The 112,691-nt window shown below is 60.6% G+C and carries 109 protein-coding genes, 1 tRNA gene and 1 other RNA gene (2 of these 111 cut by a window edge); 64 read left to right on the top strand and 47 right to left on the bottom strand.

Annotated elements, in window-relative coordinates:
* The 6 genes from rsmD to AKL25_RS04615 form a co-directional block, all read left to right on the top strand.
* Window positions 1-262, top strand: the end of a protein-coding gene (gene rsmD / locus AKL25_RS04590) for a 16S rRNA (guanine(966)-N(2))-methyltransferase RsmD (protein WP_050476449.1). It extends 377 nt beyond the left edge of the window; the window shows 262 of its 639 coding nt (coding positions 378-639); its start codon lies beyond the left edge, outside the window; the stop codon is at window positions 260-262.
* A 50-nt stretch (window positions 263-312) separates the two neighbouring features.
* On the top strand, window positions 313-801 hold the full coding sequence (gene coaD / locus AKL25_RS04595; RefSeq protein WP_029363547.1) for a pantetheine-phosphate adenylyltransferase: 489 nt from the start codon (window positions 313-315) through the stop codon (window positions 799-801).
* Window positions 802-879: 78 nt separating this feature from the next.
* Window positions 880-1,137 (top strand): YfhL family 4Fe-4S dicluster ferredoxin, encoded by a 258-nt coding sequence (locus AKL25_RS04600; protein ID WP_050476450.1) that lies wholly within the window; start codon window positions 880-882, stop codon window positions 1,135-1,137.
* A 172-nt stretch (window positions 1,138-1,309) separates the two neighbouring features.
* The gene (locus AKL25_RS04605; RefSeq protein WP_050476451.1) at window positions 1,310-1,915 is read left to right on the top strand and encodes a cysteine dioxygenase family protein; all 606 of its coding nucleotides are present in this window, start codon (window positions 1,310-1,312) and stop codon (window positions 1,913-1,915) included.
* Between the two features lie 5 nt (window positions 1,916-1,920).
* On the top strand, window positions 1,921-3,507 hold the full coding sequence (locus tag AKL25_RS04610; protein WP_157050483.1) for a rhodanese-related sulfurtransferase: 1,587 nt from the start codon (window positions 1,921-1,923) through the stop codon (window positions 3,505-3,507).
* Window positions 3,508-3,584: 77 nt separating this feature from the next.
* Window positions 3,585-4,481 carry a DMT family transporter gene (locus tag AKL25_RS04615; protein ID WP_050476453.1) on the top strand — a complete coding sequence of 299 codons (897 nt, stop codon included), beginning with the start codon at window positions 3,585-3,587 and terminating at the stop codon, window positions 4,479-4,481.
* Between the two features lie 7 nt (window positions 4,482-4,488).
* Here the strand turns inward: AKL25_RS04615 and AKL25_RS04620 are convergent, their stop codons facing one another.
* Window positions 4,489-5,595 (bottom strand): GGDEF domain-containing protein, encoded by a 1,107-nt coding sequence (locus AKL25_RS04620; protein ID WP_050476454.1) that lies wholly within the window; start codon window positions 5,593-5,595, stop codon window positions 4,489-4,491.
* A 117-nt stretch (window positions 5,596-5,712) separates the two neighbouring features.
* Window positions 5,713-6,627 (bottom strand): class I SAM-dependent methyltransferase, encoded by a 915-nt coding sequence (locus AKL25_RS04625; protein WP_050476455.1) that lies wholly within the window; start codon window positions 6,625-6,627, stop codon window positions 5,713-5,715.
* A 324-nt stretch (window positions 6,628-6,951) separates the two neighbouring features.
* Between AKL25_RS04625 and AKL25_RS04635 the strand changes: the two genes are divergently transcribed.
* On the top strand, window positions 6,952-8,199 hold the full coding sequence (locus tag AKL25_RS04635; protein ID WP_050476631.1) for a multidrug effflux MFS transporter: 1,248 nt from the start codon (window positions 6,952-6,954) through the stop codon (window positions 8,197-8,199).
* Between the two features lie 84 nt (window positions 8,200-8,283).
* Here AKL25_RS04635 and ychF read toward each other — a convergent pair whose 3' ends face one another.
* A complete protein-coding gene (gene ychF / locus AKL25_RS04640; RefSeq protein ID WP_050476457.1) occupies window positions 8,284-9,375 on the bottom strand; it encodes a redox-regulated ATPase YchF in 1,092 nt (363 codons plus the stop codon).
* Window positions 9,376-9,687: 312 nt separating this feature from the next.
* Here ychF and AKL25_RS04645 point away from each other — a divergent pair, with 312 nt between their 5' ends.
* The 24 genes from AKL25_RS04645 (at window position 9,688) to tatC (ending at window position 27,078) form a co-directional block, all read left to right on the top strand.
* Window positions 9,688-10,491, top strand: coding sequence for an ABC transporter ATP-binding protein (locus AKL25_RS04645; RefSeq protein WP_050476632.1), 804 nt, complete (start codon window positions 9,688-9,690; stop codon window positions 10,489-10,491).
* Window positions 10,488-11,267 carry a lipid asymmetry maintenance ABC transporter permease subunit MlaE gene (mlaE, locus tag AKL25_RS04650; RefSeq protein ID WP_050476458.1) on the top strand — a complete coding sequence of 260 codons (780 nt, stop codon included), beginning with the start codon at window positions 10,488-10,490 and terminating at the stop codon, window positions 11,265-11,267. Before AKL25_RS04645 ends, mlaE begins: the two co-directional genes overlap by 4 nt.
* Before the next feature lie 107 nt (window positions 11,268-11,374).
* A complete protein-coding gene (gene mlaD, locus AKL25_RS04655) occupies window positions 11,375-11,851 on the top strand; it encodes an outer membrane lipid asymmetry maintenance protein MlaD (RefSeq protein WP_050476459.1) in 477 nt (158 codons plus the stop codon).
* Window positions 11,848-12,561, top strand: coding sequence for an MlaA family lipoprotein (locus tag AKL25_RS04660; RefSeq protein ID WP_050476460.1), 714 nt, complete (start codon window positions 11,848-11,850; stop codon window positions 12,559-12,561). The genes mlaD and AKL25_RS04660 overlap by 4 nt, the downstream gene beginning before the upstream one ends.
* A 194-nt stretch (window positions 12,562-12,755) precedes the next feature.
* Window positions 12,756-13,391 (top strand): MlaC/ttg2D family ABC transporter substrate-binding protein, encoded by a 636-nt coding sequence (locus AKL25_RS04665; protein ID WP_050476461.1) that lies wholly within the window; start codon window positions 12,756-12,758, stop codon window positions 13,389-13,391.
* Between the two features lie 36 nt (window positions 13,392-13,427).
* Window positions 13,428-13,712, top strand: coding sequence for an STAS domain-containing protein (locus AKL25_RS04670; protein WP_050476462.1), 285 nt, complete (start codon window positions 13,428-13,430; stop codon window positions 13,710-13,712).
* A gap of 197 nt (window positions 13,713-13,909) precedes the next feature.
* Window positions 13,910-14,821 (top strand): ABC transporter ATP-binding protein, encoded by a 912-nt coding sequence (locus AKL25_RS04675; RefSeq protein ID WP_050476463.1) that lies wholly within the window; start codon window positions 13,910-13,912, stop codon window positions 14,819-14,821.
* Window positions 14,818-15,582 (top strand): ABC transporter permease, encoded by a 765-nt coding sequence (locus AKL25_RS04680; protein ID WP_050476464.1) that lies wholly within the window; start codon window positions 14,818-14,820, stop codon window positions 15,580-15,582. The genes AKL25_RS04675 and AKL25_RS04680 overlap by 4 nt, the downstream gene beginning before the upstream one ends.
* A 45-nt stretch (window positions 15,583-15,627) precedes the next feature.
* Window positions 15,628-15,864 (top strand): BolA family protein, encoded by a 237-nt coding sequence (locus tag AKL25_RS04685; RefSeq protein ID WP_050476633.1) that lies wholly within the window; start codon window positions 15,628-15,630, stop codon window positions 15,862-15,864.
* A gap of 14 nt (window positions 15,865-15,878) precedes the next feature.
* Window positions 15,879-17,129, top strand: a complete 1,251-nt coding sequence (murA, locus tag AKL25_RS04690) for a UDP-N-acetylglucosamine 1-carboxyvinyltransferase (protein ID WP_050476465.1) — start codon at window positions 15,879-15,881, stop codon at window positions 17,127-17,129.
* Between the two features lie 26 nt (window positions 17,130-17,155).
* Entirely contained in the window at window positions 17,156-17,809 is a 654-nt protein-coding gene (gene hisG, locus AKL25_RS04695) for an ATP phosphoribosyltransferase (protein ID WP_050476466.1), read from the top strand.
* Between the two features lie 35 nt (window positions 17,810-17,844).
* Window positions 17,845-19,158, top strand: coding sequence for a histidinol dehydrogenase (gene hisD / locus AKL25_RS04700; RefSeq protein WP_050476467.1), 1,314 nt, complete (start codon window positions 17,845-17,847; stop codon window positions 19,156-19,158).
* 28 nt (window positions 19,159-19,186) lie between these two features.
* Window positions 19,187-19,978 (top strand): DNA-methyltransferase, encoded by a 792-nt coding sequence (locus AKL25_RS04705; RefSeq protein ID WP_050476468.1) that lies wholly within the window; start codon window positions 19,187-19,189, stop codon window positions 19,976-19,978.
* Complete coding sequence (gene hisC, locus AKL25_RS04710) at window positions 19,959-21,062, top strand: histidinol-phosphate transaminase (RefSeq protein WP_050476469.1); 1,104 nt, start codon at window positions 19,959-19,961, stop codon at window positions 21,060-21,062. Before AKL25_RS04705 ends, hisC begins: the two co-directional genes overlap by 20 nt.
* A gap of 19 nt (window positions 21,063-21,081) precedes the next feature.
* On the top strand, window positions 21,082-21,678 hold the full coding sequence (hisB, locus tag AKL25_RS04715) for an imidazoleglycerol-phosphate dehydratase HisB (protein WP_050476470.1): 597 nt from the start codon (window positions 21,082-21,084) through the stop codon (window positions 21,676-21,678).
* A gap of 75 nt (window positions 21,679-21,753) precedes the next feature.
* On the top strand, window positions 21,754-22,392 hold the full coding sequence (gene hisH / locus AKL25_RS04720) for an imidazole glycerol phosphate synthase subunit HisH (RefSeq protein WP_083444575.1): 639 nt from the start codon (window positions 21,754-21,756) through the stop codon (window positions 22,390-22,392).
* Between the two features lie 83 nt (window positions 22,393-22,475).
* On the top strand, window positions 22,476-23,282 hold the full coding sequence (gene hisA, locus AKL25_RS04725; protein ID WP_050476472.1) for a 1-(5-phosphoribosyl)-5-[(5-phosphoribosylamino)methylideneamino]imidazole-4-carboxamide isomerase: 807 nt from the start codon (window positions 22,476-22,478) through the stop codon (window positions 23,280-23,282).
* Entirely contained in the window at window positions 23,279-24,043 is a 765-nt protein-coding gene (gene hisF, locus AKL25_RS04730) for an imidazole glycerol phosphate synthase subunit HisF (protein WP_050476473.1), read from the top strand. Before hisA ends, hisF begins: the two co-directional genes overlap by 4 nt.
* A complete protein-coding gene (gene hisI / locus AKL25_RS04735; protein ID WP_050476474.1) occupies window positions 24,040-24,507 on the top strand; it encodes a phosphoribosyl-AMP cyclohydrolase in 468 nt (155 codons plus the stop codon). Before hisF ends, hisI begins: the two co-directional genes overlap by 4 nt.
* Window positions 24,504-24,848 carry a phosphoribosyl-ATP diphosphatase gene (locus AKL25_RS04740; RefSeq protein ID WP_050476475.1) on the top strand — a complete coding sequence of 115 codons (345 nt, stop codon included), beginning with the start codon at window positions 24,504-24,506 and terminating at the stop codon, window positions 24,846-24,848. The genes hisI and AKL25_RS04740 overlap by 4 nt, the downstream gene beginning before the upstream one ends.
* Window positions 24,849-24,929: 81 nt before the next feature.
* Window positions 24,930-25,313, top strand: coding sequence for a histidine triad nucleotide-binding protein (locus AKL25_RS04745; protein WP_050476476.1), 384 nt, complete (start codon window positions 24,930-24,932; stop codon window positions 25,311-25,313).
* Between the two features lie 91 nt (window positions 25,314-25,404).
* Window positions 25,405-25,617, top strand: a complete 213-nt coding sequence (gene tatA / locus AKL25_RS04750; protein WP_007879646.1) for a Sec-independent protein translocase subunit TatA — start codon at window positions 25,405-25,407, stop codon at window positions 25,615-25,617.
* A gap of 144 nt (window positions 25,618-25,761) precedes the next feature.
* The gene (tatB, locus tag AKL25_RS04755) at window positions 25,762-26,262 is read left to right on the top strand and encodes a Sec-independent protein translocase protein TatB (RefSeq protein ID WP_050476477.1); all 501 of its coding nucleotides are present in this window, start codon (window positions 25,762-25,764) and stop codon (window positions 26,260-26,262) included.
* A 42-nt stretch (window positions 26,263-26,304) separates the two neighbouring features.
* Complete coding sequence (gene tatC / locus AKL25_RS04760; RefSeq protein ID WP_050476478.1) at window positions 26,305-27,078, top strand: twin-arginine translocase subunit TatC; 774 nt, start codon at window positions 26,305-26,307, stop codon at window positions 27,076-27,078.
* A gap of 82 nt (window positions 27,079-27,160) precedes the next feature.
* On the opposite strand, the gene AKL25_RS04765 is transcribed toward tatC, so the two are convergent.
* Both AKL25_RS04765 and AKL25_RS04770 read right to left on the bottom strand, forming a co-directional pair.
* Window positions 27,161-27,847, bottom strand: a complete 687-nt coding sequence (locus tag AKL25_RS04765; protein ID WP_050476479.1) for a DUF2461 domain-containing protein — start codon at window positions 27,845-27,847, stop codon at window positions 27,161-27,163.
* A 39-nt stretch (window positions 27,848-27,886) separates the two neighbouring features.
* On the bottom strand, window positions 27,887-29,056 hold the full coding sequence (locus AKL25_RS04770; protein WP_050476480.1) for a Do family serine endopeptidase: 1,170 nt from the start codon (window positions 29,054-29,056) through the stop codon (window positions 27,887-27,889).
* 25 nt (window positions 29,057-29,081) lie between these two features.
* Between AKL25_RS04770 and AKL25_RS04775 the strand changes: the two genes are divergently transcribed.
* Window positions 29,082-29,852 (top strand): Nif3-like dinuclear metal center hexameric protein, encoded by a 771-nt coding sequence (locus AKL25_RS04775; RefSeq protein ID WP_050476481.1) that lies wholly within the window; start codon window positions 29,082-29,084, stop codon window positions 29,850-29,852.
* Between the two features lie 84 nt (window positions 29,853-29,936).
* Here AKL25_RS04775 and mscL read toward each other — a convergent pair whose 3' ends face one another.
* A complete protein-coding gene (mscL, locus tag AKL25_RS04780; protein WP_050476482.1) occupies window positions 29,937-30,368 on the bottom strand; it encodes a large conductance mechanosensitive channel protein MscL in 432 nt (143 codons plus the stop codon).
* Between the two features lie 254 nt (window positions 30,369-30,622).
* On the opposite strand from mscL, the gene petA reads away from it, so the two are divergent.
* From petA to AKL25_RS04810, 6 genes are all read left to right on the top strand, one after another.
* Window positions 30,623-31,231: a ubiquinol-cytochrome c reductase iron-sulfur subunit gene (gene petA, locus AKL25_RS04785; protein ID WP_050476483.1), complete on the top strand. Its 609-nt coding sequence runs from the start codon at window positions 30,623-30,625 to the stop codon at window positions 31,229-31,231.
* A 2-nt stretch (window positions 31,232-31,233) separates the two neighbouring features.
* Window positions 31,234-32,682, top strand: a complete 1,449-nt coding sequence (locus AKL25_RS04790; RefSeq protein WP_050476484.1) for a cytochrome b — start codon at window positions 31,234-31,236, stop codon at window positions 32,680-32,682.
* A gap of 19 nt (window positions 32,683-32,701) precedes the next feature.
* Window positions 32,702-33,466 (top strand): cytochrome c1, encoded by a 765-nt coding sequence (locus tag AKL25_RS04795; RefSeq protein ID WP_050476485.1) that lies wholly within the window; start codon window positions 32,702-32,704, stop codon window positions 33,464-33,466.
* Between the two features lie 143 nt (window positions 33,467-33,609).
* A complete protein-coding gene (locus AKL25_RS04800; protein WP_007879667.1) occupies window positions 33,610-34,221 on the top strand; it encodes a glutathione S-transferase N-terminal domain-containing protein in 612 nt (203 codons plus the stop codon).
* Window positions 34,222-34,362: 141 nt separating this feature from the next.
* Window positions 34,363-34,851, top strand: a complete 489-nt coding sequence (locus AKL25_RS04805) for a ClpXP protease specificity-enhancing factor (RefSeq protein ID WP_050476486.1) — start codon at window positions 34,363-34,365, stop codon at window positions 34,849-34,851.
* Window positions 34,852-34,874: 23 nt separating this feature from the next.
* Window positions 34,875-34,950 (top strand) — tRNA-Thr (locus AKL25_RS04810).
* Between the two features lie 218 nt (window positions 34,951-35,168).
* Here the strand turns inward: AKL25_RS04810 and AKL25_RS04815 are convergent.
* The 3 genes from AKL25_RS04815 to AKL25_RS04825 all read right to left on the bottom strand — a co-directional run bounded on the left by AKL25_RS04815 (window position 35,169) and on the right by AKL25_RS04825 (window position 37,295).
* On the bottom strand, window positions 35,169-35,633 hold the full coding sequence (locus AKL25_RS04815; protein WP_050476487.1) for a DUF2846 domain-containing protein: 465 nt from the start codon (window positions 35,631-35,633) through the stop codon (window positions 35,169-35,171).
* Between the two features lie 240 nt (window positions 35,634-35,873).
* Window positions 35,874-36,116, bottom strand: coding sequence for a hypothetical protein (locus AKL25_RS04820; RefSeq protein ID WP_050476488.1), 243 nt, complete (start codon window positions 36,114-36,116; stop codon window positions 35,874-35,876).
* 162 nt (window positions 36,117-36,278) lie between these two features.
* Complete coding sequence (locus AKL25_RS04825; RefSeq protein WP_050476489.1) at window positions 36,279-37,295, bottom strand: 1-aminocyclopropane-1-carboxylate deaminase; 1,017 nt, start codon at window positions 37,293-37,295, stop codon at window positions 36,279-36,281.
* 235 nt (window positions 37,296-37,530) lie between these two features.
* Here AKL25_RS04825 and AKL25_RS04830 point away from each other — a divergent pair, with 235 nt between their 5' ends.
* Window positions 37,531-38,040 carry an Lrp/AsnC family transcriptional regulator gene (locus AKL25_RS04830; protein WP_050476490.1) on the top strand — a complete coding sequence of 170 codons (510 nt, stop codon included), beginning with the start codon at window positions 37,531-37,533 and terminating at the stop codon, window positions 38,038-38,040.
* Between the two features lie 18 nt (window positions 38,041-38,058).
* Here the strand turns inward: AKL25_RS04830 and AKL25_RS04835 are convergent, their stop codons facing one another.
* Entirely contained in the window at window positions 38,059-38,970 is a 912-nt protein-coding gene (locus AKL25_RS04835) for a LysR family transcriptional regulator (RefSeq protein ID WP_050476634.1), read from the bottom strand.
* A gap of 191 nt (window positions 38,971-39,161) precedes the next feature.
* Here AKL25_RS04835 and AKL25_RS04840 point away from each other — a divergent pair, with 191 nt between their 5' ends.
* The 7 genes from AKL25_RS04840 (at window position 39,162) to AKL25_RS04870 (ending at window position 47,336) form a co-directional block, all read left to right on the top strand.
* Window positions 39,162-40,724: an ABC transporter substrate-binding protein gene (locus AKL25_RS04840; RefSeq protein WP_050476491.1), complete on the top strand. Its 1,563-nt coding sequence runs from the start codon at window positions 39,162-39,164 to the stop codon at window positions 40,722-40,724.
* Between the two features lie 130 nt (window positions 40,725-40,854).
* Window positions 40,855-41,772 carry an ABC transporter permease gene (locus AKL25_RS04845; protein ID WP_050476492.1) on the top strand — a complete coding sequence of 306 codons (918 nt, stop codon included), beginning with the start codon at window positions 40,855-40,857 and terminating at the stop codon, window positions 41,770-41,772.
* Window positions 41,773-41,781: 9 nt separating this feature from the next.
* On the top strand, window positions 41,782-42,720 hold the full coding sequence (locus tag AKL25_RS04850) for an ABC transporter permease (RefSeq protein ID WP_050476493.1): 939 nt from the start codon (window positions 41,782-41,784) through the stop codon (window positions 42,718-42,720).
* Window positions 42,721-42,732: 12 nt separating this feature from the next.
* Window positions 42,733-43,743: an ABC transporter ATP-binding protein gene (locus AKL25_RS04855; RefSeq protein ID WP_050476635.1), complete on the top strand. Its 1,011-nt coding sequence runs from the start codon at window positions 42,733-42,735 to the stop codon at window positions 43,741-43,743.
* Window positions 43,740-44,600: an ATP-binding cassette domain-containing protein gene (locus tag AKL25_RS04860; protein ID WP_050476494.1), complete on the top strand. Its 861-nt coding sequence runs from the start codon at window positions 43,740-43,742 to the stop codon at window positions 44,598-44,600. The genes AKL25_RS04855 and AKL25_RS04860 overlap by 4 nt, the downstream gene beginning before the upstream one ends.
* 113 nt (window positions 44,601-44,713) lie before the next feature.
* A complete protein-coding gene (locus tag AKL25_RS04865; protein ID WP_050476495.1) occupies window positions 44,714-46,135 on the top strand; it encodes a M20 family metallopeptidase in 1,422 nt (473 codons plus the stop codon).
* A 22-nt stretch (window positions 46,136-46,157) separates the two neighbouring features.
* Window positions 46,158-47,336 (top strand): M20 aminoacylase family protein, encoded by a 1,179-nt coding sequence (locus AKL25_RS04870; RefSeq protein ID WP_050476496.1) that lies wholly within the window; start codon window positions 46,158-46,160, stop codon window positions 47,334-47,336.
* Window positions 47,337-47,409: 73 nt separating this feature from the next.
* Here AKL25_RS04870 and AKL25_RS04875 read toward each other — a convergent pair whose 3' ends face one another.
* From AKL25_RS04875 to AKL25_RS04885, 3 genes are read right to left on the bottom strand one after another with little or no spacing between them, the layout of a single operon-like run.
* Complete coding sequence (locus tag AKL25_RS04875; RefSeq protein WP_050476497.1) at window positions 47,410-48,867, bottom strand: efflux transporter outer membrane subunit; 1,458 nt, start codon at window positions 48,865-48,867, stop codon at window positions 47,410-47,412.
* On the bottom strand, window positions 48,867-52,019 hold the full coding sequence (locus tag AKL25_RS04880; RefSeq protein ID WP_050476498.1) for an efflux RND transporter permease subunit: 3,153 nt from the start codon (window positions 52,017-52,019) through the stop codon (window positions 48,867-48,869). Before AKL25_RS04880 ends, AKL25_RS04875 begins: the two co-directional genes overlap by 1 nt.
* Window positions 52,016-53,212 (bottom strand): efflux RND transporter periplasmic adaptor subunit, encoded by a 1,197-nt coding sequence (locus AKL25_RS04885; protein ID WP_240475639.1) that lies wholly within the window; start codon window positions 53,210-53,212, stop codon window positions 52,016-52,018. The genes AKL25_RS04880 and AKL25_RS04885 overlap by 4 nt, the downstream gene beginning before the upstream one ends.
* A gap of 213 nt (window positions 53,213-53,425) precedes the next feature.
* Between AKL25_RS04885 and AKL25_RS04890 the strand changes: the two genes are divergently transcribed.
* Entirely contained in the window at window positions 53,426-54,187 is a 762-nt protein-coding gene (locus tag AKL25_RS04890; RefSeq protein ID WP_240475640.1) for a TetR/AcrR family transcriptional regulator, read from the top strand.
* 78 nt (window positions 54,188-54,265) lie between these two features.
* On the opposite strand, the gene AKL25_RS04895 is transcribed toward AKL25_RS04890, so the two are convergent.
* The 10 genes from AKL25_RS04895 to AKL25_RS04940 form a co-directional block, all read right to left on the bottom strand.
* Entirely contained in the window at window positions 54,266-54,637 is a 372-nt protein-coding gene (locus tag AKL25_RS04895) for a c-type cytochrome (protein WP_050476500.1), read from the bottom strand.
* 36 nt (window positions 54,638-54,673) lie between these two features.
* Entirely contained in the window at window positions 54,674-56,434 is a 1,761-nt protein-coding gene (locus AKL25_RS04900; RefSeq protein ID WP_050476501.1) for a GMC family oxidoreductase, read from the bottom strand.
* A 9-nt stretch (window positions 56,435-56,443) separates the two neighbouring features.
* Window positions 56,444-57,154 (bottom strand): gluconate 2-dehydrogenase subunit 3 family protein, encoded by a 711-nt coding sequence (locus tag AKL25_RS04905; RefSeq protein ID WP_240475641.1) that lies wholly within the window; start codon window positions 57,152-57,154, stop codon window positions 56,444-56,446.
* 292 nt (window positions 57,155-57,446) lie between these two features.
* A complete protein-coding gene (locus AKL25_RS04910; RefSeq protein WP_050476503.1) occupies window positions 57,447-59,174 on the bottom strand; it encodes a methyl-accepting chemotaxis protein in 1,728 nt (575 codons plus the stop codon).
* A gap of 574 nt (window positions 59,175-59,748) precedes the next feature.
* Window positions 59,749-60,885 (bottom strand): C45 family autoproteolytic acyltransferase/hydrolase, encoded by a 1,137-nt coding sequence (locus AKL25_RS04915; protein WP_050476504.1) that lies wholly within the window; start codon window positions 60,883-60,885, stop codon window positions 59,749-59,751.
* A gap of 139 nt (window positions 60,886-61,024) precedes the next feature.
* On the bottom strand, window positions 61,025-62,614 hold the full coding sequence (locus tag AKL25_RS04920) for an ABC transporter substrate-binding protein (protein ID WP_157050485.1): 1,590 nt from the start codon (window positions 62,612-62,614) through the stop codon (window positions 61,025-61,027).
* A 55-nt stretch (window positions 62,615-62,669) separates the two neighbouring features.
* Entirely contained in the window at window positions 62,670-64,367 is a 1,698-nt protein-coding gene (locus AKL25_RS04925; RefSeq protein WP_050476505.1) for an ABC transporter ATP-binding protein, read from the bottom strand.
* Window positions 64,364-65,185 carry an ABC transporter permease gene (locus tag AKL25_RS04930; protein WP_050476506.1) on the bottom strand — a complete coding sequence of 274 codons (822 nt, stop codon included), beginning with the start codon at window positions 65,183-65,185 and terminating at the stop codon, window positions 64,364-64,366. The genes AKL25_RS04925 and AKL25_RS04930 overlap by 4 nt, the downstream gene beginning before the upstream one ends.
* The gene (locus AKL25_RS04935; RefSeq protein ID WP_050476507.1) at window positions 65,182-66,126 is read right to left on the bottom strand and encodes an ABC transporter permease; all 945 of its coding nucleotides are present in this window, start codon (window positions 66,124-66,126) and stop codon (window positions 65,182-65,184) included. The genes AKL25_RS04930 and AKL25_RS04935 overlap by 4 nt, the downstream gene beginning before the upstream one ends.
* Window positions 66,127-66,164: 38 nt before the next feature.
* Complete coding sequence (locus AKL25_RS04940) at window positions 66,165-67,034, bottom strand: alpha/beta hydrolase family protein (protein ID WP_050476508.1); 870 nt, start codon at window positions 67,032-67,034, stop codon at window positions 66,165-66,167.
* Between the two features lie 294 nt (window positions 67,035-67,328).
* Between AKL25_RS04940 and AKL25_RS04945 the strand changes: the two genes are divergently transcribed.
* Window positions 67,329-68,246, top strand: a complete 918-nt coding sequence (locus tag AKL25_RS04945; protein ID WP_050476509.1) for a LysR family transcriptional regulator — start codon at window positions 67,329-67,331, stop codon at window positions 68,244-68,246.
* A 19-nt stretch (window positions 68,247-68,265) separates the two neighbouring features.
* Here the strand turns inward: AKL25_RS04945 and AKL25_RS04950 are convergent, their stop codons facing one another.
* Genes AKL25_RS04950 through AKL25_RS24100 form a run of 3 tightly spaced genes read right to left on the bottom strand, consistent with a single transcriptional unit; the run spans window position 68,266 to window position 70,805 of the window.
* On the bottom strand, window positions 68,266-68,676 hold the full coding sequence (locus tag AKL25_RS04950) for a GNAT family N-acetyltransferase (protein WP_050476510.1): 411 nt from the start codon (window positions 68,674-68,676) through the stop codon (window positions 68,266-68,268).
* Between the two features lie 36 nt (window positions 68,677-68,712).
* Window positions 68,713-70,278, bottom strand: a complete 1,566-nt coding sequence (locus AKL25_RS04955; RefSeq protein ID WP_050476511.1) for a sensor domain-containing diguanylate cyclase — start codon at window positions 70,276-70,278, stop codon at window positions 68,713-68,715.
* Window positions 70,254-70,805 carry a hypothetical protein gene (locus AKL25_RS24100; RefSeq protein ID WP_157050487.1) on the bottom strand — a complete coding sequence of 184 codons (552 nt, stop codon included), beginning with the start codon at window positions 70,803-70,805 and terminating at the stop codon, window positions 70,254-70,256. The genes AKL25_RS04955 and AKL25_RS24100 overlap by 25 nt, the downstream gene beginning before the upstream one ends.
* Before the next feature lie 293 nt (window positions 70,806-71,098).
* Here AKL25_RS24100 and AKL25_RS04960 point away from each other — a divergent pair, with 293 nt between their 5' ends.
* Window positions 71,099-72,799, top strand: a complete 1,701-nt coding sequence (locus tag AKL25_RS04960; RefSeq protein ID WP_050476512.1) for a methyl-accepting chemotaxis protein — start codon at window positions 71,099-71,101, stop codon at window positions 72,797-72,799.
* 180 nt (window positions 72,800-72,979) lie between these two features.
* On the opposite strand, the gene AKL25_RS04965 is transcribed toward AKL25_RS04960, so the two are convergent.
* Window positions 72,980-73,456 (bottom strand): Lrp/AsnC family transcriptional regulator, encoded by a 477-nt coding sequence (locus AKL25_RS04965; protein WP_050476513.1) that lies wholly within the window; start codon window positions 73,454-73,456, stop codon window positions 72,980-72,982.
* A gap of 138 nt (window positions 73,457-73,594) precedes the next feature.
* Between AKL25_RS04965 and mdeB the strand changes: the two genes are divergently transcribed.
* Complete coding sequence (gene mdeB, locus AKL25_RS04970) at window positions 73,595-76,279, top strand: alpha-ketoglutarate dehydrogenase (protein WP_050476514.1); 2,685 nt, start codon at window positions 73,595-73,597, stop codon at window positions 76,277-76,279.
* Between the two features lie 113 nt (window positions 76,280-76,392).
* On the opposite strand, the gene AKL25_RS04975 is transcribed toward mdeB, so the two are convergent.
* Together AKL25_RS04975 and AKL25_RS24105 are read right to left on the bottom strand one after the other, a co-directional pair.
* A complete protein-coding gene (locus tag AKL25_RS04975; protein WP_050476515.1) occupies window positions 76,393-77,373 on the bottom strand; it encodes a hypothetical protein in 981 nt (326 codons plus the stop codon).
* A 268-nt stretch (window positions 77,374-77,641) separates the two neighbouring features.
* Window positions 77,642-77,908, bottom strand: a complete 267-nt coding sequence (locus tag AKL25_RS24105) for a hypothetical protein (protein ID WP_157050489.1) — start codon at window positions 77,906-77,908, stop codon at window positions 77,642-77,644.
* A gap of 68 nt (window positions 77,909-77,976) precedes the next feature.
* On the opposite strand from AKL25_RS24105, the gene AKL25_RS04980 reads away from it, so the two are divergent.
* Window positions 77,977-78,735: an SDR family oxidoreductase gene (locus AKL25_RS04980; RefSeq protein WP_050476516.1), complete on the top strand. Its 759-nt coding sequence runs from the start codon at window positions 77,977-77,979 to the stop codon at window positions 78,733-78,735.
* Window positions 78,736-78,815: 80 nt separating this feature from the next.
* Here the strand turns inward: AKL25_RS04980 and AKL25_RS04985 are convergent, their stop codons facing one another.
* From AKL25_RS04985 to hpf, 3 genes are all read right to left on the bottom strand, one after another.
* Window positions 78,816-79,340: a UbiX family flavin prenyltransferase gene (locus AKL25_RS04985; RefSeq protein ID WP_276203000.1), complete on the bottom strand. Its 525-nt coding sequence runs from the start codon at window positions 79,338-79,340 to the stop codon at window positions 78,816-78,818.
* 90 nt (window positions 79,341-79,430) lie between these two features.
* Window positions 79,431-79,742 carry a Grx4 family monothiol glutaredoxin gene (grxD, locus tag AKL25_RS04990; RefSeq protein WP_050476518.1) on the bottom strand — a complete coding sequence of 104 codons (312 nt, stop codon included), beginning with the start codon at window positions 79,740-79,742 and terminating at the stop codon, window positions 79,431-79,433.
* Between the two features lie 287 nt (window positions 79,743-80,029).
* Window positions 80,030-80,383, bottom strand: a complete 354-nt coding sequence (hpf, locus tag AKL25_RS04995) for a ribosome hibernation-promoting factor, HPF/YfiA family (protein ID WP_050476519.1) — start codon at window positions 80,381-80,383, stop codon at window positions 80,030-80,032.
* Window positions 80,384-80,481: 98 nt separating this feature from the next.
* On the opposite strand from hpf, the gene AKL25_RS23675 reads away from it, so the two are divergent.
* Window positions 80,482-80,555, top strand: a non-coding RNA gene (locus tag AKL25_RS23675) — sX9 sRNA.
* Window positions 80,556-80,628: 73 nt separating this feature from the next.
* On the opposite strand, the gene AKL25_RS05000 is transcribed toward AKL25_RS23675, so the two are convergent.
* Genes AKL25_RS05000 through AKL25_RS05025 form a run of 6 tightly spaced genes read right to left on the bottom strand, consistent with a single transcriptional unit; the run spans window position 80,629 to window position 85,657 of the window.
* Window positions 80,629-82,110, bottom strand: coding sequence for an RNA polymerase factor sigma-54 (locus tag AKL25_RS05000; RefSeq protein ID WP_050476520.1), 1,482 nt, complete (start codon window positions 82,108-82,110; stop codon window positions 80,629-80,631).
* Between the two features lie 17 nt (window positions 82,111-82,127).
* Window positions 82,128-82,871 (bottom strand): LPS export ABC transporter ATP-binding protein, encoded by a 744-nt coding sequence (gene lptB, locus AKL25_RS05005; RefSeq protein WP_050476521.1) that lies wholly within the window; start codon window positions 82,869-82,871, stop codon window positions 82,128-82,130.
* Between the two features lies 1 nt (window position 82,872).
* Window positions 82,873-83,430 carry a lipopolysaccharide transport periplasmic protein LptA gene (gene lptA, locus AKL25_RS05010; RefSeq protein WP_050476522.1) on the bottom strand — a complete coding sequence of 186 codons (558 nt, stop codon included), beginning with the start codon at window positions 83,428-83,430 and terminating at the stop codon, window positions 82,873-82,875.
* Window positions 83,431-83,478: 48 nt separating this feature from the next.
* Complete coding sequence (gene lptC / locus AKL25_RS05015) at window positions 83,479-84,081, bottom strand: LPS export ABC transporter periplasmic protein LptC (protein WP_050476523.1); 603 nt, start codon at window positions 84,079-84,081, stop codon at window positions 83,479-83,481.
* On the bottom strand, window positions 84,078-84,629 hold the full coding sequence (locus AKL25_RS05020) for a KdsC family phosphatase (protein ID WP_050476524.1): 552 nt from the start codon (window positions 84,627-84,629) through the stop codon (window positions 84,078-84,080). Before AKL25_RS05020 ends, lptC begins: the two co-directional genes overlap by 4 nt.
* Window positions 84,629-85,657 (bottom strand): KpsF/GutQ family sugar-phosphate isomerase, encoded by a 1,029-nt coding sequence (locus AKL25_RS05025; RefSeq protein WP_050476525.1) that lies wholly within the window; start codon window positions 85,655-85,657, stop codon window positions 84,629-84,631. Before AKL25_RS05025 ends, AKL25_RS05020 begins: the two co-directional genes overlap by 1 nt.
* Window positions 85,658-85,909: 252 nt before the next feature.
* Here AKL25_RS05025 and AKL25_RS05030 point away from each other — a divergent pair, with 252 nt between their 5' ends.
* The 3 genes from AKL25_RS05030 to AKL25_RS05040 all read left to right on the top strand — a co-directional run bounded on the left by AKL25_RS05030 (window position 85,910) and on the right by AKL25_RS05040 (window position 90,675).
* Window positions 85,910-87,898, top strand: coding sequence for a monovalent cation:proton antiporter family protein (locus tag AKL25_RS05030; protein ID WP_050476526.1), 1,989 nt, complete (start codon window positions 85,910-85,912; stop codon window positions 87,896-87,898).
* 13 nt (window positions 87,899-87,911) lie between these two features.
* Complete coding sequence (locus tag AKL25_RS05035) at window positions 87,912-88,832, top strand: AEC family transporter (RefSeq protein ID WP_050476527.1); 921 nt, start codon at window positions 87,912-87,914, stop codon at window positions 88,830-88,832.
* 106 nt (window positions 88,833-88,938) lie between these two features.
* Window positions 88,939-90,675, top strand: coding sequence for a methyl-accepting chemotaxis protein (locus AKL25_RS05040; protein WP_050476528.1), 1,737 nt, complete (start codon window positions 88,939-88,941; stop codon window positions 90,673-90,675).
* A gap of 125 nt (window positions 90,676-90,800) precedes the next feature.
* Here AKL25_RS05040 and AKL25_RS05045 read toward each other — a convergent pair whose 3' ends face one another.
* The 3 genes from AKL25_RS05045 to AKL25_RS05055 form a co-directional block, all read right to left on the bottom strand.
* Entirely contained in the window at window positions 90,801-91,565 is a 765-nt protein-coding gene (locus AKL25_RS05045) for a phytanoyl-CoA dioxygenase family protein (RefSeq protein WP_050476529.1), read from the bottom strand.
* Window positions 91,566-91,593: 28 nt separating this feature from the next.
* Window positions 91,594-94,449 carry an excinuclease ABC subunit UvrA gene (gene uvrA / locus AKL25_RS05050; RefSeq protein WP_050476531.1) on the bottom strand — a complete coding sequence of 952 codons (2,856 nt, stop codon included), beginning with the start codon at window positions 94,447-94,449 and terminating at the stop codon, window positions 91,594-91,596.
* A gap of 136 nt (window positions 94,450-94,585) precedes the next feature.
* Window positions 94,586-96,331, bottom strand: coding sequence for an ArnT family glycosyltransferase (locus AKL25_RS05055; protein ID WP_050476532.1), 1,746 nt, complete (start codon window positions 96,329-96,331; stop codon window positions 94,586-94,588).
* Between the two features lie 484 nt (window positions 96,332-96,815).
* On the opposite strand from AKL25_RS05055, the gene AKL25_RS05060 reads away from it, so the two are divergent.
* The gene (locus tag AKL25_RS05060; RefSeq protein ID WP_240475642.1) at window positions 96,816-98,051 is read left to right on the top strand and encodes an MFS transporter; all 1,236 of its coding nucleotides are present in this window, start codon (window positions 96,816-96,818) and stop codon (window positions 98,049-98,051) included.
* 29 nt (window positions 98,052-98,080) lie between these two features.
* Window positions 98,081-98,587 (top strand): single-stranded DNA-binding protein, encoded by a 507-nt coding sequence (gene ssb, locus AKL25_RS05065; RefSeq protein WP_050476533.1) that lies wholly within the window; start codon window positions 98,081-98,083, stop codon window positions 98,585-98,587.
* 107 nt (window positions 98,588-98,694) lie between these two features.
* On the opposite strand, the gene AKL25_RS05070 is transcribed toward ssb, so the two are convergent.
* The 6 genes from AKL25_RS05070 to AKL25_RS05095 form a co-directional block, all read right to left on the bottom strand.
* Window positions 98,695-98,922 carry a hypothetical protein gene (locus tag AKL25_RS05070; protein WP_050476534.1) on the bottom strand — a complete coding sequence of 76 codons (228 nt, stop codon included), beginning with the start codon at window positions 98,920-98,922 and terminating at the stop codon, window positions 98,695-98,697.
* A gap of 46 nt (window positions 98,923-98,968) precedes the next feature.
* Complete coding sequence (locus tag AKL25_RS05075) at window positions 98,969-100,402, bottom strand: efflux transporter outer membrane subunit (protein WP_050476536.1); 1,434 nt, start codon at window positions 100,400-100,402, stop codon at window positions 98,969-98,971.
* A gap of 10 nt (window positions 100,403-100,412) precedes the next feature.
* On the bottom strand, window positions 100,413-103,523 hold the full coding sequence (locus AKL25_RS05080; RefSeq protein WP_050476537.1) for an efflux RND transporter permease subunit: 3,111 nt from the start codon (window positions 103,521-103,523) through the stop codon (window positions 100,413-100,415).
* On the bottom strand, window positions 103,520-104,659 hold the full coding sequence (locus AKL25_RS05085; protein WP_083444578.1) for an efflux RND transporter periplasmic adaptor subunit: 1,140 nt from the start codon (window positions 104,657-104,659) through the stop codon (window positions 103,520-103,522). Before AKL25_RS05085 ends, AKL25_RS05080 begins: the two co-directional genes overlap by 4 nt.
* 109 nt (window positions 104,660-104,768) lie before the next feature.
* Window positions 104,769-105,191: a MarR family winged helix-turn-helix transcriptional regulator gene (locus AKL25_RS05090; RefSeq protein ID WP_050476538.1), complete on the bottom strand. Its 423-nt coding sequence runs from the start codon at window positions 105,189-105,191 to the stop codon at window positions 104,769-104,771.
* A gap of 231 nt (window positions 105,192-105,422) precedes the next feature.
* Window positions 105,423-106,037 (bottom strand): TetR/AcrR family transcriptional regulator, encoded by a 615-nt coding sequence (locus AKL25_RS05095; RefSeq protein ID WP_050476539.1) that lies wholly within the window; start codon window positions 106,035-106,037, stop codon window positions 105,423-105,425.
* A gap of 125 nt (window positions 106,038-106,162) precedes the next feature.
* Between AKL25_RS05095 and AKL25_RS05100 the strand changes: the two genes are divergently transcribed.
* The 7 genes from AKL25_RS05100 to AKL25_RS05130 all read left to right on the top strand — a co-directional run.
* Window positions 106,163-107,449 carry an NAD(P)/FAD-dependent oxidoreductase gene (locus AKL25_RS05100; protein WP_050476540.1) on the top strand — a complete coding sequence of 429 codons (1,287 nt, stop codon included), beginning with the start codon at window positions 106,163-106,165 and terminating at the stop codon, window positions 107,447-107,449.
* Entirely contained in the window at window positions 107,446-108,246 is an 801-nt protein-coding gene (locus AKL25_RS05105; protein WP_205627209.1) for a DUF1365 domain-containing protein, read from the top strand. Before AKL25_RS05100 ends, AKL25_RS05105 begins: the two co-directional genes overlap by 4 nt.
* 11 nt (window positions 108,247-108,257) lie before the next feature.
* On the top strand, window positions 108,258-109,484 hold the full coding sequence (locus AKL25_RS05110) for an SAM-dependent methyltransferase (protein ID WP_050476640.1): 1,227 nt from the start codon (window positions 108,258-108,260) through the stop codon (window positions 109,482-109,484).
* A gap of 18 nt (window positions 109,485-109,502) precedes the next feature.
* The gene (locus AKL25_RS05115; RefSeq protein WP_050476541.1) at window positions 109,503-110,042 is read left to right on the top strand and encodes a chalcone isomerase family protein; all 540 of its coding nucleotides are present in this window, start codon (window positions 109,503-109,505) and stop codon (window positions 110,040-110,042) included.
* Window positions 110,039-111,361 (top strand): MFS transporter, encoded by a 1,323-nt coding sequence (locus AKL25_RS05120; RefSeq protein ID WP_050476542.1) that lies wholly within the window; start codon window positions 110,039-110,041, stop codon window positions 111,359-111,361. The genes AKL25_RS05115 and AKL25_RS05120 overlap by 4 nt, the downstream gene beginning before the upstream one ends.
* The gene (locus AKL25_RS05125) at window positions 111,358-111,894 is read left to right on the top strand and encodes a DUF3833 domain-containing protein (RefSeq protein ID WP_050476543.1); all 537 of its coding nucleotides are present in this window, start codon (window positions 111,358-111,360) and stop codon (window positions 111,892-111,894) included. The genes AKL25_RS05120 and AKL25_RS05125 overlap by 4 nt, the downstream gene beginning before the upstream one ends.
* Before the next feature lie 94 nt (window positions 111,895-111,988).
* Window positions 111,989-112,691 carry the 5' portion of an SDR family NAD(P)-dependent oxidoreductase gene (locus tag AKL25_RS05130; protein WP_083444580.1) on the top strand. Its footprint extends 68 nt past the window's final position, so only the first 703 of its 771 coding nucleotides appear in the window; its start codon is at window positions 111,989-111,991; the stop codon falls past the right edge of the window.

Consider the following 112,691-nt stretch of genomic DNA (forward strand, 5'->3'; position numbering starts at 1 on the left):
GCAGGGACTGAGCACGCGCACCACGCCGGCCAACGGATTTAAGCTCATCTTTGCCGATCCGCCGTATCATCAAAACTGGTTGGCGAAAATCATGCCGATATGCGAGCAGCTGCTGGCGAGCGAGGGGCTGATGTATGTCGAATCGGAACATTCCCTGGAGGGCGACGAGCTTCCGGACTGGATGGCGGGCTGGGAAGTTGTTCGTGCCGATAAGGCAGGCGTGGTGTTTTATCACTTATTGCAGCGCAAAAATATCGGCTAATTCAGGCATAATGCGCGTTCTGATTGCTTAGCTGGTGAGGAGAGACCCTGATGGTAACAGCAGTTTATCCGGGAACATTCGATCCGTTGACGCGTGGCCATGAAGATCTGGTAAGACGCGCATCGGGATTGTTTGATAAATTGGTCGTAGGCGTAGCGGACAGCAAAAACAAGAAGCCGTTTTTCTCCCTTGAGGAGCGCCTCTCGATAGCAAATGAAATATTGGGACATTACCCAAATGTCCAGGTGGAAAGTTTTTCCGGCCTGCTCAAGGATTTCGTGCGGCAAAACAATGCCCGCGTCATCGTGCGCGGCCTGCGCGCGGTATCGGACTTCGAATACGAATTCCAGATGGCCGGCATGAATCGCTATCTGCTGCCCGACGTGGAAACCTTGTTTCTGACGCCGTCGGACCAATATCAATTCATATCGGGCACGATCGTGCGCGAAATCGCCTTGCTGGGCGGCGACGTGTCGAAGTTTGTATTTCCCTCGGTCGAAAAATGGCTGAAGGAAAAGATGGCGAAGATGGATTTGTGATGTGCAGTTGCCTTGCCCGACCGCACGAAAATGCGCGGCAGGCGAGGCAGCTTGTATGAGAAGAAAGCGGAGTAATTTATGGCACTGATGATCACCGATGATTGCATTAACTGCGACGTCTGCGAGCCTGAGTGCCCGAACGAAGCGATCTACATGGGGCCGCAGATCTATGAAATCGACCCCGGCAAATGCACCGAATGCGTCGGCCATTTCGACGAGCCGCAATGCCAGCAGGTCTGCCCGGTCGCCTGCATCCCCTTCGATCCCGCCTGGCGCGAATCCAAGGAACAACTGATGGTCAAGTACGAAACGCTGCAGGCTGCGGCCAAGGCCTGAGCGCTTTCTGTGCGGTCATCGTTCCGTATCCCGGCCGCATCCCCGCGGCGTCATAAGAAAATCCTGCTTGCTTATAGATAGTCCGTATTTCTGCTGCGCCGTCCCGGCGCGGTATCATCGTCGTTCGTCTTTTCTTTAGCCATTTTCTTTGCGCCTCATCGGGAAAACAGCCATGTCCAATCATCAGCGCTTGCGCCAGTTCATCACCTCGTTTGCAGCCTTGCTCGATCGCGAGTCCGGGGAAGCCGGCATCATCCGCGCGGGTTCGGCGCTCCTGCGCGAACTGGTCGCAGTCGATGACTGGCTGCCGGAAGCCTATGCGCAGCCCGATCCCGAACGCTATCGCCAGTATTTGCTGCACGTCGACTCGGCGCAGCGATTTTCCGTGGTGAGTTTTGTCTGGGGACCGGGACAGCAAACGCCGGTGCACGACCATACGGTGTGGGGCCTGATCGGCATGTTGCGCGGCTCGGAATATTCGCAATCCTATCGTCATCAGGAAGGCGCACTCCTGCCTCACGGAGAACCGATACAATTGACGCCCGGCATGGTCGAAGCGGTGTCGCCGCATGTGGACGGCCTCGACGACATCCATCGCGTGCGCAACGCCTACGACGACAAGGTGTCGATCAGCATCCACGTGTACGGCGCGAATATCGGTGCAGTGCATCGCTCGGTGTATCAGCCGGACGGCACGCGCAAGGCATTCATTTCGGGCTATTCGAACACCACCTTGCCTAATATTTGGGATCTGTCCCTGGAGACGAAAACAAGATGAACCGCATGAGCATTCCTACGCGCAGTTTTCAGCAAGTCCGCGAAGATCTCCTGGCGCGCCGCGAGATCGCGCTGCTCGACGTGCGCGAAGAAGCGCCGCACGCCGAAGCGCATCCGCTGTTCGCCGCCAATTTGCCGTTCTCGCATCTGGAGCTGTTGGCGTATGCGCGCATTCCGCGCCGCGACACCGCCATCGTCGTGCTCGACGACGGCGAAGGGCTGGCGCAACAATCCGCCGCCCGTTTCATCGCGCTCGGCTACAGCAACGTCAGCATCCTGGAGGGCGGCGTCAGCGGCTGGAAGGCTGCCGGCGGCGAGCTGTTCCAGGACGTCAACGTGCCCAGCAAATCCTTCGGCGAACTGGTGGAAAGCAAGCGCCACACGCCATCCTTGTCGGCAAAAGAAGTCAAGGCTTTGCTCGATGCCAAAGAAGATGTGGTGGTGCTGGATGCGCGCCGCTTCGACGAATACCAGAACATGAACATCCCGACTTCGGTCAGCGTGCCGGGCGCCGAACTGGTGCTGCGCGTACGCGAACTGGCGCCGGATCCGAACACGCGCGTCATCGTCAATTGCGCCGGCCGCACGCGCAGCATCATCGGCACGCAATCGCTGGTCAACGCCGGCATTCCGAACCAGGTGCATGCACTGCGCAACGGCACCATCGGCTGGACGCTGGCGGGGCAACAGCTGGAGCATGGCAACAGCCGTCAGTTCCCGACCGCCGTCGCCGCAGCGACGCGCGCACAGGCCGCTGCCGATGCGCGTGCGGTGGCCGATCGCGCCGGCGTCAAGCGACTCGATCAGGCGGGTTTGCAGGCCTTCCGTGCGGATGCCGCGCGCACGACCTATCAGTTCGACGTACGCACGCCGCAGGAATATGAAGCCGGCCACTTGCCGGGCTTCCTCAGCGCGCCCGGCGGGCAGCTGGTGCAGGAAACCGAATCCAACGCCACCGTGCGCGGCGCGCGCATCGTACTGGCCGACGACGACGGCGTGCGCGCCAACATGACGGCGTCATGGCTGGCGCAGATGGCGTGGGAAGTGTATGTGCTCGACGGCGTGACGGCGTCGCAGTTTTCAGAACAAGGTCCGGCCGGACGTGAGTTGCCGCCGGCGCCGCCGTCGGAAAAAATCTCGCCGCAGACTCTGGCGACCTGGCTGGAGCGCAAGGACGGCACCGTCGTGGTCGACTTCGCCACCAGCGCCAACTACGTCAAGCAACATATTCCCGGTGCCTGGTTCGCGCTGCGTTCGCAATTGCCGCAGGCGCTGGCCAACTTGCCGCCGGCGGAGCGCTATGTCGTCACCTGCGGCAGCAGCCTGCTGGCCGCGTATGTGATCGGCGATGTGGCGGCGCTGACCGACAAGCCGGTGTTCTTGTTGGACGGCGGCGACAACGGCTGGAAGGCGGCCGGCTTGCCGGTCGAGAGCGGCGACACCGCGCTGGCCTCGCCGCGCATCGACCGCTATCGCCGTCCTTACGAAGGCACCGACAATCCGGCCTCGGCCATGCAGGCTTATCTCGATTGGGAATTCGGCCTGGTCGAGCAGCTCGGCCGCGACGGCACTCATGGGTTCTACGTCATATAGGGTATTGCCGAACGACAAATCGAAAAAGACGCGACCCGATTACAATGACGGTCGCGTTTTCTTTTCTACAGGATTGCATGCTACATCTCTCGCCGCGGGCCGTCGGTGCTTTGCTCGTCAACACGACTATCTGGGGCTTGTCCTGGATCGCCTTCAAATCCCTGCAACAGCAGGGCATCCATCCGATCTGGTCGACCGCGATCATTTTTTCGTTCTGCACGATCTGGCTGTTGCTGCTCAAACGCAAATCCATCGGGGAACTGCGCAAGCATCCCGAGCTGCTGTACGTCGCAGTAGCTTCCGGCGTCAACAATATCGCGTTCAACGGCGCCGTGGCCTTTGGCGATGTGGTGCGGGTGGTGCTGCTGTTTTATCTGATGCCGATCTGGGCGGTGATTCTGGCGCGTCTGGTGCTGCACGAGCCGATCACCCGGCCGGCCGTGTTGCGGATTGCACTCGGGCTGCTCGGCGCGCTGATCGTGTTGTATCAGCCGTCCATCGGCGTGCCCCTGCCGCATGACCTGGCCGACTGGGTGGCCTTGCTCGGCGGTTTGAGTTTTGCCTTCAGCAATGTGATGCTGCGCCGTTTGCACGGCGTGGCCGATGGCGCACGTTCGATTGCGATGCTGGGCGGCGGCGCAGTGCTGTCGCTGGTGCTGGGCGCTGCGCTCGCGGTGAGCGGCGTGATTGCCTGGCCTGCTTCCATCGGCGCACCGTCGATGCCGACGCTGGCCTTGTGGTCGGTGCTGTTCATGATTTCCAACCTGTGCCTGCAATACGGCGTGGCGCGCCTGCCGGTCAATATCACGGCGGTGGTGATGCTCGTGGAAATCATTGTCGCGGCTGCGTCGGCGTGGTGGATGGGGGCGGCGGAATTACGCGTGCAGGATTTCATCGGCGGCGCCTTGATCATCGCCACGCCCTGGCTGATTCGCGACAAACGGACCAACCCGGCGCTGCCGTCAGGACATTGATACGTCTTTAGTCCGCCAGCACGACGCGGTTGCGGCCGCTTTCCTTGGCGCGGTAGAGCGCTTCGTCGGCGCGCGCGACCAGCTTCTGGCGCGCCACGTCGGCCGGGATGCTGCGGTCCGGCGGCGTTTGCGCGGCAGCGCCGATGGAGACGGTGATCTGCAGCGCATTGTCGGCATCGGCGCCGGCGATCAGGATCGCCTGCTGGGCTACGCTGGCGCGGATGCGCTCGGCGATGCGGGCGGCATCCTGCACCGTCGCCTGCGTCAGCAGCACGATGAATTCTTCGCCGCCGTAGCGTCCGAGCGAGTCGCTCAGGCGCAATTCTTTTTTGATCCGTGTGGCCACTTCACGCAACACGTCGTCGCCGCTTTGATGGCCGAATTTGTCGTTGACGCGCTTGAAGTGGTCGATGTCGATGAACAGGCAGGACAGGGCGGAGCGCTCGCGCTGGGCGCGCCCGATTTCTTCCTGCATGCGCTGTTCGATGTAGCGGCGGTTGTTGACGCCGGTGAGCGGGTCGGTCAGGCCGATGTGTTTCAGGCGCTCGTTGTTGATGACGTTTTCCAGGCAGATGGCGACCACCGAGGCCAGGCGTTCGATGAAATCGGTCGCCAGGTTGCCGGTAAAACGTCCTTCATGTGCGCTGCCCAGCGCCAGGCAACCGATCAGTTTCTGGTGGCGCATGAGCGGCAACACCGCAACGCTGGCCGGCTGGTAGCTGGGAAATAATGGCTTATGCAGCGCCGGCTGGTAAGGACCCAGCGTCGGCTTGTGCTGGTCCGGCGACAGCGGCGTGCTGCCTTCGACGTGGAACAGCAGATTGGGATATTCATCCAGGCCGATTTGCAGGTCCTGCAGGATGCGGCGGATGTCGAAATCGTGGTCGATCAGGGTGAGGGTGACGATTTCCAGATTGAAGGTGTTCGGCATCAGCAGGGACACCGTTTCAATCAGGTCGCGGAATTCGCCGGAGCCGATCAGGCGCAGGTCGAAAGCCTGATGGCGTTGCATGATCTGCTGGTTGATGCGCGCTTGTTCCAGAAGATCCTGCATCTCAGCATGCAACTGCTGATTCTCTTCGATCAGTGCTTGAGTGTCGACAGCGCTTTTCATCTTTGATCCGGTCTTGCAGCCGCTCTTTTTTCCCTAACATGGTGCATGCCGCCCCACGTTCCCTGTTGCCCGCTGCGCCGTATTGCGTCGGCGTCATGAGGGCGCACAAGCTTACCATTACCGCGCTGCGGATGGCGATAGGCCGGTAAAAAATCGTTCGCCCATTTCTTCCAGTCCCAGCGATTGCAAGACTTCCTGCAGGCGTTCGGTCGGACGTTTGCGCGGCAGGTCCTTGTAGCGGGCGATGATCAGTTCGTTCTTCATCGAGTGCTCCCAGCCGACCAGTTCGGTGACACTGACCTGATAGCCGTGCGCCTCCAGTTGCAAACAACGCAACACGTTGGTGACCTGGCTGCCGAATTCGCGTGTGTGCAGCGGATGGCGCCACAGTTCGGTCAGCGATGTGCGGCCCAGCGACTGGCCCTTGTTGCGGTTGAGCACCGAGGCGACCTCGGCCTGGCAGCAAGGCACCAGCACCATGAATTGCGCGCGCTTTTTCAGGGCGAAGTGGATGGCGTCGTCGGTGGCGGTGTCGCAGGCGTGCAATGCCGTGACCACGTCGATCTGTTCCGGCAGGGCGGTGGATTCGATGGAGTCGGCCACCGACAGGTTGAGGAAAGACATGCCGGGGAAGCCGAGCCGTTTTGCCAGGTCGGCCGACTTCTGCACCAGTTCTTCGCGGGTTTCGATGCCGTAGATACGCGACGCGCCTTCCAGCGATTTGAAGAACAGATCGTAGAGGATAAAGCCGAGATACGACTTGCCGGCGCCATGATCGACCACGCTGACATCGGGATGCTGCGTACGGATTTCCTGCAGCAGCGGTTCGATGAACTGGTACAGGTGATAGACCTGCTTGAGCTTGCGGCGGCTGTCCTGGTTCAGCTTGCCGTCGCGCGTCAGGATGTGCAATTCCTTGAGCAGCTCGATCGACTGGCCGGGACGGATTTCCGGCGCGAGTTCGGTGGGCTGGGCGTCGCCCTTGGCCTTGGTTTTTTGCTGACCTGCCGGTCGTGCGTCTGGCTTGCTCATGTCGTTGCTGCTTGCGTGGTCGGCATGCTGGTATTGCCGCGCCCGTGGACGGTTTGCGTCCGGCGGCGGCGTTGCAGGCCGGGGATGAATGGAGAGCGCGATTTTACCAGCAGTTCGCGCGATGCAAGGCGGCAGCGGAAAGGGCGGTTGGCGCAGACCGTTATCTTGTGTCCCTGCAGCAATACACGGATCGGGGGATAATTGCGCATCCGTCTGAAAAATGTCTTGGCTCTCCTTCGGCCATAGCCAGGTATTACCTCGTCCGGGGCGCACCGCAAATTCGCTGCGCCTCGGATTGTTTTGTGCGCCATCCTGAAAGCGATCATGTCTTTGAATCAACCCGCCGCATCTGCCGCCGCACCCGTCACTGGTACTGCCTTGCAGCAGCAAGCGGCCAGCCACAGTTGGCAGATACTGGCCTTCCTGAGTGCGCTGATGGCCTTCGCCTCGATTTCCACCGACCTGTACCTGCCCGCGCTGCCGGCGATGGAGCTTGCCTTGCATGCCGATGCCGGCAAGCTGGAATGGACGCTGTCCGGCTATCTGGTCGGCTTCAGCCTCGGGCAACTGGTGTGGGGCCCGGTCAGCGATCGCTACGGCCGGCGGCTGCCGGTGGCGTTGGGGCTGGTGCTGTTCATCATCGGCTCGGCCGGTTGCGCGATGTCGACCAGCGCCGGCATGATCATCGGCTGGCGCGCGGTGCAGGCGGTCGGCGCCTGCGCCAGCGTGGTGCTGGCGCGCGCCATGGTGCGGGATCTGTACTCCGGCCACCGCGCAGCGCAGATGATGTCGACGCTGATGACGGTAACCGCGATTGCGCCGCTGGTGGGGCCGAGCCTGGGCGGACAAATTCTGCAATGGTCGTCCTGGAGCGCCATTTTCTGGACGCTGGCCGGCGTCGGCGCCGTCACCCTGGCGGGCCTGTCCATGCTGCCGGAGACTTTGCCTGCAGCGCGCCGGGTGCAGGAGCCGCTGCGTCGCGCGATCATGCGCTACGGCGAATTTCTGCGTCATCGCCGCGTGCTCGGCTATGCCGGCGCAGGAGGTTTTTTCTACGGCGGCATCTACGCCTACCTGGCCGGCACGCCGTTCGCGTACATCACCTACCACCACGTGTCGCCGCAGTTTTACGGCGTGCTGTTCGGCGGCGGCATCATCGGCATCATGGCGACCAACCTGCTGAACTCGCGGCTGGTGCATCGTATCGGCGGCGACCGCCTGCTGCGCGGCGGCACTGCGGTGACAGCGCTGTCGGGGCTGTGGCTGGCGCTGGATGCGGCTACCGGATGGGGCGGCCTGGCGGGATTGGTGGCGCCGTTGTTTTTGTTTGTTGGCGTGACCGGCTTCATTGTTGCTAATTCCATCGCCGGCGCGCTGGCCTGCTTTCCTGAGCGCGCGGGAGCGGTGTCGGCGCTGGTCGGCGCGATTCAGTACGGCACCGGTATTCTGGGCTCGGCGCTGGTCGGCGCGTTTGCCAACGGCACGCCGGCGCCGATGGGCTGGGTGATTGCGGCGATGGGCGTCGGCAGTTATTTGTGCGCGCGCTTCCTGGTGCCGCATACGCCGGACTGATCCTGCCCGTGAAATGAAAAGAGCCGCATGATTTCTCATGCGGCTCTTTTTTTACCCGTCCGGGCTTAATCAGACGTTCACGACTTAAACGTTGAACAGGAAGTTCATCACGTCGCCGTCCTTGACGATGTATTCCTTGCCTTCGGCGCGCATCTTGCCTGCTTCCTTGGCGCCTGCTTCGCCCTTGAAGGCGATGTAGTCTTCGTAAGCGATGGTCTGTGCGCGGATGAAGCCGCGTTCGAAGTCGGTGTGAATCACGCCGGCGGCTTGCGGGCCGGTGGCGCCGACCGGCACTGTCCAGGCGCGGACTTCCTTGACGCCTGCGGTGAAGTAGGTCTGCAGGCCGAGCAGCTTGAAGCCGGCGCGGATCAGACGATCCAGGCCCGGCTCTTCCATGCCCATGTCGGCCAGGAATTCGGTCTTGTCGGCGTCGTCGAGGTCGGCGATTTCAGATTCGATGGCGGCGCAGATGGCGACGATCGGTGCGCCCTGTTCTGCCGCGTACTTGGTCAGCAGGTCCAGCAGCGGGTTGTCGGTGAAGCCGGTGTCGGAGACGTTGGCGACATACATGGCCGGCTTGGCCGTGATCAGGCACAGCGGCTTGATCAGCGCCATCTCTTCAGCGTCCAGACCCAGCGCGCGCACCGGCTTGGCATCGTCCAGCGCCGGCATGATGCGTTCCAGCAGGGCGACCAGCTTGGCGGCGTCCTTATCGCCCGAGCGGGCTTTTTTCTGTTCGCGGTGGATGGCTTTTTCAACGGTGCCCATGTCGGCCAGCGCCAGTTCGGTCTGGATCACGGCGATGTCGTCCAGCGGGCTGACTTTGCCGGAGACGTGAATCACGTTCGGATCTTCAAAGCAGCGCACCACGTTGACGATGGCGTCGGTTTCGCGGATGTGCGACAGGAACTGGTTGCCCAGGCCTTCACCCTTGGACGCGCCGGCGACCAGGCCGGCGATGTCGACGAACTCGACTGTTGCCGAAAGGATACGTTCCGGTTTGACGATGTCTGCCAGCGCCTGCAAGCGCGGATCGGGCACTTCGACCATGCCGACGTTCGGTTCGATGGTGCAGAACGGATAGTTTTCGGCGGGGATGCCCGCTTTGGTCAGGGCATTGAAGAGGGTCGATTTACCGACGTTGGGCAGGCCCACGATGCCGCATTTGAGGCTCATGACAAAATTCTTTCTTAATCAAAAGCGGTATTGTAGCAAGTCGGGCCGCCTAACTATAGCTTTAGGAGCGGTTTGGGCGCGGACAGGCGAAGGGGTTTGCAAGACAAGGGCGATTGTCGGGAAATTCGCCAAAAACACGGCAAGAATGCCGCAACGCACCAGGATTGGTGCGTTGAAGTGTTTCCAATTTGTTTCTGTGTGTTAAAAGGCCGGTCCGGCGTTGGTTTGTATTTACACTCGCTATGGCCTGATCAAAAGCAATTGTTCTTTTTGCTCTACAATGTCGCCTTTGGAGAATTCTTGGTATCCGTCTTGCCTAACATCGTAGAAATCCGCGACTTACACTTTGGTTATGGGGACCGTCCGATCCTGTCGGGCCTCCGCATGGACTTCCCGCGTGGAAAAGTGATCGCCGTCATGGGCGGTTCCGGTTCCGGTAAAACCACGATCCTGCGTCTGATCGGCGGCCAGCTGCGTCCGCAATCGGGCAGCCTGACCGTGGACGGCCAAAATGTACCGGACCTGAATACGTCGGGGCTTTATCTGCTGCGCCGCAAGATGGGCATGCTGTTCCAGAACGGCGCCTTGTTTACCGACATGACGGTGTTCGACAACGTCGCTTTCCCGCTGCACGAACATACCGATCTCCCGGAAGAACTGATCCGCGACCTGGTGCTGCTCAAACTCAATGCGGTTGGTCTGCGCAATGCCGCCCGCCTGAAGCCGGCCGAGATTTCCGGCGGCATGGCGCGCCGTGTGGCGCTGGCGCGCGCGATCGCGCTGGACCCGGCGCTGATCATGTACGACGAGCCGTTCGCCGGGCTCGATCCGATTTCCATGGGCGTGACCGCCAACCTGATCCGCAAGCTCAACGATGCGCTTGGCTCGACCTCGATCCTGGTGTCGCATGACGTCAATGAGTCGTTCGGGATCGCCGATTACGTCTACTTCCTGTCGGAAGGCAAGATCGTCGCGCAAGGCACGCCCGACGAGATGCGCGCTTCGCAGGATCCTTACGTCAAACAATTCGTGCACGCCGAGGCCGATGGCCCGGTACCGTTCCACTATCCGGGCCGCTCGCTGGCAGAGGACGTCGGCCTGGGAGGGCAGCAATGATTCTCGATTTCTTCGCTGCGCTCGGCCGCACGCTGCGGGAGTTCGTGCTGGGACTCGGCTTTGCCGCGCGCATGTTCTGGACCGTGGTGCGTTCGTCCGGCGGCCTGTGGCGCCGTCCGCGCCTGATCACGGATCAGATCCACTTCATCGGCAACTATTCGCTGGTGATCATCGCCGTGTCGGGCTTGTTCGTCGGTTTCGTGCTGGGTTTGCAGGGGTATTACACGCTAAACAAATACGGCTCCGAACAGGCGCTGGGCTTGCTGGTGGCCTTGTCGCTGACGCGCGAGCTCGGTCCGGTGGTGACGGCGCTGCTGTTCGCCGGTCGCGCCGGCACCTCGCTGACGGCGGAAATCGGCCTGATGAAGGCCGGCGAGCAACTCTCCGCGATGGAAATGATGGCGGTCGATCCTTTGCAGCGCGTGATTGCGCCGCGTTTCTGGGCGGGTGTTGTTGCCATGCCCGTGCTGGCGGCAATTTTTAGTGCTGTCGGGGTGATCGGTGGTTATATTGTGGGTGTGCTCATGATCGGCGTCGACGAAGGCGCGTTCTGGTCGCAGATGCAGGGCGGCGTGGACGTCTGGAACGACATCGCCAACGGCGTGCTCAAGAGCGTGGTTTTCGGTATTGCGGTAACCTTTGTTGCGCTCTATCAAGGATATGAAGCCAAGCCGACGCCAGAAGGCGTTGCGCGGGCCACGACGCGCACCGTGGTGATTGCTTCGCTGATGGTGCTGGGACTGGACTTCTTGCTGACGGCGCTGATGTTCAGCTAAGCAAGGCAGTCGACGAGCAAGAACAAGAGAGAGGGAAAGCCTGCAACGGGTTCGGTGTCATGAACTTCGCAGCGCAGGCTTCTGATTGATTTTTAGGATGGCTAGGTATGCAACGTAAAACATTGGACGTGTGGGTAGGTTTGTTTGTCTTGCTGGGGGCAGCGGCTTTGATTTTCCTGGCGCTGAAGGCCGGCAACATGAGCTCGTTCTCGTTCAGCCAGAAGACTTACGCCATCACGACCAAATTCGACAACATCGGCGGCCTGAAGGCGCGCGCAGCGGTCAAGAGCGCCGGCGTGGTGGTGGGCCGCGTCGATTCGATCAAGTTCGACGACAAGACATTTCAGGCAGTGGTGACGCTCAACATGGATGAGCGCTACCAGTTCCCAAAGGATAGTTCCGCCAAGATCCTGACTTCAGGCCTGCTTGGCGAGCAATACATCGGTATCGAGCCGGGGGGTGATGTAAAAAATCTGGCGGCAGGCGACACGATCAAGCTGACGCAGTCGGCGATCGTGCTGGAGAACCTGATCAGCCAGTTCTTATATAGCAAGGCAGCAGAGGGAAAGGATAATTCAAAATGAAAACCGCAGCTCGCATCAGTACGCTGGCCATGGTCGCCGCGCTCAGTGGTTGCGCAACGTCTAACAACCCGAACGACCCGCTGGAAGGTTTCAACCGCGCGATGTTCAGTTTCAACGATACCGTTGACAAGGTGGCCTTGAAGCCGGCCGCGCAGGCTTATCAATTTGTTCTGCCTGAGTTCGTGCAGACCGGTATCGGCAACTTCTTCGGCAATATCGGCGACCTGTGGTCGGCCGTGAACCAGATCATGCAGGGCCGCGTTGAAACCGGTGTGACCAGCTTCATGCGCGTCGCCGTCAACACGACTTTCGGTCTGGGCGGTGTGCTCGACGTCAGTACCGAAGCGCGCCTGACCAAGCAAAAGTCCGATTTCGGCCAGACGCTGGGCAAGTGGGGCGTAGGCTCCGGTCCTTATGTCGTGCTGCCGTTGCTGGGCCCGTCGACGATTCGCGATACGGCGGCGTTGCCGGCCGATTTCTACGGCGACCTGTGGAGCTACAAGAAGCCGGTGCGCTGGCGTAACGTCGGTTCCGTGGTGCGCGTGATCGACAAGCGCGCACAGCTGCTGGATGCGTCCAACCTGCTGGAAGATGCCGCTCTGGATAAGTACGACTTCGTGCGCGACACTTACCTGCAAAGCCGCCAGTCGCAGATCGACGGCAACAAGGACGAAGGCAAGACAAGCAAGGAAGAAGTCATCAAGCCGTAACAGCAGGACATCAGCAGTACTGCTGGCTTAACCCGGGCGCTGCAAATGCGCCCGGCGTCACTTGAAAAACCGGACAATGGCACCAGCTTATATCTCCGGTATCCGTTTGGAACCGGCAACGCTTTGCCGGCTTCAATTGTGGCAACGTGGTCGCCGTGGTTGGCGCAACCAGTTAATGAATGGATCTACAGACTATGAACATGCTCTCTAAATTATTGGCAATCGCCGTGTCGGTTTCGGCCCTGACATTCGCTTCCGCCGCCTCCGCGCAAGAAGCGCCGGACGCCCTGGTCAAGCGCATCAGCGAAGAAGTGCTGAACACCGCCAAGACCGACAAGGATATCCAGGCCGGCAATATCAGCCGCATCGTTGCGCTGGTTGAAGAAAAAATCCTGCCCTACGTCGACTCCGAGCGCATGACCGCGCTGGCAGCCGGCCGCTACTGGCGCCAGGCGACACCGGAGCAGCAAAAGCAACTGGTTACCGAATTCCGCAGCCTGCTGATCTACACCTATTCAGGCGCGCTGTCGCAAGTGCGTGACCAGAAGATCGAATACAAGCCATTGCGCGCCGACCCGGCCGACACTGAAGTCGAAGTCCGCTCGCAAGTGATCCAGTCGCGCGGCGAACCGATCCAGCTGAGCTATCGCCTGGAAAAGCTGGCGACCGGCTGGAAGATGTATGACGTCAACGTCATGGGCGCATGGCTGGTGGAAGCCTACAAGGGCACGTTCCAAAGCGAAATCACCAAGGGCGGCATCGACGGCCTGATCAAGAGCCTGTCGGACAAGAACAAGCAGCTGGCTGCGCGTTCCTCCGCCAAGAAGTAATCGTCCCACTACGGTAAATCCACAGGAATCCTTGCCATGTTCAAACCAGGCGTCACACTGACCGTCGACAACGCCACCGCCACGCTGGCGGCAGGCTTGCAAGCAATTGCAGGCGGCCAGTCGGCTATCGACCTGAGCGGCGTGGCGACGGTGGATTCGTCCGCCGTGGCGACCTTGTTGGCCTGGCAACGTGCGGCAAAACAAAAAGGCCTGGCTTTGCAGTTCGGCGTCCTGCCGGCCAATCTGCAAAGCCTGGTCGACCTGTACGGCGCCGCCTCCCTGCTGGGCGCGCCGACCTCGGCTTCCGACCGACATCACTGATCTCCTTCCCGTTGTCATCGGGCCATCAGGCCGGTAGTAAGCGTTCCCCTTCAGCATTCCTCTTTGCTTTGCCGTTCCGGCTGCAAGATCGGAAATCCCCTATAATCCAACGTTTCGCCGCACCGGGTATTGCCTTGATGCAAAAGGCTTGCGGCATGTTTTGTTTTCTCACCGTGTCCTAAAAGCGCACCAAAAAAATGGCTGCTCTCCAGATTAACAATGTCGAAAAACGCTACCAGTCGCTGCAAGCGCTGGGCGGCGTTTCGCTCTCTATCGAAGAGGGCGAGTTTTTCGGCCTGCTCGGTCCCAACGGGGCCGGCAAAACCACGCTGATTTCCATCGTGGCAGGTTTGAATCGCGCCGATTCCGGCTCGGTCACCATCCACGGGCACGACGTCGTCAGCGATTACCGCGCTGCGCGCACCAAGCTCGGCGTGGTGCCGCAGGAACTGGTGTTCGATCCGTTCTTCACCGTGCGCGAGACCCTGCGCATGCAGTCCGGCTATTTCGGCCTGAAGAATAACGACAAGTGGATCGACGAGGTGATGGATAACCTCGACCTGACCAACAAGGCCGACACCAATATGCGCGCCTTGTCCGGCGGCATGAAGCGCCGCGTGCTGGTGGCCCAGGCGCTGGTGCACAAGCCGCCCGTGATCGTGCTCGACGAGCCGACCGCCGGCGTCGACGTGGAACTGCGCCAGACCCTGTGGAAGTTCATCGGCCGCCTCAATCGCGAAGGCCACACCATCGTCCTGACCACGCACTACCTGGAAGAAGCGCAGGCGCTGTGCAACCGCATCGCCATGCTGAAACTGGGCAAGGTCGTGGCGCTGGATTCGACCGATGCGCTCATCAAGCGCATTTCCGGTTCGCAACTGGTGCTGCGCCTGAAGTCGGGCGGTTTGCCCGATAGTTTGCGTCCGCTGGTGACGCATCCCGAGGAATTGTTGTCGGGCGTGAAATACACCCTGCGCGTGAACGACTACAACGACGTCGAGCCGATCCTGTCGGCGCTGCGTCAGGGCGGCGCCGTCATCGACGACATGCAGCTGCAACAGGCCGATCTGGAAGACGTCTTCATCCAGATCATGGAAGGTGCCAAATGACCGGTTTTCAAACCTTGTTCTACAAAGAAGTGTTGCGTTTCTGGAAAGTCGCAACCCAGACCGTGACTGCGCCGATCATGACGGCCATGCTGTATCTGCTGATCTTCGGCCATGTGCTGCAAGACCACGTGCAGGTCTATCCCGGCGTGCAATATACCGGCTTCCTGGTGCCCGGCCTGGTGATGATGAGCGTGTTGCAGAACGCCTTCGCCAACAGCTCGTCGTCGCTGATCCAGTCCAAGATCACCGGCAACCTGGTGTTCGTGCTGCTGACCCCGCTGTCGCATTGGGAAATGTTCGGCGGCTATGTGCTGGCGGCGGTCGTGCGGGGCCTGATCGTCGGCGCCGGCGTGTTCGTGGTGACGGCCTGGTTCGGTCACCTGAGCTTCGTCGCGCCATGGTGGATCGTGATCTTTGCGTTGCTGGGTGCAGCCATTCTCGGCACCATGGGTCTGGTGGCCGGCATCTGGGCCGAGAAGTTCGACCAGCTGGCGGCGTTCCAGAATTTCCTGATCGTGCCGCTGACCTTCCTGGCCGGCGTGTTCTATTCGATCCATTCGCTGCCGCCGTTCTGGCAAACGGTCTCGCATTTCAACCCGTTTTTTTATATGATCGATGGTTTCCGCTACGGCTTCTTCGGACAGTCGGATATCAATCCCCTTGTCAGCTTCTCCATCGTCGCCGTCTTCTTTATCGTGCTGGCGACGCTGGCGGTACGCATGTTGAAGAGCGGCTACAAATTGCGCACCGGCGCACACTGACGGCCAAGGCCGTTGCATATTGATTACCTAGTGAAGAGCCGCACCATGCTACCCACACCTGAACTCGTTAAAAACTACATCGCCGCCGGCCTCGCCTGCTCGCACCTCGAAGTCGAAGGCGACGGCCAGCACTTTACCGCCGTGATCGTGTCCGATGCTTTTACCGGCAAACGCCTGATCCAGCGTCATCAATTGGTATACGCCGCGCTCGGCGACCGCATGCGCGAGGAAATTCACGCTCTGTCGATGAAGACCCTCACTCCCGAAGAATTTCAGAAATAAGGCCTAGCTTTTTCATGGACAAGCTTTTAATCCGCGGCGGTAACCGCCTCTCCGGCGATGTCGTCATTTCCGGCGCCAAGAACGCCGCGCTGCCTATCCTGTGCGCCGGCCTGCTGACCGCCGATACGCTGGAACTGTCGAACGTCCCGAACCTGCAGGACGTGACCACGATCCTCAAGCTGATGCGCCAGATGGGTTTGCGCGCCGAGCAGAACGATCACAGCGTCACCCTCAACGGCGGCGACATCACCAAACTGGAAGCGCCGTACGAACTGGTCAAGACCATGCGCGCCTCGATTCTGGTGCTGGGTCCTTTGCTGTCGCGTTTCGGCGAAGCCAAGGTCTCGCTGCCGGGCGGTTGCGCCATCGGCTCGCGTCCGGTCGACCAGCACATCAAGGGCCTGCAAGCCATGGGCGCCGAGATCACCATCGACGCCGGCTACATCTACGCCAAGGCCAAACGCCTCAAGGGTACGCGCATTGTCACCGACATGATCACCGTCACCGGCACCGAAAACCTGCTGATGGCGGCGGTGCTGGCCGACGGCGAAACCGTGCTGGAAAACGCCGCGCGCGAACCTGAAGTCAGCGACCTCGCGCACCTGCTGGTGGCCATGGGCGCCAGGATCGAAGGCATCGGCAGCGACCGCCTGGTGATCCAGGGCGTCGACAAGCTGCACGGCGCATCGCACACCGTCATCGCCGACCGTATCGAGACCGGTACTTTCCTGTGCGCAGTGGCGGCAGTCGGCGGCGACGTCACCCTCAAGAACACCCGCAGCAGCCTGCTCGACGCGGCGCTGGACAAGCTGCGCGAAGCCGGCGCCATCCTGACTTCCGGCGACGACTGGATTCGCGTGCAGATGGCGCGCCGCCCGAAGGCAGTCAGCTTCCGCACCACCGAATATCCCGGCTTCCCGACCGACATGCAGGCGCAATTCATGGCGCTGAACTGTATCGCCGAAGGCACCAGCCACGTGACCGAAACGATTTTCGAAAACCGCTTCATGCACGTGCAGGAACTGAACCGCCTGGGCGCGGCCATCGACATCGAAGGCAACACCGCGATCGTCAAGGGCGTCGAGAAATTCGTCGGCGCGCCGGTGATGGCGACCGACTTGCGCGCCTCGGCATCGCTGGTGATTGCCGGCCTGGCGGCGCAAGGCGAGACCCTGATCGAGCGCATCTATCACCTCGACCGTGGCTACGATCGCATGGAAAACAAGTTGTCGTCGATCGGTGCCCAGATCGAACGCGTTAAATAATCAGCAGTACACATCGGCAGTAAAACATGACTCAGCAACTCACCCTCGCACTGTCCAAAGGACGCATCTTCGAAGAAACGCTGCCGCTGCTCAAAGCCGCCGGCATCGAAGTCACCGAAGATCCCGAGACCTCGCGCAAACTGATCCTGCCGACCAACGATCCGGCAGTGCGCGTGATCATCGTGCGCGCCTCGGACGTGCCGACCTACGTGCAATACGGCGCGGCCGATTTCGGCGTGGCCGGCAAGGACGTGTTGCTGGAGCATGGCGGCGAAGGGCTGTACCAGCCGATCGACCTGAACATCGCCAAGTGCCGCCTGTCGGTCGCGGTGCAGGACGGTTTCGATTACGCCAGCGCGGTGCGCCAGGGCGCGCGCCTGCGTGTGGTCACCAAATACGTCAAGACCGCGCGCGAGCATTTCGCTTCCAAGGGCGTGCACGTCGACCTGATCAAGCTGTACGGCTCGATGGAACTGGGCCCGCTGGTCGGCCTGTCCGACGCCATCGTCGACCTGGTCAGCACCGGCGGCACCTTGCGCGCCAACAAGCTGGTCGAAGTCGAACACATCATGGAAATTTCTTCACGCCTGGTCGTGAACCAGGCCGCGCTGAAACTCAAGCGCGAACGTCTGCAACCGATTCTGGAAGCATTCGAAAAAGCCTCGCAGGCAAACGCATAAATCAGCATCCGCATTGACCGCAGCAAAGGCACATCATGGGAATAGCCATCCGAAAACTCGATTCTACCGAAGCCGGCTTCCAGCAAAAGCTGTCTGCCGTGCTGGCCTTTGAAGCCAGCGAAGATGAAGCCATCGATCGCGCCGCTGCGGGCATCCTGGCCGACGTCAAGGCGCGCGGCGATGCTGCGGTGCTGGAATACACCAACCGTTTCGATCGCCTCACCGCCACCGGCGTTGCGGCATTGGAAATCGGCCAGAATGAATTGCAGCAAGCGCTGGCAGGTCTGCCTGCTGCGCGTCGCGATGCCTTGCAAACGGCCGCCGACCGCGTGCGCGCGTATCACGAGCGCCAGAAGAAGGAATGCGGCTCCGACGGGTTTCTCTATACCGAAGCCGACGGCACCGTGCTGGGACAAAAAGTCACGCCGCTCGATCGCGTCGGTATCTATGTACCGGGCGGCAAGGCCGCCTATCCGTCGTCGGTGCTGATGAACGCGATCCCGGCCAAGGTTGCCGGCGTGCAGGAAGTCATCATGGTGGTGCCGACGCCGGACGGCGTGAAGAATGAACTGGTGCTGGCCGCCGCAGCGATTGCCGGCGTCGACCGTGTGTTCACCATCGGCGGCGCACAAGCCGTCGGCGCACTGGCGTACGGCACCGACACCATTCCGCCGGTCGACAAGATCGTCGGTCCCGGCAACGCCTACGTCGCTGCCGCCAAGCGCCGCGTGTTCGGCACGGTCGGCATCGACATGATCGCCGGTCCTTCGGAGATCCTCGTGATCTGCGACGGCAGCACCGATCCCGACTGGATCGCCATGGATTTGTTTTCGCAAGCCGAGCACGACGAGCTGGCGCAATCCATTTTGCTGTGCCCGGACGCCGATTACATCGCGCAAGTGGAAGCCAGCATCAACAAGCAACTCGACGCCATGCCGCGCAAGGACGTGATCCGCACCTCGCTGACCGATCGCGGCGCGCTGATCAAAGTGCGCGACATGGACGAAGCCTGCGAGATCGCCAACATGATCGCCGCCGAGCATCTGGAAATTTCTGCTGAAGAGCCGCAGCAATGGGCCGACAAGATCCGTCACGCCGGCGCCATGTTCCTCGGCCGTTTTTCGTCGGAATCGCTGGGTGATTACTGCGCCGGTCCGAATCACGTGTTGCCGACTTCGCGTACGGCGCGCTTCTCGTCGCCGCTGGGGGTCTACGATTTCCAGAAGCGTTCCAGCATCATCCAGGTCAGCGAAGCCGGCGCCCAGACGCTGGGCAAGGTGGCAGCCGAGCTGGCCTACGGCGAAGGCTTGCAGGCGCACGCGCGTTCTGCGGAGTACCGACTCAAATGACCACGCGCCGCGTAGAGCCAGGCCTGCGATGAGCTGGCTCGACCGCGTTTTTTGCGAAGATGCGCTGGATGGTCTGGCGCGCATTCCCGATGGCCAGATCGACCTGCTGATCGCAGATCCTCCATACGGCCTCGGCAAGGACTACGGCAACGACTCCGACAAGCTCGACACCGAGGCTTACCTGGCGTGGACCGAGCAGTGGATCACCGCCGCCATTCCCAAGCTCAAGACTAACGGCAGCCTCTACATCTTTCTGACCTGGCGTTACTCGCCGGAAATTTTCGTCATGCTCAAGCGCCGCATGACCATGCTCAACGAAATCATCTGGGACCGTCGCGTGCCGTCGATGGGCGGCAGCACCCGCAAGTATTCGTCGGTGCACGACACCATCGGTTTCTTTGCGCGTGCCAAAGATTACTACTTCGACCTCGACGCCATCCGCATTCCTTACGATGCCGAGACCAAGAAGGCGCGTTCGCGCTCGATCTTCGTCGGCGCCAAGTGGCTGGAAATGGGCTATAACCCGAAAGACGTCTGGAGCGTGTCGCGCCTGCACCGCGAGCACAAGGAGCGCGCCGACCATCCGACGCAAAAGCCGCTGGAAATCGTCGAGCGCATGATCAAGGCGTCCTGCCCGCCGGGCGGCGTGGTGCTCGATCCCTTCATGGGCAGCGGCACGACGGCGGTGGCGGCAAGGCGCTGCGGCCGGCAGTTTGTCGGCTTTGAACTGAACCCTGCCTATTGCGCACTGATTGAGCAGCGCGTGGCCGACCTGGATTCCACATCAACACAGACCTCCAATGAGCAAGTCACTGGTTGAACGCATCATCCGCGCCGATGTGCGCGCGCTGTCGGCTTATCCGGTGCCGGACGCCGCCGGCTTCGTCAAGCTCGACGCCATGGAAAACCCCTACACGCTGCCGCAGGCTTTGCGCGCGGAGCTGGGGCAGCGCCTGGCCGAAGCCGCACTCAATCGCTATCCGGTGCCGTCCTACACGCAACTGAAGGCCAAGCTGTGCCGCCACATGGGCGTGCCGGCAGGTTTCGACGTGCTGCTGGGCAATGGTTCGGACGAGTTGATTTCCATCGTCTCGGTGGCCTGCGCCCAAGCAGGCGCCAAGGTGCTGGCGCCGGAGCCCGGTTTCGTGATGTATGGCGTATCGGCCAGGTTTGCCGGTCTCGACTATATCGGCGTGCCGCTCAAGGCGGATTTCACGCTCGACCTCGACGCCATGCTGGCGGCGATTGCCCTGCATCAGCCGGCGATCACCTATCTCGCCTATCCGAACAATCCGACCGGCACGCTGTACGACGCCGGCGATATGGAAGCGATCCTGCGTGCCGTCGGCGACAGCGGCATCGTGGTGGTGGACGAGGCCTACCAGCCGTTCGCGCAAGAGAGCTTCATGCCGCGCTTGCCGGAATTCAACAATCTGGTGGTCATGCGCACCGTGTCCAAGCTCGGGCTGGCCGGCATCCGTCTCGGCTACATGGCCGCGAGCGCTGCGTTGTTGCAGGAATTCGACAAGGTGCGTCCTCCTTACAATATCAATGTGCTGACCCAGACGGCGGCGGAGTTCGTGCTCGACCATACTGCCGAGCTGGACCGGCAGGCGGCGGCGCTGCGCAGTGCGCGCAGCGATCTGGCGGCGGCGATTTCCGCCGTCGGCGCTATTGAAGTTTTTCCTTCCGCAGCCAATTTCTTACTGATTCGGCTGGCAAATGCGGATAAAGTGTTTGCAGGACTGCTGCAACGTAAGGTATTAGTCAAAAATGCCGGTAAAATGCATCCATTGCTGCAAAATTGCCTGAGAGTCAACGTCAGCACACCCGAAGAGAATGCCTCGTTCCTGGACGCCCTGAAAGCAACGCTTGAAGAGCTCAGCCCGGAATCACTTTTGTAATGTCTGTTTTACCCTGATCATGTCAACTCCACGAACTGCAGAAGTCGTCCGCAACACCAACGAGACGCAAATTCGCGTCGCGATCAACCTGGATGGCACCGGCCAGCAAAAGCTGGACACCGGCGTGCCTTTTCTCGATCACATGCTGGACCAGATCGCGCGCCATGGTTTGATCGACCTCGACATCCAGGCCAAGGGCGACCTGCACATCGATGCGCATCACACCGTGGAAGACGTCGGCATCACGCTGGGCCAGGCTTTCGCCAAGGCCATCGGCGACAAGAAGGGCATCCGCCGTTACGGTCACGCCTATGTGCCGCTCGACGAAGCGCTGTCGCGCGTGGTTATCGATTTTTCCGGCCGTCCGGGCCTGGAGTACCACATCCCGTTTACGCGCTCGATGATCGGCGGCTTCGACGTCGATCTGACCAGCGAATTCTTCCATGGCTTTGTCAATCATGCGCAGGTCACGCTGCATGTCGACAACCTGCGCGGCATCAATGCGCACCATCAATGCGAAACCGTATTCAAGGCTTTCGGCCGTGCATTGCGCATGGCCATCGAGCTTGACTCGCGCGCGGCAGGAACGATTCCTTCCACCAAAGGCAGTCTGTAATGTGAGCTGGCCGGCAGAGCTGCTGCGTCAGCTGCTTTTGCCGTCCGCACTTTCTGTGCTTTTGCATTTTTTACTATGAATAAAATTGTTGTAGTGGATTACGGGATGGGCAACCTGCGCTCGGTCGCGCAAGCCCTGCGTCACGTCGCGCCTGAAGCCGACGTGCGTATTTCCGGCGAAGTCGCCGATATCCAGTCGGCCGACCGTGTCGTGCTGCCGGGCCAGGGCGCGATGCCGGACTGCATGCGCTGCCTGCGCGAGTCTGGTTTGCAGGAAGCCGTGATCGCCGCTTCGCGCAGCAAACCCTTGTTTGGCGTCTGCGTCGGCGAACAAATGTTGTTCGACTGGAGCGAGGAAGGCGATACGCCGGGACTCGGCCTGTTGCCGGGCAAGGTGGTGCGCTTCCAGCTCGACGGTCAGATACAGGACGACGGCTCGCGTTTCAAGGTGCCGCAGATGGGCTGGAATCGCGTCCACCAGAAGGTCGCGCATCCGCTCTGGGACGGCATTGACGAGCAGGCCTACTTCTATTTTGTGCACAGCTATTACGCGCAGCCGGGGCAGTCGGCTCACACCGTGGGCGAGACCGTCTACGGCGAACCGTTCGCCTGCGCGGTCGCGCGCGATAATATTTTTGCAACGCAATTCCATCCGGAAAAAAGTGCCTCTGCGGGTTTGCAGCTGTACCGGAATTTCGTACACTGGAAACCTTGATTTTTGCTTAATTTTTGTCCAACCGGCAAGTTGCGCAGCAATGCTGACTTGTTCTCTTTTTACCTAACGTTATTACCGTAGCCATGCTGCTGATACCTGCCATCGACCTGAAAGACGGTCATTGCGTTCGCCTGAAGCAAGGCGATATGGACCAAGCCACCGTATTCTCCCAAGACCCCGCCGAAATGGCGCGGCACTGGCTCGCGCAAGGCGCCCGTCGTCTGCATCTGGTTGACCTGAACGGCGCCTTCGCCGGCAAGCCGAAGAACGAATCCGCCGTCAAAGCCATCCTCAAGGCCGTGCGCGATTTCGCCGTCGAAAACGACGTCGACGAAATCCCCGTGCAGCTCGGCGGCGGCATCCGCGATCTCGACACCATCGAACGCTATCTCGACGACGGCCTGTCCTACATCATCATCGGCACTGCTGCGGTGAAGAATCCAGGCTTCCTGCACGATGCCTGCAGCGCGTTCCCGGGCCAGATCATCGTCGGCCTCGACGCCAAGGACGGCAAAGTCGCCACCGACGGCTGGAGCAAGCTGTCCGGCCACGAAGTGGTGGACCTCGCGCTCAAGTTCGAAGGCTACGGCTGCGAAGCCATCGTCTACACCGACATCGGCCGCGACGGCATGATGGGCGGCGTCAACATCGAAGCGACCGTGCGCCTGGCGCAGGCCGTGTCGATTCCTATCATCGCCTCCGGCGGCGTGCACAGCATCAAGGACGTTGAAGCTCTGTGCGGCGTGCAGGACGAAGGCATCGAAGCCGTCATCTGCGGCCGTTCGATTTATGAAGGCACGCTGGACCTGAGCTCGGCGCAGGATCGCGCCGACGAGCTGACGGAAGAAGCATCACCGGCGTCCGAAGGGTCCGACAGCGAACAATCATGACACTCGCAAAACGCATCATTCCCTGTCTCGACGTGACAGCCGGACGGGTTGTCAAAGGCGTCAACTTCCTCGAGCTGCGCGACGCCGGCGATCCGGTTGAAATCGCGCGCCGCTATGACGAGCAGGGCGCGGATGAAATCACCTTCCTCGACATCACCGCCTCGTCGGACGGCCGCGGCCTGATCCTCGACATCATCGAAGCGGTGGCCTCGCAGGTCTTCATTCCGCTGACGGTCGGCGGCGGCGTGCGCGCGGTCGACGACGTGCGCCGCCTGCTCAATGCCGGCGCCGACAAGGTCGGCATCAACACCTCGGCCGTGACCAATCCGCAACTGGTGGAAGACGCCGCGAGCAAATACGGTTCGCAATGCATCGTCGTGGCCATCGACGCCAAGCGTACCGGCGAAGGCAAGTGGGAAGTGTTCACCCACGGCGGCCGCAACGCTACCGGGCTGGATGCGGTGGAGTGGGCGCGCAAGATGGCGCAACTGGGCGCGGGCGAAATCCTGCTGACCAGCATGGACCGCGACGGTACGCGCAGCGGCTTCGACCTGGCGCTCACGCGCGCGGTGTCCGAAGCGGTGGCGATTCCGGTGATTGCCTCCGGCGGCGTTGGCGGCTTGCAGGATCTGGCCGACGGCATCAAGCAGGGCAAGGCGGATGCCGTGCTGGCGGCGAGCATCTTCCATTACGGCCAACATACCGTACAGGAAGCCAAACATTTTATGGCCGATCAAAATATTCCTATGAGGCTGGCATGAGCATCAGTGCAAAATGGCTGAACAAGGTGAAGTGGGACGAAGTCGGGCTGGTGCCGGTGATTGCTCAGGAAGTCGGCTCCAACGACGTGCTGATGTTTGCCTGGATGAATCGCGAAGCGCTGGCCAAGACTGTGCAATCCGGCGAAGCCGTTTACTGGAGCCGCTCGCGCAAGAAGCTGTGGCACAAGGGCGAAGAATCCGGCCATTTCCAGAAGGTCCATGAAATCCGCCTCGACTGCGACGAAGACGTGGTCTTGCTCAAGGTCGAGCAGGTTGCCGGCATTGCCTGCCACACCGGCCGCCATTCCTGCTTCTTCCAGAAGTTCGAAGGCAACGCCGAGACCGGCGAATGGCAGACTGTCGAGCCGGTCCTGAAGGACGACGAAGCCGCGGCGCCGGAAAAAGAAAAGCCGAAGCGTACGCGCAAAGCCACTCCCAAAGCCACACCCAAGGTCGAGTCATGAGTGAAACACTGCGCCGTCTGGCCGAAGTCATTGAGTCGCGCAAGCTGGCCAACGGCGGCAATCCTGAAAAGTCCTATGTCGCCAAGCTGTTCTCCAAGGGCGACGACGCCATCCTGAAAAAGATCGGCGAAGAAGCGGCGGAAACCATCATGGCCGCCAAGGATGCGCGTGTGAGCGGCGATGCTTCCAAGGTGCTCTACGAATGCGCCGACTTGTGGTTCCATTCCATGGTCATGCTGGCGCAATTCGATCTCAAGCCGCAGGATGTGCTGAACGAACTGGCGCGCCGCGAGGGCTTGTCGGGCCTGGAAGAGAAAGCCGCCCGTCCGGCCGACGCCTGAGCAGAACACCACCATCAAACAACCATAGCCAGGACAAGCGGCGCAGACGCCCGCTTATCGAGACACCGAGGAGGAGCAGCTTTGGATAACTGTATTTTCTGCAAGATCGCCGCCAGGCAGATTCCGTCGAAGATGATTTATGAAGACGACGACGTCATCGCTTTCCACGACATCAACCCGGCCGCACCGGTGCACTTCCTGATCATTCCCAAAGAACACGTCGCCACGCTGGCCGATTGTGCCGGGAAGCACGCCGCGCTATTGGGTAAAATGGCCTTGCTTGCACCAAAACTGGCGCAGGAACAGGGATGCGGTTACCAGCTTGATGCGAGCGGCAACAAGAGCGGCGGTTTCAAGACGCTTTTCAATACAGGCCCGGACGGTGGCCAAGAGGTGTACCATCTGCATATGCATGTGATCGGCGGCGCGCATCCGTGGCGCGCCAAGTCCGTGCTGCAGGGATAAGCCGGTAACCTGTCGTCGGCATGCTTGGCAAGAATATTGCAACAAAGATTTATTTGAATACAGGACACGCGTGTCCGCTTAGGAGAGAAAAATGGGTTCGTTCAGTATCTGGCATTGGTTGATCGTTCTGGTGATTGTGATGGTGGTGTTCGGCACCAAGAAACTGGGCAACATGGGTTCCGACCTCGGCAAGGCCGTCAAGGGTTTCAAGGATGGCGTCAAGGGCGAGGAAGAGAAGCCTGTCGCCAAGGACCAGACCACCATCGACGTGCAAGCCAAAGACAAAGAAAAATCCGGCAGCTAAGCATGCCGTCGACGCCCGCGTCGCCTTTCCAGGCGCGCGGGCTATCGTTGTTCCTGATGCCCCGGCGTTGCACTTGTTTTGTAGCGCTTTCGTTTCCAGGTCCGTGGCACTCACTTTCGCTTCTTTCAGCTACCACCCTCCGCAATGATTGATATCGGTCTTTCCAAGCTGGCTTTAATCGGCGTCGTCGCGCTGGTCGTGATCGGCCCTGAGCGTCTGCCCAAGGTCGCGCGTATGGCCGGCTCGCTGTTCGGCCGCGCGCAGCGTTACATCAACGAGGTCAAGACCGAGGTCAGCCGCGAAATCGAGCTGGAAGAGTTGCGCAAGATGCAAAAGGATGTCGAAGAAGCCGCAAGCGACGTCCACAGCAGCATTTCCAAGAGCGTCGCCGATGCCGAGAATTCCATCAACGACGCCTGGAACGACAGCAACTCGGGCAGCAGCACCAGTTGGAGCAGCACGCCGAGTCCGGAAGCGCTGACCATCAAGGCCAAGAACTTCCGCAAGAAAAAGCTGGCGCGCACCTCGGCCGTGCCGTCGTGGTACAAGAATCAGAGCGGCCGCCGCACCCGCGTCATTTCCGCAGCAGCGCGCGTGGCCAAATATCGTCCGATCGGCGCCGGCAAATCCGCCGGTTTCTTCTAATCCCGATGGACTTGTTTTCCATCCCACTCCTGCAGTAATTCCATGGCCGAAGAACAGAAAACGTCAGGTAGCGAAGATACCTTCATCTCGCATCTGATCGAATTGCGCAGCCGCGTGGTCAAGTCCTCGGCTGCGGTGCTCATCATCTTCCTGTGCATGATGCCGTGGGCCGCGCATATCTTCGATTTGCTCGCTGCACCGATGATCCACGCGCTGCCGGCCGGCAGCAAGATGATCGCGACCGGCGTGATCACGCCGTTCCTGATTCCGGTCAAGGTGACCATGCTGATGGCCTTCATCATCGCCTTGCCGTGGGTGCTGTACCAGATGTGGGCATTCGTCGCACCAGGTCTGTACACGCACGAGAAGCGCCTGGTGGCGCCGCTGGTGATTTCGTCGTCGATACTGTTCATCACCGGCGTGGCGTTCTGCTACTTCTTCGTGTTCGGCGTGGTGTTCCCGTTTATCAACAACTTCGCGCCGAAGTCGGTGTCGGTGGCGCCTGATATCGACAGCTACGTCGACTTTGTGCTGACCATGTTCCTGGCGTTCGGCATTACCTTCGAAGTGCCGATCATCGTGATCGTGCTGGTGCGCATGGGGCTGGTGCCGTTGGCCAAGCTCAAGCAGATCCGTCCTTACGTCGTGGTCGGCGCCTTCGTGGTCGCGGCGGTGGTGACGCCGCCGGACATCATGAGCCAGCTGATGCTGGCCGTGCCACTGTGCCTGCTGTATGAAGTCGGCCTGCTGGTGGCGCCGATTTTCGAGAAGGCGACACGGGCGCCGGAAGAGCGCGAAGACGCCGTAGGCGGCTGATCCGGGCTGCTATTCAAATAAAAAGGCCACTGCATGCAGCGGCCTTTTTTGTTGGTGCGGTGACACAGAAGTGAAGCGGAGGTTATTCAGCCACGATCAGCGGAATCTGGCGCAGCCAGTGCACCAACGGATAAGCATCCTTGAAGCCCGCCAGCACTTCCTTGCCGAGATCGGCCGGAATCTTCTTCTTGATGCTGCTTTCCTTCCAGACGATGAAGTTCTTCAGCTTGACGTATTCGATGTGCGGGCTGTCGGCGTCGAAACCCTTGGGCGGACGCGTCAGTTTGCCTTCTTCCTGCAAGCCGCCGTAACCGTCCTTGATCGACTTGGTCTTGATCACCTTGCTGAAACCGGCGGCATCAGAGATCACCGTCTGGCGGATGGCGCGCAAGCGATCCGAGGGCGGCATGTATTCGCCTCCGGCGATCAGCAGCTGGCCGTCGGCATCGATATGGAAGTAATAAGCAGGGCCGCCGCCCGAGCTTGGCTTCTTCAGGCCGCTGGCAGTCAGCGACGCCGAGAAATGCGTCTTGTAGGGGCTCTTGTCGTGCGAGAAGCGCATGTCGCGGTTGATGCGGAACAGCGCCTTCTTCGGATTGCAGCTGGCGATGATGGGATCGAACTTGCTGATATCGGCGATCAGTTGAGTCACCAATTCCAGGAACTCCGCGCGCAGGATGTCGTAGCGCGGCTTGTTCATGACAAACCAGGCGCGGTTGTTGTTCTCCGACAGTTCGGCGAGATATTGAGTCAGATCACGGATGTGCATACGCTTGCTTTCTTGTTCCTGTTCGTTATGTCGGCTGGTTTATTCGCGCTCTTCGCGCTTCGGCGGCGGACGTTTGCCGACGACGATTTCCAGCGTGGTTTCCTGCGCTTTGCGCAGCACGGTCATCTTGGCTTTGGCTCCCGGCGTCAGCTGCGCGATCAGGTTCAGCATCTCGGTGGTGTCGCTGACCGGTTTGCCTTCCACGCTGATGAGGATGTCGCCCGGTTTCATGCCGGCCTTGTCGGCGGGGCCGTTCTTGAGCACGCCGGCGATGATGGCGCCGGTCTTCTTGGTCAGGCCGAAGCTTTCCGCCAGCTCAGGCGTGATGTCTTGCGGCTCGACGCCGATCCAGCCGCGTACCACCTGACCATGGCCGATGATGGCTTCCATGACGGTTTTGGCGGTCGAGACGGGGATGGCGAAGCCGATGCCGAGGTTGCCGCCGGTGCGCGAATAGATCGCGGTGTTGATGCCCAGCAGATTGCCGTTGGTGTCGACCAGCGCGCCGCCGGAGTTGCCCGGGTTGATCGCTGCATCGGTCTGGATGAAGTTCTCGAAGGTGTTGATGCCGAGGTGATTGCGGCCCAGCGCCGAGATGATGCCCATGGTGACGGTCTGGCCCACGCCGAACGGATTGCCGATGGCCAGCACGATGTCGCCGACGGTGGCTTGCTCGACATGCGCCAGCGTGATGGCAGGCAGGTTCGGCAGGTCGATCTTGATCACGGCGAGGTCGGTTTCCGGATCGGTGCCGACCACCTTGGCGGAGGCCTTGCGGCCGTCGGCCAGCGCGACTTCGATTTCGTCGGCGGCTTCGACCACGTGATTGTTGGTCAGGATGTAGCCTTGCGGACTGACGATGACGCCGGAGCCGAGGCTGGATTGCTTGTCGTCTTGCTGATCCTCGAACTGGTCGCCGAAGAATTTCTTGAAGAACGGATCATCCATGAACGGATTTTTTTGCGGCCGCGCCTCGGTCGTGGTGAAGATGTTCACCACCGACGGCATCGCCTGGCGCGCGGCATCGCGATACGAATTGGGCGTCGGCGCACCGGGGGCGGCTTCCTGCATCTGGACCGAGGAAGCGGCGGGGCGGACGCGGGAACTCAGGGTTCCGCTGGCCCAATCCGGCTTCAAGGTAGCTACAATGAACCAAACCGCCAAACCGACAGTTACGGTTTGCGCAAACAACAGCCAAAAACGTCGCATATTGAAATAAAAATGAGGATGAAAGATGACCCTGCGCACAGCAAATAGGGATGAACTTGCCAAATACTTAGCGCAAACGCTGAATATCGCACAATACCGCGATTATTGCCCAAATGGGCTACAGGTGGAAGGGCGCGCCGAGATCGGCCTGGTCGTCAGCGGCGTGACGGCGAGCCAGGCGCTGATCGAAGCGGCGATAGACTTGAAGGCGGACGCCATCCTGGTCCATCACGGCTATTTCTGGCGCGGCGAGGATGCACGCGTGGTCGGCACCCGGCAAAAGCGGCTCAAGGCGCTGCTGACGCATGACATCAATCTGTTCGCTTATCACTTGCCGCTTGATGGGCATCCCGAGCTTGGCAACAATGCGCAACTGGCGCGGCAACTGAGCCTGGTCGGCGAGGAGCGCTTCTGCGACGACAAGCTGGGCTGGCTGGGCAGCGTGCAGGCCGACGCCAACGTCGCCACTGTGGGCGATCTGGCGCGCCTGATCGAGCGCCGCCTGGGGCGCACGCCTTTGCTGATCGGCGACGCGGACCAGCCCATCGGCAAGGTCGGCTGGTGCACCGGCGGCGCGCAAGGCTTTCTCGGCGACGCGATTGCGGCCGGCGCATCGGTCTACGTCAGCGGCGAGATCTCGGAGCAGACCGTGCATCTGGCGCGTGAAACCGGCGTGGCCTATATCGCCGCCGGACACCATGCGACGGAGCGCTATGGTGTGCAGGCGCTGGGTGCGCATATCGCAGACCAGTTCGGCATTCGCCATCAGTTTGTCGATATCGACAATCCGGCTTGATGTCGTCAATGCTGTCGTCCATTCGCTAGGTAAGCGCAGAAATAAAAAAGCCCGCATCGAGCGGGCTTTTTGTCTGCGACATGCTTATTTCTTGAGCGAATCGCGAATTTCACGCAGCAGCACGATATCTTCCGACGGTGCGGCGGGAGCAGCAGGCGCGTCTTCTTTCTGATGCGTGGCCAGGTCGCGCGCCTTGTTGATCATGCGCACCATCTGGAAGATGATGAAAGCCAGGATCAGGAAGTTGATCAGAATGGTCAGGAAATTGCCGTAGGCAAACACGGCGCCGGCTTTTTTCGCCTCGATCAGCGTCAATTGCGCGCCCTGGCCGTTGAGCGGCAGGTAATAGTTGGCGAAATCCAGCCCGCCAAAGATCTTTCCGACCACCGGCATGATGATATCCTGCACCAGCGATTCGACGATTTTGCCAAAGGCGCCGCCGATAATCACACCGACGGCGAGGTCGACAACGTTGCCCTTGAGCGCGAAAGTACGAAATTCTTGCATCATGCCCATCTTTTTCTCCTATAAATTGTTGCAAAACGACGCAGTCGGTTATATCGTGCTTCGATTAAAAAGTAAATTGCTGGCAATTCATTGCACAATACAAAAAACTGAGACATCCATGGAAGTACTTGAATTATTAAAAAAGTTCCATTAATCGCATTTCACGAATTGTTATTCGCTTTAAAAGGCACTTCGGGTTAGTTATAATCTAAGGTTGCTGGAAGTTCCGTTGAGTTTTCGTATTTTCACTAATTGGGGTTGGTATGAGTAACGAAAAACAGGTCGACTCCAGTCGGCGGGGTTTGCTCGTCGCGACTTGCGCGGCGGGTGGCGTGGCAGGACTGGCTACAGCAGGAGCATTTGTTTCAACTTTTCAACCATCGGAACGCGCCAAGGCAGCAGGCGCACCGGTCGAAGTGGATATCTCCACTCTGGCGCCGGGCGAGATGAAGACCGTGGAATGGCGCGGCAAGCCGGTATGGATCCTCAAGCGCACCCCGGAAATGGTGGATTCGCTGAAAAAGGTCGATGCACAGGTCGCCGATCCGCAATCCAAACGCACTGAATTTTCCACCACCCCCGAATACGCACTGAACGAATGGCGTTCGATCAAGAAGGACGTCCTGGTCGTCGTGGGCATCTGCCCGCACCTGGGATGCTCGCCGAGCTCCAAGTTCCAGACCGGCGCGCAGCCGTCGCTGCCGGACGACTGGCAGGGCGGTTTCCTCTGCCCGTGCCACGGTTCGACGTTCGACCTGGCGGGCCGGGTCTACAAAAACAAACCGTCCCCAGACAACCTCCAGGTTCCACGGTACATGTTTGAAGGTGACACGAAACTGGTCATCGGCAAAGATGAGAAAGGCGAGGCGTAATCATGGCTGCATTCCAAGAAAAACAATTGCCCAAAGACGCACCGGTAGCCGCAAAAGCATTGAACTGGGTTGACGCCCGTTTCCCTCTGACTTCCACTTGGAAAGCCCATCTTTCCGAGTACTACGCTCCCAAGAATTTCAACTTCTGGTACGCCTTCGGTTCGCTGGCGCTGCTGGTGCTGGTCATTCAGATCGTGACCGGGATTTTCCTGGTGATGCACTACAAGCCGGACGCCAACCTGGCGTTCGCTTCGGTCGAATACATCATGCGCGACGTCCCCTGGGGCTGGCTGGTGCGTTACATGCACTCCACCGGCGCGTCGGCGTTCTTCATCGTGGTCTACCTGCACATGGTGCGCGGCCTGCTGTACGGCTCGTATCGCAAGCCGCGCGAGCTGGTCTGGCTGTTCGGCGTCGCCATCTTCCTGTGCCTGATGGGCGAGGCCTTCATGGGCTACCTGCTGCCATGGGGCCAGATGTCGTATTGGGGCGCACAGGTGATCGTCAACCTGTTCGGCGCGATTCCTTTCATCGGTCCTGACCTGTCGCTGTGGATTCGCGGCGACTACGTGGTCTCCGACGCCACGCTGAACCGCTTCTTCTCGTTCCACGTGATCGCGATTCCATTGGTGCTGATCGGCCTGGTGGTGGCGCACATCATCGCGCTGCACGAAGTCGGCTCCAACAATCCCGACGGCGTCGAGATCAAGGAAAAGCTCGATGAAAAAGGCGTACCGCTGGACGGCGTGCCGTTCCATCCTTACTACTCCGTGCATGACGTGATGGCGGTGGCCGTATTCCTGATCGTATTCACCGCCGTCGTGTTCTTCGCGCCGGAAATGGGTGGCTACTTCCTCGAGTACAACAACTTCATCCCGGCCGATTCGCTCAAGACGCCGCCGCACATCGCCCCGGTCTGGTACTTCACGCCGTTCTACTCGATCCTGCGTGCCACGACCTCGGACTTCATGGTCTACCTGATGGCCGGCATCGCTGCCTACGTGGCGCTGCTGCTGGTGAAATCCAACCGCAACGCGATCTTCAAGATCGCCGCGATTGTCATCGGCGTAGCCATCATTGTCGGCATGGCGGTCTTCGACGCCAAATTCTTCGGCGTGGTGCTGATGGGCGTATCGGTCATGATCCTCGGCGGCCTGCCTTGGCTGGACCATTCGAAGGTGAAGTCGATCCGCTATCGCCCGAGCTGGCACAAGTACATCTACATCGCCTTCGCCATTGCCTTCCTGGTGCTGGGCTACCTCGGCGTCAAGCCGCCGGGCGTGTGGGGCGCGTTGCGTGCGGGCGACCACGTCATCCTGAGCGACATTGCCCAGACCGTAAGTCAAGTATGTACGTTCATTTACTTCGGTTTCTTCTTGCTGATGCCATGGTGGAGTGCTGCAGGACAGTTCAAGCAAGTTCCTGACCGCGTTACTTATCATCCGCACTAAGCCAGCCCAGAGGATAAAAATGACATTGCTGAAAAGACTGATCTCGACTCTCGTGCTGTTGCCTGCGCTGGCTTACGCCAACGAAGGCGGATATCCGCTGGATACGGCGCCGGACCGCACTACCGATGTGTCGGCCCTGCAAAATGGCGCCAAGCTGTTCGTCAACTATTGTTTGAATTGCCACTCGGCATCATCCATGCGTTACAACCGCCTGCGCGACATCGGTTTGTCGGAAGATCAAATCAAAAACAACCTGCTGTTCACCGGCGAAAAAGTCGGCGATCTGATGAAAAACACCATGCTGCCGCAAGATGCCAAGGCATGGTTCGGTGCGGTTCCGCCGGATTTGTCCGTGATCGCCCGCGCCAAAGCGTCTGAAGCCGGCAGCGGCCCGGACTGGATCTACACCTATCTGCGTACTTACTACAAGGACGACAGCCGTCCGACCGGCTGGAATAACATGGTTTTCCCTAACGTCGGCATGCCGCACGTGTTGTGGGAATTGCAAGGAATTCGCGCGCCAAAGTATGCTGAAGAGAAAGATTCGCACGAAGAAGGCAAGACCATTCACAAATTTGTGGGTTTTGAACAGTTGAAACCGGGCAAGATGACTGCTGTGGAATACGACAATGCGGTCGCTGATTTGGTCGGATACTTGCAATGGATGGGTGAACCCGCGCAAAATACGCGTAAGCGCCTCGGCGTCTGGGTTTTACTGTTCCTGGGTTGCTTCCTTGTGTTGGCATGGCGTCTGAACGCCTCCTTCTGGAAAGAAGTAAAGTAGAACCTGTTCAAAGTCTTTCGCAGCAAGGCTTGCGGCAGGTTCTGGCAGTGAAGTAAGTTTATTGTGTCCGCGCAGTCTGCGGACGTACGTATCGGGGTGAGACGTACAGCGTCTCGCCCCTTTGTTTCTAAGGCACTACAAAAATGATGGTTCTCTACTCGGGCACAACCTGCCCATTCTCGCAACGTTGCCGCCTCGTTCTGTTCGAAAAGGGCATGGACTTTGAAATCCGCGACGTTGACCTGTTCAACAAGCCAGAAGATATTTCGGTCATGAATCCCTACGGTCAGGTGCCTATCCTGGTCGAACGCGATCTGGTTCTGTACGAATCCAACATCATCAACGAATACATCGACGAACGCTTCCCGCATCCGCAACTGATGCCGGCAGATCCGCTGATGCGCGCGCGTGCACGCCTCATGCTGTTCAATTTCGAAAAGGAATTGTTCATCCACGTGCACACCCTGGAAAACGAAAAGACCAAGGCAGCAGAAAAAGCCCACGAAAAGGCCCGCGCAGAAATTCGCGATCGCCTGACCACGCTGGCGCCGCTGTTCCTGAAGAACAAGTACATGCTCGGCGACGAGTTCTCCATGCTCGACGTCGCGCTGGCGCCGTTGCTCTGGCGTCTCGACCACTACGGCATCGAACTGTCGAAGACGGCAGCGCCGCTGATGAAATACGCTGAGCGTATTTTCTCGCGTCCTGCCTACATCGAAGCACTGACACCTTCCGAAAAGGTCATGCGTCGTTAAGCTTCGCGCTGCATTTTGTATTATCCTGTCTCGCCGGTTGATCCATTTCAATAGGACAATCGGCGAACGCATTTATGATTGCAGCTTTCAGGATTGCCGCTTTATTGCGCAGCAGTCTGTTTTTCCGGATCGGTTTTTGTCATGCCAGAAGTATCTACCAAACCTTATCTCCTGCGCGCCATCTACGAATGGTGCACAGACAACGGCTATACGCCGCACATCGCGGTGGTGGTGGATGCGCGGACACGCGTGCCCATGCAGTTCGTCAAGAACGGCGAGATCGTCCTCAACATCAGCTTCGAAGCCACCAGCGGCCTCAAGATGGACAACGACGTCATCGGCTTCAGCGCGCGCTTCGGCGGCGTCTCGCGCGACATCTCGGTCCCGGTCGAAAACGTCATCGCCATTTACGCCCGTGAGAACGGACAAGGCATGGCCTTCGAAGCGCCGGCCGTGCTCGCCGTCGGCGAACACGTCGACGATGAACCGCAAGCAGCACCGACGCAGACTTTGGGCCTTGCGTCCGTTCCCGCATCGGAAAAGGTCGAGTCCAGCAGTGAAGAAAACCACGATAATGAGCCGGAACCACCAAAAAAAGGTGGAAGGCCTGTACTAACCAGAATTAAATAGGCTATAATCTCGTTCTCAGTTTTGCTGGCTTAGCTCATCTGGTAGAGCACCTGACTTGTAATCAGGGGGTGGCGGGTTCAAGTCCTGCAGCCAGCACCAGGTTTCAAAGAAAAAGGCTCACCGTTCGGTGGGCCTTTTTCTTTTGCTCTGCGGTTTCCGCTGCCCTTGGATTCGGGATGCGATATCTTCATCCAAAGGCACAAACTTCTGGGCTATCAGCAAATAAAAAAGCCGGCGAGAGCCGGCTTTTTGTTGGTTTGTCGCTACCGCATGGATACCTCGCTGCGCGTGCGCATAGCGCGCAACCCTTGCCGCGCTTACTTGCCCTCGGACTTGACCGCTCTGCCGGTATAACTGAGCTTGCGCAGTTCCGGCTCGGCCATGGACTCGTCCATCAGGATGAACGACACGCTCCCGGGCATGATGCCCATCAGGGCGATGTTTACTTCGGTCCGGATATATTTCACTTCGCCGGAGAACAGGCTGAAGTCCAGCGCCGTTGCGACTGAGGTGGATGCTTTGGCCTGGTAGGCGCCGGCCGGGCGGTCGACGAAGAAGAAGCCGCGTGCCCGCGACCGGCCTACGACCTGGTTGTTGAGCTGGATTTCCGGCTGGACGGGCGAGCCGAAGAAGGCCGAGGAGCGCAGGAAATAAATACGGCCATAACCAGGCTTGAGAGCCGGCATGGCGACCTCTATGTCGTTACCTGTCGGACCGGAGGCGCAACCGGCCAGGACTGCAGCCAGCATCCCAAGGGCCAGCAACAGGCGAATCGTTTTCATCACGGTTTTCTTTCTTGTCGTCGCTTGATTGAATTGGCGGAGAGGCATGCGCCAGACATTGAACGCGCGTGGAGATCCCCCTCGCACGCATTTCAGTAGCCGGTCCTGGCCATGCCTCTTCCACATCCGTCCGTTCCCGGCCCCCAATTTCGGCCCCGCAAACGGACAACATGTAAATATTAGCAAACAAAGCTGACGGACAGTGGAAAGAGCGGTGAATCGTGCCCTGAGAGATACGTCCTATATCGAGGCCAGAGAAATCAGCGCTTGTTGTCTGGCGCTGTCGACGTCCCAGGCCGGAATCCATAACCTGGCGTAGGCCTCGGCATCAGGCCCGCATGGCGCGTCGTCACGCCGGGCATTCACAACGTCTGCCATGGCGGCGGCTACCTGTTGTGCAACGCGCGGTCCCAGCAAGGGATCCCGGAGCAGCGTCTCAAGCTGCTGCAGCAAGGCGATGGCCGGACTGACTGGCGAATTCATGGCAGGTCTCCCAGGCACGCGAGTGCGGATATACCAGGCTTGAACGGACAAGGTCCATCGGGAAGGTTCCCGATGGACGACAGGTACTGCGCATTCACTGCAAACGGTCTACGCGCTGCACATGACGGCGGTGACGGCAGTGAAGGCGCGAGGGCGCGAAGATCAGCCGTTGCGGAAGATGAAGCTGTAGGCATTGAGCGCAGGCGCGCCGCCCAGATGCGCGTACAGCACCTTGGAGCCTTCCGGAAATTCGCCGAGACGCACCTTCTCGATCATGCCGTGCATCGACTTGCCCTCGTACACCGGATCGGTCAGGATGCCTTCGGTGCGCGCACAAAGGCGAATCGCCTCCAGCGTGCCTTCGTTCGGCAAACCGTATTCCGGGCCGCCGAAGCGCGTGTCGAGCACCACGTCTTTTTCGGTGATGTCGTAATTCAGCTCCACCAGGCCGGCGGTATTCTTGGCGATGCGCAGGATCTGGTCGAAGGTCTGTTGCGGTTTGGCGGACGCATCGATGCCGATCACGCGGTCGGCGCGGCCGTCGGCGGCGAAGCCCACCACCATGCCTGCCTGCGTGCTGCCGGTCACGGCGCAGGTGACGATGTAATCGAACTTGAAGCCGAGTTCCGCTTCCTGCTGGCGCACTTCTTCGGCAAAGGCGACGAAGCCCAGCCCGCCCTTCGGATGTTCCGAGCAGCCGGCCGGAATCGGATACGGTTTGCCGCCGCTCCGGCGCACGCTCTCCATCGCTTCTTCCCAACTCTTGCGAATCCCGATGTCGAAGCCGGCTGCATCCAGGCGCACGTCGGCGCCCATGATGCGCGACATTTCGATATTGCCGACGCGGTCGTACACGGCGTCGGAATAGTTCACCCAGTTCTCCTGCACCAGCACGCACTTCAGGCCGAGATGCGCTGCCACCGCCGCCACTTGGCGCGTCTGGTTCGACTGGATGCCGCCGATCGACACCAGCGTGTCGTAGCCGCCTTCCAGCGCTTCGGGGATCAGATACTCCAGCTTGCGCGTCTTGTTGCCGCCGAAGGCCAGGCCGCTGTTGCAGTCTTCGCGCTTCATGTAGAGATCGACCTTGCCGCCGAGATGCGCGCTCAGGCGCTTGAGCGGTTGAATCGGCGTCGGGCCGAAGGTCAGCGGATAGCGGGGGAATTTTTTCAGATTCATGCGGGATGCTCCTGGAGTGTGAAGGGATATCCACGCATCGGCACTGGCGAACAGGGACGGCATGGACTGCTCCTCCGATATCGGTGTGATGTGCGATGACGTGTTGTGTAGCGATGTGCGCTGGATTTCATTGTAGGAATGAATGCACGCATCAGGGTTGCGAACTTGCGCTACTATTTGATGAGTAATACTTCAATAATCAATTTATGTTTATTTTTATTTTGAAAAATAAAATATGAAAGCAACAAAATTGCGTAGCAAGAGCGCCGAAACAGCATCCTTCAACGACACCCTCGATCGCACCGACCGTGCCATCCTCAAACTGCTGCAGCGCGACGCTTCGATTTCCAACGTGGCGCTGGCGGCCAAGGTCAATCTCAGCGCGCCGGCCTGCCTGCGCCGGGTGGAGCGTCTCAAGGAGATGGGATTGATCAAGGGCATCGTGGCGCTGCTCAATCCGCGTGCGCTGGATGCCGGCACGCTGGTGATGATCGGCGTGGTGCTGGATCGCTCCACGCCGGAGTCGTTCACCGCCTTTGAGAAAGCGGTGCAGAAAGTGTCAGGCTGTCTGGAATGCCACGTCGTCACCGGCGAGTTCGACTACTTCATGCTGGTGCGCACCAAGGACAACGACAGCTTCAACCGCCTGCATGCCGAGCAGCTGCTGTATCTGCCCGGCGTGCGCCAGGTGCGCACCTTTATGGTGATCAAGGAAGTGCTGTCGACCACGCAGCTGCATCTCTGATGTTCATCTGTAGCGTGCTCAGATGTCCTTGTTCAGCTCGCCCAGCAGATAGTCGAGGAAAATTTCCACGATGCGTGGCAAGGTGCGGCCGGACAGCGTCTGCACCTCAACGTAGCGTCCGTCGAGCGCGCGGTCGCGAATCGGCACCATCGTGAACTCGCCCTTGGCGATGCGGTAGCGCACCGTCACCTCGCCGGTGATCGACAAGGCGTCGCCCTCCAGCAGATAGTTATGCAGCGTCTGGATGTAATTGCTGGTGAGGACAGGCTCGAACACCAGTTGCTGGCGGCTGCACGCCAGGTCGAACAATTGCCGCAGCGTCGTATCGGGATCGGGCAACGCCAGCGGGTAAGGGCGCAGCTGCGACAGCGTCACGCTCTTGAACTTGCTCAGCGGATGGCCGTTGCGCATCAGCAGCAGTACCGGCGCCGGTTGCTGGTGCACGATCTTGATGTCCGGCTCGGGCAGGCGGTTGAAAGTCACGCCGATGTCGGCATTGCCGTCGCGCACCTGGCGCGAGACCATGGTCGGCGGCCCCACATACACCTGAAACTGGATCGCCGGATACTTTTGCTGGAAGCTGCGGATCAGCCGCGGCATGAAGTCGATCCCGAATCCCTCCGACGCCGCTACCCGGATGCGCCCGCTGCGCAAGCCCTTCAGCGCCAGCAGGTCGGCCACCACGCGATCCGCTTCCAGCGTCACCTTCTGCGCATGCGCGGCCAGCATTTCTCCGCCCGCGCTCAGCACCATGCCGCGCGGCCGGCGCTCGAACAGGACGGTGTCGAGCAATTCCTCCAGGCTGCTGATCTGGCGGCTGATCGCCGAGCTGGCGACATTCAGGCGCTGCGACGCTTCCGCGATCGAGCCGCAACGCACCACTTCGAGGAAATAGCGCAGCGCAGTGTCTTGCAGGTATTGAGATTTCATGTCGGCCTTTGCAAACGCGATGCGGATGTCATCGCCACCTTTCACAAGTAAGCAAAAAGCCTGCCTTCTCATTTCGGCAACGCAGGCTTAGGAATTCTCTAATTGTTGCAGCGCCTCATTCAACCTAGTATCCAATTCATGTCGATTGCATGCCGTTGTTTTTTCAAACAATTCTGAATGGAAGGTCGGGAATGAACGCGAAAAAGAATGTGGTCAAGGGATCCGGAACTGCGTGGGTACGTCATACATTGCTGCTGGCGGGGGCTGCAGCGACGTTGTCGATGTCCGCATCGGCGCTGGCCGGCAAGGCCAACGACACGCTGGTCTACGCCTCCGACAGCGAGGTCGAAAACATCAGCCAGTATCACAACAACCTGCGCGAAGGCGTCATCCTGGCCCACCTGATCTGGGACACATTGATCTACCGCGACCCCAAGACCGGCGACTACAAGCCGCAGCTGGCGACCGCCTGGAAGTGGGAATCGCCGACCGCGCTGGTGGTGGATCTGCGCCAGGGCGTGCAATTCCAGAACGGCGACAAGTTCAGCGCCGACGACGTTGTGTTCACCTTCAACTACGCCGTCTCCAATGAATCCAAAGCCGTCACGCGCCAGAACACCGACTGGATCAAGGACGTCGAAAAGCTCGGCGACTACAAGGTGCGCATCAATCTGAAACGTCCTTTCCCGGCGGCGCTGGAATATCTCGCCGGCCCGTTGCCGATTTATCCCGGCGTCTATTTCAAGAAGCTCGGCCTGGAAGGATTCAGCAAGGCGCCGATCGGCACCGGCCCCTACAAAGCCACCAGCGTGACGCCGGGGCAGGGCGTGATGCTGGTCAAGAATCCGAACTACTTCAAGGAAAGCCCGCAAGGCCAGCCCAAGATCGGCAACATCAAGTTCGTCGTGATTCCCGATCCCGAGACGCGTTCGGCACAACTGATGACCGGCGCCGTCGACTGGATCTGGCGCGTGCCGGCTGACCAGGCAGAGTCGCTCAAGACCACGCCCAAGATCACCGTGCAAAGCGGCGAAACCATGCGCGTCGGTTTCCTCACCATCGACGCCACCGGCACCTCGGCGCCGAACTCGCCGTTCAAGGATCTGCGCGTGCGCCAGGCGGTCAACTACGCGATCAACCGCAAGGGCATCGCCGACAATCTGGTGCGCGGCGGCAGCCAGCCGGTCTACACCGCCTGCTTCCGCACCCAGTTCGGCTGCGACGCCAAGGCCGTCATCAACTACGACTACAACCCCGCCAAGGCCAAGGAGTTGCTGGCCGCAGCAGGTTATCCGAACGGCTTCGACACCGAGATCTACGCTTACCGCGAGCGCGAATTTGCCGAAGCCATCATCGGCGACTTGCACAAGGTCGGCATCCGTGCGCGTCTGCACTACATGAAGTTCGCCGCCTTGCTGACGGAATACCGCAGCGGCAAGACGCCGTTGACCTTCCAGACCTGGGCCTCGTTCTCGATCAACGACGCATCGGCGTTCACCGGCGTCTACTTCAAGGGCAGCGCGGACGACATCACCAAGGATCCGCAACTGCGCCAATGGCTGGAAACCGCCGACAACTCGGTCGACCCGGCCGTACGCAAGACCAACTACTCGAAGTCGCTGGAATCGATTTCCAAACAGGCTTTCATGGCGCCGATGTTCTCTTACTCGACCTTCTACGCCTACAACTCGCAGCTGAAGTTCCAGGGATATCCAGACGAACTGCCGCGTTTCTATGAAGCGAGCTGGAAGTAATTGAGAGGCAAGCATTAACGTTGAAATGCGCGGCGGAGATCGCTGCAACAAATCTCCGTCGCGCCAGATACCCGGTTCTTGTGCAGCACCGTATCCAAGCCTTAGCCAACTGTGATGAAGGACAGTCGCCATGCTGATCTATATTTTGCGTCGTTTCGGTATCGCCCTGTGCGTTGCCGTGACGGTGTCCATCGTCAGTTTTTCGTTGCTGCACATGTCGGGCGACCTGGCCACGGCGATCGCCGGACCTGAAGCCAGCGCCACGCAGGTGGAAGCCATCCGCGTGCAGTTCGGTCTCGACCGGCCGATGATGTCGCAGTACTTCGACTGGCTCGGCAACGCCGTGCATCTGGACTTCGGCAAGTCCTTCTACTTCCAGGGACCGGTCATGGAGATGGTGGCCGAGCGCCTGCCGATCACCATGAAGCTGGGCGGCATCGCCTTGCTGCTGGCAGTCTCGGTCGCCATTCCGCTGGGCGTATTGGCGGCGATCTACCGCGACACCTGGCTGGACCGCGTCGCACTGCTCATCGCGGTGGTGGGACAGGCCATGCCCAGCTTCTGGTTCGGCCTCAGCCTCATCCTGATTTTCTCCGTGACCTTGCACTGGCTGCCGGTCGCCGGTAACGAAGGCTGGGAGAATTTCGTCCTGCCAGCGATTGCCCTCGGTTATTACGCCATGCCCGCGATGATGCGCCTGACACGCGCCGGCATGCTCGAAGTACTTGGCTCCGATTACATCCGCACGGCGCGCGCCAAGGGCCTCAGCAAAGGCAAGGTCATCTTCAAGCATGCGCTGCGCAATGCGGTGATTCCGGTCGTCGCGCTCGCTGCGGTCGAACTGGGCTTCATGCTCGGCGGCTCGGTGGTGATCGAATCGGTGTATTCCATGCAAGGCCTCGGCCAGCTCGCCTGGGACGCCATCTCGCGCAACGACTACCCGGTGGTGCAAGCGGTGGTGCTGATCATCGCCATGTTTTATATCGGCCTGACTTTCCTGGCCGACGTCATCAACGCGCTGCTCGATCCGCGCATCCGCACCCGCTGAGGAATAGCCATGACGACGATTTCAACTTCTTCCATGCCGACCAGTCCAGCAAACCAAGCAGGCGGCTTTCTGCAAACCGCGCTCAAGCCGGTGCCGCTGTGGCGGCGCAAGCTCAACCGTATGCTCGGCCATCGCGGCCTGGTGCTGGGTGCAGCCATCCTGGCGGTCATCGTGCTGGCGGCATTGTTCGCACCCTTGCTGGCGCCGCACGATCCGTTTGAGCAGAACGTTTCGCAACGTCTGATCCCGCCGATCTGGAACGCGCTCGGCAGCTGGGACCACGTACTCGGCACCGACAAGCTCGGCCGCGATTACCTGAGCCGCCTGATCTACGGCGCGCGCGTCTCGCTCATCATCGGCTGCGCCGCGGCGCTGATCTCCGGCGTGATCGGCACCACGCTGGGCGTGCTGGCCGGTTACTTCGGCGGCCGCGTCGACGCCCTGATCAGCTACATCATCACTACGCGGCTGTCGATGCCGGTGGTGCTGGTTGCGCTGGCGATGGCCTCGCTGGTCGGCGGTTCGCTGAAGGTCGTGATCATCCTTCTCGGCCTGCTGCTGTGGGACCGCTTCGCCGTGGTCACGCGTTCGGCCACGCAGCAGCTGCGCGACGCCGAATTCATCGCCGCCGCCAAAGCCATCGGCGCATCGACGCCCTACATTCTGGTGCGCGAGATTCTGCCCAACATCATGAGCGCGCTGATCGTCGTCATCACGCTGGAAATGGCGCATGCGATCTTGCTGGAAGCAACGCTGTCCTTCCTCGGACTCGGCGTGCAGCCGCCGACGCCGTCGTGGGGATTGATGGTCTCCGAAGGCAAGTCCTACATGTTCTTCAAGCCCTGGGTCATCGTCATTCCAGGTGTGGCGCTGGCGGTCCTGGTGCTGGCGATCAATCTGGTCGGCGACGGGCTGCGCGACGTCAATGCGCCCGACGGCCGCAACTAAAAGGGGACGATGATGAGCGTCTTACTCGATGTAAAAAATCTGCGCGTCGATCTGCCGACCGAAAACGGCATGCTGCACGCCGTGCGCGGCATCGACTTCCAGGTCAAACGCGGCGAGATGCTGTGTCTGGTCGGCGAATCCGGTTGCGGCAAGTCGATGACTTCGCTGGCGCTGATGGGACTGCTGCCGCGCAAGGCCATCTGCACCGCCGATCGCATGGCATTCGACGGCGTCGAGTTGCTCGGCCTGCCGGACAAGAAACTGAATCAACTGCGCGGCCAGCGCATGTCGATGATTTTTCAGGAGCCGATGACCTCGCTCAATCCGGCCTACACGCTGGGCAACCAGCTGTGCGAAGCCATGCTGGAAAAGCCCGGCGTCACCCGCGCCGAAGCCCGCGAGCGCGCCATCTATCTCTTGCATCGCACCGGCATCAGCAATGCCGAAGACCGTCTGCGCCAGTATCCGCACCAGCTTTCCGGCGGCTTGCGCCAGCGCGTGATGATCGCCATGGCGCTGATGTGCGGTCCCGACCTGATCATCGCGGACGAGCCGACGACCGCCCTGGACGTCACCATACAGGCGCAAATCCTGCGCATGATCCGCGAGCTGCAGCGTGAGTTCGGCACTGCGGTGGTCTTCATCACCCACGATCTGGGCGTGGTGTCGCGCATCGCCGATCGCGTCGCCGTGATGTATGCCGGGCAGGTGGTGGAAACCACCGACGTCGCGCAACTGTTCGCCTCTCCTCAACATCCCTATACGAGTGGCCTGCTCAACTGCATTCCCGTGCGCGGCAAGACGCTGCCGGGCAGCAAGCTGCAAGCCATTCCCGGCGTGGTGCCGAGCCTGGTCGGCAACGTCAGCGGCTGCGTGTTCCGTAATCGTTGTTCATTGGCGGATGTCACCTGCGAGCAGGATCCGCCTATGGTCAACACCTCCGCCGGCGACAGGATTCACTATGCCCGCTGCCACAAGGTGACGGCGGCAGATGCGGCACAACTGAGCGAGGTGGCGGCATGAATATGACAGACTTGGTGCAAGCCGAAACATCGATCAGCACTACTGCCGACATCGCACTGGAACTATGCGCACTGAGCAAGGTGTATGCGCTCAAGCGCGGCATGTTCAAGGCGCCCGGCGAGATCAAGGCGGTCAATGATGTCTCCTTGCGTCTGTATCGCGGCGAGACGCTGGGCCTGGTCGGCGAGTCCGGCTGCGGCAAGAGCACACTGGCCAAGATGCTGCTGGGTTTGCTGGAGCCGACTGCCGGCAACGTCCTGATCAACGGCCAGGAAGTCGACCCGACGCTGCGCAAGGATAACGCGCGCCACATCCAGCCGATTTTTCAGGATCCGTATTCTTCGCTCAACCCGCGCAAGACCGTTGCTGAAATCGTCGGCCTGCCGCTCAGGCTGCATCGCATCGGCACTTCCGCCGAGCAGCAGAAATCGGTGCGCAAGATCCTCGATCTGGTCGGCATGCCGGAGCGCACCTATGCCCAGTATCCGAACCAGCTGTCCGGCGGCCAGCGCCAGCGCGTGGCGATTGCGCGCGCGCTGATCCTGCAGCCCGATATCCTGATCTGCGACGAGCCGACCTCGGCGCTGGATGTTTCGGTGCAGGCGCAAATCCTGAATCTGCTGCTGGATCTCAAAGCCGAATTCGGTCTCACCTATCTCTTCATCAGCCACGACCTCGGCGTGGTCGAACATCTGGTCGATCGCGTCGCCGTCATGCACAAGGGCAGCATCGTCGAGCTGGAAGCGCGCGAAAAGATTTTCTCCGATGCGCAGCATCCCTACACGCGCATGCTGCTGGCGTCGGCGCTGACGCCCGAGCCGGGGCTGGGTATTCCGGAGCTGGCCGTGAGCGGATAGCACGGACCGGCTGCGCCGCATCCATCGCAAGCAAGAAAAACATGTCGACGCGACAGCTGCTGTCGCGTCGATTTCAAGAATGATCGATTGACTATAAACCGAGGAGAAGCAACATGAGCAGAGCACAAGCCATCGCGCAGGTCAGCGCCTATTTCGACGACGGCCGTTTCATGACGGCCCTGCAGAAACGCGTCGCCATCCGCACCGAGAGCCAGGAAGCCGCCAGCCGGCCGATTCTGTACGACTACCTGCTGCAGGAGATTCAGCCCGAGCTGCAAGGCCTCGGCTTCACCTGCGAAGTGATCGACAATCCGCTGCCGGGCGGCACGCCCTTCCTGCTGGCCGAGCGTCTGGAAGCCGATGCCGCCTTTACCCTGCTGACCTACGGCCACGGCGACGTCGTGCGCGGTTACGACAAGCAATGGCGCGAAGGCTTGAAGCCGTGGGAAATCGTGGTCGAAGGCGACCGCTGGTACGGCCGCGGCATCGCCGACAATAAGGCGCAGCACACCATCAACTTTGCCGCGCTGACCGAAGTGCTCAAGCTGCGCGGCGGCAAGCTCGGATACAACGTCAAGGTCATCCTGGAAATGGGCGAAGAAGCCGGTTCGCCGGGACTCAAGGAAATCGCAGAGAAGTATGCAGAGAAACTGAAGTCCGATCTCTTCATCGCCTCCGACGGCCCGCGCGTCAACGCGCCGACGCCGACCATGTTTCTCGGCTCGCGCGGCGGCTGCAATTTCGACCTGCGCGTCAACTCGCGCGACGGCGGCCATCACTCCGGCAACTGGGGCGGCCTGCTGCGCAATCCCGGCGTGCGCCTGGCCAATGCCATCGCGTGCCTGGTCGACGGCAAGGGCCGCATCCGCGTGCCCAGCCTGTTGCCGGACGCCTTGCCGCAGAGCGTGCGCAATGCCTTGCGCGATGTGGAAGTCGGCGGCGGTCCCAACGATCCGGAAGTCGACGCCGATTGGGGCGAGCCTGGCCTGACGCCGGCCGAGCGCGTGTTCGGCTGGAACACGCTGGAAGTGCTGGCCTTCAAGACCGGCAATCCGGAAGCGCCGGTCAATGCGATTCCCGGCCACGCGTCGGCGCATTGCCAGATCCGTTTCGTGGTCGGCAGCGACGACAAGAATTTCATCGCCAACATGCGCGCGCATCTCGACGCGCACGGCTACACCGACGTCGACGTCACGCTGTCCGGCATCCAGTTCACCGCCACGCGCCTGAATCCCGATGACGAATGGGTGCGCTGGGGTCTGGCCTCGATGCAGCAAACCAGCGGCAAGCAGCCGACGCTGTTGCCCAATCTGGGCGGCTCGCTGCCCAACGATGTGTTCTCCGATGTGCTCGGCCTGCCCACGCTGTGGGTGCCGCACTCATATCCGGCCTGCTCGCAGCATGCGCCCAACGAGCATATACTTGCCAGCGTATCGCGCGAGTCGTTGCAAGTCATGGCCGGCCTGTTCTGGGATTTGTCGGAGCAAGGCGAGCAAGTGCTGGCGCGCAGGACGGACAACAAAGTAGCAGCCTGAAAACGATTTCCGGAGTCAATACATGAGCACAGAGTTTTGCCAGATCGCCGATCTGGACGACGTCAAGGATGAACTGGTCGGCATCCGCCGCCACATCCACCAGCATCCCGAATTGTCGTATGAAGAAGTCGACACCGCCGCGCTGGTGGCGGCGCGCCTAGAAGGCTGGGGCTATACCGTCACGCGCAACATCGGCGGCAACGGCCTGGTCGCCACCTTGCGCGCCGGCAGCAGCACGCGCAGCATCGGCGTGCGCGCCGACATGGATGCGCTGCCGATCAACGAGATGACCGGCCTGTCTTACGCCAGCGAACGTCAGGGCAAGATGCACGCTTGCGGCCACGACGGCCACACCGCGATGCTGCTTGGCGCTGCACTACAGCTGTCGCGCACGCGTCGTTTCAACGGCATCGTCAACCTGATCTTTCAACCGGCGGAAGAGGCAGGCTTCAACAGCGGCGCCGAACAGATGATCAAGGACGGTTTGTTCGAGCGCTTTCCCTGCGACGCGATCTTCGGCATGCACAATCATCCGGGCGTGGAAACCGGCATCTTCATGTTCCGCGTCGGCCCGTTCATGGCGGCCTGCGACACGGTCAAGATCAAGATCCTCGGCAAGGGCAGCCACGCCGCGCGTCCGCATCAGTCCATCGATCCGTTGGTCACCGCCAGTAGCCTGGTGATGGCCTTGCAGACCGTGGTGTCGCGCAATATCGATCCGATGGAAGCTGCGGTGGTGACGGTCGGTTCGCTGCACGCCGGCCATGCGGCCAACGTGATTCCGGAACACGCAACGATGGAGCTGAGCGTGCGCTCCTTCAAGCAAGAGGTGCGCGAGTTGCTGGAACAACGCATCCGCGCGCTGGTGCAGTCGCATGTCGAAGGTTACGGCGCCAGGGCGGAAGTCGAGTACATCCGCGGCTATCCGGTGCTGGTCAATTCGGAAGCGGAAACCGAGTTCGCAAAACAGATCGCGGTGGAGCTGGTGGGTGAGGACAAGATCATTCCATCGTTCGCGCCGATTGCCGGCAGTGAAGATTTCGCCTACTTTCTGCAGCAGCGCCCGGGTTGCTTCCTGCGTGTCGGCAACGGCGCAGGCAAGCCGATGCTGCACAATTCACTCTACGACTTCAACGACGACAATGTGACGGTAGGCGCTGCTTACTGGACGCGTCTGGTGGAACGCTTCCTGCAAGCGTAATCTGCAGTTCAGATGGCGTCAGGGCCGGTCTGTCATTGACCGGCCCTGATCGCAACGTCACTCCTTCACTCTGTCACTCGCTCTTCTTCTCTTCCTTCTGCGGAATCCCCATCGCCTGGAACAGCGTCGCCGTATCCGCCAGTCGCGTGGCGACGGCGCGAATCTCCGTCAGCTTCGCATTGTGGAACTGCTTCTCGCCGGTCCGCGTCGCGCTGGGTGCAATCGCACCGAGCGCTGCACGCCGTTCGGCATCGCGCCAGGATTGCTCGCTCTGGCGACGCGCATTGCTTGCCGCCGCCAGGGTATCGGCATCGTGGGTCAACGCGCTCAGGCTGTCGGCAACGTTCTGGAAGGCATTGAGCACGGTCTGGCGATAGTTATCCTGCGATGCCAGATACTCATCCTGCGCAGCACGGCGACGGGCTTGCAACGCCCCGCCATGGAACAAAGGCTGCGTCAGCGAGGCGCCGATGCCCCACACGGCGCCGGCGCCACTTGTCGCTTTGGGCCAGGTAAAGCCGGCGCGGCCGAAGGAGCCGGTGATCGACAGGCTGGGGAACATCTCCGCAGTCGCCAGGGCTTCCTGCGCAGCGGCAACTTTCAGCGCCGCATCGGCCGCGAGAATGTCGGGGCGCTGTTTCAGCAAGTCAGACGGCACCGCCACCGGCACGCGCTCCGGCAGCGTCAATGCAGCCAGTTCCAGATCGGGCGGGGCGGCGTCGGGCGTGCGGCCCATCAGGACCGCCAGCGCGTGGCGTGCAGCCTGCCATTGCGTACGCAATCCCGGCAGACCGGCGCGCAGGGAGTCGGCATTCGCTTGTGCATTCTGCACATCGCTGCGCGAGGCGGAACCGAGTTCAGCGCGGCGTTGCATTTCTGCTGTATCCGCATCAGCCAGTTGCACCAGCCGTTCCGTCGCTTCCACCTGCGCGCGCAATGCCGCGCCGTTGACTGCCGCGATCACCACGTTGGCGGCCAGTGCACGGCGTGCCGCATCGAGCTGATAGGACTGCGCATCGACCTGCGCCGCCAGCGCCGAGTTGGCGTAGCGTTCTACGCCGAACAAGTCGAAGGTATAGCTGACATTGAGCTCGCCGGCGAAGACGTTGTACAGATTGGTCGGCGCGCCGATGTTCGGCAGGCCGAGCGCGCGCTGGCGATTCGATTGCAGCGTCGCATCGACCGTCGGGAACAGCGACTCGTTGATCTGCGCGCGCAGTTGCTCTTTGGCGGCGGTCAGGCTGTGCGAGGCTTGCGACAGCGAATAATTCTTCGCCAGCGCTTCTTCCACCCAGGCCGACAACTGCGGCGAACGATAGGCCTCCCACCAGGTTGGCACCGGGCGTTCGCCCAGCACGAATTTTTGAGAAGCATCGGCCGGGCCGGTCTCGCCGGGAGTGGCTTCGACGCCGTAATGTGCCGGCTGCGGCATGTCGGGTGCGATGCCCTTTGGTCCGAGCGCGCAACCGGATAAAGTCAGTGCGATCAGATAGAGCGCATAGCGCGGAGGATGGAAGTCAGCGGCGCGCATTAGCGGCTCCCTTCGGATGCAGTGTCGGAATCGGCATAGGCGGTCTCGCCCGGCTTGACCTTGTAGCACAAGGCATACAGCGCCGGCAGATAGAACAAGGTCAGTACGGTGGCGACCGTGATGCCGCCCATCAGTGCAGTCGCCATCGGGCCGAAGAAGTTGCTGCGCAACAGCGGGATCAGCGCCAGCACGGCGGCGGCGGCGGTCAGCGTGATCGGGCGGAAGCGTCGCACGGTGGCGCCGACGATGGCGTCGAAACGCTTGCGGCCGGCGCTGATGTCCTGCTCGATCTGATCGACCAGAATCACCGAGTTGCGCATGATGATGCCGAGCATGGCGATCGTGCCCAGCATCGCCACGAAGCCGAACGGCTGGTGGAACAGCAGCAGTGCGCCGACCACGCCGATCATGCCCAGCGGCGCCGTCATCACCACCATCATGGTGCGACCGAAGCTTTGCAGCTGCACCATCAGCAGCACCAGCACGGCGATTACCATCAGCGGCATTTGCGCCGAGATCGAAGCCTGCGCCTTGGCGTTTTCTTCCACCGGTCCGCCGACGGCGATGCGATAGCCGACCGGCAGTTCCTTGCGCAATTCAGCCAGTTTCTGGTCCAGCGCATTGCTCACGTCGATGCCTTGCACGCCGGCGCGCACGTCGGCCAGCACCGTGATGGTGGGCTGACGATCGCGTTCCCAGATGATGCCGTATTCCAGTTCGTTGCGGATGTGGCCCAGTGTGCTCAGCGGCACCGAACCGGACGCGGTCGGTATCGCCAGCGAGGTCAGGCGCGACGGATCGACACGTTCGCTGCGCGGTGCGCGCAGGTCGACGCTGATGAGTTTGTCACGTTCGCGGTACTGGGTGACGGTGTAGCCCGACAGGTTCATCGCCAGGAAGCTGGACACCTGCTGCGTGGTCAGGCCCATTTCGGCGACGCGCTTTTGATCGAGTTCGAAGGTGACCGAGCGCTGCGCCGGTTCATCCCAGTCGAACTGGACGTTGGTGGCGCGCGGCTCCTTGCGGATTTCGGCGGCGACCTTTTCAGCGATGGCGCGGACTTCGGGGATCTTCTCGCCGCTGACGCGGAACTGCACCGGGAAGCCGACCGGCGGGCCGTTTTCCAGACGTGTCAGACGCGTGCGCAGGCCGCTGAATTGCTCGCGCAGCGGTTGCTCAAGCGCCTTCGCCAATTTTTCACGATCTTCCACCGACTTGGCGGTGACGACGAATTGCGCGAAGTTGGCGCTCGGCAGCTGCTGATCCAGCGGCAGGTAGAAACGCGGCGCGCCGGTGCCGACAAAGTTGACGACGTGGTCGATTTCGGGACGGCCCTTCAACACCGCTTCCATGCGCAAGGCTTCGCGCTGGGTGGCTTCAAACGAAGCGCGTTCCGGCAGGCGCAGGTCGATCAGCAGTTCGGGACGATCCGAGCTGGGGAAGAACTGCTGCGGCACCAGGCCGAATGCGGCGAGCGAACCGACGAACAACAGCGCCGTGACGATCACCACGCGACCGCGATACGCCACGCACCACGCCACCATGCTACGCAGACGTGTGTAGATGCGGGTTTTGTAGATCGCGTGGTCATGATCTTCTTCGTGGGCTTCGTGCGAGTGATCCGCTTCGTCGTCTTGTGCAGCGCCTTCGGGCTGCGGCTTTTCCTTGAGCATGTGATAGCCCAGCAACGGGATCAGCACGACCGCGGCGAGCCACGACAGCAGCAGCGCAATGGCCGAGACTTCAAAGATCGAGCGCGTGTATTCGCCGGTGCCGGATTTCGCCAGCGCAATAGGAAGAAAACCCGAGACCGTCACCAGCGTGCCGGTCAGCATCGGGAAGGCGGTGCTGGTGTAGGCGAATGCCGCGGCGCGGCGGCGATTCCAGCCTTGCTCGAGTTTCACCGCCATCATCTCGACCGCGATGATGGCGTCGTCCACCAGCAAGCCCAGCGCGAGCACCAGCGTGCCCAACGACACCTTGTGCAGGCCGATGTCGAACATGTACATGAACAGCGCCGTCACCGCCAGCACGATAGGAATCGAAATCACCACCACCATGCCGGTGCGGATGCCCAGCGACAGCAGGCTGACCACCAGCACGATGGCGATCGCTTCGGCCACGGCTTCGAGAAAGTCGTCGACCGACTTTTCCACCGCGTGCGGCATGCTCGACACAGCGGTCAGCTTCAGGCCGGCCGGTAGGCGCGCGCGCAGCGCTTCGGTACTTTCGTCGAGCGCTTTGCCGAGGCGGATCACGTCGCCGCCCGGTTGCATGGTGACGCCGATGCCCAGCACCGGTTTGCCGTCGGAACGCATCTGCTGCTCTTGCGGATCGTCGTAGCCGCGCGTCACGGTGGCGATGTCGCCGAGACGGAAGTTGCGGTTGTTGATGCGGATGATCTTGTCGCTGATCGCCTTGACGTCATTGAACTGCCCGCTGGGACGCACATACAGGCGGTCATTGCCGGTGCTGATCAGGCCGCCCGGCGCCACCGCATTCTGTGCGCCGATGAGGTCGCCCAGTTGTTGCGGATTGATGCCCAGCCGCGACATCTGCGCATTGGAAATGTCGATGTAAATGTGCTGGTTACGGTCGCCGAAATAATCGATCTTGCCCACGCCCGGCACGCGCAGCAATTCGCCGCGCAGCTGATCGGCGTAATCGCGCAGTTGCGCCGGCGAGAAGCCGTCGCCTTCCAGCGCGTAGATGTTGGTGTAGACGTCGCCGAATTCATCGTTGAAGTAAGGACCTTTGACGCCGCTAGGCAAGGTCGCGGCGATGTCGCCGACTTTCTTGCGGACTTCATACCAGGTCTTCGGCACTTGTGCGGCAGGCGCGGTGTCCTTGATGGTGAAGAATAATTGCGACTGGCCCGGACGCGAATAGCTGCGCAGGAAATCAACGTCAGGCGTCTCCTGCAGCTTGCGCGCGATGCGATCGGTGACTTGCTCCTGCACCTGGCGCGCGGTGGCGCCCGGCCAGTCGGTCTGGATCACCATGACCTTGAAGGTGAACGGCGGATCTTCCGATTGCGACAGCTTGGAATAGGAACCGATGCCGAGCAAGGTGATCAGCGCCAGGATGAAGGTGACCAGCGCCTGATGCTGCAAGGTCCACGACGACAGGTTGAAACGTCCGGGTGCGCTCATAGTGCGAAGTCCTCAGCGTGCAGCGGCGCGATCGGTTTCACCTTTTCGCCGGCGGTCAGCGTATGCACGCCCTGGACCACAATCTTTTCGCCGCCGGCGACGCCGTCGCTCAGCGTGACGCTGCGCTCGCCGTAGGCGCTGACGGTGACCGGACGCAATTCCAGCTTGCCGTCGGCAGGCCGCACGATCCACACCGCCGGACGATTGCCCTGATGGAACAGCGCGGTGGCGGGGATCACGGTGGTGGCGGATGCAGACGCGGATGCGGCCTTTTCTTGCGCCGACGTGTTGATGGCGACTTCACCGCTCATGCCCAGGCGCAGCGAGGGATTCTGCGTCTCCAGCGTTACCTTGACGCGGAAGGTGCGGCTTTGCGGATCGGCGGCCGGGCTGACTTCGCGCACGCGGCCGCTCAGTTTCTGGTCGGGCAGCGCCGTCAGTCTGACGGTGGCCGGTGCGCCGACGCGGATCTTGGCAACCTGGCTTTCGGAGACTTCCGTCGTGACATCGGTGGCACCCGACCACGCCAGCGAAAACACCGGCTGTCCGGCCGCCAGCACTTCGCCGGTGTTGGCTTGCTCGGCGCTGATGACGCCGTCGTGTTCGGCGATCAGGCGCGTGTAGTTGCGCTGGTTGCCGGCCACCGCGGCGCGTGCCGTCGCGCCTTTGAGCTGGGCCTTGGCGGCGGCGTAGGCATCCTGGGTTTGTTCCAGTTGCAGGGCGCTGATCAGCTTGTCGCGTGCTTGCAGGGTGTCGCGTTGCAGCTGTTTCTCGGCGGCGTCGAAATGTTCGCGCGCCGAGGCCAGGTCGGCTTCTGCGCTGGCGGCATTGTGTTCGGCGTCGGCCGGATCCAGGCGCGCCACGACGTCGCCCTTGCGCACGGTGTCGCCGAGATGCACGCGGCGTTCGATGACTTGCCCGGCAATGCGGAACGACATCGGCGTCGAGAAGCGCGACTGCACTTCGCCCGGCAGGGTCAGCAATTGTGCGCCGCTGTCGGCCTGGGCCGGCAGGACCACGACTTCGCGCGGCGCATCGGCGACCGGCGCCGGTTTCTGGCAGGCGGCCAGCGCCAGCGTGACGGCCAGCACCAGCGGCAGCATGACTGGCGAGACTGCTGAACGGCGGCGGGAAGCGCTCCGCTCGAGATCGGAGGAGGGAGGGGCGGTACGGCGATGATGGGCAAACTTCACGGCATTCCTTTCTGGAAATGTGATGTCCGGATCGTCAGCCGCTCCGAACCCTGCAACCTGATTGACGTGCAATGCGTTGCGATGTGTTGCGAAGAAGGTGATGCAACGCAATACGCAAGCGGGGAATTTTCTGGCATTCTAATACACTAATGAATTCAGATGCAACGATGTATTTGAATACATCGATGCTAAAATCACGCCATGAGTAAAGCCATGACCCCAGCCAACGCCAAATCAGTTGTCAAAGCCGCAAGCCTGCCGGAAGGCGCATCGGAAGACTTTCCTGCTGGCCGCCAGCGCCTGAGCCGCGAACAAAGCCGCGAACAGACGCGCCAACGCCTGCTGGAGGCGTCGCATGCGATGTTTGTTCAAAAGGGATTCACGCTGGCCAGCGTGGAAGACATCACCGCCGCCGCCGGTTATACGCGGGGCGCGTTCTATTCCAACTTCAGCGATAAGACCGAATTGTTCTTTGAGTTGCTGCGTCGGGAAAGCGGCGAAATCGACCTCGAGTTTCATCGCATGTTCCAGACATCCGACGTCGATCCGGTCGAACTGCAGGAAAAGATCGCGGCCTATTACAGCACGCTGTACCGCGACGACATGTGCAGCCAGCTATGGATGGAAGCCAAGATCGTCGCCATGCGCGACGAGAAGTTTCGCGCGACATTGAGCATCTTCCTGCGCGAGCGCCATGTGCAGATCGCCGAGTTCGTCGAGATGTTCGCGCGTCTGACCAATACACCATCGGCCGCACCGGCGCACCAGATTGCGATCGGCCTGATGGCGGTGTGCGAAGGCGTGTGCTTCGCCCATCGTTGCGATCCGGAACGCATCGACGACAAGACTGCCGAGGCGGTCATGTCTTTGTTCCTCAAGTCGGTGATTGCGATGCCGCAAGCGTCTGCTGCGCTCATTCCGGCGCCGGCGAAAAAGGCGAGATCCACGACCGGAACGAAAAAGAAAACGAAATAAGAACGCCGGCAGCAGACAAGTCCGGCGCGCCCGGGCATGTTCCAGCAGGAACAAGCCGGGCGGGATGGGCGCTGCGAGTTACTTCACACTATTCAGATACGCAATCAGATCAGCACGCTGCTTGGCGTCGGCAATGCCCGAGAACGGCATGACGTTGCCCGGCAACAGCTTTTGCGGATCGGCGATGTACGCATCCAGGTTTTTTTCATCCCAGCTCAGGTTGGCGCGCTTGAGCGCCGGGCTGTAGCGGAAGCCCGGCGACGATGCCGACTTGCGGCCGACGATGCCCAGCAGGCCGGGACCGATGCCGTTGGTGGCGGTGACGGTGTGGCAGGCGGCGCATTGCGCGAAGACCAGTTTGCCGGCGTTGACGTCCTGCGCCATGGCCGGCAGCGACGCCGCCGACAACACGATTGCGGCAGCCAGCGCTGCGCGGTGGAAATGTTTCATTGATTACTCCTCAAAATTGTAAATATCCGCTGAGCATCACAGCATGCGCGGACGTTGCACGTAGCGCACCAGATCGTCGCCCAGACGCACCGCCAGCGCGGCCAGCGGACCGGTCGGGTTGTAGCCCGAGTTGTGCTGGAACACCGAAGCCCCGACCACGAACAGATTCTGCGCATCCCAGTGCTGCAGGCGCGGAGAAACGACGCTATGCGCCGGATCCGTACCCATCGGCGTGCCGCCGGTGATGTGCGTGGTCTGGTAGGCGCGGATGTCGAACGGGCTCTTGCGCGGCACCGCCGGACCGACGATGTCGGCGCCCATCGCCTTGGCGATGTCTTCCATCTTTTTGGTGACGTAGGCCGACATCTTCGTTTCGTTCTCGCGCCAGTCGAAGGTCATGCGCACCAGCGGCTGGCCGTAGGCGTCCTTGTACACCGGATCGAGATCGAGGAAGTTTTCCGTGTTCGGATAGCAGCTGCCCTGGATCGACATGCCGAAGGAATGCGCATACCAGTCGACGTTGGCCTGCTTCCACTTGGTGCCCCAGCGCGGCGTGCCCGGCGGCAGGCGACGCGCGACGATAGGACGGCCGCTGAACATGTTGGCGCTGATCATGCCGCCGCCGAGGAAACCCAGGCCGGTGTGGTCGAAGTTGTCGTTGTTGAAGTCGTCGATCACGGTGCCGGTGCTGCCGGTGGACAGGAAAGGATTGGTCCAGCGATCCTTCATGAAGACGTTCACCGATGACGTGGTCTGGTAGCAGAAGTTCTTGCCGACCACGCCCTTGCCGGTGACCGGATCGTACGGCGTGCCGATCTTGTCGAGCAGCAGCAGCTTGGTGTTGGTCATGGTGAAGGCGCCCAGCACGACGACGTCGGCCGGCTGTTCGTACTCCTGGCCGCTGCGCAGATCGAGATAGCGCACGCCGGTCACGCGTTTGGCTTTCTCGTCGTAGTTCACGCCGAGCACGTGGCTGTTCAGGCGGATTTCAAAACCTTTGCGCTCCTTCAGCATCGGATACAACAGCACTTCCGGCGATGCCTTGGCTTGCGCTTCGCAGATGAAGCGCTCGCAGTGGCCGCAATACTGGCACTGGCCGAGTTTTTGTCCGTCCGGATTGGTGTAGACGCCGGAGGAATTGGCTGCCGGCGTCGGGAAGGGGTGGTAGCCCATCTTCTCCGCAGTCTGCCTGAAGACGGTGCCGGCTTCGGTGATCTCCAGCGGTTTTTGCGGATACTCGCCGCGGCGCGGCGCTTCAAACGGATTGCCGCCGGCCTGCTTCTTGCCGTTGATGTTGCCCGCCTTGCCGGAGATGCCGAACAGCTTCTCGAACAGATCGTGGTAAGGCTCCATTTCCTTGTAGGTCACGCCCCAGTCCTGCAGCGGCATGTTGGCGGGAATCGCCTTGGCGCCGTAACGATTGGTGTAATGCGTACGCAAGGTCGGGTCGTACTCGGCCCAGCGCCAAGTGTGGCCGTTCCAGTGATTGGCTGCGCCGCCCATGCCTTCTCCGGGCAGGAAAGCTTCCATCCAGCGCACCGGCAGCGAGGTGTCGCTGCGCGAATGCCGCAGCGTGTAGGTCTGCACATTCCATTTTTGCACCAGGCCCTGGCGCACGTCCCAGCGTAATTCGTCGCGTTGCGACGGCAGCTTGGCTTCGGCGCCGTTGCTGTGGTCGCCGCCGCGTTCCAGCACCAGCACGTCGATGCCCTGCGCCGTCAGCTGACGCGAAACCAGGCCCGCAGTGAGCCCGCCGCCGACGATCACGACCGTCCGCTTTTCCAGTTTTTTTATCATGTTGGGTCCTTAGCTGAAGTCGAGGATGGACTTGGGATCTTTCGCGCCGGGGAAGGGTTTGCCGCGATAGTTGACCATGTCCAGCGTATGCGTCGCCGGCAGGCCGGGATAGCCGAGCATCTTCCAGAACACCTTGTTGTTGTTGCCGCCGTACAGCGGGTCGGCGTAACAGGCTTGTGTGAACAGCGGATACATCAGTTCGTTGAACCAGGAGCCCAGCGGAGTCTCTTCATCGACCACTTTGCCGTCGGCGATGGCGGCGAGGAAAGCATCGGCGTCCGCCGGCGCCAGCTGGTCGAAGGCCTTGCCGAACTTCTTGATCGCCTGGCGGTTGGCGGCTTCCACGCCGGCCTTGAAAAATTGCTCCGGCGTCAGCGGCAGTTGCAGGCCGAGTTGCGGCTTGCCTTGCTGCCACGGGCCGCTCATGTAGCGGCCGGCGCCTTTGCCGTAAGCGCCGCTCAACTGGCGATCAATGAAAATCGCCAGGCCGCAGTCGACGCCGTTGGGCGTGAACTGATCGGCCGGACACATGACGTTGACCATGGTCTCGACGAACGCGGCTTCATCGGCGCTGAAACATTCGTAGCCGATCAGGCCGGGTGCAGCCGCTGGTGTTGCCGGTGCATCGGCCGCGCCTGCCGTGGTGGCCGCGATTGCTGCGCCGGCTCCGGCGCCGACAGCCAGTGGGGAAGAGAGCGATGCAGTGCCTGCGACAGTCATGACCTGTCGCAGAAAATGCCGCCGTGGTGGTGCCTGGGTGTTGTCGTCACTCATCTGTGCCTCCTTGTGTAAGTGGGTGAGATTGCGGTCTGCGGTCGCAAGCTAGTTTTGTTCATCGGAGGTGTTGCATCGTCGTGATGTCACGCGTGGAAACACATCGTCAAAAAGGAAACAGGAATGCGATCGCCGACCGGAGAGACGGTTTCGTCTCTCCGGTCATGATTACGGTGTTGCGCGATCGGACACGATTGGTGCTGTCGGCTGGTATGTCGGCGACATCAGCGATATCGGATCAGAATGTTTCCCAATCGTCGTTCGAGGCGGCCGCGGGCGGCTTGCCGATGGCCGGCGCCGGGGATGTCGATGCCGAAGGCATTTTCAGCGGCGTGATGGATTTGGTGCTGCGCGCCTTGACCGGCGCGCGGGAAGGAGATGCTTGGTAAGCCGGTGCGGCGTAGGCTTGATGGCTGCGCTGTTCTTCGAGGATCTTGAAGATCGAGACGGCATCTTTCAGCGACAAGGCTTGCTGTTCCAGCGACTTGGCGGCGGCGCTGGCTTGTTCGACCAGTGCTGCATTTTGCTGTGTCGCTTCGTCCATCTGCGTCACGGCGCGCGATACCTGATCGATGCCGGAACTCTGCTCGCTGGAGGCGGAAGAAATTTCACCCATGATGTCGGTCACGCGTTGCACCGCGCCGATGATTTCGCTCATGGTCTGGCCGGCCTGGCCTGCCAGCGAGGAGCCGGTCTGCACACGGTCCACCGACAGCATGATCAGGTCCTTGATTTCCTTGGCGGCGCTGGAAGAGCGTTGCGCGAGGGCGCGCACTTCGCTGGCGACCACCGCGAAGCCGCGGCCTTGTTCGCCGGCGCGGGCCGCTTCCACTGCGGCATTCAGCGCCAGGATGTTGGTCTGGAAAGCGATGCCGTCGATGATGCCGACGATCTCGGTAATCTTGGTGGAACTGTCGCGGATTTCATCCATGGTGGTGACCACGCGGCTGACCACGTCGTTGCCGGCGCTGGCGATTTGCGATGCATTGACGGCCAGCGTCGATGCCTGGCGCGCGTTGTCGGCATTGTGTTTCACGGTGCTGGTCAGCTCTTCCATGCTGGAAGCGGTTTCTTCCAGCGAGGCCGCTTGCTGCTCGGTGCGCGACGACAGGTCGAGATTGCCGGCGCTGATTTCCTTGGTCGCGGTGGCGATGGCGTCGCTGCCGGTGCGGACCGTGGAAACGGTTTTGGTCAGGTTGTCCTGCATCTTCGACAAGCCGGTCAGCAACTGGCCCATTTCATCGGTCGAATGCACATGTACGCGATGAGTGAGGTCGCCTTCGGCGATGTCGTCGAAATGCTTGAGCGCCTGTTCGATCGGGCGCGAAATCGCACGGCGCAGCGAGAACCAGCTGTAGCCTGCAAGCAGCAGACCGATCGCCACCGCCGCAATGGAAATCATGCGGAAGTTTTCATAGCGGTTCAGCGAGTCTTCATAGTTCTGGCGCGCTGCATCGGTTTCATATTCGTTGAGCAGCGTGCCGCTCTTTTGCATCGCGGTGTAGACCGTGCCGACCAGGCGCGCCTTGTCGGAGATCTGCTGGCGGTCGCCGCCCTTGATCGCCTCACGGAATTCGTCGAGGGCTTTTTCAGTCTTGGTCAGGCCTTCGGTGACTTCCTGCACCAGCTTCTTGGCTTGCTCGCTTTGCGGCAGCGCTGCGTACTTGGCCCACCACTCCAGCGCCTGCTTGCCGACGTCCGCTTCGGTCTTGTACATCTGCTGCGCCCAGGCCGGGTCTGTGGTCAGTGCCGCCTGATCCAGCGAGGTGCGCTGGCGGCCGACCCACAGCAAGGTGTTGTCGGCGGCAACCGTCTTCGGCATGCGGACCTGATACAGCTCGCGATTGATCTTCACCACAGTGGACATGCCGAACAAACCGGTCATGCCGATGGCGAGAAGCAGGACGGAGAGAATCGCCATGGCGAGCGCGAGGCGGGATTTGATGGTGAGTCTGAAGATTTTCATGTCGTGATCTTTTTCTTTTGAATTGAGAGCGGCAGTCGTTGCGGATAGTGCGGGTCTTGCTGGCTGGGGATGTTTTCCTGGCAAGCGGTCATCAATCAAGAAAATGCATCAAGGCCAAACCACCTTGTCTCTGTCCCCGATATGTTTTTACCAATATCGTTTGCGCACCGGTGCAAGGAGCGGACTGCTCTTTCCGGCGTCTGAAGGCCAACGCATTTTCACAGGGGTATTAACGGCGGGGGTGATGATGTTCTGAAGCAATTTTTCTGCAAAATGCGGAGAATTTACAATTAAATGCAATGCTCTTTATTGAACGACAATGAATCAGAATTTGCGCAAACAGAACGCGACGTTTTTGCTGTCAGTGCGCTGACAAAATGCTGACGAGACCGCTATGAAAACGGCATCGCCGATGCTCGGCGATTGCTAAGTTTTTCCTCATTCTTTCCTCAGTTATTGCTATGCGATGACGCGGCTATCGCATAGCAAAAACAAGGTGACAATAGCTCCCCCGATTGCGTCGTTGATGCGCTCCAGGGCAAGCGACTAATCGGGTAACTAAGCGGGCAGCTGACTAAGCTGCCACCAACACCGGATCATGGTCGAGGCTGTAGCGGGTGAACACGCGATTCAATGCCGGTAGCGGCGCCACTTCCATCTCGCGTACCGCTGGTTCCATAATGACCATTGCCACCGTGGCCGACAGATTGTCGTGGCTGCCCGGACGCGGCGGACGGCAAACCGAATAGGGCAGGCCGAAATTGTCGAAGAAGGCGTCCTTCATTTGCCGGCGGCCGAGTGTGGGACCGGCGGCATTGAGCAGCTTGCGTACGCGCCAGTCGCGGTAGTGGCTGTCGGGCGAGTTGGCGATGCCGAGGTCGACCAGCTTGCTCAGCGCAACCTGCGACATCCAGTGGTTGGCATGCACGATCAAGCCGTCTTCGCCCGGATAGATAGGGAAGGATTCATTGGTGGTGCATTCGAAGTCGATGCCGAAACCTTCGGCCATGCCCAGCATGATGTTGTTGGAGCAGGACTTCGGCGTGGTGGCGACGGTCTTCATCGCCAGCGAAAAGATTTCCTGCTCCAGCACCTTGCGGCGGATCAGCGACAGCGGTACGCCCAGTTGCGTGAAGTCGCGGTTCGATTCCAGATAGTTGGCCGTGATCGATACGCCCGCGCTGTTGAAGCCGCTGCGCGCCAGTCCGCCGGCTTCGACGAAGGTGAGGAAATCGGGGCCGTTGTCGTTGCGCACGCGCAGCACGATGGAAGTGTCGGCGCATTCGGCGCGCCAGTCCCAGTTCTGGCCGTGGATCAGGTTGCCGGTGGCTGAGCGCTCCGGCAGGATCAGCGCGCCGGTGCAGCCGTCGCCTGGTTCCTTGTCGACGGCGGCGATTTTTTCGGCGCGCGCCTTGGCCAGCACTTCGGTGCGGGCGTTGATCATCACGATGTCGGCGAAGTCCACGTTCGCCCCTTTGGCGATACCGCGCATTTCATCGATGTAATGCGGTGCGTAATCGCCGATCTGCTTTGCGAAGAAATCGATCAGTTGGTTGCGCGCCTGTTCGCCGTAGCCGATGTTGACGAGCGTCTGGCCGTACAGTGCGATGCTGCCGCGCACGCGGTCGGCGGCCTGCTGGCCGTATTGCACGCCGCGTTCATGCGGGGTGCCGGAGACGGAGACGAAGGGAAATTGCTGGATAGTGGTCATGGTGTCAGCCAATCATTAAAAAGGAACAGGCAATGCAGCAGCCCGGCGAGGTAGCGGAAGACGCTCGCAAAAACAGGTTCAACAAGAAGAAGGCGGGGTGTTCACGTAGTTGGTGTTCAACCCGCCGCGGGAGATTCGTTTATTTCGCCAGGCTGCTGGTCCACATCAGGGGCTTGCTTTCCCAGACGGTGTAGCCGTTGACGCGCTTGCGGATGGCCCAGGAGTCGGTCACGTTGTACAGCAGGATCAGCGGCGTCTTGGTGATCAGCATGTTGTGCAACTGGTCGAACAGGGCCTGGCGCTTTTTGGTGTCGGATTCGATGAAGCTCTGATCGATCAGTTTCTGCGCGGCCGGGTCGTCCCACACCTTGCGCGACTGCTTGGCCTTGTTGCCGGAGAACTGCTCATAGCTCAGCGCCGGATCCAGGCGCGAGGAATAGGTGAAGGAACTCATCTGGTAGTTGCCGCTGTTGTAGCGGTCCAGCTGCGTGGCCCATTCCAGCACTTCGATCTGGGCGTTGATGCCGACCGCCTGCATCATCGCCTGGCTCAGCACGGCCACGGTATAGCTCGGCACGTGCGCGCGCTTGTTGGCCTGGATCACGATGGGCTGGCCGCGGTAGCCGGCCTGTTGCAGCAACAGCTTGGCCTTGGTCGGATTGTAGACGTAACCCTTCTTTTGTTCCGCGCTGTAGAACAGCGACTTGTCGTAGATGGCGGAATTGTTGACGTGCGCCAGGCCTTCGGAGGCGGCTTCGACGATCTGCTTCATGTCCAGCGACAGGGCGATGGCCTGGCGGATGCGTTCGTCCTTGAGCACCGGGTCGTTGGTTTGCATCAGCAGCGTATTCTTGCCGGCTTCGCTCGGGATGATCACGTTCAGATTGCGATTGGCTTTCAGTTCCTTGACGTCGGAGGAGGTGATCTGGCCGGCATCGATGGCGCCGGATTGCAGGCCGGCCTTGGAGGTGGACATGTCGGGCACGTCCAGGAACTTGACCTGCTGGATCTGCGGTTTCTTCAGGCCGAGATAGCCGTCCGGCTTGTTGCCCGGCGGCGACTGGTAATCGGCGAAGGCGCTCAGGGTCACGTATTCGCCGCGCTTCCATTCGTCAAACTTGTACGGGCCGGTGCCGATGGGCTTGTCCCAGCTGCCGTCTTCCTTGACGGATTTTTTGCTGATGACGGCCGCCATGGCGCAGTCGGTGCGCGCCAGGTTGTCGAGGAAAATCGCCGACGGCTTGTCGATCTTCAGCACGAAGGTCTGTGCATCGGGTGCGGTTGCCGACAGCACCTTGGTGCCGGAGCGGCCGTCGAAATCGCTCAGGCAGCGCCAGTCGGTCTTGGGATTCATGTAGCGGTTCCAGCTCCATAGCACGTCGGCCGAGGTCATGGGATCGCCGTTGTGGAACTTGACGCCGGTGCGCAGCTTGAAGGTATAGGTCAGGCCGTCGGGGCTGACGTTGATGGACTTCGCCAGCAGCGGGCCGACCGAACCGTTTTCGTGATAGCCGACCAGGCCTTCGACGATGTTGAGCACCACGCCGTCTGTGGTGTTGTCGCGATTGACGCCGGGATTGGTGGAGCGGATGTCAGCCGGTTGCGCGACCACGATCTGCGCCGGGTTCTGTGCGAAGGCCGAGGCGCTAACTGCACTCATTACGCTCATCGCCAGCAGCAGGCGTGTCGCTGGCGCTGTCAGGCGTGCTGGAGACTGGGAAGAAGACATGGCTGGGTTCCTTGATGGCTGTGCGTGAATGAAGGTCGGTGAAGATGTCATGCGGTTAAACAGGGATCGGTGTCGCGATGGCTGCGGCAGCGGTTGCGGGCTCGTCGAAGCGCCACTTGAGCTGCATGCCGCCGCCGGGCGTCGGGATCAGCGCCGGGATCGCGGACAGCAGCGTGCGTGTGTAAGCGTGCTGCGGCTGGTCGAAGACGGCGTCGCGGCTGCCTTGCTCGATGATGCGGCCGCTCTGCATGACCAGCACGCGGTCGGCGACTTGTTCGACCACGCCGAGATCGTGGCTGATGAACAGGCAGGAAAAGCCATGGCGATCCTGCAGCTCGGCGAACAATTCCAGCACCTGTGCGCGCACGGTCACGTCCAGCGCCGACACCGGCTCGTCGGCGATGACGAAGGCCGGATGGCGCACCAGCGCGCGCGCAATCGCCACGCGCTGGCGTTGACCGCCCGAGAGTTCATGCGGATGGCGCTCGCCGTATTTGCCGTCGAGGCCGACTTCCTGCAGCATCTTGGCCACGCGCGCGCGTTTGTCGGCGTTCGACATGCCGTCGACCTGGCGCAGGCCTTCGCCGACCAGTTGCGCAATGGTCATGCGCGGATTGAGCGAGGAGTAGGGATCCTGAAACACCATCTGGCAATTGAGACGGTAGTCGCGCCAGCCCGGATCGCTGCGATGGATGGCGTGACCCTTGAACAGGATGTCGCCTTCGGTCGGCTTGATCAGTCCGGCGATGGTGCGGCCCAGCGTGGTCTTGCCGGAGCCGGAACCGCCGACCACGGCGACGATTTCCCTGGGTTGGATGGACAGATCGATGCCGTGCAAGACGCGTTTGGAAGCGGTCCTTGAAAACAGGCGCTGATGGCCGCCGTATTCGACCACCAGATTGCGCACTTCGACCACCGGTTCGGCCGCCGGCAAGACGCGCGCCGGCTGGCGGCGCGGGATCGCTTCCAGCAGCTTGCGGGTGTAGTCCTGAACCGGCGCGGCCAGCATCGCAGCGGTGTTGCCGGATTCCACCACTTCGCCTTGCTTCATCACGATGACGCGTTCGGTGTAGCGCGCGACCATCGGCAGGTCGTGGCTGATCAGCAGCACCGCGGTGTTGCGTTCGCGGGTCAGGTTGACCATCAGTTCCAGCACGTCGCGCTGGACCACCGCATCGAGCGCGGTAGTGGGTTCGTCGGCGATCAGCAGGGCCGGTTCCAGCAGCATGACCGAGGCCAGCATCATGCGCTGGCGCATGCCGCCGGAGAATTCATGCGGCCATGCCGACAAGGCCGCCTTGGGATCGGCGATGCCGACGCGGGCCAGCATATCCAGCGCCAGTTCGCGGCGCATGGCCTTGTTCAGTTGCGGCCGGTGCAGCGCCAGGCCTTCGTCCAGTTGCGAGCCGATGGTCGAGGAGGGATTGAGCGAAGTCATCGGCTCCTGGAACACCATGCCGATGCGTGCGCCGCGCAATGAGCGCAGACGCTTTTCACCGACTTGCGCAATGTCTTCGCCTTCGAATACGATGCTGCCGGCTGTGCGCAGCAGCGGCAGGGGCGTGAGTCCCATGATGGCGCGCGCCGCCTGCGTCTTGCCGCTGCCGGATTCGCCGACCAGGCCGACGAATTCGCCCGCGGAAACCGAGAACGATACGTCGCGCACGATCTGGCGACCTTTGGCGCCGATGGCCAGCGTCAGGCCGGAGACCTCGACCAGTTTGTCGCCGGCAGGTGTGGAGGATGCAGTCATTCCAGACCTTTCATGCGTGGGTCGAGCAGGTCGCGCACGGCGTCGCCGAGAAAGTTGATGCCCAGCAGCGTGAGTGCGATGCACAGGCCGGGGAAGATCGACAGGTAAGTCGCCTGCTCCATGAAAGGCCGCGCCGAGGCCAGCATGTTGCCCCAGGTCGGCGCAGGCGGCGGTACGCCCAGGCCGAGGAAGGACAAGGCGCTCTCGGCCAGGATCACCCAGCCGAACATCGAGGTCGCCAGCACGGTCAGCGGCGCGATACAGTTGGGCAGGATATGGCGCACCATGGTGTAGAGCTCGGAGTTGCCCAGCACGCGCGAGGATTCGATGAATTCCTTTTCGCGCAGCGACAGCACAGTGCCGCGCACGATGCGCGTGACCGATGGCGTGTAGGCCAGGCCGAGTGCGAGGATGATGCCGTATTGATTGGCCCCGAACACGGCCAGCAAGGCCAGCGCCAGCAACAGGCCGGGGAAGGCCAGCAGGGCGTTGATGAAGGCCATCACGATGCGATCCACCCAACCGCGCACGAAGCCGGTGACCACGCCGATACAGGTGCCGACCACGATGGCGAACAGCACCGTCAGGAAGCTGATCCAGACGCTGTTGGAGGCGCCGGCCATCAGGCGCGACAGTTCGTCGCGGCCGAATTCGTCGGTGCCCAGCAGCCAGGCGGCGCCGGGCGGCTGGAAGCGCGCGGAAAAACTGATCTTGAGCGGATCGTGCGGGGTCCACACCAGCGCCAGCAAGGCTGCCCCGAGAATGAACGCAATGACCAGCAGGCCGATCAGCGCTTGCGGAGTTCGGAATTTTTTCATTCGGCCAGCACCCGTGGATCGAAGAGGGGATAGCAGAGATCGACGACCAGATTGGTCAGCACATAGATCACCGCCACGAACAGCAGACATCCCTGAATCACCGGATAGTCGCGCGCAAAGATCGCATCCACCAGCAGGCGGCCGAGGCCGGGTACGGTGAACACGGTTTCCACCACGGCCACGCCGCCGAGCAGGTTGCCCAGCACCAGGCCGATCAGGGTCCAGGTCGGACCGAAGGAATTGCGGAAGGCGTGGCGCATCATCACCGCGCGTTCGGACAGGCCCTTGGCGCGCGCATGGGTGATGTAGTCCAGGCGCAGCACTTCCAGCGTGCTGGCGCGCGCCATGCGGATGAGCACGCCGATTTCATGCAGGAACAGGGTCATGATCGGCATCACCAGATACAGCAGGCCGGTCTTCCAGTCGCTCATGACGGAGACATAACCGACCACCGGCAGCCAGTCCAGCTTGAGCCCGAAGAACAGCAGCAGCAACAGGCCCAGCCAGAAGGTCGGGAGCGACACCAGCAAGGTGGCGGCGCCGACCAGCGCGAGGTCGGGCAGGCGGTTTTGTTTCCAGGCCGCGATCATGCCGGCAGGCACCGCCACCACCACCGCCAGGATGACCGCCACGACGACGATCTGGGCGCTCACCATGAAACGACTCAGCACCAGCTGCAGCACCGGCTCGCCGGTGGTGATCGATACGCCGAGATCGCCGCGCAGGGCGTGGCCGCCCCACACGCCGAATTGCACCAGCCAGCTCTGGTCGAGTCCCAGGTGGGTGCGCAGCTCCAGCAGGCGCGCCGGATCGGCCAGGTCGCCCAGCAGCAGCTGCGCCGGGTCGCCGGGGATCAGCCGGATCAGCACAAAGACGGCGACTGCGACGATGAACAAGGTCGGCAGCGCCATGGCCAGTCGATTCAGCGTGAAACGAAACATGCGTAGTGTTCTCCGCGCGGAAAAATAAGTGAGCTAGTCTAGCTTGCTGCGCGCATGCTGCGCAGCGTCTCGGCAAAGAAATCCTGCACCTTGCCGACGCAGGCCATGCCGTTGTGCGGCACATTGTCGACCACATCGAGCCTGACCTTCACGCCGGCGGCTTCAAACGATTTGCGCAGGCTCTCCAGGCGTTCGGGACGGTTTTTGCCGGCATCGTTGGCGCCGGGCATGAAAAACTTGCCGCCTTCCTTGTGCGTGATTTCCCAGGTTTCGATATCGGCCTTGCCGACGATCATGTGCACCGGCAATGTCTTCAGCGCCTCCAGGTTGAGCGGCTTGCCGAAGCGTGTCGCAAAGTCGCGCACGCCGACCCACCAGTCCTGGTTGAAGTCGAGCAGCGTGACCGAACCCGGCGCGCCGACCGACAGCGCCCACAGGCGTTCCGGATGCAGGTAGCCGAAACGGTTGACGAACTGGCCGCCGCCGGAATAGCCGAACAGGGCGAACCTGGAAAAATCGCAGCCGAACTTGGTCGCCACTTCATCGACCATATCCAGCAGGACTTCGTCGTAATGGATGTCGCCTTCGCGCAATTGCTTGAAGCCGTCGCGGTTGCCGTCGCCTTTCGGGCCGGCAGGGAACAGCGGGCACAGCACGATGCAGTCGTTCCACTTGGCGAATTCAGCAAAGGCATCGCGGTATTCGGTGAAGGCGCGGCCGGTGCCGTGCATGACGACGACCAGTTGCATCGGGCGCGCACCGGCGCTGCCGATATGCGGTGGTACATACGTGCAATAGGAGAAGCGCGGATCGCTGCGCGAGGCGTAGATGGTGCTGTTGCCCAGATCGTAAATGGCGCGCGCGCGCAGGTCGAATTCAGCGGCAATGGCGGCGGATGTGTCAGACATGGGAAATCCTTGGTGAATGCAGATGAGGGGAAGGCTGCCCGGCTATTCCGGCTTTCGTGCATGCTGCATCGCCGGTGCATTCGGCCGGCATGCAAAGAGTTGGAAGGGACAGCATCGAAGTCGTCATGGCCTGGTCTGGGGCTGTTTGCCGGTAGGTGCTTCAGTTATGTTTCGATTATGTGACAAACAAAACAAAATAAAAATGTAAAAATAATTTAGTATTAATAAATATTTTCTTTATTATTGCGGCGTAGGCAGTTCTTCCTGAAGGCCCTTGCGCACCGGCATTTATCCATGAGCACCATACGTTTTCTTCGCACCTTCGTTGCTGCCGCCCACGGCGGATCTTTCGCCGCCGCGGCCGATCAGGTCTCGCTGACGCAGGCCGCCGTCGGCCAGCAGATGCGCGCGCTGGAGGCGGAGCTGAAGACCACCCTGTTCGACAAGACCGGGCGCAGCATGGTGCTGGCGCCGGCCGGACATTTGCTGCTGCCGCGTGCGGTGGACCTGCTGGCGCAATACGAAGCCCTGCGCCGCGACCTGCAGAACCAGGAGCCGATCGCCGGCAATCTCAAGCTGGGTTCGCTGATTACCGGCATGGGTTTGCTGTCGACGACGCTGGCTGAACTCAAATTCCTGCACCCCAGCCTGGAAGTCGAGCTGCGCGTGCAGGATCAGTCCAAACTGATGGAAGACGTCATCAGCGGCGAGCTCGATGCGGCGCTGGTGGTGGAGCGGCAGTGGCCCGACAAGCCCGGCTTGCTATGGACGCAATGCTATGTCGAGACGCTCACCGTGATTGCCAATTCCAGCATCGCCAGCGCCGACTCGACGATCAGCAGCCTGTTTGCCGGCTATCCCTTCATCCGTTTCGACCGCCGCACGCCGACCGGCGCGCATATCGACAAGATCATGCGCGGCATGCATCTGGTGCCGCAGGATTTTCTGGAGCTGAACTCGATCTTGTCCATCGTCGAACTGGTGCGCAAGAATGTCGGCTTCACCATGGTGCCGCTGCTGAAGAACTTCGACTGGGAAAGCGATCCCAGCCTGTGCGTGCTGCATCTGCCGGGGCGGCCGGTGGCGCGCCGGCTAGGTATCCTGGAAAGCGGCCGGCGCAGTCACATTACCAGCGTGGTGCGGGAAGAATTGCTGGAGCAGTTGCAGCGCATGCGGCCCGGCGGCCGTTTGCCGGGCGGCGTGTCGCCCTAGGACGCGCGCCGGACTTTGCTTAAACGATCCGCAGCGACATGCCCGATTTGGCCGGCGGCAGCGATGCTTCGAATCCATAGCGTTTGTAAAACTCCGGCGTGCCGTGGTCGGCCATCAGGCTGATGTAGGCCGTGGGCAGCGCGGTGGTGTGGATGTATTGCATGAGGCGCTGCATGATCAGATGGCCGAGTCCCTTTTTCTGATGCGCGGGGATGACGGCAATATCGACGATTTCAAAGAAGCAGCCGCCGTCGCCGATGACGCGCCCGATACCCACGGGTGTGGTGTCGGCATACACCACCACGCTGAACAAGCCGTGCTTCAGGCCGATGGTGGCGGCTTCGGGAGACTTGCGGCTCAGGCCGGCGGCCAGGCGGATATTGATGTAGTCGCTGACCGAAGGGACTTCGTCTTTGAGCTGGTAATACATGTTGTCTGTCGCGATGAAAATCCGTGTTGAAGGTCGTCAGGCCTGATCGATTGCCGGCGCCGCCTGGTTGAATTTGATGCGGTCGCGTCCCGAAGCTTTGGCGCTGTAGAGAGCGGCATCGGCCGCGCTGACGAAGCTGGCGGCGGAATCTTTTTCGGTGATGGCGGTGAGCACATCGATACCGGCGCTGACGGTGACGATGCCGGCGGTGTTGCCGGCGTGTTCGATTTTCAGCGCGTGCAGGGCTTTGCGGATCGATTCGGCGACGACCAGTGCGCCGTCGAGGTTGGTGTCGGGCAGCAGCACGGCGAATTCTTCGCCGCCGTAGCGTGCGGCCAGATCGTTGCTGCGCTTCTCGCTGGCTTTGATGACGGCGGCGACTTGCCGCAGGCATTCGTCGCCGGCGACGTGGCCGTAGAGATCGTTGAATTTCTTGAAGTAATCGACGTCGATCAGAATCACCGCCAGCGGCGAGGCCGACTGTTTGGCGTGCGACAGCGCGTGGTCGATGGCCTGGTCGAACTTGCGGCGATTCGCCAGGCCGGTCAGGCCGTCCTGCTGCGCCAGTTTTTCCAGGGTGGCGTTCAGGGCTTGCAGCGCGTCGCGCGCATTTCTGGCTTCTTGCTCCGCGTGGATGCGCATGTTGATCTGCCTGACCAGGCGCATGCCGAGCAGGGTGATGATGCCGACGATCACCAGCGCAATCACTGCTCTGACGATGGCCAGCCGGTGCCAGCTCGCCAGAATCTCCGCCTTCGACAAGGCGGTGGTGATGAAGATCGGATAGTAGGTCAGTTGCCGGTAGCCGTTGAGGCGTTCGACGCCGTCCTGGGTCGAGCGGATCATCGCAGAGCCGTGGCCGTTGCCGCGCTTGTACAGGGCATACAGCGGACCTTTCGACAAATTCTTGCCGAGCGAATCCGCCAGCAGCGGCCGGCGCGCGATCTGCACGCCGTTGCCCAGAATCAGGGCGATGGCGCCGTCTTCACCGATGTCGAAGGTCTGGTAGAAGTCGATGAAGTATTTGATGCTGATGGTGGCGACGACGGCGCCGGCAAACTGGCCGTCGGCGCTGTCCAGGCGGCGCGACAGCGGGATCACCCAATCGCCGGAAGAGCGCGCCTGGAACGGAACGCCGATGTGAGGCCCGGGGTTGCTGTTGGTCTTGTGAAAGATGAAGTATTCGCGGTCTGCGCTGGAGCTGTATTCGTCCTTGTTCGGCAGCGAGTTGACGATGCGTACGCCGTCTTTGTTGAAAATGGCGAGTCCCTGCAGCTGCGGCAATTCCTTGACGCGCAACAGCAGCAGCTTGTGCAGCCGGTCCAGCGCTGCCGGAGCCGTGCCGTCGACGAGGAGGCGCTCGGCCAGGCCAAGCAGGGCCGTGTCGGCGGCCTTGAAGGTGTCGTCGGCATGCCGGGCCAGCGAGCGCGACATGTTCTCGGAGGTGATCTCCGATTCATGGAGCTGGTCGGCGCGTTCTTCCCAGATGGTCCAGCCGATCACGCCGATGATGCAAATGCACACCAGGATCAGGAAGCTGATTGCGGTAGAGGCGACCGATGAGTTTGTTGCCGGGGTCAGAACGGTTGGTTTGGGACGCATTGCCTGTACTCGGGAAAAGAGGTTGGGGCCGATCCATATGTCCGGCGCACTGTATTTATTCTGTTGCCTGCCTTTATTGTGACTCTATCATGCCGACCTACCAGGGCGAACGGTGAAAATGAGCGGTAAATCCCTTGCTCGGCGGCAGATACATCGATGTGTGACGGCAACACCTGTGACAATTTGCCACATTCGCTTTGCGGCCTGAAGTGCATATACTTCAGGTTCAGTTCAATTTTCGGACATTTTTGCCTACCGCCCATGCTGCACAATCCGCCCCAAAAACAGCGCCCCTCATTCAGCTTGTCGAATCTGCAGGTGATATTGCTCTTGCTGGTTGCAGGCGTTTGTCTGGTTTCGGCAACCTGGGTATTTGCCGTGGATATCGGGCGCGTCCCGGTTTCGCTGTGGGATATCTGCACCAGTGCGTTGTCGTCGGTAACGACGACGGAGAGCGTACCGGCGAAATAGCAAAGGATTTGTTCTGCCTGGTTTGCCTTGCGCCATGCAGTGTGTTGGCGCCTCATGATTGACTCCCCCCCACGACATATTCTGTCGTTTCAAGCCCGCCTTTCAGGCGGGCTTTTTTATCCCCGCTCGCCTTGCCGTTCAGCATCTTTTGCAGGGTTTTTCTCTTGGTGCGTGCCTGCAGGAAACCCTTTTGCAGACTGGGATACGCAGCATCTTGTGCGTAAAAGCCATGTCACTTTAACTACTCAGGAAAACCCCGATATTCGCGTTCATCGATTTGGCAGAAGATTCGTTCACCCACTAGTCGTACCCATAGAACTACCTCACACAACCCCACAGGGAGAACAACATGAAGAACTGGAAAATCGGCTTACGCCTGAGTCTTGGTTTCGGCGCCATCCTGGCCTTGCTCGTCGCAGGCGCGGGCTTTGGTCTGAGCCAGGTGTCGAAACTGAACGATCGTGTGGAATTTCTGACTTCGGTCGATGAAGGCAAGTTGCTGGCGTTGAGCAAGGTGCAGTTTGCCGTCGGCCTGCGCGCCATTGCAGCACGCAACCTGGTGCTGGTTTCCGATCCGGCAGCACAAAAAGGCGACATCGAACTGGTCACCAAGGCGCAGAAAGATATCGATCAGGGCCTGCAAGAGTTGAACGTGCTGATGAAGAATACTGCCGACTCCAGTGACCAGGAGCGCAGCATGCTGGCGCAACTGAGCGCGCTGGAAGCGAAATACCTGCCGATCGCCACCAAGATCGGCAACCTGGCGACCACGCAGCAGACTGACGCGGCCAAAGCGGCGCTGATTGCAGATTGCATGCCGCTGCTCAAGCAGGTCATCGCTCACATCGCCGAATTCAACGACATGATGCGCGCCAACAGCAAAGCCAATCTGGCCAGCGCACAGGCTGCGTACGAAGTCTCCAAGTGGACCATGTTCGCCATCACCGTGATCTCGCTGGTGCTCGGCTCGATGATCGCCTGGATGCTGACCCGCTCGATCTCCCGTCCGCTGAAAGAAGCTGTTGCCATCGCTCAAAACGTGAGTGCCGGCGACCTGACCAGCGACATCAAGGTGCAAAGCAAGGATGAGCTCGGTCAACTGATGCTGGCGCTGAAAGACATGAACGGCAATCTGTTGCGCATCGTCGGCGATGTCCGCCACGGCACCGACACCATTGCCGCCGCATCGACTGAAATCGCCTCGGGCAATCTGGACTTGTCGTCCCGTACCGAACAACAAGCCGGCTCGCTGCAAGAAACCGCTTCGGCGATGGAAGAACTGACCGCCACCGTCAAGCAAAACGCCGAGAACGCCAAGCAGGCGAATCAGTTGGCCGAAACCGCATCGAACATCGCCATCAAGGGCGGCTCGGTCGTGTCCCGTGTGGTCGACACCATGGCCTCGATCAACGAGTCGTCGAAGAAAGTGGTGGACATCATCGGCGTGATCGACGGCATCGCTTTCCAGACCAACATCCTGGCATTGAACGCCGCTGTCGAAGCAGCACGTGCCGGTGAACAAGGCCGCGGTTTTGCGGTGGTGGCTTCCGAAGTACGCAGCCTGGCGCAACGTTCGGCTTCGGCTGCCAAGGAAATCAAGGAGCTGATCGGCAATTCGGTTGAAAAGGTGGATGCAGGCACCGCACTGGTGGATGAAGCAGGTTCGACCATGGGCGAGATCCTGGAAAGCGTCAAGCGCGTCACCGGCATCATGGGCGAAATCAGCTCGGCCAGCGACGAACAGACCCGCGGCATCGAACAGATCAACCTTGCGATCGCACAAATGGATCAGGTCACGCAGCAAAACGCCGCACTGGTCGAAGAAGCCGCCGCTGCTGCCGCATCGATGCAGCAACAAGCCGGCAACCTGGCTGACGTGGTCGCCGTCTTCAAGCTGGATGAGCAACATCAGCACGCTGTCGAAACCAACGTCGTCAATGCCGTGAGCCCGGTGCGTGTGAGCAAGGCATCGACCGCCCAGGTACATCGTCTGCCGAAGCCGGTTAGCGCTCCGGCACTGGAAATGGAAGAGTTCAGTTATGCAGCCTGATCCGACCCGATCAGAAACATCAACGAATTTGTTGTGGGGGTAGTGAGTAGTGGGGGTGAGGGGATGAGACGCAGTGTGCGCCAGCAAGGTCTCATCAGTTAATGCGAATGCATTGACGTACAGGCGGTTCACAGTAATGTGAATCGCCTTTTTTGATTGCGGTTCGCCAGGCGCCGGCGGCTAGCGCGCCAGCGATCCGGCGATGGGCAGCGCCGTCTTGTATTTGACCTGCTTGAGCGCGAAGCTGGAGCGGATGTTCTTGATGCCGGGGATTTTGGTCAGGTGGTCGAGGATGAAATGTTCCAGCGCCTGCAGGTCGGCGACGACGATGCGCAACAGATAATCTTCATCGCCGGTCATCAGATAGACCTCCATGACTTCATCGAAGGCGCTGACGGCGGCTTCGAAATTCGCGAGTGCGAGCGACTCCTGTTTTTCCAGGCTGACCTTGACGAAGACGTTGACCTTCAGCCCCAGCAGATGCGGATTGCCGAGCGCCACGTAGCGCGAGATGATGCCTTCGTTTTCCAGCCGCTTGACGCGCGCCAGCGTCGGCGACGGCGACAGGTTAATCTTGGAGGCGAGCTCCAGGTTGCTGAGGGCGCTGTTTTCCTGAAGGATGCTCAGGATGCGTAAATCGATGGCGTCGAGTTCCATGTGTGAAATTTATTTCCGTTAATTATTTATTGGCGGCATATTCTGCTGAATATTGTACGTCAAGCCATTCATTTCAGTGACTCATTCTGCTTTATCCGGCGTACATTGGTCGGATTGATAAGGAGACAGAACGTGGAAATGTCATCAGCAAGCGGATTCGCCAAAGACATCGATATTGACGCCCAGGAAACCCAGGAGTGGTTGCAGGCGTTGCAAGGCGTATTGCAGGAAGTCGGTCCGGACCGTGCGCGGTTTTTGTTGTCGCGCCTGTCGGCGGCGGCGCAGCAATGGGGCATCAACTGGCGCGACGCGCGCAATACGCCCTATATCAACACCATCCGGCCTGAGCAGGAGCCGCCTTTCCCCGGCGGCTCGGACGCGCAGGCGATTGAAGAACATCTGGCCACCGTCATGCGCTGGAATGCGCTGGCGATGGTGGTGCGCGCCAACCGCGCCTACGGCGAGCTGGGCGGCCATATCGCCAGCTATGCCTCGGCTGCCGATCTGTTCGAAGTCGGCTTCAACCATTTCTTCCGCGCGCGCGATGCGCAGTTCGCCGGCGACCTGGTGTACTTCCAGCCGCACTCGGCGCCGGGCATCTACGCACGGGCTTTCCTGGAAGGCGCGCTGAGCGAGGACGACCTCAGTTTCTATCGCCGCGAAATCGAAGCCAAGAAGCATGGCAAGCAAGGGCTGTCGTCGTATCCGCATCCCTGGCTGATGCCGAATTTCTGGCAGTTCCCGACCGGCTCGATGGGCATCGGTCCGATCAATGCAATTTATCAGGCGCGCTTTTTGCGTTACATGGAACATCGCGGCCTGCTTCAGGATCAGGGGCGCAAGGTGTGGGGTGTGTTCGGCGACGGCGAGATGGACGAGCCGGAATCGCTGGCGGCGCTGAGCCTGGCTTCGCGCGAGAAGCTCGACAACCTGATCTTCGTGGTCAACTGCAATCTGCAGCGCCTGGACGGCCCGGTGCGCGGCAACGGCCATATCGTCGATGAGCTGGAGACCTTGTTCGCCGGCGCCGGCTGGAACGTCATCAAGCTGCTGTGGGGCTCGGACTGGGATGGCTTGTTTGCACGCGACCAGGACGGCGAACTGATCGATGCGCTCAACCGCACGGTCGACGGGCAGTTGCAAACCTTCGCCGCCAACGACGGCGCGTTCAACCGCGAACACTTCTTCGGCCAGACCGCCGGCACGCGCAAGATTGCCGAGACGCTGACCGACGAGGAAATCAATCGCCTGCGTCGCGGCGGCCACGACATGAAGAAGATCCACTCGGCCTACCACGCGGCCGCCAACCACCGCGGCCAGCCGACGGTGATTCTGGCGCAGACCAAGAAGGGTTATGGCATGGGCGCGGCCGGCGAAGGCAAGATGACCACCCACCAGCAAAAGAAGCTGGATGAAGAAGTGCTGATCGCTTTCCGCAATCGCTTCAAGCTGCCGATCAGCGACGAGCAGTGCAAGAACCTGGCGTTCTACAAACCGGCGGTCGACAGCGCCGAGATGAAACATTTGCTGGCGCGCCGCGCAGCACTCGGCGGCCACATGCCGCGCCGTGTTGCTGGCGATGCCAGACGCAACGTTCCCGCCATCGAAACCCACGCCAAGTTTGCGCTCGATGCCGAAGGCAAGGAAATGTCCAGCACCATGGCGTTGGTGCGCATGCTCAGCAGCATGCTCAAGGATGCGGATCTGGGCAAATACGTGGTGCCGATCGTGGCCGATGAAGCGCGTACTTTCGGCATGGCGAATCTGTTCCGCCAGGTCGGCATCTATTCGTCGCAAGGCCAGTTGTACGAGCCGGAAGACATCGGTTCCATCCTATCCTATCGCGAAGCCAAGGACGGCCAGATTCTGGAAGAGGGCATTACCGAAGCGGGCGCGATTTCATCGTGGACGGCTGCGGCGACCAGTTACTCGGTACATGGTTTGCCGATGCTGCCGTTCTACATTTACTACTCGATGTTCGGCTTCCAGCGCATCGGCGACCTGATCTGGGCGGCGGCGGACCAGCGTGCGCGCGGCTTCCTGATCGGCGCCACATCCGGTCGCACCACGCTGGGCGGCGAGGGCTTGCAGCATCAGGACGGCAGCAGCCACGTGATGGCTGCCGGCATTCCGAATTGCGTGTCCTACGATCCGGCTTATGCCTATGAGATGGCGGTGATCGTCGATGAAGGCATGCGCCGCATGCTGGAGCGCAACGAAGATGTTTTCTACTACGTCACCGTCACCAACGAAAACGAAGCGCAGCCGAGCATGCCGCAAGATGCAGGCATCAGGGACGGTATCCTGCGCGGCATGTATTGCCTGGAGGCGAAAGCCGATGCGCAAGTTCGCTTGCTGGCGGCAGGACCGATGTTGAAAGAGGCGACGTCCGCTGCCCGCATGTTGCAGGAGCAATTCAACGTGACTGCAGAGGTCTGGAGCGTCACCAGCTTCACCGAGCTGTCGCGCGACGGCATCGCTGTCGAACGCCAGAATCGCCTGACGCCGGCGGCACGCGAGCTGCCTTATGTTACCCGGCAGCTGCAATCGGGCGCGGCGCCGGTCATCGCCGTCAGCGACTATGTCCGTGCGCTGTCCGAAGGCATTCGCGCGTATGTGCCTGCGCGCTATGTCACGCTCGGCACCGACGGCTTCGGCCGCAGCGACACGCGCGCCAACCTGCGCGATTTCTTTGAAGTCGATGCACGCTGGATCGCTTATACGGCGTTGACGGAAGTGTTCGGCGACGACGCGGCGGCGTTGAAGGCCGCCGCAGAGAAACTGCAGATCGATTTGACCAAGCCGTTGTCGACATCGGTCTGATACAGAGCATCCCCTGTCGAATTCGCCGCCGCATTCATCACTGAGTGTGCGGCGATAAAAAAACGCCATCTCCCGTCATGAGCGGGGATGGCGTTTTTTCTTTGTGCGACGATTTAATCGAGCGTGACGTTCACCAGCCGCTCTTGCCCCAGAAGCTGGGCGACGTAGCGGCTCGCTGCGGAGGTGTTGAGCACCAGGTATTTGCCGAAGCCATACAAGGCGGGTTCATAGCCAGCATCCAGTCCGCGCTCCCGGAAGAAATCCGTGTAGGAGCCGGCGGCGTGCATCAGTTCGGCTTTGAAGTCCTCGCTGAGATTGGCTTCATCGACGGGATGAAACTTGATCAGCAGCGCGCACGACATGCTGGCTGCCAGGGCGCTTTGCGTGCGCAGGGAAATCACCAGCGCATACAGGATCTTTTGCAGCAGCGCCTGGTTGTTGTCGTATCTGGAAGCGAGGCTGACGATGTTCGGCAGCATGCAGACCCAGATTTTTTCTCTGTCGGGAATGTCTTCCTGCAAGGCCAGCCGGATCTGCTGCACGTTGGAGAGCGACGGAAACGACGTCGGCGATATGCCGAATGCGCCGCCGTATTTGGGATGCTTGCCGTCAAACCAGATGGCCTCCATCTCATTGACGGCATCCAGCGCGGCGTTGGTGATTCCCAGTCTTTCCAGCAGCTGATGCTGGTTCAGGTAAGCACGATAAGTGGCAAGCGGAACGGCCAGATTTTCCCTGTCCTTCGTATATTGCTCGTCGTGCGAGGTGTCGCCTTCTTCGATATAAAAGATGCGGCGCACCAGCGGCGACATTTTGAGCAGCTTGCCGAGCAGGAAGCCGGTATGTGGCAGATAGATATTGAGCTGGATCGGACGTTCGCGGGGCAGCGCATCGAGCATCGCCTTCAGAAAGTCGCGCACGCGCTCGGCATTCCAGATGCCGTCGTCGATCACTTCCAGGTGCGGGCCATTCCATTGGGTCTTGCGCCCGCAGATGACAAGCGGGTTATGGATTTCTCCATTGGCCAGCAACTGGCGCCCGATGGAGTAAGTAATCGGGCTATGGATATATAAAACGTCGTAGGTATCAGTCATGGTATCGGTCACCCGATAAGGCCATAGCGTGTGGTCTGCACAGGGGCATCGCGATTGCAGTGTTCGGTTTGCGGCAAAGGGAAGCGAGGTGTTGTTCTGGGTCAGGCATCGCCATGCAAAGGTATCAATTTCAGCGCACGATTCAATGTCAAGGGCCTGTGTTTCCTGGCGGGTGACGCTTTGTTTGGCTGATGCTTTCTTGCTGCATTGGCTACGTCATTTTTTTGAATATAGTGATTCGCGGATGGAAAAATGTAAAACATTACAATCACTTACAGAAAATTTGCGATCTATACATTACGTTATTTACTGCTGCATAATTGTCAGCATTTTGACAGGAAATTCCCGCAATCATTAAAAAAATAGCAAATGGGCAATATGTTTTTTTGTGCAGTAATGGCGAGGACGGCGCAATCAATTCTCTGAAAAGAGCATCGGTCCCGGAGGTCGGCATCGCGACGGAAAAATTTCCGGAAGCGTGGCGATCAGCTGAAAATATCTCATCAGCGATGCCGAGAACTGCTGCTATATTCATTTTTCAAAACGATGGACAACCTCTGCTCCATCGGAGCGCGAGACATTGATAACTAAGGAGCGAAATACATGGCAGCACCGAAAAGAATCGCATTGGTCACCGGCGCAGGTTCCGGTATCGGCAAACAGATTTCGCTGGCGCTGCTGCGCGACGGTTATGCCGTGGTGCTGGCCGGACGCCGCCTGGAGCCGCTGCAGGCAACGGTGGAGGCTGCCGGCGAATTCGGCGCCAATGCGTTGGTGGTGTCGGCCGATGTGAGCGATCCGGCGTCGGTGAAGAATCTGTTCGCCAAGGCCAAGGAGAAATTCGGCCGCCTCGACCTGCTGTTCAACAATGCCGGCATTTTTGCGCCGCCGATGTCGATTGAAGAGTTGAGCTACGAGCAGTGGAAATCTGCCGTGGATATCAATCTGACCGGCGTGTTCCTGTGTACGCAGGAAGCGTTCAAAATCATGAAAGAGCAATCGCCGCGCGGCGGCCGCATCATCAACAACGGCTCGATCTCGGCCCACGCGCCGCGGCCGTTCTCGGCGTCGTATACCGCGACCAAGCACGCGATTACCGGGCTGACCAAATCGACTTCGCTCGACGGTCGCCGCTACGACATCGCCTGCGGCCAGATCGATATCGGCAATGCGTCGACCGACATGACCGAGCTGATGAAGAAGGGCACGCTGCAGGCCGACGGTTCGACCCAGGTGGAGCCGACCATGGATGCAGGCCATGTGGCCAAGGCGATTCTGTATATGGACAGTTTGCCGCTGGATGCGAACGTGCAGTTCATGACCGTGATGGCGACCAAGATGCCGTTTATCGGCCGCGGTTGAGCATCGATTGATTCCACATAAAGCAAAACGCGCTGCCGGCGACGGGAGCGCGTTTTTTCATGGGCGGTTGACTGGCGTATTTACGTCTGTGGATTCTTGAGACCGTTCCAGCGCGGCGTCAGCGCATGCGGAATGGCGAACAGATCGAGCACGCGGCCCAGCGTGTGGTCGATCATTTCATCGATCGATTGCGGGCGGTGATAAAAACCGGGCAGGGGAGGGAAGATGATGCCGCCCATTTCGGTGACGCTGGTCATGTTGCGCAGGTGGGCCAGATTGAACGGCGTTTCGCGCACCATCAGCACCAGGCGGCGACGCTCCTTCAGGACCACATCGGCGGCGCGCGTAATGAGGTTGTCGGACAGGCCGTTGGCAATCGCCGCCAGGGTTTTCATCGAGCAGGGGGCGACGATCATGCCGGCCGACGTGAACGAGCCGCTGGCGATCGAGGCGCCGACATCGCGCACCGGATGCACGACGTCGGCCAGTGCTTCGACGTCCTTGCGACTCATGTCGAGTTCCTGATGCAGATTGAGCACGCCGGCTTCAGAGACCAGCAGATGGGTCTCGATATCGGTGTCGCGCAGTACGCGCAACAGTCGCACGCCGTAGGCAACGCCGGTCGCGCCGGTGATGGCGACGATCAGGCGTTGAGGTTCCGACGCCCTGGCTGTCGTCGTCGCGGAGGACAGACCTTAACCCTTGAACAGGGTTTGCAGTTCGCCGGCTTCGTACATTTCGTTCATGATGTCGGAGCCGCCGACGAACTCGCCGTTGACATACAGTTGCGGAATGGTCGGCCAGTTCGAATATTCCTTGATGCCCTGGCGCACGTCCGCGCTTTCCAGCACATTGACGGTCACGATGTTTTCAGCGCCGCTGGCCTTGAGCAATTGGATCGCTTTGCCGGAAAAGCCGCATTGCGGGAATTGCGCAGTACCCTTCATGAACAGCACGACAGGGTTTTGGGTAACGGTTTCTTTGATCCAGGATTGCACTTCGCTCATGACTACACCTTCAAAAAGTTCTCAATGCCGACATTATATGAAAAAGCGAGCCTTCGCGTTGAGGTCTGCTGATTCTGCGGATGGGGTGTTGCGAAAGGGAAAGCTGTCGTTTCGGCAACATCTGCGATAAAAGGAAAAATACGTAAATCATTTGACCTTGCCGGTCTGCAGGAAAAGACGGGTGAGCGGACCGGCAGGCGGGAAAAAATATAAATGATATAAAAACAAGAAAGGGCGCTGACGCGCCCTTTTTCTGTTGCCGGTCCAATCCGCCGGCTAGTTGGCTATCACGAGGCAGCCGCGGGAACAGGTTCTTCCGGCAGGCGTTTTGCCATCGAGTGATGGTTCTGTACGCGGTCCTTATGCTTGATGACCTGGCGGTCCAGTTTGTCGATCAGCATGTCAATGGCGGCATACAGGTCATGTGCAATGCTTTCGGCATGCAAGTCCTTACCCTTAATGTGAACGTTGATTTCTGCTTTCTGGCGTTTTTCTTTTTCTGTCAGCTTGTCGACGCTGAGGATCACACTGATGTCGATGACGTGATCAAAATGGCGCTTGATGCGCGTCAGTTTGCTTTGCACGTACTCGCGGATTGCGGGGGTCAAATCGAGGTGATGGCCACTAATGGTCAGATTCATACAGCACTCCTATCATGAGGTTGCTGGAGGTTCCTGGAACCTGCTTAATGTCTTGCTGCGAAGCCATGATCTGGCATCGTCCGGTGCTCGAAATCCTCATGTACCCAAGTACATTCCGGTTTCTGCGCTCCGGGCGCCACCAGCTGATGGCTTCTCGCGACAGACCTTAACCAGGTTCGCGCATTGTCCGGTTGTTTGTGGAGCATTACGCTAGAACACAGCAACAGGTGCTACTACAGAAAAACTTACAGAGATTTGCGGAGATTCACCGGCGGGATCTTGAGCACTTCGCGGTATTTCGCGACGGTACGCCGCGCCACCACCATGCCCTGTTCCGCCAACATATCTGCAATCTTGCTATCAGAGAGTGGGTTCTTAGGGTCTTCTGCTCCTATCAGTTGTTTGATGAGAGCCCGTATCGCGGTGGAGGAAGCTTCTCCTCCTGTTTCCGTTGCGACGTGGCTGCCGAAGAAGTATTTCAACTCAAACATGCCATGCGGGGTCAGCATGTACTTCTGAGTCGTTACACGAGAAATAGTGCTCTCGTGTAGACCTAGTGTATCAGCTATTTCGCGCAACACAAGGGGGCGCATGGCAACTGCGCCATGAGAAAAAAAGTTGCGTTGCCGTTCAACAATTGCCTGCGCGACACGCAAAATCGTATCGAAACGCTGGCGCATGTTTTTGATCAGCCACTTGGCTTCCTGCAGCTGAGAACCGAGCGATCCGTCGCCCTTGGTCTGCTTCATCGCATTGGCGTACATCGCATTGACGCGCAGGCGCGGCATGACGTCGTGGTTGAGCAAAACCTGCCAGCCGTCCTTGGTCGCTTTGACAATCACGTCGGGTACGACATAGTCGGAAGTTTCCGATGCGAAAGCAGAACCGGGATGCGGATTGCACTGACGGATGACAGCTTGTGCTTCTCGCAAGTCTTCGTCGTCGCAGCCGAGTGCTTTCTTGATCTTGTTGAAATCTCTTTGGGCAAACAGGGGAAGGCAATCTTCGACTATCGTCAGCGCCAGGCGGCGTGTGACAAAGGCAACTTTCGGCAAACGTTTGATCTGCAGCGCCAGGCACTCCGATGCGCTGCGTGCGCCGACGCCGGCCGGGTCGAAACTTTGCAGCAGCTTGAGCGCAATGGAGAGTTCTTCCAGTTCGATTTCAAGTTCTTCGGGCAGGCGCGCGAGGATATCTTCCAGCGGTTCTTCCAGATAGCCGTGATCGTCCAGCGCATCGATGATCAGTTCGACCAGCGCGCGGTCGCGCAGCAGCCGGACGGTCAGCCGCGCCTGCTCCAGCAGATGCTCGCGCAGGGTGACGGTGTGCGCTTCCAGTTGCGGACGCGCGTCTTCATCGTCGGGCGTCTTGCCGGTGCGGGCGACGTCGTCGAAACTCCACTCCGCATCGCCGCTCACATTGTCGTCGCCGCCGCCGAGACTGTCGGCGTGCTCGGCCGTTTCCGCTTCGGTCGGCGCGCTGCTGACCACGTTCTCTGCCGGGTCGGCCTGTTCGGCAGGCGTCGAACTGATGGCGCCGTCGGCCAGCAGGCGTACGGAGTTGTCGAGGGCGTCGTCGAGACGTTCCAGCAGCGGATTGTCGGAAAGGATCTGTTCCAGTTCCTGATGCAGTTCCAGCGTCGACAATTGCAGCAGGCGGATCGACTGCTGCAACTGCGGCGTCAATGCCAGATGCTGGGATGTGCGTAACTGGAGGGATTGTTTCATTCAGATGGCCTGGGGCACTACATGCGGAAATGTTCGCCGAGATACACGCGGCGTACGGATTCATTGGCAATGATGTCGTCGGGGCTGCCGCTGGCCAGTACGGTGCCCTGGTTGATGATGTAGGCGCGGTCGCAGATGCCGAGGGTTTCGCGCACGTTATGGTCGGTGATCAGGACGCCGATGCCGCGCTCCTTGAGGAAGCGCACGATACGCTGGATCTCGATCACCGCAATCGGGTCGATACCGGCGAACGGTTCGTCCAGCAGCACGAAGCGCGGATCGGTCGCCAGCGCGCGGGCGATCTCGACGCGGCGGCGTTCACCGCCGGACAGCGACAAGGCCTGGCTTTCGCGCAGCTTCTCGATCTGCAGTTCGTGCAGCAGGTTGTTGAGGCGGCCTTCGATTTCATCGCGGCTGAGCGGCTTGCCGTTTTCCCTGCGCAGTTCCAGCACGGCGCGGATGTTGTCTTCCACGGTCAGCTTGCGGAACACCGAGGCTTCCTGCGGCAGATAAGACAGGCCCATCGAGGCGCGCTGGTGAATCGGCAGGCGCGAGATGTCGGCGCCGTCCAGATCGATTTCACCGCCATCCGACGGCACCAGGCCGACGATCATGTAAAACGAGGTGGTCTTGCCGGCGCCGTTGGGGCCGAGCAAACCGACCACTTCGCCGCTTTCCACTTCCAGCGATACGTCGCGCACGACCTGGCGCGCGCCATAGCTTTTTTGCAGTCCGCGGACGACGAGGGAACTTGTCGCCATCTTATTGTCCTTTCGGCGGATCGACGCGCGGCTGGATGATCGCCGTGATGCGGCCGCCGCCCGGTTTGCTTTCGCCGGTATTGGTGTTGTTGACCGAATAGAACTCGGCGCGGCTGTCGTAGGAAATGAACTCGCCGTTGACTTCATCCGTCACGCGCGCGCCGTCCATGCGTTGCATGTGGGCACGCGTAAACAATTTGGAGATTTCGGTTTTCTCGCTGTATTCGATGCGTTCGGCCTGGCCTTCGATCCACAGGTTCGGACCGCCGTCGCGCTTCTGGCGGAAGCTGGCAAGCTGGCCCGGCGCTGCATACAGGATCGCCAGTTCATAGCCGGCGGGATCGGTGGTGAGCACCACCTTGCCGGCCTTGATCAGCAGCGTGCCGCGCGTCAGGATGACGTTGCCGGTGAAGGTCTTCACCTGTTTGACGTCGTCATAGACCATCTGCTCGGCTTCGATGCGGGTCGGCTTTTCGGTGTCGGCTTTTTCAGCGCGAACGATGCCGCTTGCGCTCATCAGGAGCAGGGTCAGCAGAGGCAATAAAAGATTCGTTTTCATATCATCCTGCGCGGGTATCTCGCTTGGTTATGCCAGCTGGCGGTGAGGCTAGCGTGGACGCGGCTGGTAAGTACCGCGGACATTGTGTAGTAACTGGAATTCTTGCGTGGCGTTGTTGGCGATCATGCCGGTGCCGGTCATGATGGACGAGCCCATGGTCAGTTCAACCGGTTTGTCCGTCTTGGCAATATCGTCGTCCGGCAACAGCAACAGATATTCCGTTTTCAAGTGCATGTTCTCGGATTTTGCAGTGGCGGCGCGATTGCCGTTGACGTCGCCGTACATGTGAATCTTGCTGTTGTCGTCTTCAATCCTGGCGCGTTGCGAGTACAGCGTCATCGGCGCTTTTTCTTCGGTCAGGGTAGTGATGACGGGCTTGGTCACTTCAAACGAATCGTCAGCAGGGAAGTGGACCATCCTGGCGCCGGTGATGTCGTAGCGCGGCTGGCCGGTTTCCGACATCTTGACGTAGCTGAACTGCTCGACGTAATAGTCAGGCTTGCTGCTTGGACGCGTTGTGAGCGCGCTGTCGCTGTTGCTGCGCAGGACTTGCAGCACCCAGAAGCTGGCCAGCGCCAGCGCCGCGAGGACGGCGACGATGATGGCCAACCGGATGCGCTGCGCTGCGCGTTCGCCGCTGTGGTTGCTCATGCAAGATAGCCGGCCAGCGCCGTCTCGTAATGGCCCTGCGCCGTCAGGATGAAGTCGCACAGTTCGCGGGCGGCGCCGTTGCCGCCGAAGCCCTCGGTGATGTAGTCGACGCGTTGCTTGACGTCATGGTGGCCGTTGGCCACACAGGCGGTGAAGCCGACCTTGGTCAGCACCGGCAGGTCGATCACGTCGTCGCCGAGATAGCCGCAGGCTGACGCCGGGATGCCGGTCTGTTCCAGCAATTGCGCAAAGGCGATGCGCTTGTCGTGCACGCCCTGGAACACATGGGCGATGCCCAGATCCTTGGCGCGACGCAAGACGATAGGCGACTGCCTGGCCGTGATGATCGCGGTGGCGATGCCGCCGAACTGCTGCAGCATCTTGATGCCGTGGCCGTCGAGCGCGTTGAAGCGCTTGATCGGTTCGCCGTCGGGGCCGTAGTACAAGCCGCCGTCCGTCAGTACGCCGTCGACGTCGAAAATCATCAGCCGGACTTGCTTGGCTTTGGCAATGGCGGCGGCGCTGGCCGTACTGAATCGGTCGGCCATCAGATCACCTTGGCGCGGGTCAGGTCATGGATATGCAGCGCGCCGACCAGTTTGCCGGCGGCATCGGCCACCAATACCTGGTTGATGCGGAATTCTTCCATCAGCTGTACGGCATCGACTGCCAGTTGATCCGGCGTGATGGTACGCGGACCGCGGTGCATGACGTCGGCAATGGAAGACTTGGTGAAGTCGTCGCCGCGTTCCAGCAGGCGGCGCAGGTCGCCGTCGGTGAACACGCCGATCGGGCGGTATTCGTTATCGACCACGGCGGTCATCGCCATGCCCTTGCGGGTGATTTCCATCAGGGCGGCCGACAGCGATACATCCGGCGTGACGGCGGGAATCGCATCGCCGGTGCGCATCACGTCGCGCACGTGCGTCAGCAGGCGGCGGCCGAGCGCGCCGCCCGGGTGCGAGCGGGCAAAGTCTTCTTCCATGAAGCCGCGTGCGTCCAGCAGGGATACCGCCAGCGCGTCGCCCATGGCCAGTGTGGCAGTGGTGCTCGCGGTTGGGGCCAGGTTCAGCGTACAGGCTTCCTTGTCCACGCCGACGTTCAGATGAATCGCCGACAGCAGCGCCAGGCTGGATTCGTCATTGCCGGTCATGGCGATCAGGTAGGCGCCCATGCGCTTGATGATCGGCACGATGGCCATCAGCTCGGCGGTTTCGCCGGAATTGGAAATGGCGATGAAAACGTCGTTCGGCGTGACCATGCCCAGGTCGCCGTGCGCGGCTTCCGCCGGATGCATGAACAGCGCGGGGGTGCCGGTCGAGGCGAAAGTTGCCGCGATCTTGCGGCCGATATGGCCGGATTTGCCGATGCCGGAGACCACCACGCGGCCTTTGCATTCCATCAACACGCCGACGGCGCGGGCCAGCGGTTCATCGGCGTTGTCCGACATCCGGGCCTTGAGCGCCAAAATGGCGTCGGCCTCGATTTGCAGGGTTTGACGGGCGAGACTCAGCGCGCGCTGTGCGCTTTCGGTAGAAAAAGCTTTTGGCAAGATTTTATGTTCGGTTACACTCATAACCGAAGTATAAACGAATTACGAAAGCAAAAAACTTGCCAGATGTAACCTCGTGTAGCGCCATGGGTGTATTTGGGGAGCCTTGCGGCCGCAATCGGCCATCCTGAAGCCAGAGTATACGGCTGAAATGCAGACGGGGCGGGCCTGTCGCAATAATGCACCAAATCAGATCGGTGGCCGCAAGGCAGGCATGGTTCTGGCTTAACAGGTCGTATGGCCTTCACCTATAAAAATTGCTTCGTTTTCTAATCCATGTTTTCAGGTCTGGAACTCACACTCTTCCTACTCGGCGCTGCAGTGCTTGGCGTCGTCGTTTTTCGAATGTTTCATCTGCCGCCGATGCTGGGCTATCTGGTCGTCGGCATCGTCATCGGCCCGCACGGGCTCGGTTTTGCCGAAGATAACGAAACCACCCACGCCCTGGCCGAGTTCGGCGTGGTCTTCCTGATGTTCTCGATCGGGCTGGAATTCTCCCTGCCCAAGCTCTCGTCCATGCGCCATATCGTGTTCGGACTGGGCGTGGCGCAAGTGCTGGCGACCATCGCGGTGGCCATGGTGTTCGGCTGGAGCACCGCCTACATCCTGCCGCAACTGCACAATATCAGCTGGCCGGCGGCCTTTGCCCTGGGCGGCGCGCTGGCCATGTCATCCACCGCCATCGTCTCCAAGCTGCTGACCGAGCGGCTGGAGCTGGAAACCGAACACGGCCGTCGCATCCTCGGCATCCTGCTGTTCCAGGATCTGGCGCTGGTGCCGCTGCTGATCATCGTGCCGGCGCTGGCCAAGAACACCGGCAACCTGGCCGTCACACTGGCCTGGGCGACCACCAAGGCGGTGGTGGTGCTGGCCTTGCTGTTGTTCTTCGGACAAAAACTGATGCGCAGCTGGTTCCAGGTCGTCGTCAAGCGGCGCTCGCAGGAGCTGTTCATGCTGAACCTGCTGATGATCACGCTGGGCGCGGCCTGGATCACCGAAAAAGCCGGCTTGTCGCTGGCGCTGGGCGCCTTCATCGCCGGCATGCTGATCTCCGAGACTGAATACAAGCATCAGGTGGAAGAAGACATCAAATCCTTCCGCGACGTCTTGCTGGGACTATTCTTCATCACCATCGGCATGCTGCTCAACGTGCACCTGGTGCTGGAGCACTGGTGGCTGGTCCTGCTGCTGCTGATCGGGCCGGTGCTGCTCAAGTTCGTCTTGATTGCCGGCCTGGCCAAGCTGTTTGGCTCCAGCACCGGCGTGGCCCTGCGCACCGGCCTGGCGCTGGCGCAGGCCGGCGAATTCGGCTTCGTGCTGTTGAATCAGGCCGGCGGCTTGCAACTGATGGATCCGCTGCTGATCCAGGTGATTCTGGCGTCAATGGTGCTGTCCATGCTGGCGGCGCCGTTCATCCTCGCCAAATCCGACGCCATCGTCATGAAGCTGTCGGCCAACGAATGGATGCTGCAATCGCTGGCGCTGACGCAGCTTGCCACGCGCACCATGTCGAGCCGCAAGCACGTCATCATCGCCGGCTTCGGCCGCAGCGGCCAGAGCCTGGCCAAGCTGCTCGATGAAGAAGGCATTCCCTACCACGCGCTGGAAATGGATCCGGATCTGGTGCATGACACCCAGGTCGCCGGCGCCAATGTCTCGTACGGCGACGCCGCCCGCCGCGAAAGCCTGGTGGCGGCCGGCATCCACCGCGCTGCGGCGCTGGTGGTCACCTATGCCAGCACGCCGTCGGCGCTGAAGGTTTTGCATCACGCCAATGAACTGGTGCCGACGCTGCCGGTGATCGTGCGCAGCCATGACGATGCCGATCTCGACAAACTGCTTGCCGCCGGCGCCACCGAAGTCGTGCCGGAAGCGCTGGAAGGCAGCCTGATGCTGGCTTCCCATGCACTGGTGATGCTGGGCGTGCCGCTGCGGCGCGTGGTGCACCGCGTGCAGCGTGCCCGCGATGAGCGCTACACCTCGCTGCGCGGCTATTTCCACGGCGCCTCGGACGTGCCGGAAGACAACGACAGCCTCAATGTGCGCCTGGAATCCGTCGTGCTCGCCGAAGGCGCCAGCGCCATCGGCAAGACCTTGTACCAGGTCGCGCTGGAGCAATTCGACACCGAGGTCACGATGCTTCGGCGCGGCAAGCTGCGCGTCGAATTCACGCCGGATACGCAGTTGCAGATTGATGACATCCTGGTCTTGCGCGGCACCGCAGAAAATATCCTCAAAGCGGAAAAGCGCTTGCTGAAAAAATAAAGAATGGACATCAATGGAAATCATTGAGCGCATCACCGGCATCATCCTTCCCGTTTTCGCCATCATCGCCATCGGCTACGGTTACGCGCGCTGGCGCGGGGAAGTGGTGCGCTCCGACATGGCCTCGGTCAATCGCGTGTCGATGGAAGTGCTGGCGCCGCTGATGGTCTTTAGCGCACTGGCAGCCAAGGATTTCGACCTGGTGCATAACGGCTGGCTGATCCTCGCCAGCGCGCTGATTTCGCTCGGATCGGGCCTGTTGGCATGGCCGGTCGCGCGGCTGTTCGGCTACGACAAGCGCACCTTCCTGCCGCCCATGATGTACAACAACGGCGGCAACATGGGCGTGCCGCTGATGCTGCTGGCGTTCGGGCCGGAGAGCCTGTCGGCGGCCGTGGCCTTGTTCACGGCGGCGACCTTCATCTATTTTTCGCTCGGCGTCAAAATGTTGCAGCATGGCCGGGATACCCGGCCCGGCTCGCTGCTGCGGCTGTTCAAAAGTCCGATCATGATCGCCATGGTGCTGGGCGTGCTGTTTGCCGTCTTCCACGTGCCGCTGCCGTCGCCGATTTTTTCCGCGATGAAGCTGCTGGGCGAGGCAAGCATTCCCATCATGCTGTTTGCGCTGGGCGTGCGCATGATGGATATCAGTTTCAAAAGCTGGCACATCGGCCTGATCGGCGCGGCCACCTGCCCGCTGGTTGGCTTGATCGTCGCCTTCCTGCTGGATCAGGTGCTGCCGTTGACAGCCGGACAACGCGGCCAGATGTATCTGTTCGCAGCATTGCCGCCGGCGGTGCTGTGTTTCATGGTGGCCGAACAATATCGCCAGGAGCCGGACAAGGTGGCGTCGATAGTACTCATGGGCAATCTTGCAGCGGTCGTTTTCGTGCCGCTTGGTTTATGGATGGGACTGCCTGCGTCGATTCGTTGAATTGCACCCGGAGGACGGCTTTATTCCACGTATCTTGGTATGGGAAATGCTTGGAAACTGATACAAGCGCTCAGTGTGCTTAATAAGTCATTCTAAGGATGTTCTCATGCTCAAAAATCTCTCCATCAAAGCGCGTTTGATCTTCGTTGTCAGCTTTCTTTCAGTCTTGCTTGCTCTTTTCGGCATAGTAGGCCTGGTCAGTTTGCAAAGAACCAACACCGACCTCAAATCCTTGTATGAAGATCGTGTCGTGTCGTTAATCCAGCTCGGCCAGGTGACTGATGCGGTCGACGCCGGGCGTTACACCATCTCGACTGCCATCGTCGGCGACTCCGGCGAGATCGACAAGAGCATGGACAATCTCGACAAGGTCTTGAAAGAAGGCGACAAGGTCTGGAAAGAGTACCTGGCGACCTACCTCACGCCGGAAGAAACCAAGCTGGCCGGGCAATTCACTGCGCAGCAAAAGAAGTTCGTCGCGGAAGGCGTCAAGCCGGCCATGGAAGCGCTGCACAACCGTGATTTCCAAGGCGCCACCGACCTTTACAACGGGCCTTTGCTGGAACTGTTCAAGCAGCTCAATGTCACCATGAAGAAGCTGGTCACCTTGCAGCAGGATGTCAGCAAGGAACTGTATGACCAGTCGCAGGCGCGCTATCAGACTTTCCTGACCGTCACCATCGCCGCCATCGTGGTCGGTATTTCCGTCGCAATCATCATGGGCATCTGGCTGGTGCGGGCGATTTCAGGTCCGCTCAATGAAGCTGTCAAAGTGGCCAAGGGCGTTGCCGACGGCGACCTGACGCAGACCATCGAAGTGCATTCGCGCGACGAAGCCGGTCAATTGATGGAAGCGCTGCAGACCATGAACGGACGCCTGCAGCAGATCGTCGGCGAAGTGCGCGTCAGCACCGACACCATCACGACGGCATCGAGCGAAATCGCCACCGGCAACCTCGATCTTTCCGCCCGTACCGAAAGCCAGGCCGGGTCGCTGGAAGAGACGGCGTCGGCGATGGAAGAGCTGACCTCCACCGTCAAGCAGAATGCCGACAATGCCCGCCAGGCGAATCAGCTGGCGGCATCGGCATCGCAGATCGCGGAAGAGGGCGGCAACGTCGTCAGCAAGGTGGTCGTCACCATGAACACCATCAATGATTCGTCGAAGAAGATCGTCGATATCATCAGTGTGATTGACGGCATCGCCTTCCAGACCAATATCCTGGCATTGAACGCCGCAGTGGAAGCCGCGCGCGCCGGCGAGCAGGGCCGCGGTTTCGCCGTCGTTGCGAGCGAAGTGCGTAGCCTGGCGCAACGCAGCGCCGCTGCCGCCAAGGAAATCAAGACGCTGATCGACGACTCGGTGCAAAAGGTCGGCGAAGGCAGCAAACTGGTCGAGCAGGCCGGCGTCACCATGGACGAGGTGGTGGCCAGCGTCAAGCGCGTGACCGATGTCATGGGTGAAATCACGGCGGCCAGCCAGGAGCAAAGCTCCGGCATCGAAGAAGTCAATCGCGCCATCACGCAGATGGATGAGACCACGCAGCAAAATGCCGCGCTGGTGGAAGAGGCTGCCGCTGCCGCGCAATCCCTGCAGGATCAGGCGCAGCGTCTGACGCAGGTGGTGAGCGTGTTCAAGATCAGCGGTGCGCAGCAGTTCGCCGCGGCACCGGCAAGAACAGTCAATGTCACGCCGCGGCCTGCGGCGGTGTCTTCAGCGCCAGCCGCGGCTGCGAAGAAAGCCGTCGCCGTCAAACCGGCAAAACCGGCTGCGCCGGCGCTGGCGGCAAGCAACGCCGGCACAGGCAGCAAGACCGGCGACGACGATTGGGAACAGTTCTGAGCGAATCCTGACGCGAATCCAGATCGGGGAGCAAAGCGCAGGATGTAAAAAAGGGGATTGCCGCAATGGCAATCCCCTTTTTGTTTCATGCGGAGGAGACAGGTCTCTCCGCTGTAATCCTGCACTCAGTCGAGCAAAATATCATCCGACGACGCCGAGCGCGAGCCGGGAACCGGCGGGTTGCTCCGGCCGTGATAGGCAAACACCACCGACGACTTGATCTGCTCCGAGTTATTCTTGCCGGCAGCGTGGAACAAACCGCTGTGGAACAGCACCACATCGCCTTTTTCCAGCGGCACGGAAATTCCCTGCGCGAACAACGCCTGGTTGGCCGCGACTTCCGGACGCAGGAAATCGAGTTCGTCCATCTGCTCCGGCTGCAATTGCAGCAGATGCGAACCGGGGATGAACTTGAGGCCGCCGTTGTCGGCGTTTTCCGGACCCAGCGCCAGCCAGACCGAAATCAATTCATTGCGCGGAAACGACCAGTAGCGGATATCGCGATGCCAGCCGGTCGCCGTGCCGAAGGTCGGGTGCTTGGTCATCACGCAATTGTGATGCGACAGCGTGATGCATACCCGCTCTTCAAACAGTTGATGCAATGCCGCCACCAGGCGCGGCTCGGAAGCCCAGGCGCGGAAACGGTCGTCGCGCTGCCAGGCGGCGCGCAAACGGCGTGCCGTGCGGCCTCCCGGTGCGTCCAGCGAGGACGGCGCGCCGGCGTAGCCGACGTCGGCTTCGTATTCCAGCGGCGCGACGGCCTGCTGTACATGCTCACGCGTGACGGCGAGCATGTCGTCGCAGGCCCCGGCAGGCACAAAGCCCTTGAGCAGCAGATAACCGTCTTTGCGGAAATCCTCGATCTGGGCTGAGGAAAGCAGCGTTTCCATGGTAATCAATCCTAATTCCTGAACGGTCTTACTTCTTCTTTTTCAGCAACGGCGCCAGGTAGTGGCCGGTGATGCTTTCCGGATTCCTGGCCACATCTTCCGGCGTGCCGGTGGCGATGATCTTGCCGCCGCCGGCGCCGCCTTCAGGACCGAGATCGATAACCCAGTCGGCGGTCTTGATGACGTCGAGATTGTGTTCGATGATGGCCAGTGTATTGCCCTGGTCGCGCAGGCGATGGATCACCTTCAGCAGCAGGTCGATGTCATGGAAATGCAGACCGGTGGTCGGCTCGTCCAGGATATACAGCGTACGCCCGGTATCGCGCTTGGACAGTTCCAGCGACAGCTTGACGCGCTGCGCTTCGCCGCCCGACAGCGTGGTCGCGCTCTGGCCCAGCTTGATGTAGCCGAGGCCGACGTCGAGCAGGGTGTGCAGCTTGCGCGCGATCAGCGGCACCGGCAGGAAGAAGGCGTGCGCATCTTCCACCGTCATCTCGAGGATTTCGGTGATGTTCTTGCCCTTGTATTGCACTTCCAGCGTTTCGCGGTTGTAGCGCTTGCCGTGGCAGACGTCGCACGGCACGTAGACGTCCGGGAGGAAATGCATCTCGACCTTGATCACGCCGTCGCCCTGGCAGGCTTCGCAGCGGCCGCCCTTGACGTTGAACGAGAAGCGTCCGGCGCTGTAGCCGCGTTCCTTGGCGGTCGGCACCGTGGCGAACAGATCGCGGATCGGCGTGAACAGGCCGGTGTAGGTCGCCGGGTTGGAGCGCGGCGTGCGGCCGATCGGCGCCTGGTCGACCGAGATGACCTTGTCGAAGTGTTCGAGGCCGCTGATCGATTCATGTTCCGCCGGTTCGGTTTGCGAACCGTACAGATGGCGCGACGCCGCCAGATACAGCGTGTCGTTGACCAGCGTCGACTTGCCCGAACCGGACACGCCGGTGACGCAGGTCAGCAGGCCGACCGGCAGGTCGAAGCTGACGTTCTTCAGGTTGTTGCCGGTGGCGCCGGTGATGGTCAGCTGGCGTTCCGGATCGGAAGGCGTGCGCTTCTTCGGCACGCTGATTTCGAGCGAGCCGTTGAGGTATTTGGCGGTCAGCGATTTCTTGCTCTTGAGGATGTCTTCCAGCGTGCCCTGGGCGATGATGTCGCCGCCGTGCACGCCTGCGCCCAGGCCCATGTCGACCACGTAGTCGGCGGTGCGGATGGCGTCTTCGTCATGTTCCACCACCAGCACGCTGTTGCCGATGTCGCGCAGATGCTTGAGCGTGCCGATCAGGCGGTCGTTGTCGCGTTGATGCAGGCCGATCGACGGTTCGTCCAGCACGTACATTACGCCGGTCAGGCCGGAGCCGATTTGCGATGCCAGGCGGATGCGTTGCGCTTCGCCGCCGGAGAGCGTATCGGCGCTGCGTTCCAGCGACAGATAGTCGAGACCGACGTTGTTGAGGAAGGTCAGGCGCGAGATGATTTCCTTGATGATGCGGTCGGCGATTTCTTTCTTGGCGCCGGTCAGCTTCAGGTTTTCAAAGAAGGACAGGGTTTCGCGCAGCGGCGTGGCGGCGACTTCATAAATCGCGCGCTGCTGGCGGCCGGTGCCGATCTTGACGAAGCGCGCTTCCACGCGCAGACGCGCACCCTGGCAGGATGGACATTCTTTTTCGTTGATGAACTTGGCCAGCTCTTCCTTGACCGCCATCGAATCGGTTTCGCGATAACGGCGCTGCAGGTTGACGACCACGCCTTCGAAGGTGTGTTCCTTGATCACGGTGCGGCCGCGCTCGTTGACGTAGCTGAACGGCACGGTCTGGCGGCCGGAGCCGTACAGGATCACTTGCTGCGCTTTCTCCGGCAGTTGCTCGAACGGGATGTCGATGTCGAACTCGTAGAACGCCGCCAGGTTCGACAGCATCTGGAAGTAGAACTGATTGCGGCGATCCCAGCCCTTGATCGCGCCGGACGCCAGCGACAGATTGGGGAAGGCGACGATGCGTTTCGGATCGAAGAACTCGATGTGGCCCAGGCCGTCGCATTCCGGGCAGGCGCCCATCGGGTTGTTGAACGAGAACAGGCGCGGCTCCAGCTCTTGCAGCGAATAGCCGCAGACCGGGCAGGCGAATTTGTTGGAATACAGGTGTTCCTTGCCGGTATCCATCTCCAGCGCAATGGCGCGGCCTTCGGCGATGCGCAGCGCGGTTTCGAAACTTTCCGCCAGGCGTTGCTTGATGTCGTCCTTGACCTTGACGCGGTCGATGACGACGTCGATGGTGTGCTTCTCGGTTTTCTTCAGTTTGGGCAGGTCGTCGATTTCATAGACCTTGGCGGTGCCGGTGCCGCTCTGGATGCGAAAGCGCACAAAGCCGTGCGCCTGCATCTGTTCGAACAGATCGACGTGTTCGCCCTTGCGGTTGGCAACCACCGGCGCCAGGATCATCAGCTTGGTGTCTTCCGGCATGGCCAGCACGGCGTCGACCATTTGCGACACCGATTGCGCCGCCAGCGGATTTTCCGGATGGTCGGGGCAGTAAGGCGTGCCGACGCGGGCGTACAGCAGGCGCAGGTAATCGTGGATTTCGGTGACGGTGCCGACGGTTGAGCGCGGATTGTGCGAGGTGGCCTTCTGCTCGATCGAGATCGCCGGCGACAAGCCTTCGATCATGTCGACGTCGGGCTTCTCCATCAGTTGCAGGAACTGGCGCGCATAGGAAGAGAGCGACTCCACATAGCGTCGCTGGCCTTCTGCGTACAGCGTATCGAATGCCAGCGACGATTTTCCCGATCCCGAGAGGCCGGTGATCACGATCAGTTTGTTGCGTGGTAAGTCGAGGCTGATGTTCTTCAGATTGTGCGTGCGTGCGCCGCGAATGCGAATTTCTTCCATGGATGCCTTCAGCGTAAGTTTTCCATTCGACGTTCATATGAACATTGAATGGAGGATCAACCTATTACTATATCAGGACTCACCATTTGCGGCTGATGTCCTCAGGCCGGGAGATGCCCGGCCCTGTGCAGCGACACTAGTTTGTCGCAGTGGGGGGCGCCGGGATGGAGGTCTGACGCTGATAGACGGTGAAGGTCTGTTCGTCGCCGTCGCGCGAGCCTTTCCAGAACTGCACCCAGTCGCCTTCGGGCGTCCCTGTGCCGAACGGGTGTTGCACCATGACCCAGCGGCACGCAGTCTCCCGCGTCTTGTCGATGGGCTGATGCAGGATGCCGGTGTAGTAGAACAGCATCGGCGCTTCCGTCTCACCCAGGCTGATGCTGGCCATGCAGTCGCCCTGGCGCCACGCCGGCGTCAGCTCGGCTTGCAGATCTTCGTAGACGTATTCATAACTCTTGGCGTAATCGCCCCAGGGCAGGATGAGCGTAAAGGCCACGCCCCACATCAGCGTGATGCCGGCAAACCAGCTGAAGGCGCCGCGCCATTTGCCGCAATGCCGGAGCTTCGGCAAACAGGCCAGCCAGGTCAGCGTGATGACGATGGCGCCGGCCAGGGCGACGGGTTGCATCGGGGTCACGTAGGCCAGCGGCAGCCATTTGCCGAGATAGGTGAGGTGATAGTGATATTCCGGAGGGCCGATGGAAATGACGTAGATGGCCCACAGCAAGCCGGTCACAACGCCGAAGAACAAGCGCGAGAACCAGTCCCAGATCAGCGCCACCCAGGCCGGCAGGCGTTCGACCACGCCGGAGCCGAGCAGGCACAGCGGTAGCACCAGCGGCAACAGGTAGAGCTGGCGCGCCGTCGCCGAGGCTTGCAGGATCGCAACGCAAATGGCGATGAAGACCACAGGGATGGCGACATGCGGTTGCCGGATGCGGCGCCAGCCGCCGGCGAGCAGCGCCAGGATCGCCAGCGGCGTGCCGGGCATGGCAAAGCCGGACAGGGCGCGGAAAACCACCGTCGAATCATTGTCCGAACCCAGCTTGTGCACCGAGAAACCGAAAAAGCGTCCGATATTGTTGTCCCAGAACCATTCCATGAACAGCGGCATGGAATGCTGCGCCAGCAGCGTCGGCCAGATCAGGAAGAACGGCAGCGCCGCCAGCACCGCCAGGCCGATCATGCGCAGATACGACCAGGAGCGGCATTCGCGCACTAGGATGCCGACCCAGAAGGCGGTGGCGGCATAGACGATGGGCACGAACAATCCCTTGGACATTTCTGCGATGCCGACGCCCAGTCCGAACCAGAGCGCTGCCGACAGCCTCGGCGTCTTGTGCTGTTCATTGAGCGCGATGTGCAGCAAGCCGTACATGGCGATGACGCCGCCGCACACCAGCGATACATCGGTAAACATATCGTGCGCATGTTTGACCATTCCCGCCGTGCCGGCAAACAGCGCCAGGGTGCCGAGCACGCGCAGGTTGAAGAAGTCGTCTTCGCGCCAGGCCGTCCTGGCGATCAGCACGACAAAATAAAACGTGATCAGCATGTAGAACACGCTGGCGACGCGCGCGCCGTCGGCGTAGTTGAGCCAGGGATACAAGGCCTGGGCGAAGATCGCGGCAGTCCAGTAGTACAGCGGCGGCTTTTCCATGAACGGCTGGCCGGCGTTGGTCGGGACCAGGTATTCGCCCGTCACCAGCATGTGATGGATGACGCCGAAGCTGTATCCCTCATCCTGTTTCCAGGGGCCGTGTCCGATGATGCCGGGAAGCAAGTAAATGCAAGCAATCAATCCCAGCAGCAGCCATCCGGTGCGCGAAGCCGACCTTGTCTGATAAGGCAGGAGATAAGGGAAGCGGGAAGGCGAAAGCATGGCGATGGAAAGCGAGTAAAAGACGGAATCGGTCTGGGTTAAGTAACCGGCTATTGTTACATAAACGCCATTTTTGTTACATGCCGTTACAAAGCAAAACGTCGATATAAGTTGATAAAAAACGTAAATTTGTCAGCAAATCTTGCTTGCCGGACATGACTCAGGGCCTGTTAACAATGAATTTACGAGTGCGAACGCGCGGCAGGCGATGCCTGCAGCCGTTCCCGAAGGGTTGCTGCCAGAAAGCGCGCCGGCAGCGTTGCATGGCTTGCAGGTGGGCCCACCACCTGCTACGCCACGCGCCTTGCCAGCACGCTTTCTGGCAGGAACGCATCTCGCAAATTCATTGTTAACAGGCCCTAAACCAAGCTTGCAGTTTGATTGCTGATACCATATCGGGTTTGGATACTTGCCAGCGCAGCCCGGTGTTGTTGATTTATTTCACCAGCCGTTTTCCCGCTTGCCCAGCCGTCATCTCAATTCCATGAATTCCACCGCTTCCGAATCCGTACAGAAAACCGGCATGACCGGCGCCGAGATCCGCGCCAGTGCATCGCTTGCGTCGATTTTCGCTTTGCGCATGCTGGGGCTTTTTCTGATCTTGCCGGTGTTCGCGGTGCATGCCAAAGGTCTGTCCGGCGGCGAGAGCGCGACCATGGTCGGCGTGGCCATGGGGATCTATGGACTGGTGCAATCCTTTGGCCAGATTCCTTTCGGCGTTGCCTCCGACAAGTACGGGCGCAAGCGCGTGATCGTGATCGGCTTGATCTTGTTTGCGCTGGGCGCCTTTGTCGCCGCCGCAGCCAACGACATCACCTGGATTATTGTCGGTCGCGCGATTCAGGGCGCGGGAGCGATTTCCGCTGCAGTGACCGCCTTCATCGCCGACTCCACGCGCGAAGAGCATCGCACCAAGGCCATGGCCATGGTCGGCGCTTCCATCGGTCTGACGTTTGCGGTGTCGCTGGTGGTGTCTCCGCTGTTGTATAAGCTGATAGGCATGAGCGGCATCTTTGCCCTGATCGGTGTGCTGGCGCTGACGGCGATCGGCGTGGTGCTGTTCGTTGTGCCCGACGCGCCGATGGTCAGGGCCAAGCGGGTGCCTTTCGGCGAAGTGCTGCGTCACGGCGAACTGATGCGCCTGAATTTCGGGGTGTTCGCGCTGCATATGGCGCAGATGGCGATGTTCGTCGTGTTGCCGGCGGCGCTGGTGCAATATGCCGGTTTGCCGGTGGCTGAGCATTGGAAGATTTATCTGCCCGTGGTGCTGGCGTCGTTCGCCTTCATGCTTCCGCCGGTGTTCATCGGCGAGAAGCGCGGGTTGATGAAGCAAGTCTTCGTCGCCGCCATCTCGCTGCTGTTGATCGTGCAGATCGGCATGTGGGTGACGCTGTCGCATTTCACGACGCATTGGGGCGTGCTGGTGTTTTTGCTGTTCGCCTTCTTCATCGCGTTCAACATTCTGGAAGCGTGCCAGCCGTCGCTGGTGTCGCGCATCGCGCCGGCCGCTGCAAAAGGCACGGCGCTGGGCGTCTACAATACCTTGCAGGCGCTCGGCCAGTTCAGCGGCGCGGTGCTCGGCGGATGGGTGACGCAGTACGCGGGCGCTCCCTCGGTGTTTGTCATGTGTGCGGTGGCGACCCTGACCTGGCTTATAATCGCGTCTAACATGAAAAATCTGCCGCGCCGTGGAATCCAGCCGGCAAGTGCAACTGCTTAATATTTATCTAGTGAAATTCAGGAGAAACAATGGCATCGGTCAATAAAGTCATCATCGTCGGCAACCTCGGACGTGACCCGGAAACGCGTTACATGCCCAATGGCGAAGCGGTCACCAACGTCGCCGTCGCCACGACCGAAAGCTGGAAAGACAAGAACAGCGGCGAGAAGAAAGAGCTCACCGAATGGCACCGCATCACCTTCTATCGCAAGCTGGCTGAAATCGCCGGCCAATACCTGAAGAAGGGTTCGCAAGTCTACGTCGAAGGCCGCTTGCAGACACGCAAGTGGACCGACAAGGACGGCGTTGAAAAATACACCACCGAAATCATCGCCGACACCATGCAAATGCTCGGCAGCCGTCAAGGCATGGGCGGCGGCGCGTCGATGGACGACGGCGGCAGCTACGGCGGTGGCGGCGGTGCGCCGGCACGTCAAAGCAGCGGCGGCGCAGGTGGCGGCGGAGCGGCACGCGCTCCCGCAGCAGCGCGCCCGGCGCCGAACTTCTCGGATATGGATGACGACATCCCGTTCTGATCGGTACCTGCTGATTCTGTAGACAAAAGACCTGTAATCGAAAGATTACGGGTCTTTTTGCTTTGGTCCGGCTTTTTGTTCCAACTGCGGTGCTGTGAAAAGAGCAATCACGGACGTTCGTCAATCGCCTGCAACTCGCCTGCGTCCTTGCCGGATCTTGACCTGTCTCCTGTCAGCATCAGCAGCCGCTGAAGATAGCGCACCTGCTCCTGTTCATCTCTCTCTTCTTCATGCTCCATCAACGTCAGATGTTTGCGCACCATCCAGCACGCCCACAGCATGAGCAGGTCGAGAAAAATGAGGCCGACGCCGGCAAAACTGATTTCGTATTCCATGATGGACCTCACCCTCTCGATTTAATGGCAATGCGACGCCGGGATTTCAAGGCGTCGGCGCTGTCCAGCCGCCGCCCAGAACCTTGTAGAGCGCGATCCTGTTTTGCAGCTCGGCAAGTTGCACCTGGATGGCTTGCTGTTGCACCGAGAACAAAGAACGCTGCGCATCCAGATATTCCAGATAGCTGGAATAACCGGCTTCGTAGCGGCTCTTGGCAAAGCCGTAGCGTGCGGCCTCGGCGTTCTCCTGCGCCTTCACCGAGCTGACTTCTTCGGCCAGCGTGGCGCGTCCGGCCAGGGCATCGGCGACTTCGCGGAAGGCGATCTGCACAGTCTTGTCGTACTGGGCGATGGCGATCTTCTTGTCGGTCTCCGCGACTTTCAGATTGGCGATATTCCGCCCGCCTTCAAAGATGGGAATGGAAATTTGCGGAATGAAGGCCCAGGAGCGCGAGCCTGAATCGAACAGGCCCGACAGCTCGTTGCTCGCCGATCCAAAGTTTCCCGTCAGCGAAATGCGCGGGAAGAACGCCGCCCGCGCAGCGCCGATGTTGGCATTCTGCGAGCGGAGGATCGCTTCCTGCTGAAGAATGTCGGGCCGGGCGGTGATCAGTTCCGATGGCAGTCCTGCCGGCAGATCCGGCAGCGTCCCCGCACCGGAGCTTGCTCCGGGTGCACCGATGCCCGGCGGCAGCGGTTGGCCGACCAGCACCGTCAAGGCATTTTCATCCTGCGCCTTGCGCCGCTCTTGCTGTGCACGCGCCGCCCTGGCCGCTTCGAACAGCGACTCGGCTTGCCTGAGGTCGTACTCGGAGCTGGCGCCTTCGGCATATAGCTTCTGCTGACGCCCATAGGAATCGGCCCGGCTGGCAAGGGTTTGCTCGGTGAGGCGCAGCAGACGCTGGTCTGCCGCCAGCGCTTCATAGGTTGTGGCGACTGCGGCAATCAGGCTGATCTGGGCGCTGCGCTGCGCCTGCTCGGTGGCGAGATAGCGTTGCAGCGCCGCTTCGCTCAGGTTCCTGACGCGACCGAACAGATCGATCTCAAAGGCCGCCATCCCGACGCCGGCAAAGTAGCTGGTGTTCACGCCGGTCTTGCCGGTCGGATTGACATCCGCCGGCAAGCGCTGGCGCGAGCCGTTGCCGACGGCGGCGATGTTGGGTACCTGATCTGCAGCCTGGATGTTGTACATCGCCCGCGCACGTTCGATGTTGAGCGTCGCCATCCGGAGATCGCGATTGTTGTCCAATGCCGTCGCGATCAGCGACTTCAGTTGCGGATCCTGGAAGAAGTCGTTCCAGGAGATCGATGCTGCACGCGGCGCATCGGATTGTTCATTTACGCCGGCGGGAGCAGTCCAGTGCGCGGCGACCGGCAGCGCCGGCTGTTCATAAGACGGCGCAAGAGAGCAGGCCGACAGCAGCGCACTGATCACGGAGATGCCGGCCAGTGCCCGCAGGGACGAGAAAGTTGTTTTCATTTTATTTTCCTCAAGCGTGAGAGTGACTGATTTCGGCTGGCGCCGCGGTTGCTACCGGTGCAGCAGGCGTTGTCGGACGTTTCACCTTGAACCAGATCGCATACAGAGCCGGCAGGAACAACAGCGTGAGCACGGTGCCGACGCCGACGCCGCCGATCAGCACGTAAGCGAGCGGGCCCCAGAAAGCAGAGTGGGTCAGCGGGATGAACGCCAGCATCGCCGCCACCGCCGTCAGGATGACCGGACGTGCACGCCGCACGGTCGATTCGATGACCGCCTGATAAGGAGTAAGTCCGGATTGCAGGTCGCTGCGAATCTGATCGACCAGGATCAGCGTGTTGCGGATCAGGATGCCGGCCAGGCCGATCAGGCCGAGGATGGCGTTGAAGCCGAACGGCTGGTTGAAAATCAGCAGCGTAGGCACCGCACCCACCAGACCCAGCGGCGCGGTGGCGAACACCATCCACATCGTCGCGAAGGAACGCACCTGGAACATGATGACGGCCAGCATCAGGATGATCATCAGCGGGAACATCGCCGCCAGCGCAACGTCGGCCTTGGCGCTTTCTTCCACCGAGCCGCCGGTGTCGATGTGATAACCGGCCGGCAAGGCCGCTTTGATCGCCTCAAGCTTCGGCAGCAGCGCATGGGTGACATCCGGCGGCTGAACGCCGTCGCGCACGTCGCCCTGGACCGCAATATAGAGTTCGCGGTTGTAGCGTTTCAGGACGGCGTCTTCCACATTCGCCGACAACTTGCTGACCTGCGAAAGCGGAATCGCAACACCATCCTGCGTGGTCAGCGTCAGGTTGCCGATGTCGGCCAGGCTCTTGCGATCATGCTTGACGCCGCGGACGATCACATCCACTACGCGCAGCCCTTCGCGGACCTGTGTCGTCGAGGCGCCATTCAGCAGTGTCTGCAACTGCAATGCCGCATCCTTGGGGTTGAGGCCGACCTGGCGCAGGCGTTCCTGATCCAGTTCCAGGCGCATCGTCGGCGTTCTGTCGCCCCAGTCCAGATGCACGTCGCGCGTGTTCGGATTGGCTTGCATCACGTCCCTGACCTTGAAGGCGATGTCGCGTGCGGTGTTGAGGTCGGGACCGACCACGCGGAACAGCACGGGGAAAGGCACCGGCGGCCCGAACAGGAACTGGCTGACGCGTACCCGGGCGTTGGCGAACTTGCCGCTCTCGATCATCTTGCTGACTTTGGCCTTGAGCGCGTCGCGGTCCTTGGAGTTGTCGGTCAAAACAATCAACTGGCCGAAAGCCGGGTTGGGCAATTCAGGATTGACCGAGAGGAAGAAGCGCGGTGCACCCTGGCCGATGTAGCTCGATACGATTTTCGCTTCCGGTTCCTTGCGCAGCGCTTCTTCGATCGTCTTGATGGTGGCGTCAGTGGCGCTGAAGGCGCTGCCCGGCGGCAGGTTGACTTCGATGGTCAGTTCCGGACGTTCGGAGTTGGGGAAGAACTGTTTCTGCACGAAGCCCATGCCGAAGATCGACAGGGCAAACATGCCGATGGTGATGGCGGCGGTAATCCACTTGCGGTCGACGCACCAGCGCACCAATGCGCGGAAGCGCTGATAGTTTTTTGTCGAGTAAATGGCATCCTGGCCGCCGGCATGCACGGGGATGTTCGGCAGCATTTTGACGCCCAGATAAGGGATGAACAGCACCGCCACAAACCACGATGCGATGAGAGAGAAGGCGACCACCCAGAAGATGTTGCCGGCATATTCACCGGCGGTGGAGCGGGCGAATCCGACCGGCAGGAAGCCGATGATGGTCACCAGCGTGCCGGACGCCATCGGCGCCGCGGTGGCGCCCCAGGCGAAGGTGGCGGCCGAGATGCGGTCCATGCCTTCTTCCATCTTCACCACCATCATTTCAATCGCGATGATGGCGTCATCGACCAGCAAGCCCAGCGAGAGAATGAGCGCGCCCAGCGTAATGCGATCGAAATCGCGGCCGGTCGCCATCATGATGAGGAAGACTGCCGACAGTGTCAGCGGCACCGCAGCGGCGACAACGATGCCGACGCGGAAACCGAGTGTGAGCAGGCTCACGACAATCACCACTGCCAGCGCCATGATGAACTTGATCATGAATTCATCGATCGCCGCTTCAATCGCTTCGGCCTGATCCGATACCTTGGTCAGCGCCATGCCCAAGGGCAGCGACTTCTGGATGTTTTCGCGTTCTGCCGCCAGCGACTTGCCCAGCGTCAGGCCGTTGAAGCCTTTTTTCATCACGACCCCCAGCATCAGCGAAGGTTCGCCTTGGGTGCGGATCAGGAAGGACTTCGGATCTTCATAGCCGCGCTTGATGTCGGCAATGTCGCCCAGCTTGAAGCTGCGGCCGCCGGCGGCGATCGGGATCGCCTTGACGACGTCGATGTTGTCGATGGCGCCGTCCAGGCGCAGATAGACGCGCGGACCAGCGGTTTCGATGAAACCCGATGGCGTGACGTCATTCTGGCGATTCAGGGCGTCGAAAATGGTCTGCGCCTTCACGCCCAGTGTCGCCAGGCGTTGATGCGAGATTTCAACGAAGATCTTTTGCTGTTGCTCGCCGAGGATGTTGATCTTCTGCACGCCGTTGACGTGCAGCAAGCGCTGGCGCAGGTCTTCCGCCTCGGCGACCAGCGTGCGATGCGGCAAGCCCGGCGCGTTGAGCGCCAGCAGGCTGAAGTAGACGTCGGAGTATTCGTCGTTGATGACCGGACCGATGACGCCGCGCGGAAGGTTGATGACTTCATCGCCCAGCTTCTTGCGGGTCTGATAGAACTGTTCCGGCACGAGTTCGGGTGGGGTCGAATCCTTGAGGAACAGCTTCATCGTGATCAGGCCGGGGCGGGCTGCGGTTTCAACCCGATCGTAATATTCAAGTTCCTGCAGCCGCTTTTCCAGGCGGTCGCCGACTTGCTGTTGCATTTCCTTGGCGGTGGCGCCCGGCCACAGCGCGGTGACCGTCATGATTTTTACGGTGAAGCTGGGATCTTCTGCGCGTCCAAGTTTAAGAAAGGCAACGACGCCGGCCACCGCAATCGCAATGATCAGGAACAGCGTGACCGCTCGCTCGCGTACGCCAAAGGCGGAAAGATTGAAGCCGCTCATGATGCACCACCAGCTTCGGTAGCAGATGCGGTAGCCGACGCCGTTGTCGATGGAGTTGCGGATACCAGCGAGACCTTGTCGCCGGCCTTGAGCAGATGCACGCCGTAGGCCACGATGACGTCGCCGGCTTTCAGGCCTGCGCTGATCGTGGCGAACTCTTCACCGAGCTGCGCCACCGTGACGGGCACGAGCTTGACGACCTGGGTTTGTTTTTCGATCATCCAGACGCTGGCGCCATGTCCCTTGTCGATCAGGGCGCCTACAGGGATCTGTGTCAGCGAGGTGGACGCATCGCCGGTGAGTCTGACGGTGACCGTGGCGCCCAGCGGTGCTTGTTCGCCCTTGCCGGACAAGACGTAGCGCGCCTGATAGGTGCGGGTCAGCGGATCGGCCATGGCGGACAACTCGCGTAATCTGGCCGGGAATTTTTCGCTGTCGTCCGTATAAAGATTGGCGCTGGCCTGGCGGCGCGCCTGATTCAGTCCGTTCTCAGGAATGCTGACCACGGCTTCGCGCGCGCCTTTTTGCGCCAGCCGCACAATGGTTTGCCCGGCGTTGACGACCTGTCCGGCATCGGCCAGCACATCCATGACGACGCCGTCAGCATCAGCGCGCAGCATGGAGTAATCGGCCTGGTGTTCAACCTGATTGGCGCGGGCGCGTTCGGCATCGAGCTGTGCTTTGGACGAATCGGCGAGCGCCTTGCTTTGCTCGTAGGCTTGTTTGGAGACGGCGCCCGAACTCAGCAGATTGCGCAGGCGGACTTCATCCGAACGGGCCTGGACGTCGCGCGCCTCGGCGGCGATCACGGCGGCGCGCGCGGCATTTTGCGCCAGGGTGTAGTCGATGGCATCGAGCTTGAACAGCGGCTGTCCGCGTTTTACCTGCTCACCCGGATCGACCAGTCGTTCCACGATCTTGCCCGGCACCCGGAAGCCCAGGTTGCTCTCGGTGCGCGCATGCACCACGCCGGTATAGCTGGCGGAATCGTGTTCTGCGGTCTGGACGATAAAGGAAGCGACTTTCGGTGTGACGGACGGCGTCAGCGCCGGCTTGCTGCATCCCGCCAGTGCAGTCAGCGCTGTCAGAACAGCGCCGGTCAGCGCGATGTTCAGGTATTTCTTGTTCAAGCCCATGATAACCCCTCGTTAAAATATAGTTAAAACATATTGTGCATATGCACTATTAAAGTTTTAAAAATAGCGAGGACTCAGCCTCGCTACGGAAAATAAACCCTGCAAAAAACTACCGCTGTGTAATCGCCATCAACTCGTGCCGCAACATCCTGGCGCGTTCTTCACCGATCATGCCTTCGTATTCCTTTTGCGCTGCGTCCCAGTGGGGGAGCGCATCGCGATACTTCTGCGTGCCGGACTTCGATAAAAACAAGGTGATCTTCTTGGAGCCGGGCTCCTGCTTCTGCAGCACGTAGCCGTCACGGTTCAGCGGCTGGATGGCGCGGACCAGGCTGGTCCTGTCCATCACAACCGCTTTCGCCAGCTCGGTCATGGTGATGCCGGGTTGATTGTCGATCACGGCAAAAATCGTCACTTGCGAGCTGGTGACATTGACTGCCGCCAGATGACGCTCATACAGCTGCGTGACAAACCGCGCAGCTTGCTTGGTCGCGAATAAATTGCAGTCCACAAGTTTTGGAATAGTGTCCATGGAATGAACTCTAGCATGTGCATATGCACTCGTCAACGTGTTTAAGCAATTTAATTTAGTCGAATGCGGGCAGCAGGGCCCGTTGCTGCGGGTTGTCGATTCGCGACTTCTTTTGTTGGTTGCTTAAGAAAAACGCTGCATTTATTGGGATGTTAAATACAATCAGTTCACGCATGCAGGCGAAGAAACCTGCATGCGTCGCTCCCGGCGCTCACGACTGCCAAGAGAGGCTCAGCGCTGCGGACTGAAACCGTCAAACGACACCTGCAGCATGTGGCGCACGATGTCGTCGTTTTTCATCTTGCTGAACTGTTGCAGATATTCCACCGCCGGATCGCAGGTGCGCGCGTAGTAGCTGAACAGGATGACGTCGCTCGGCAGGGACGCGTCGAGCGAGCCGTTCTTTTGCGCCGCCAGCACCAGTTTCTCGATCTGGCCGTTGAGCTTGAGCACGCGCGTGACGTATTTGAGATTGCGCATGAGCATGTCGCGCACATGCGCGCTGGTCGACGGCAAGAAGGGCAGGCCGCCGTCCAGGCGCACCCGCAATGCCCATTCCAGCAGCGCCGCCAGCTTGCCTTTCGGCGTCAGGCCGTCATCCAGTTGCGCCAGGTAATCGATGGCGCCGTCGATCAGGCGGATCAGCGCTTCGCCGACCAATTCTTCCTTGGACTTGAAATGCTTGTACAGGCTCGGCTTGGAGATGCCGACCGCGCCCGCGACGTCGTCCATGGTCATCAGGTCATAGCCCTTGCTGCCCAGCACGGACGTAGCCGCGTCCAGGATGGCGTTTTCGCGCAGCTTGAAGGCCTGGTCCTTGAAGCTGAGTTTGCCAAAGATACTCATTGGTAGCTTTCGATACTAATTGGTAGATTTTATTTTATATTGGTAGTAATCTTAGCACCGAAGCGGTAAAACCGACAGTGGCAGGCGCAATTGCGCAGACGGCACTCAACCAGGGACGACAGGCGATGGCGCAGCAACAACGGCAAAGGATTGCAGTGATCGGGGCTGGCATCTCAGGCCTGGCCAGCGCTTATTTCCTTGCGCGGGGGCATGAGGTGGTGCTGTTCGAGGCCGGCGCCTATGCGGGCGGGCACACCAATACGGTGGATGTCACCCTGGACGGCAAGACCTTTCCGGTCGATACCGGCTTTCTGGTATTCAACGAAGCGACCTATCCCAACCTGATCGCCCTGCTCGATGAGCTTGACGTCGCCAGTTACGCGACGGATATGTCGTTCGGCGTGTCGCTCGACGACGGCCGCTTCGAATGGGCCGGCACCAATCTGGATACCGTCTTTGCGCAGCGGCAGCGATTGATGTCGCCGTCTTTCCTGTGCATGCTCAAGGATATATTTCGTTTCAACCGCGCCGCACAGGGCAATCTGCAAGCGAGTCTGTCGCAGCCCACGACCCTTGGCGAGCTGCTGGCCGCCGGCGGTTACGGCGCGATGTTTCGCGACGCCTACCTGTTGCCCATGGCCGCCGCGATCTGGTCGAGTTCGCCCGCCGACATCCTGCAGTTCCCGGCCAGCACCTTTTTGCGCTTCTGCCTGAACCACGGTCTGCTGCAAGTCGCCAATCGTCCGCAGTGGCGCACGGTGCAAGGCGGCGCGCGCGAATACGTCAGGAAAATCCTGTTCACCTTGCCGGACGTTCGCCTCAATACCCGCGTGCAACAGGTCTTCAAACGCAGCAAGACAATCTGCGTACGTACCGAGAACGGCGAGGAAGAATACGATGCCGTGGTGTTTGCCACCCACGCCCCGCAAACCTTGCGCATGCTGGCTGACGCGACCATTGACGAACGCCGACTGTTGGGCGCTGCGCGCTATCAATCCAATATTGCGTATTTGCACACAGATCTCAAACTGATGCCACGCCAGCGCAAGGTGTGGTCTTCCTGGAATTATCTGGGCGGGGCCGGGATCGACGGCCAACGTTCGGTGTGCGTGAGCTACTGGCTCAATCAGTTGCAAGCGTTGCCATGCCGCACCGATGTGATGGTGACGCTCAATCCCGATAAGCCTCCGGCTGATGGCAGCGTGATTGCGAGCTTCGACTACGAGCATCCGGTATTCGATCAGGCGGCGATATCAGCGCAGCAAGCGCTGGGCGGCATACAAGGCAAGCGCGGAATCTGGTTTGCCGGCGCATGGACCGGTTATGGATTCCATGAAGACGGCCTGACGTCGGCCTTGCGCGTCGCATCCGATTTTGACCTCGCCCCGGCGTGGGCCAGGGTGCCGTCGTGAGTGCGCCGGCTTATCTGATCCGGGGCCAGGTCATGCACGAGCGCATGCGTCCCGCGCGGCATCGTTTCGTGTATCCGGTATTTTGCCTGCGGCTGAATCTGGCGCGTCTGGATGAGGCGGGCAATTTCTGGTTCGGGGTAAACCGCAGCGGCCTGATGTCCTTGCGAACGCACGACTACGGTTCGCGCGACGGCAGCGATCTCGACGCCTGGATGCGTGCTCAGCTGAAAGAAGCCGGCTTGCCGCACGATGGCGAGATCTGGCTGCAGACTTTTCCGCGCCTGTTCGGATTCGTGTTCAATCCGGTCAGCTTCTGGTATTGCCATGACGGTAGCGGCGCATTGCGCGCCGTGCTGGCCGAGGTCAACAACACCTTCGGCGAGACGCACCGCTATCTGCTATCCGACCTCGACGGTCGGGAAATCACTGCTCATACCCGCCTGGTCTGCGCCAAGGCCATGCATGTGTCGCCGTTTTGCGAAGTGCGTGGCAGCTATCGTTTTCGCTTTCGCGACAATGATGCGGCAACCATGATCGGCATCGATTACTACGACGATGCCGGCGCTGAAACGCCGCTCATCCACACCGCGATCGGCGGAAAACGCACCGCGCTGAACTCCGAAAATGCGCTGCAAGCCTTGCTGGCGCAGCCGTTCATGACCTTCGGCATCGTGGCGAAAATTCATTGGCAGGCATGGAAGCTGTGGCGCAAGCGTGTGCCTTTCTTCCGCAAGCCCGACCGCTCACCGGATTCTGCGGCGACCACCGCAAACCTGAAAAAGGAGATCTCATCGTGAAACAGAACGAGATGAATCATCTTGCCGCATCGTCGGCTTCGACGGTCTCGCCGTCCGACATCTCTGCGCCGCCGGCCACACGCTTGTTCCTGCGCTTGCTCAACTGTTTGGCCCATGGCCACCTGCAACTGATCACCCCGCATGGAACGGTGCTCACCTTCGGCGACTTGCACCAGCCGCCGAGCGCGCAGTTGCACATCAAGGATTGGCGCGCTTGCGCTCGCATGCTGCGTGCGGGCGATATCGGTTTCGCCGAAAGCTATGCCGCGGGCTGGCTTGAGACGCCGGACCTGAGCGCATTGCTGCGCTTGTGTCTGCGCAATCAGGCCGAGCTGGAGCGCATGATGTTCGGCGGCAAGCTGGCCGAGCTGTGGCACAGACTGCGTCACTGGATGCGCTCGAATACGCGCGAAGGCAGCCGCAAGAATATCCATGCCCACTACGACATCGGCAACGACTTCTATCGCCGGTGGCTCGATACCAGCTGGACATATTCGAGCGCCATGTTCGCCGGCGACCACGCGCAGAGCCTGGAAACTGCGCAGGCGCGCAAGTATCAGCGCATCGTCGATCAGCTGGCGCTGCGCGCCGGCGATCGTGTGCTGGAGATCGGCTGCGGCTGGGGCGGCTTCGCCGAACATGCCGCGCGCCTGGGCATCGCCGTACACGGGGTGACCATCTCGCCGGCGCAATTGCAGATCGCACAGCAACGCATCAGCGATCAACAGCTTGGCGGCCTGGCAACGCTGGAATTGCGCGACTATCGCGACCTCGACGGCGCCTATGACGCCGTGGTCTCGATAGAAATGTTCGAAGCCGTCGGCGAGCGCTACTGGCCGCAGTATTTCGACACCGTCGCGGCGCGCCTGCGCAAAGGCGGCAAGGCCCTGATCCAGTCGATCACCATTGCCGAGCAATACTTCGAACGCTATCGCAGCAGCTCGGATTTCATTCGCCAATACATCTTCCCGGGCGGCATGCTGCCCAGTCCAGAGCGCTTCTGCGCCCGTGCGCGCAGCGCCGGTTTGCAGACGCTGGATCAGTATCGTTTCGGCTTCGATTATGCCGAGACCCTGCGCCGCTGGCATGCCTCATTCCAGCAGCAGCGCGACGACATCATGGCGCAGGGATTCGACGAACGCTTCATGCGTCTCTGGCAGCTGTACTACGCCTACTGCGAAGTCGGGTTCGACGAGGAGCGCACCGACGTCATCCAGTTCACGCTGCGCAAGAGCTGAGCGGGACAGGCGAGCATCATGCGCACATCGTTGCACCATCGTCTCGCCGTATTGTTGCTGCTGATCGCATTGGTGGCGGCAGGCCCTGCGCACGCCGCCGGGTGGCGTGATGACTTGCCGCAGGCAAAGCTGTCAGGCAGTGCAGAGTTGCGCTGGTTCGGACTCAGGATTTACAACGCGGCGCTATGGAGCGCTCACGCGCCTTTCGATCAGACACAGGCGTTTGCCCTTGAACTGACCTATCAGCGCAGCATCAGCCGGGCGCGCATCGTGCAAACCAGTATCGACGAAATCCATCGGCTATTCGGAGACCGTTACAGCGACGACCAGCTTAAACAATGGGAGGCGCTCATGACTGGCGTCTTTACCGATGTCAGTGAAGGTGATCAGCTCACCGGTGTTTATTTGCCGGGCATCGGTTGCCGTTTCTACAATCGCACGCGTTTGCTGGGGGAGATCAGAGACCTTGAGTTCGCCCATGCATTTTTTGCCATCTGGCTTGATCCGCGCAGCAAAGACGTACAACTGCGCAACCGGCTCCTGGGAACGGAAAAATGACAAGCTACAGCCGCTTGCGCCATGTTGCCTACGGTCTGCTCGGTATGCCGCTGGCGATGTCCGCGTTGCCGATTTATGTGCAGGTGCCGGCTTATTACACCGGCAGTCTGGGGCTGGCATTGGGCGGTACCGGCTGGGTGCTGTTTCTGGCGCGCCTGATCGACACCGTACAGGATCCATGGCTGGGGCGCTGCATCGACCGGCTGGACGGACGAGGGCTGAGTCTGTGGCTGATCGCCGGCGCCGCCATACTGGCGCTGGCGTTCTGGGGCGTGTGGCTGCCGCCCGATCCGGTCAGGGCCAGCAGCGCCGCGCTACTGGCCTGGCTGGCGGGCATGCTGATTATTGCTTATGTCGCCCACAGCATGCTCAACATCGCCTACATGTCCTGGGGTGCACGCCTGGCGCAACATGCCGATGGCTTGCTCGGGGCGGCTGCGATGAGAGAACTGGCGGGTCTGCTTGGCGCGGTGATTGCCGGCGCCATTCCCAGTCTTATCCTTGCGGGAAACAGCGCGGCCGGCAGCAACATCGACTCGCAATTGTGTGTCTACGGCGGCGCATTTGCGTTGCTGCTCGGCGTGTCATTAATGGCCTTGCTGTATGCCGCGCCGCCATGGCGCAAGATCGCCGGCGGCGTCATCGGCTGGCGCGCTTCGATGGCGTCAATGAAGAGCAATATCGGATTTCGCCGGCTACTGCTGCCGTTCTTCCTGAACGCCGTCTCGATGGCGATACCGGTGACGCTGGCATTGTTCTTCATCAACGATCGCCTGCAATTGCCGCAATACGCGGGGGTCTTCCTTGGCGGGTATTTTCTGGCATCGGCGTGCGCTTTGCCGCTCTGGGTGATCGCCGCAAAGCGACTGGGGGTGTTGAAAACCTGGCGTATCGGCATTCTGTTGGCGATCGCGGCCTTCGGCTGCACGATCTTGCTGGGGCCGGGCGACGTCTGGGGGTATACCGCCGTCTGCGTTGTCGCCGGTTTCGCACTGGGTGCCGACCTGTCGCTGCCGCCGGTGCTGCTGGCGACCATGATAGAAAAAGATGAAAGCACCGCTGCTTATTACGGCGTGTGGACCTTGCTCGGCAAGCTGTCGCTTGCGATCGCGGGATTGACCTTGCCCTTGCTGGCGCTGCTCGGCTATCAGCCGGGAGCTGCCGCCGGGATATCGCTGACGTGGGTCTATGCCATCGTTCCCTGCGCCTTCAAGCTTGCGGCATTGCTGTTGCTCAAATTCGTACACGCGCCGACTGACGGGCGAGTGTCTTCCCTGAGCCAGATAACTTCTACCGATCCTCAGGAGTCCACATCATGAAAATCACCTTGTTCAGGTTCTGCAAGGTCCTGCTGCTGTCGTTGTTGTGCGCTTGTGCTTCGCCGGACGTAGCGCAGTACGCGAAGAACGAGCCGGTCTTTGACCCGGTCCAATTTTTTTCCGGCAAGACCGATGCCTGGGGCATGTTCCAGAAGCGGGGCGGAGAAGTCGTCAAACGTTTTCATGTTGAAATCACCGGCCGCGAACAGGATGGAAAGCTGATGCTCGACGAGCGCTTCCGCTACGACGACGGCACTACGCAACAACGCATCTGGATCCTGACGCACCAGCCGGACGGCAGCTGGCGCGGCACCGCCGGCGATGTGTTGGGCGCAGCGGTCGGCCACGCTGCAGGCAATGCGCTGAACTGGCGCTACACCTTGCTGTTGCCGGTGGACGGCAAGACGTACGAAATGGAGATGGACGACTGGATGTTCCTGATGGACCGGCAGACCATGATCAATCGCACCAGTATGCGCAAGTTCGGCGTTGAAGTCGGTCAGGTGACGCTGTTCTTTAGCAAGCGCAACTGAAGCGCAACTGAATGACCATCCCGGCAAATCGGCAATCTCTCAATCAGCAAGCTGCGACTAACAAAGATCGGTGGACAGTATGATATTTGGCCCGATGAATACACCGGTGCATGACTGGAAGGGCAAGCGTATCTGGTTGATCGGCGCCTCCAGCGGCATTGGCGCAGCACTGGCACGGCAGGCGCTCGCCAATGGAGCCTTGGTGGCGATTTCCGCGCGCCGCATCGATGCTTTGCAAGAGATCGCAGGCACATCGCACAACGCGCTGGTGGTGCCCTTCGATGTGCTCGATCATGCTGCCTGGCGGGTACGCCATGCGGAGATTTGCGCCGCGTTCGGCGGCATCGATCTGCTGTTTTTCTGCGCTGCCGGCTACCGGCCGGAGCGTAGCTGGGAAGTCAGCGCCGCCGCCGCCGAGCAGACCTTGAAGACCAATCTGATCAGCGTCTATTCGGCCTTGTCCAGTGTTTTGCCAGGCATGCTGGCGCAAGGCAGCGGCGGCATCGCACTGATCGCCAGCGTGGCAGGCTACATGGGGCTCCCCAATGCCAGCGTATATGGTCCGGGCAAAGCGGCGCTGATCAATCTGGCGGAGATTCTTTATAGCGATCTGCACAGCAAGGGGCTCAGCGTCTATCTGATCAACCCGGGATTCGTGAAGACGGAACTGACCGACAAAAACGATTTCTCCATGCCGGCCATTCAGACGCCGGACGTCGCCGCGGCCAACATCTGGAACGGCATCGCGAAAGGGGGCTTCGAAATCCACTTCCCGCATCGCTTTACGCGTATTCTGA

Source organism: Herbaspirillum rhizosphaerae (assembly GCF_001189965.1).
Lineage (GTDB): Bacteria > Pseudomonadota > Gammaproteobacteria > Burkholderiales > Burkholderiaceae_D > Herbaspirillum > Herbaspirillum rhizosphaerae.

Coding starts and splice junctions, on each gene's coding strand:
- AKL25_RS04950 (WP_050476510.1), bottom strand. CDS start 68,676: ATGTATTACCAGCTCAAAGACGAAGTCCCTTCGGTCAGCGACTACATC.
- AKL25_RS05040 (WP_050476528.1), top strand. CDS start 88,939: ATGCTCAAAAATCTCTCCATCAAAGCGCGTTTGATCTTCGTTGTCAGC.
- lptB (WP_050476521.1), bottom strand. CDS start 82,871: ATGGCGACAAGTTCCCTCGTCGTCCGCGGACTGCAAAAAAGCTATGGC.
- tatA (WP_007879646.1), top strand. CDS start 25,405: ATGGGTTCGTTCAGTATCTGGCATTGGTTGATCGTTCTGGTGATTGTG.
- hisI (WP_050476474.1), top strand. CDS start 24,040: ATGAGCATCAGTGCAAAATGGCTGAACAAGGTGAAGTGGGACGAAGTC.
- ychF (WP_050476457.1), bottom strand. CDS start 9,375: ATGAGCCTCAAATGCGGCATCGTGGGCCTGCCCAACGTCGGTAAATCG.
- lptA (WP_050476522.1), bottom strand. CDS start 83,430: ATGAAAACGAATCTTTTATTGCCTCTGCTGACCCTGCTCCTGATGAGC.
- AKL25_RS05085 (WP_083444578.1), bottom strand. CDS start 104,659: ATGGGCTTGAACAAGAAATACCTGAACATCGCGCTGACCGGCGCTGTT.
- AKL25_RS04870 (WP_050476496.1), top strand. CDS start 46,158: ATGAGCACAGAGTTTTGCCAGATCGCCGATCTGGACGACGTCAAGGAT.
- hisB (WP_050476470.1), top strand. CDS start 21,082: ATGTCAACTCCACGAACTGCAGAAGTCGTCCGCAACACCAACGAGACG.
- AKL25_RS04825 (WP_050476489.1), bottom strand. CDS start 37,295: ATGAATCTGAAAAAATTCCCCCGCTATCCGCTGACCTTCGGCCCGACG.
- tatC (WP_050476478.1), top strand. CDS start 26,305: ATGGCCGAAGAACAGAAAACGTCAGGTAGCGAAGATACCTTCATCTCG.
- AKL25_RS04615 (WP_050476453.1), top strand. CDS start 3,585: ATGCTACATCTCTCGCCGCGGGCCGTCGGTGCTTTGCTCGTCAACACG.
- mscL (WP_050476482.1), bottom strand. CDS start 30,368: ATGGGCATGATGCAAGAATTTCGTACTTTCGCGCTCAAGGGCAACGTT.
- AKL25_RS05060 (WP_240475642.1), top strand. CDS start 96,816: ATGAATTCCACCGCTTCCGAATCCGTACAGAAAACCGGCATGACCGGC.
- AKL25_RS04665 (WP_050476461.1), top strand. CDS start 12,756: ATGAACATGCTCTCTAAATTATTGGCAATCGCCGTGTCGGTTTCGGCC.
- AKL25_RS04930 (WP_050476506.1), bottom strand. CDS start 65,185: ATGAAAAAATTCCGAACTCCGCAAGCGCTGATCGGCCTGCTGGTCATT.
- hisC (WP_050476469.1), top strand. CDS start 19,959: ATGAGCAAGTCACTGGTTGAACGCATCATCCGCGCCGATGTGCGCGCG.
- mlaD (WP_050476459.1), top strand. CDS start 11,375: ATGCAACGTAAAACATTGGACGTGTGGGTAGGTTTGTTTGTCTTGCTG.
- AKL25_RS05000 (WP_050476520.1), bottom strand. CDS start 82,110: ATGAAACAATCCCTCCAGTTACGCACATCCCAGCATCTGGCATTGACG.
- coaD (WP_029363547.1), top strand. CDS start 313: ATGGTAACAGCAGTTTATCCGGGAACATTCGATCCGTTGACGCGTGGC.
- AKL25_RS05090 (WP_050476538.1), bottom strand. CDS start 105,191: ATGGACACTATTCCAAAACTTGTGGACTGCAATTTATTCGCGACCAAG.
- AKL25_RS04935 (WP_050476507.1), bottom strand. CDS start 66,126: ATGTTTCGTTTCACGCTGAATCGACTGGCCATGGCGCTGCCGACCTTG.
- AKL25_RS04965 (WP_050476513.1), bottom strand. CDS start 73,456: ATGGAACTCGACGCCATCGATTTACGCATCCTGAGCATCCTTCAGGAA.
- ssb (WP_050476533.1), top strand. CDS start 98,081: ATGGCATCGGTCAATAAAGTCATCATCGTCGGCAACCTCGGACGTGAC.
- AKL25_RS05025 (WP_050476525.1), bottom strand. CDS start 85,657: ATGAGTGTAACCGAACATAAAATCTTGCCAAAAGCTTTTTCTACCGAA.
- AKL25_RS04680 (WP_050476464.1), top strand. CDS start 14,818: ATGACCGGTTTTCAAACCTTGTTCTACAAAGAAGTGTTGCGTTTCTGG.
- AKL25_RS04620 (WP_050476454.1), bottom strand. CDS start 5,595: ATGAAAAGCGCTGTCGACACTCAAGCACTGATCGAAGAGAATCAGCAG.
- AKL25_RS04830 (WP_050476490.1), top strand. CDS start 37,531: ATGAAAGCAACAAAATTGCGTAGCAAGAGCGCCGAAACAGCATCCTTC.
- AKL25_RS24100 (WP_157050487.1), bottom strand. CDS start 70,805: ATGAGGCGCCAACACACTGCATGGCGCAAGGCAAACCAGGCAGAACAA.
- AKL25_RS04625 (WP_050476455.1), bottom strand. CDS start 6,627: ATGAGCAAGCCAGACGCACGACCGGCAGGTCAGCAAAAAACCAAGGCC.
- AKL25_RS04945 (WP_050476509.1), top strand. CDS start 67,329: ATGAGCACCATACGTTTTCTTCGCACCTTCGTTGCTGCCGCCCACGGC.
- AKL25_RS04790 (WP_050476484.1), top strand. CDS start 31,234: ATGGCTGCATTCCAAGAAAAACAATTGCCCAAAGACGCACCGGTAGCC.
- hisH (WP_083444575.1), top strand. CDS start 21,754: ATGAATAAAATTGTTGTAGTGGATTACGGGATGGGCAACCTGCGCTCG.
- AKL25_RS04670 (WP_050476462.1), top strand. CDS start 13,428: ATGTTCAAACCAGGCGTCACACTGACCGTCGACAACGCCACCGCCACG.
- AKL25_RS05035 (WP_050476527.1), top strand. CDS start 87,912: ATGGAAATCATTGAGCGCATCACCGGCATCATCCTTCCCGTTTTCGCC.
- AKL25_RS04635 (WP_050476631.1), top strand. CDS start 6,952: ATGTCTTTGAATCAACCCGCCGCATCTGCCGCCGCACCCGTCACTGGT.
- AKL25_RS04955 (WP_050476511.1), bottom strand. CDS start 70,278: ATGCGTCCCAAACCAACCGTTCTGACCCCGGCAACAAACTCATCGGTC.
- AKL25_RS05115 (WP_050476541.1), top strand. CDS start 109,503: ATGCGCACATCGTTGCACCATCGTCTCGCCGTATTGTTGCTGCTGATC.
- AKL25_RS04805 (WP_050476486.1), top strand. CDS start 34,363: ATGCCAGAAGTATCTACCAAACCTTATCTCCTGCGCGCCATCTACGAA.
- AKL25_RS05125 (WP_050476543.1), top strand. CDS start 111,358: ATGAAAATCACCTTGTTCAGGTTCTGCAAGGTCCTGCTGCTGTCGTTG.
- AKL25_RS04900 (WP_050476501.1), bottom strand. CDS start 56,434: ATGATAAAAAAACTGGAAAAGCGGACGGTCGTGATCGTCGGCGGCGGG.
- AKL25_RS05080 (WP_050476537.1), bottom strand. CDS start 103,523: ATGAGCGGCTTCAATCTTTCCGCCTTTGGCGTACGCGAGCGAGCGGTC.
- AKL25_RS04890 (WP_240475640.1), top strand. CDS start 53,426: ATGACCCCAGCCAACGCCAAATCAGTTGTCAAAGCCGCAAGCCTGCCG.
- AKL25_RS04860 (WP_050476494.1), top strand. CDS start 43,740: ATGAATATGACAGACTTGGTGCAAGCCGAAACATCGATCAGCACTACT.
- hpf (WP_050476519.1), bottom strand. CDS start 80,383: ATGAATCTGACCATTAGTGGCCATCACCTCGATTTGACCCCCGCAATC.
- petA (WP_050476483.1), top strand. CDS start 30,623: ATGAGTAACGAAAAACAGGTCGACTCCAGTCGGCGGGGTTTGCTCGTC.
- AKL25_RS05075 (WP_050476536.1), bottom strand. CDS start 100,402: ATGAAAACAACTTTCTCGTCCCTGCGGGCACTGGCCGGCATCTCCGTG.
- AKL25_RS04840 (WP_050476491.1), top strand. CDS start 39,162: ATGAACGCGAAAAAGAATGTGGTCAAGGGATCCGGAACTGCGTGGGTA.
- AKL25_RS04770 (WP_050476480.1), bottom strand. CDS start 29,056: ATGCGACGTTTTTGGCTGTTGTTTGCGCAAACCGTAACTGTCGGTTTG.
- AKL25_RS04660 (WP_050476460.1), top strand. CDS start 11,848: ATGAAAACCGCAGCTCGCATCAGTACGCTGGCCATGGTCGCCGCGCTC.
- murA (WP_050476465.1), top strand. CDS start 15,879: ATGGACAAGCTTTTAATCCGCGGCGGTAACCGCCTCTCCGGCGATGTC.
- AKL25_RS04975 (WP_050476515.1), bottom strand. CDS start 77,373: ATGACTGATACCTACGACGTTTTATATATCCATAGCCCGATTACTTAC.
- AKL25_RS04795 (WP_050476485.1), top strand. CDS start 32,702: ATGACATTGCTGAAAAGACTGATCTCGACTCTCGTGCTGTTGCCTGCG.
- hisA (WP_050476472.1), top strand. CDS start 22,476: ATGCTGCTGATACCTGCCATCGACCTGAAAGACGGTCATTGCGTTCGC.
- AKL25_RS05030 (WP_050476526.1), top strand. CDS start 85,910: ATGTTTTCAGGTCTGGAACTCACACTCTTCCTACTCGGCGCTGCAGTG.
- mlaE (WP_050476458.1), top strand. CDS start 10,488: ATGATTCTCGATTTCTTCGCTGCGCTCGGCCGCACGCTGCGGGAGTTC.
- AKL25_RS04815 (WP_050476487.1), bottom strand. CDS start 35,633: ATGAAAACGATTCGCCTGTTGCTGGCCCTTGGGATGCTGGCTGCAGTC.
- AKL25_RS04600 (WP_050476450.1), top strand. CDS start 880: ATGGCACTGATGATCACCGATGATTGCATTAACTGCGACGTCTGCGAG.
- AKL25_RS05120 (WP_050476542.1), top strand. CDS start 110,039: ATGACAAGCTACAGCCGCTTGCGCCATGTTGCCTACGGTCTGCTCGGT.
- AKL25_RS05070 (WP_050476534.1), bottom strand. CDS start 98,922: ATGGAATACGAAATCAGTTTTGCCGGCGTCGGCCTCATTTTTCTCGAC.
- AKL25_RS05055 (WP_050476532.1), bottom strand. CDS start 96,331: ATGCTTTCGCCTTCCCGCTTCCCTTATCTCCTGCCTTATCAGACAAGG.
- AKL25_RS04850 (WP_050476493.1), top strand. CDS start 41,782: ATGACGACGATTTCAACTTCTTCCATGCCGACCAGTCCAGCAAACCAA.
- AKL25_RS04925 (WP_050476505.1), bottom strand. CDS start 64,367: ATGACTGCATCCTCCACACCTGCCGGCGACAAACTGGTCGAGGTCTCC.
- AKL25_RS04895 (WP_050476500.1), bottom strand. CDS start 54,637: ATGAAACATTTCCACCGCGCAGCGCTGGCTGCCGCAATCGTGTTGTCG.
- AKL25_RS04960 (WP_050476512.1), top strand. CDS start 71,099: ATGAAGAACTGGAAAATCGGCTTACGCCTGAGTCTTGGTTTCGGCGCC.
- AKL25_RS04980 (WP_050476516.1), top strand. CDS start 77,977: ATGGCAGCACCGAAAAGAATCGCATTGGTCACCGGCGCAGGTTCCGGT.
- AKL25_RS04675 (WP_050476463.1), top strand. CDS start 13,910: ATGGCTGCTCTCCAGATTAACAATGTCGAAAAACGCTACCAGTCGCTG.
- lptC (WP_050476523.1), bottom strand. CDS start 84,081: ATGAGCAACCACAGCGGCGAACGCGCAGCGCAGCGCATCCGGTTGGCC.
- AKL25_RS04875 (WP_050476497.1), bottom strand. CDS start 48,867: ATGCGCGCCGCTGACTTCCATCCTCCGCGCTATGCGCTCTATCTGATC.
- AKL25_RS04765 (WP_050476479.1), bottom strand. CDS start 27,847: ATGCACATCCGTGATCTGACTCAATATCTCGCCGAACTGTCGGAGAAC.
- tatB (WP_050476477.1), top strand. CDS start 25,762: ATGATTGATATCGGTCTTTCCAAGCTGGCTTTAATCGGCGTCGTCGCG.
- AKL25_RS05100 (WP_050476540.1), top strand. CDS start 106,163: ATGGCGCAGCAACAACGGCAAAGGATTGCAGTGATCGGGGCTGGCATC.
- AKL25_RS05110 (WP_050476640.1), top strand. CDS start 108,258: ATGAATCATCTTGCCGCATCGTCGGCTTCGACGGTCTCGCCGTCCGAC.
- grxD (WP_050476518.1), bottom strand. CDS start 79,742: ATGAGCGAAGTGCAATCCTGGATCAAAGAAACCGTTACCCAAAACCCT.
- AKL25_RS04915 (WP_050476504.1), bottom strand. CDS start 60,885: ATGACCACTATCCAGCAATTTCCCTTCGTCTCCGTCTCCGGCACCCCG.
- AKL25_RS05045 (WP_050476529.1), bottom strand. CDS start 91,565: ATGGAAACGCTGCTTTCCTCAGCCCAGATCGAGGATTTCCGCAAAGAC.
- AKL25_RS04920 (WP_157050485.1), bottom strand. CDS start 62,614: ATGTCTTCTTCCCAGTCTCCAGCACGCCTGACAGCGCCAGCGACACGC.
- hisD (WP_050476467.1), top strand. CDS start 17,845: ATGGGAATAGCCATCCGAAAACTCGATTCTACCGAAGCCGGCTTCCAG.
- AKL25_RS05095 (WP_050476539.1), bottom strand. CDS start 106,037: ATGAGTATCTTTGGCAAACTCAGCTTCAAGGACCAGGCCTTCAAGCTG.
- AKL25_RS04775 (WP_050476481.1), top strand. CDS start 29,082: ATGACCCTGCGCACAGCAAATAGGGATGAACTTGCCAAATACTTAGCG.
- AKL25_RS04940 (WP_050476508.1), bottom strand. CDS start 67,034: ATGTCTGACACATCCGCCGCCATTGCCGCTGAATTCGACCTGCGCGCG.
- AKL25_RS04845 (WP_050476492.1), top strand. CDS start 40,855: ATGCTGATCTATATTTTGCGTCGTTTCGGTATCGCCCTGTGCGTTGCC.
- AKL25_RS04820 (WP_050476488.1), bottom strand. CDS start 36,116: ATGAATTCGCCAGTCAGTCCGGCCATCGCCTTGCTGCAGCAGCTTGAG.
- AKL25_RS04800 (WP_007879667.1), top strand. CDS start 33,610: ATGATGGTTCTCTACTCGGGCACAACCTGCCCATTCTCGCAACGTTGC.
- AKL25_RS05020 (WP_050476524.1), bottom strand. CDS start 84,629: ATGGCCGACCGATTCAGTACGGCCAGCGCCGCCGCCATTGCCAAAGCC.
- AKL25_RS04705 (WP_050476468.1), top strand. CDS start 19,187: ATGAGCTGGCTCGACCGCGTTTTTTGCGAAGATGCGCTGGATGGTCTG.
- AKL25_RS04605 (WP_050476451.1), top strand. CDS start 1,310: ATGTCCAATCATCAGCGCTTGCGCCAGTTCATCACCTCGTTTGCAGCC.
- AKL25_RS04865 (WP_050476495.1), top strand. CDS start 44,714: ATGAGCAGAGCACAAGCCATCGCGCAGGTCAGCGCCTATTTCGACGAC.
- AKL25_RS04910 (WP_050476503.1), bottom strand. CDS start 59,174: ATGAAAATCTTCAGACTCACCATCAAATCCCGCCTCGCGCTCGCCATG.
- AKL25_RS04835 (WP_050476634.1), bottom strand. CDS start 38,970: ATGAAATCTCAATACCTGCAAGACACTGCGCTGCGCTATTTCCTCGAA.
- AKL25_RS04610 (WP_157050483.1), top strand. CDS start 1,921: ATGAGCATTCCTACGCGCAGTTTTCAGCAAGTCCGCGAAGATCTCCTG.
- mdeB (WP_050476514.1), top strand. CDS start 73,595: ATGTCATCAGCAAGCGGATTCGCCAAAGACATCGATATTGACGCCCAG.
- uvrA (WP_050476531.1), bottom strand. CDS start 94,449: ATGGAAGAAATTCGCATTCGCGGCGCACGCACGCACAATCTGAAGAAC.
- AKL25_RS24105 (WP_157050489.1), bottom strand. CDS start 77,908: ATGAATATAGCAGCAGTTCTCGGCATCGCTGATGAGATATTTTCAGCT.
- AKL25_RS04740 (WP_050476475.1), top strand. CDS start 24,504: ATGAGTGAAACACTGCGCCGTCTGGCCGAAGTCATTGAGTCGCGCAAG.
- AKL25_RS04685 (WP_050476633.1), top strand. CDS start 15,628: ATGCTACCCACACCTGAACTCGTTAAAAACTACATCGCCGCCGGCCTC.
- AKL25_RS04905 (WP_240475641.1), bottom strand. CDS start 57,154: ATGACTGTCGCAGGCACTGCATCGCTCTCTTCCCCACTGGCTGTCGGC.
- AKL25_RS04880 (WP_050476498.1), bottom strand. CDS start 52,019: ATGAGCGCACCCGGACGTTTCAACCTGTCGTCGTGGACCTTGCAGCAT.
- AKL25_RS04855 (WP_050476635.1), top strand. CDS start 42,733: ATGAGCGTCTTACTCGATGTAAAAAATCTGCGCGTCGATCTGCCGACC.
- hisG (WP_050476466.1), top strand. CDS start 17,156: ATGACTCAGCAACTCACCCTCGCACTGTCCAAAGGACGCATCTTCGAA.
- hisF (WP_050476473.1), top strand. CDS start 23,279: ATGACACTCGCAAAACGCATCATTCCCTGTCTCGACGTGACAGCCGGA.